The 115,343-nt window shown below is 54.4% G+C and carries 103 protein-coding genes, 6 tRNA genes and 3 pseudogenes (2 of these 112 running past the window's edge); 60 read left to right on the top strand and 52 right to left on the bottom strand.

The features are described 5' to 3' along the window. On the bottom strand, positions 1 to 1,212 hold the 5' portion of the coding sequence (locus LG300_RS07295) for a peptide chain release factor 3 (protein ID WP_404377723.1). The gene continues 378 nt to the left of window position 1, outside the view; only the first 1,212 of its 1,590 coding nucleotides appear in the window; its start codon is at positions 1,210 to 1,212; the stop codon falls past the left edge of the window. A gap of 119 nt (positions 1,213 to 1,331) precedes the next feature. Here LG300_RS07295 and LG300_RS07290 point away from each other — a divergent pair, with 119 nt between their 5' ends. From LG300_RS07290 to LG300_RS07280, 3 genes are all read left to right on the top strand, one after another. Then, positions 1,332 to 1,466, top strand: a complete 135-nt coding sequence (locus LG300_RS07290) for an Arc family DNA-binding protein (RefSeq protein ID WP_404377722.1) — start codon at positions 1,332 to 1,334, stop codon at positions 1,464 to 1,466. Positions 1,467 to 1,541: 75 nt separating this feature from the next. Further along, positions 1,542 to 1,739, top strand: a complete 198-nt coding sequence (locus LG300_RS07285) for a hypothetical protein (protein WP_404377721.1) — start codon at positions 1,542 to 1,544, stop codon at positions 1,737 to 1,739. After that, positions 1,708 to 2,157, top strand: a complete 450-nt coding sequence (locus LG300_RS07280; RefSeq protein ID WP_404377720.1) for a DUF2335 domain-containing protein — start codon at positions 1,708 to 1,710, stop codon at positions 2,155 to 2,157. Before LG300_RS07285 ends, LG300_RS07280 begins: the two co-directional genes overlap by 32 nt. 56 nt (positions 2,158 to 2,213) lie before the next feature. Here the strand turns inward: LG300_RS07280 and LG300_RS07275 are convergent, their stop codons facing one another. After that, on the bottom strand, positions 2,214 to 2,732 hold the full coding sequence (locus LG300_RS07275) for an RDD family protein (RefSeq protein WP_404378006.1): 519 nt from the start codon (positions 2,730 to 2,732) through the stop codon (positions 2,214 to 2,216). A 73-nt stretch (positions 2,733 to 2,805) separates the two neighbouring features. Here LG300_RS07275 and LG300_RS07270 point away from each other — a divergent pair. Further along, a pseudogene (locus tag LG300_RS07270) lies at positions 2,806 to 3,854 on the top strand (IS4 family transposase). A gap of 149 nt (positions 3,855 to 4,003) precedes the next feature. Here the strand turns inward: LG300_RS07270 and LG300_RS07265 are convergent. The 7 genes and pseudogenes from LG300_RS07265 to LG300_RS07235 form a co-directional block, all read right to left on the bottom strand. Further along, positions 4,004 to 4,141: pseudogene (locus tag LG300_RS07265) on the bottom strand (GYF domain-containing protein); the annotation flags it as partial. Between the two features lie 588 nt (positions 4,142 to 4,729). Then, positions 4,730 to 4,939, bottom strand: coding sequence for a putative motility protein (locus LG300_RS07260; protein ID WP_054641201.1), 210 nt, complete (start codon positions 4,937 to 4,939; stop codon positions 4,730 to 4,732). Positions 4,940 to 5,042: 103 nt separating this feature from the next. Beyond that, the gene (locus tag LG300_RS07255) at positions 5,043 to 6,284 is read right to left on the bottom strand and encodes an NAD(P)/FAD-dependent oxidoreductase (RefSeq protein WP_404377719.1); all 1,242 of its coding nucleotides are present in this window, start codon (positions 6,282 to 6,284) and stop codon (positions 5,043 to 5,045) included. 537 nt (positions 6,285 to 6,821) lie between these two features. Beyond that, positions 6,822 to 6,896, bottom strand: a tRNA-His gene (locus LG300_RS07250). 47 nt (positions 6,897 to 6,943) lie between these two features. Beyond that, positions 6,944 to 7,018: transfer RNA gene (locus tag LG300_RS07245), tRNA-His, on the bottom strand. Positions 7,019 to 7,080: 62 nt separating this feature from the next. Beyond that, a tRNA-Arg gene (locus LG300_RS07240) sits at positions 7,081 to 7,157 on the bottom strand. An 88-nt stretch (positions 7,158 to 7,245) separates the two neighbouring features. Continuing rightward, positions 7,246 to 7,322: transfer RNA gene (locus LG300_RS07235), tRNA-Pro, on the bottom strand. A 212-nt stretch (positions 7,323 to 7,534) separates the two neighbouring features. Here LG300_RS07235 and folD point away from each other — a divergent pair. Continuing rightward, complete coding sequence (folD, locus tag LG300_RS07230) at positions 7,535 to 8,395, top strand: bifunctional methylenetetrahydrofolate dehydrogenase/methenyltetrahydrofolate cyclohydrolase FolD (protein WP_404377718.1); 861 nt, start codon at positions 7,535 to 7,537, stop codon at positions 8,393 to 8,395. A gap of 45 nt (positions 8,396 to 8,440) precedes the next feature. Beyond that, the gene (gene mtnN, locus LG300_RS07225; protein ID WP_404377717.1) at positions 8,441 to 9,148 is read left to right on the top strand and encodes a 5'-methylthioadenosine/S-adenosylhomocysteine nucleosidase; all 708 of its coding nucleotides are present in this window, start codon (positions 8,441 to 8,443) and stop codon (positions 9,146 to 9,148) included. A gap of 91 nt (positions 9,149 to 9,239) precedes the next feature. Here the strand turns inward: mtnN and pyrC are convergent, their stop codons facing one another. Then, on the bottom strand, positions 9,240 to 10,280 hold the full coding sequence (pyrC, locus tag LG300_RS07220) for a dihydroorotase (protein ID WP_404377716.1): 1,041 nt from the start codon (positions 10,278 to 10,280) through the stop codon (positions 9,240 to 9,242). A 153-nt stretch (positions 10,281 to 10,433) separates the two neighbouring features. Between pyrC and LG300_RS07215 the strand changes: the two genes are divergently transcribed. The 3 genes from LG300_RS07215 to LG300_RS07205 are packed head-to-tail and all read left to right on the top strand — an operon-like array spanning position 10,434 to position 12,708. Further along, positions 10,434 to 10,850 (top strand): hypothetical protein, encoded by a 417-nt coding sequence (locus LG300_RS07215; RefSeq protein WP_404377715.1) that lies wholly within the window; start codon positions 10,434 to 10,436, stop codon positions 10,848 to 10,850. A gap of 8 nt (positions 10,851 to 10,858) precedes the next feature. Continuing rightward, entirely contained in the window at positions 10,859 to 12,130 is a 1,272-nt protein-coding gene (locus LG300_RS07210) for an ATP-binding protein (RefSeq protein WP_404377714.1), read from the top strand. A 38-nt stretch (positions 12,131 to 12,168) separates the two neighbouring features. Next, positions 12,169 to 12,708: a response regulator transcription factor gene (locus LG300_RS07205; protein WP_404377713.1), complete on the top strand. Its 540-nt coding sequence runs from the start codon at positions 12,169 to 12,171 to the stop codon at positions 12,706 to 12,708. 64 nt (positions 12,709 to 12,772) lie between these two features. On the opposite strand, the gene LG300_RS07200 is transcribed toward LG300_RS07205, so the two are convergent. Together LG300_RS07200 and hybE are read right to left on the bottom strand one after the other, a co-directional pair. Then, positions 12,773 to 13,546 carry a 3-hydroxybutyrate dehydrogenase gene (locus tag LG300_RS07200; protein WP_404377712.1) on the bottom strand — a complete coding sequence of 258 codons (774 nt, stop codon included), beginning with the start codon at positions 13,544 to 13,546 and terminating at the stop codon, positions 12,773 to 12,775. 77 nt (positions 13,547 to 13,623) lie between these two features. Beyond that, entirely contained in the window at positions 13,624 to 14,070 is a 447-nt protein-coding gene (gene hybE, locus LG300_RS07195) for a [NiFe]-hydrogenase assembly chaperone HybE (protein ID WP_404377711.1), read from the bottom strand. Between the two features lie 152 nt (positions 14,071 to 14,222). Between hybE and LG300_RS07190 the strand changes: the two genes are divergently transcribed. Beyond that, positions 14,223 to 14,492, top strand: coding sequence for a GrxA family glutaredoxin (locus LG300_RS07190; protein WP_404377710.1), 270 nt, complete (start codon positions 14,223 to 14,225; stop codon positions 14,490 to 14,492). 105 nt (positions 14,493 to 14,597) lie between these two features. Continuing rightward, the gene (locus LG300_RS07185; RefSeq protein ID WP_404377709.1) at positions 14,598 to 15,365 is read left to right on the top strand and encodes a DUF1338 domain-containing protein; all 768 of its coding nucleotides are present in this window, start codon (positions 14,598 to 14,600) and stop codon (positions 15,363 to 15,365) included. Between the two features lie 58 nt (positions 15,366 to 15,423). Here the strand turns inward: LG300_RS07185 and LG300_RS07180 are convergent, their stop codons facing one another. Then, on the bottom strand, positions 15,424 to 16,086 hold the full coding sequence (locus tag LG300_RS07180; protein ID WP_404377708.1) for a CoA transferase subunit B: 663 nt from the start codon (positions 16,084 to 16,086) through the stop codon (positions 15,424 to 15,426). Between the two features lie 46 nt (positions 16,087 to 16,132). After that, the gene (locus LG300_RS07175) at positions 16,133 to 16,831 is read right to left on the bottom strand and encodes a CoA transferase subunit A (RefSeq protein WP_404377707.1); all 699 of its coding nucleotides are present in this window, start codon (positions 16,829 to 16,831) and stop codon (positions 16,133 to 16,135) included. Positions 16,832 to 16,992: 161 nt separating this feature from the next. Here LG300_RS07175 and LG300_RS07170 point away from each other — a divergent pair, with 161 nt between their 5' ends. The 3 genes from LG300_RS07170 to LG300_RS07160 all read left to right on the top strand — a co-directional run bounded on the left by LG300_RS07170 (position 16,993) and on the right by LG300_RS07160 (position 19,794). After that, on the top strand, positions 16,993 to 17,892 hold the full coding sequence (locus LG300_RS07170; protein ID WP_404377706.1) for a LysR family transcriptional regulator: 900 nt from the start codon (positions 16,993 to 16,995) through the stop codon (positions 17,890 to 17,892). 112 nt (positions 17,893 to 18,004) lie between these two features. Further along, entirely contained in the window at positions 18,005 to 18,886 is an 882-nt protein-coding gene (locus LG300_RS07165; RefSeq protein ID WP_404377705.1) for an acyltransferase, read from the top strand. Next, entirely contained in the window at positions 18,823 to 19,794 is a 972-nt protein-coding gene (locus LG300_RS07160) for a LysM peptidoglycan-binding domain-containing protein (RefSeq protein ID WP_404377704.1), read from the top strand. The genes LG300_RS07165 and LG300_RS07160 overlap by 64 nt, the downstream gene beginning before the upstream one ends. Before the next feature lie 45 nt (positions 19,795 to 19,839). On the opposite strand, the gene gcvT is transcribed toward LG300_RS07160, so the two are convergent. Both gcvT and LG300_RS07150 read right to left on the bottom strand, forming a co-directional pair. Continuing rightward, entirely contained in the window at positions 19,840 to 20,952 is a 1,113-nt protein-coding gene (gene gcvT / locus LG300_RS07155) for a glycine cleavage system aminomethyltransferase GcvT (protein ID WP_404377703.1), read from the bottom strand. Positions 20,953 to 21,055: 103 nt separating this feature from the next. Beyond that, a complete protein-coding gene (locus LG300_RS07150) occupies positions 21,056 to 22,459 on the bottom strand; it encodes an alanine/glycine:cation symporter family protein (RefSeq protein ID WP_404377702.1) in 1,404 nt (467 codons plus the stop codon). 402 nt (positions 22,460 to 22,861) lie between these two features. On the opposite strand from LG300_RS07150, the gene gcvH reads away from it, so the two are divergent. Next, positions 22,862 to 23,254 carry a glycine cleavage system protein GcvH gene (gcvH, locus tag LG300_RS07145; protein WP_404377701.1) on the top strand — a complete coding sequence of 131 codons (393 nt, stop codon included), beginning with the start codon at positions 22,862 to 22,864 and terminating at the stop codon, positions 23,252 to 23,254. A gap of 86 nt (positions 23,255 to 23,340) precedes the next feature. Beyond that, positions 23,341 to 26,235: an aminomethyl-transferring glycine dehydrogenase gene (gene gcvP, locus LG300_RS07140; RefSeq protein WP_404377700.1), complete on the top strand. Its 2,895-nt coding sequence runs from the start codon at positions 23,341 to 23,343 to the stop codon at positions 26,233 to 26,235. Between the two features lie 51 nt (positions 26,236 to 26,286). Here the strand turns inward: gcvP and LG300_RS07135 are convergent, their stop codons facing one another. Next, positions 26,287 to 27,189, bottom strand: a complete 903-nt coding sequence (locus LG300_RS07135) for a LysR family transcriptional regulator (RefSeq protein WP_404377699.1) — start codon at positions 27,187 to 27,189, stop codon at positions 26,287 to 26,289. A gap of 190 nt (positions 27,190 to 27,379) precedes the next feature. On the opposite strand from LG300_RS07135, the gene ppnN reads away from it, so the two are divergent. The 4 genes from ppnN to LG300_RS07115 all read left to right on the top strand — a co-directional run bounded on the left by ppnN (position 27,380) and on the right by LG300_RS07115 (position 34,181). Further along, a complete protein-coding gene (gene ppnN, locus LG300_RS07130) occupies positions 27,380 to 28,762 on the top strand; it encodes a nucleotide 5'-monophosphate nucleosidase PpnN (RefSeq protein ID WP_404377698.1) in 1,383 nt (460 codons plus the stop codon). 164 nt (positions 28,763 to 28,926) lie between these two features. Continuing rightward, positions 28,927 to 29,127: a hypothetical protein gene (locus LG300_RS07125; RefSeq protein ID WP_404377697.1), complete on the top strand. Its 201-nt coding sequence runs from the start codon at positions 28,927 to 28,929 to the stop codon at positions 29,125 to 29,127. Between the two features lie 398 nt (positions 29,128 to 29,525). Beyond that, positions 29,526 to 32,114: an EAL domain-containing protein gene (locus tag LG300_RS07120; RefSeq protein ID WP_404377696.1), complete on the top strand. Its 2,589-nt coding sequence runs from the start codon at positions 29,526 to 29,528 to the stop codon at positions 32,112 to 32,114. A 333-nt stretch (positions 32,115 to 32,447) separates the two neighbouring features. Further along, entirely contained in the window at positions 32,448 to 34,181 is a 1,734-nt protein-coding gene (locus LG300_RS07115) for a PilZ domain-containing protein (protein WP_404377695.1), read from the top strand. A gap of 54 nt (positions 34,182 to 34,235) precedes the next feature. On the opposite strand, the gene LG300_RS07110 is transcribed toward LG300_RS07115, so the two are convergent. The 6 genes from LG300_RS07110 to LG300_RS07085 all read right to left on the bottom strand — a co-directional run bounded on the left by LG300_RS07110 (position 34,236) and on the right by LG300_RS07085 (position 43,550). Continuing rightward, positions 34,236 to 35,624 carry a diguanylate cyclase gene (locus tag LG300_RS07110; RefSeq protein WP_404377694.1) on the bottom strand — a complete coding sequence of 463 codons (1,389 nt, stop codon included), beginning with the start codon at positions 35,622 to 35,624 and terminating at the stop codon, positions 34,236 to 34,238. Positions 35,625 to 35,975: 351 nt separating this feature from the next. Continuing rightward, positions 35,976 to 36,965 carry a GTP 3',8-cyclase MoaA gene (moaA, locus tag LG300_RS07105; RefSeq protein ID WP_404377693.1) on the bottom strand — a complete coding sequence of 330 codons (990 nt, stop codon included), beginning with the start codon at positions 36,963 to 36,965 and terminating at the stop codon, positions 35,976 to 35,978. After that, entirely contained in the window at positions 36,962 to 37,369 is a 408-nt protein-coding gene (locus LG300_RS07100; RefSeq protein WP_404377692.1) for a putative zinc-binding protein, read from the bottom strand. The genes moaA and LG300_RS07100 overlap by 4 nt, the downstream gene beginning before the upstream one ends. Positions 37,370 to 37,505: 136 nt before the next feature. Next, positions 37,506 to 38,198, bottom strand: coding sequence for a respiratory nitrate reductase subunit gamma (gene narI, locus LG300_RS07095; RefSeq protein ID WP_404377691.1), 693 nt, complete (start codon positions 38,196 to 38,198; stop codon positions 37,506 to 37,508). Between the two features lie 10 nt (positions 38,199 to 38,208). After that, positions 38,209 to 39,771, bottom strand: coding sequence for a nitrate reductase subunit beta (gene narH, locus LG300_RS07090; RefSeq protein ID WP_404377690.1), 1,563 nt, complete (start codon positions 39,769 to 39,771; stop codon positions 38,209 to 38,211). Continuing rightward, a complete protein-coding gene (locus LG300_RS07085) occupies positions 39,768 to 43,550 on the bottom strand; it encodes a nitrate reductase subunit alpha (RefSeq protein ID WP_404375827.1) in 3,783 nt (1,260 codons plus the stop codon). The genes narH and LG300_RS07085 overlap by 4 nt, the downstream gene beginning before the upstream one ends. Positions 43,551 to 43,825: 275 nt before the next feature. On the opposite strand from LG300_RS07085, the gene LG300_RS07080 reads away from it, so the two are divergent. The 3 genes from LG300_RS07080 to LG300_RS07070 all read left to right on the top strand — a co-directional run bounded on the left by LG300_RS07080 (position 43,826) and on the right by LG300_RS07070 (position 46,459). Further along, on the top strand, positions 43,826 to 44,821 hold the full coding sequence (locus tag LG300_RS07080; protein WP_404377689.1) for a peptidase U32 family protein: 996 nt from the start codon (positions 43,826 to 43,828) through the stop codon (positions 44,819 to 44,821). Positions 44,822 to 44,829: 8 nt separating this feature from the next. After that, on the top strand, positions 44,830 to 45,771 hold the full coding sequence (locus tag LG300_RS07075; RefSeq protein ID WP_404377688.1) for a U32 family peptidase: 942 nt from the start codon (positions 44,830 to 44,832) through the stop codon (positions 45,769 to 45,771). Positions 45,772 to 45,940: 169 nt separating this feature from the next. Continuing rightward, entirely contained in the window at positions 45,941 to 46,459 is a 519-nt protein-coding gene (locus tag LG300_RS07070) for a DUF4870 family protein (protein ID WP_404377687.1), read from the top strand. A gap of 64 nt (positions 46,460 to 46,523) precedes the next feature. On the opposite strand, the gene LG300_RS07065 is transcribed toward LG300_RS07070, so the two are convergent. From LG300_RS07065 to LG300_RS07015, 11 genes are all read right to left on the bottom strand, one after another. Beyond that, entirely contained in the window at positions 46,524 to 47,021 is a 498-nt protein-coding gene (locus LG300_RS07065; protein WP_404377686.1) for an SCP2 domain-containing protein, read from the bottom strand. Positions 47,022 to 47,158: 137 nt separating this feature from the next. Further along, complete coding sequence (locus LG300_RS07060; RefSeq protein WP_404377685.1) at positions 47,159 to 47,389, bottom strand: hypothetical protein; 231 nt, start codon at positions 47,387 to 47,389, stop codon at positions 47,159 to 47,161. 11 nt (positions 47,390 to 47,400) lie between these two features. Further along, positions 47,401 to 49,344 carry a nitric oxide reductase activation protein NorD gene (locus tag LG300_RS07055; protein ID WP_404377684.1) on the bottom strand — a complete coding sequence of 648 codons (1,944 nt, stop codon included), beginning with the start codon at positions 49,342 to 49,344 and terminating at the stop codon, positions 47,401 to 47,403. A 9-nt stretch (positions 49,345 to 49,353) separates the two neighbouring features. Continuing rightward, positions 49,354 to 50,166 carry a CbbQ/NirQ/NorQ/GpvN family protein gene (locus LG300_RS07050; RefSeq protein WP_404377683.1) on the bottom strand — a complete coding sequence of 271 codons (813 nt, stop codon included), beginning with the start codon at positions 50,164 to 50,166 and terminating at the stop codon, positions 49,354 to 49,356. 86 nt (positions 50,167 to 50,252) lie between these two features. After that, a complete protein-coding gene (locus tag LG300_RS07045; protein WP_404377682.1) occupies positions 50,253 to 51,602 on the bottom strand; it encodes a cbb3-type cytochrome c oxidase subunit I in 1,350 nt (449 codons plus the stop codon). Between the two features lie 38 nt (positions 51,603 to 51,640). Beyond that, positions 51,641 to 52,093 (bottom strand): c-type cytochrome, encoded by a 453-nt coding sequence (locus LG300_RS07040; protein WP_404377681.1) that lies wholly within the window; start codon positions 52,091 to 52,093, stop codon positions 51,641 to 51,643. Between the two features lie 381 nt (positions 52,094 to 52,474). Continuing rightward, positions 52,475 to 53,749: an O-acetylhomoserine aminocarboxypropyltransferase/cysteine synthase family protein gene (locus tag LG300_RS07035; RefSeq protein ID WP_404377680.1), complete on the bottom strand. Its 1,275-nt coding sequence runs from the start codon at positions 53,747 to 53,749 to the stop codon at positions 52,475 to 52,477. Positions 53,750 to 54,188: 439 nt separating this feature from the next. Beyond that, a tRNA-Pro gene (locus LG300_RS07030) sits at positions 54,189 to 54,265 on the bottom strand. A gap of 114 nt (positions 54,266 to 54,379) precedes the next feature. Continuing rightward, positions 54,380 to 55,192, bottom strand: a complete 813-nt coding sequence (locus LG300_RS07025; RefSeq protein ID WP_404377679.1) for an inositol monophosphatase family protein — start codon at positions 55,190 to 55,192, stop codon at positions 54,380 to 54,382. Between the two features lie 72 nt (positions 55,193 to 55,264). Next, positions 55,265 to 55,696: an anti-virulence regulator CigR family protein gene (locus LG300_RS07020; protein ID WP_404377678.1), complete on the bottom strand. Its 432-nt coding sequence runs from the start codon at positions 55,694 to 55,696 to the stop codon at positions 55,265 to 55,267. A 128-nt stretch (positions 55,697 to 55,824) separates the two neighbouring features. Beyond that, complete coding sequence (locus LG300_RS07015; RefSeq protein ID WP_404377677.1) at positions 55,825 to 56,304, bottom strand: pilin; 480 nt, start codon at positions 56,302 to 56,304, stop codon at positions 55,825 to 55,827. A gap of 231 nt (positions 56,305 to 56,535) precedes the next feature. Here LG300_RS07015 and pilB point away from each other — a divergent pair, with 231 nt between their 5' ends. The 6 genes from pilB to LG300_RS06985 are packed head-to-tail and all read left to right on the top strand — an operon-like array spanning position 56,536 to position 62,174. Continuing rightward, the gene (gene pilB, locus LG300_RS07010; protein WP_404377676.1) at positions 56,536 to 58,293 is read left to right on the top strand and encodes a type IV-A pilus assembly ATPase PilB; all 1,758 of its coding nucleotides are present in this window, start codon (positions 56,536 to 56,538) and stop codon (positions 58,291 to 58,293) included. Between the two features lie 8 nt (positions 58,294 to 58,301). Continuing rightward, positions 58,302 to 59,531, top strand: a complete 1,230-nt coding sequence (locus LG300_RS07005; RefSeq protein WP_404377674.1) for a type II secretion system F family protein — start codon at positions 58,302 to 58,304, stop codon at positions 59,529 to 59,531. A gap of 29 nt (positions 59,532 to 59,560) precedes the next feature. Beyond that, positions 59,561 to 60,406 carry a prepilin peptidase gene (locus LG300_RS07000; RefSeq protein WP_404377673.1) on the top strand — a complete coding sequence of 282 codons (846 nt, stop codon included), beginning with the start codon at positions 59,561 to 59,563 and terminating at the stop codon, positions 60,404 to 60,406. A gap of 41 nt (positions 60,407 to 60,447) precedes the next feature. After that, the gene (coaE, locus tag LG300_RS06995; protein ID WP_404377672.1) at positions 60,448 to 61,044 is read left to right on the top strand and encodes a dephospho-CoA kinase; all 597 of its coding nucleotides are present in this window, start codon (positions 60,448 to 60,450) and stop codon (positions 61,042 to 61,044) included. A gap of 11 nt (positions 61,045 to 61,055) precedes the next feature. Then, on the top strand, positions 61,056 to 61,289 hold the full coding sequence (gene yacG / locus LG300_RS06990; protein WP_404377671.1) for a DNA gyrase inhibitor YacG: 234 nt from the start codon (positions 61,056 to 61,058) through the stop codon (positions 61,287 to 61,289). Between the two features lie 15 nt (positions 61,290 to 61,304). Then, a complete protein-coding gene (locus LG300_RS06985; protein WP_404377670.1) occupies positions 61,305 to 62,174 on the top strand; it encodes a DNA replication terminus site-binding protein in 870 nt (289 codons plus the stop codon). Positions 62,175 to 62,212: 38 nt separating this feature from the next. Here the strand turns inward: LG300_RS06985 and LG300_RS06980 are convergent, their stop codons facing one another. Beyond that, on the bottom strand, positions 62,213 to 62,527 hold the full coding sequence (locus tag LG300_RS06980) for a hypothetical protein (protein ID WP_404377669.1): 315 nt from the start codon (positions 62,525 to 62,527) through the stop codon (positions 62,213 to 62,215). Between the two features lie 369 nt (positions 62,528 to 62,896). Here LG300_RS06980 and LG300_RS06975 point away from each other — a divergent pair, with 369 nt between their 5' ends. Then, on the top strand, positions 62,897 to 63,730 hold the full coding sequence (locus LG300_RS06975) for a helix-turn-helix transcriptional regulator (protein WP_404377668.1): 834 nt from the start codon (positions 62,897 to 62,899) through the stop codon (positions 63,728 to 63,730). A gap of 115 nt (positions 63,731 to 63,845) precedes the next feature. Here LG300_RS06975 and LG300_RS06970 read toward each other — a convergent pair whose 3' ends face one another. The 8 genes from LG300_RS06970 to LG300_RS06935 form a co-directional block, all read right to left on the bottom strand. Then, positions 63,846 to 64,220, bottom strand: a complete 375-nt coding sequence (locus LG300_RS06970; protein ID WP_404377667.1) for a histone-like nucleoid-structuring protein, MvaT/MvaU family — start codon at positions 64,218 to 64,220, stop codon at positions 63,846 to 63,848. A gap of 299 nt (positions 64,221 to 64,519) precedes the next feature. Further along, positions 64,520 to 66,199 (bottom strand): 30S ribosomal protein S1, encoded by a 1,680-nt coding sequence (rpsA, locus tag LG300_RS06965; RefSeq protein WP_404377665.1) that lies wholly within the window; start codon positions 66,197 to 66,199, stop codon positions 64,520 to 64,522. Between the two features lie 184 nt (positions 66,200 to 66,383). Further along, a complete protein-coding gene (gene cmk / locus LG300_RS06960) occupies positions 66,384 to 67,073 on the bottom strand; it encodes a (d)CMP kinase (protein WP_404377664.1) in 690 nt (229 codons plus the stop codon). After that, complete coding sequence (locus LG300_RS06955; protein WP_404377663.1) at positions 67,063 to 69,351, bottom strand: bifunctional prephenate dehydrogenase/3-phosphoshikimate 1-carboxyvinyltransferase; 2,289 nt, start codon at positions 69,349 to 69,351, stop codon at positions 67,063 to 67,065. The genes cmk and LG300_RS06955 overlap by 11 nt, the downstream gene beginning before the upstream one ends. Continuing rightward, positions 69,348 to 70,439, bottom strand: coding sequence for a prephenate dehydratase (gene pheA, locus LG300_RS06950; protein ID WP_404377662.1), 1,092 nt, complete (start codon positions 70,437 to 70,439; stop codon positions 69,348 to 69,350). Before pheA ends, LG300_RS06955 begins: the two co-directional genes overlap by 4 nt. A 5-nt stretch (positions 70,440 to 70,444) precedes the next feature. Continuing rightward, positions 70,445 to 71,548: a 3-phosphoserine/phosphohydroxythreonine transaminase gene (serC, locus tag LG300_RS06945; RefSeq protein ID WP_404377661.1), complete on the bottom strand. Its 1,104-nt coding sequence runs from the start codon at positions 71,546 to 71,548 to the stop codon at positions 70,445 to 70,447. Further along, the gene (gene gyrA / locus LG300_RS06940) at positions 71,532 to 74,231 is read right to left on the bottom strand and encodes a DNA gyrase subunit A (RefSeq protein WP_404377660.1); all 2,700 of its coding nucleotides are present in this window, start codon (positions 74,229 to 74,231) and stop codon (positions 71,532 to 71,534) included. The genes serC and gyrA overlap by 17 nt, the downstream gene beginning before the upstream one ends. Positions 74,232 to 74,384: 153 nt before the next feature. Further along, a complete protein-coding gene (locus tag LG300_RS06935) occupies positions 74,385 to 74,819 on the bottom strand; it encodes an acyl-CoA thioesterase (RefSeq protein ID WP_404377659.1) in 435 nt (144 codons plus the stop codon). A 166-nt stretch (positions 74,820 to 74,985) separates the two neighbouring features. On the opposite strand from LG300_RS06935, the gene LG300_RS06930 reads away from it, so the two are divergent. From LG300_RS06930 to nth, 11 genes are all read left to right on the top strand, one after another. Next, complete coding sequence (locus LG300_RS06930; protein ID WP_404377658.1) at positions 74,986 to 75,924, top strand: recombination-associated protein RdgC; 939 nt, start codon at positions 74,986 to 74,988, stop codon at positions 75,922 to 75,924. A gap of 59 nt (positions 75,925 to 75,983) precedes the next feature. Beyond that, entirely contained in the window at positions 75,984 to 77,165 is a 1,182-nt protein-coding gene (locus tag LG300_RS06925; protein ID WP_404377657.1) for a 1-acyl-sn-glycerol-3-phosphate acyltransferase, read from the top strand. Positions 77,166 to 77,451: 286 nt separating this feature from the next. Then, positions 77,452 to 77,733, top strand: a complete 282-nt coding sequence (locus LG300_RS06920; protein WP_404377656.1) for a hypothetical protein — start codon at positions 77,452 to 77,454, stop codon at positions 77,731 to 77,733. Between the two features lie 111 nt (positions 77,734 to 77,844). After that, entirely contained in the window at positions 77,845 to 79,881 is a 2,037-nt protein-coding gene (gene metG / locus LG300_RS06915) for a methionine--tRNA ligase (RefSeq protein WP_404377655.1), read from the top strand. A gap of 271 nt (positions 79,882 to 80,152) precedes the next feature. Then, positions 80,153 to 80,734 carry an electron transport complex subunit RsxA gene (rsxA, locus tag LG300_RS06910; protein ID WP_404377654.1) on the top strand — a complete coding sequence of 194 codons (582 nt, stop codon included), beginning with the start codon at positions 80,153 to 80,155 and terminating at the stop codon, positions 80,732 to 80,734. Between the two features lie 5 nt (positions 80,735 to 80,739). Next, positions 80,740 to 81,321 carry an electron transport complex subunit RsxB gene (gene rsxB, locus LG300_RS06905; protein WP_404377653.1) on the top strand — a complete coding sequence of 194 codons (582 nt, stop codon included), beginning with the start codon at positions 80,740 to 80,742 and terminating at the stop codon, positions 81,319 to 81,321. Continuing rightward, positions 81,308 to 82,969, top strand: a complete 1,662-nt coding sequence (gene rsxC, locus LG300_RS06900; RefSeq protein ID WP_404377652.1) for an electron transport complex subunit RsxC — start codon at positions 81,308 to 81,310, stop codon at positions 82,967 to 82,969. Before rsxB ends, rsxC begins: the two co-directional genes overlap by 14 nt. After that, the gene (locus LG300_RS06895; RefSeq protein WP_404377651.1) at positions 82,966 to 83,997 is read left to right on the top strand and encodes an RnfABCDGE type electron transport complex subunit D; all 1,032 of its coding nucleotides are present in this window, start codon (positions 82,966 to 82,968) and stop codon (positions 83,995 to 83,997) included. The genes rsxC and LG300_RS06895 overlap by 4 nt, the downstream gene beginning before the upstream one ends. After that, positions 83,994 to 84,620, top strand: coding sequence for an electron transport complex subunit RsxG (gene rsxG / locus LG300_RS06890; RefSeq protein ID WP_404377650.1), 627 nt, complete (start codon positions 83,994 to 83,996; stop codon positions 84,618 to 84,620). The genes LG300_RS06895 and rsxG overlap by 4 nt, the downstream gene beginning before the upstream one ends. Further along, positions 84,617 to 85,318 (top strand): electron transport complex subunit E, encoded by a 702-nt coding sequence (locus LG300_RS06885; protein ID WP_404377649.1) that lies wholly within the window; start codon positions 84,617 to 84,619, stop codon positions 85,316 to 85,318. Before rsxG ends, LG300_RS06885 begins: the two co-directional genes overlap by 4 nt. A 15-nt stretch (positions 85,319 to 85,333) precedes the next feature. Continuing rightward, on the top strand, positions 85,334 to 85,972 hold the full coding sequence (nth, locus tag LG300_RS06880; RefSeq protein ID WP_404377648.1) for an endonuclease III: 639 nt from the start codon (positions 85,334 to 85,336) through the stop codon (positions 85,970 to 85,972). An 11-nt stretch (positions 85,973 to 85,983) separates the two neighbouring features. Here nth and LG300_RS06875 read toward each other — a convergent pair whose 3' ends face one another. Continuing rightward, entirely contained in the window at positions 85,984 to 87,042 is a 1,059-nt protein-coding gene (locus LG300_RS06875) for a DUF3524 domain-containing protein (RefSeq protein WP_404378005.1), read from the bottom strand. Positions 87,043 to 87,175: 133 nt separating this feature from the next. On the opposite strand from LG300_RS06875, the gene LG300_RS06870 reads away from it, so the two are divergent. From LG300_RS06870 to LG300_RS06850, 5 genes are all read left to right on the top strand, one after another. Beyond that, a complete protein-coding gene (locus LG300_RS06870; RefSeq protein WP_404377647.1) occupies positions 87,176 to 87,550 on the top strand; it encodes a response regulator transcription factor in 375 nt (124 codons plus the stop codon). Continuing rightward, positions 87,547 to 89,604 (top strand): exonuclease domain-containing protein, encoded by a 2,058-nt coding sequence (locus LG300_RS06865; protein ID WP_404377646.1) that lies wholly within the window; start codon positions 87,547 to 87,549, stop codon positions 89,602 to 89,604. The genes LG300_RS06870 and LG300_RS06865 overlap by 4 nt, the downstream gene beginning before the upstream one ends. After that, a complete protein-coding gene (locus LG300_RS06860; RefSeq protein WP_404377645.1) occupies positions 89,601 to 89,807 on the top strand; it encodes a hypothetical protein in 207 nt (68 codons plus the stop codon). Before LG300_RS06865 ends, LG300_RS06860 begins: the two co-directional genes overlap by 4 nt. A 2-nt stretch (positions 89,808 to 89,809) precedes the next feature. Beyond that, complete coding sequence (locus LG300_RS06855) at positions 89,810 to 92,545, top strand: ATP-binding protein (RefSeq protein WP_404377644.1); 2,736 nt, start codon at positions 89,810 to 89,812, stop codon at positions 92,543 to 92,545. Positions 92,546 to 92,771: 226 nt separating this feature from the next. Further along, positions 92,772 to 93,866 (top strand): EAL and HDOD domain-containing protein, encoded by a 1,095-nt coding sequence (locus LG300_RS06850; protein WP_404377643.1) that lies wholly within the window; start codon positions 92,772 to 92,774, stop codon positions 93,864 to 93,866. Here LG300_RS06850 and LG300_RS06845 read toward each other — a convergent pair. Next, positions 93,859 to 94,188, bottom strand: coding sequence for an HlyU family transcriptional regulator (locus LG300_RS06845; protein ID WP_404377642.1), 330 nt, complete (start codon positions 94,186 to 94,188; stop codon positions 93,859 to 93,861). The genes LG300_RS06850 and LG300_RS06845 overlap by 8 nt on opposite strands. A 51-nt stretch (positions 94,189 to 94,239) precedes the next feature. Then, entirely contained in the window at positions 94,240 to 95,460 is a 1,221-nt protein-coding gene (locus LG300_RS06840; protein WP_159342299.1) for an argininosuccinate synthase, read from the bottom strand. Positions 95,461 to 95,668: 208 nt separating this feature from the next. Between LG300_RS06840 and rnt the strand changes: the two genes are divergently transcribed. Together rnt and LG300_RS06830 are read left to right on the top strand one after the other, a co-directional pair. Further along, positions 95,669 to 96,340, top strand: coding sequence for a ribonuclease T (rnt, locus tag LG300_RS06835; protein WP_404377641.1), 672 nt, complete (start codon positions 95,669 to 95,671; stop codon positions 96,338 to 96,340). A 200-nt stretch (positions 96,341 to 96,540) separates the two neighbouring features. Next, a complete protein-coding gene (locus tag LG300_RS06830) occupies positions 96,541 to 97,800 on the top strand; it encodes a 6-phosphofructokinase (protein WP_404377640.1) in 1,260 nt (419 codons plus the stop codon). Positions 97,801 to 97,893: 93 nt separating this feature from the next. On the opposite strand, the gene LG300_RS06825 is transcribed toward LG300_RS06830, so the two are convergent. Then, positions 97,894 to 99,609 (bottom strand): protein kinase, encoded by a 1,716-nt coding sequence (locus tag LG300_RS06825; protein ID WP_404377639.1) that lies wholly within the window; start codon positions 99,607 to 99,609, stop codon positions 97,894 to 97,896. Between the two features lie 370 nt (positions 99,610 to 99,979). Here LG300_RS06825 and ppa point away from each other — a divergent pair, with 370 nt between their 5' ends. The 8 genes from ppa (at position 99,980) to purH (ending at position 108,933) form a co-directional block, all read left to right on the top strand. Next, a complete protein-coding gene (gene ppa, locus LG300_RS06820; protein WP_404377638.1) occupies positions 99,980 to 100,510 on the top strand; it encodes an inorganic diphosphatase in 531 nt (176 codons plus the stop codon). A 172-nt stretch (positions 100,511 to 100,682) separates the two neighbouring features. After that, the gene (dsbD, locus tag LG300_RS06815) at positions 100,683 to 102,596 is read left to right on the top strand and encodes a protein-disulfide reductase DsbD (RefSeq protein WP_404377637.1); all 1,914 of its coding nucleotides are present in this window, start codon (positions 100,683 to 100,685) and stop codon (positions 102,594 to 102,596) included. A gap of 352 nt (positions 102,597 to 102,948) precedes the next feature. Next, complete coding sequence (gene accB / locus LG300_RS06810) at positions 102,949 to 103,416, top strand: acetyl-CoA carboxylase biotin carboxyl carrier protein (protein WP_404377636.1); 468 nt, start codon at positions 102,949 to 102,951, stop codon at positions 103,414 to 103,416. 30 nt (positions 103,417 to 103,446) lie between these two features. After that, complete coding sequence (gene accC, locus LG300_RS06805; protein ID WP_404377635.1) at positions 103,447 to 104,787, top strand: acetyl-CoA carboxylase biotin carboxylase subunit; 1,341 nt, start codon at positions 103,447 to 103,449, stop codon at positions 104,785 to 104,787. Between the two features lie 126 nt (positions 104,788 to 104,913). After that, the gene (gene prmA, locus LG300_RS06800) at positions 104,914 to 105,825 is read left to right on the top strand and encodes a 50S ribosomal protein L11 methyltransferase (RefSeq protein ID WP_404377634.1); all 912 of its coding nucleotides are present in this window, start codon (positions 104,914 to 104,916) and stop codon (positions 105,823 to 105,825) included. Positions 105,826 to 105,923: 98 nt separating this feature from the next. Then, positions 105,924 to 106,964 carry a tRNA dihydrouridine synthase DusB gene (gene dusB / locus LG300_RS06795; RefSeq protein WP_404377633.1) on the top strand — a complete coding sequence of 347 codons (1,041 nt, stop codon included), beginning with the start codon at positions 105,924 to 105,926 and terminating at the stop codon, positions 106,962 to 106,964. Beyond that, positions 106,961 to 107,287, top strand: coding sequence for a DNA-binding transcriptional regulator Fis (gene fis, locus LG300_RS06790; RefSeq protein ID WP_404377632.1), 327 nt, complete (start codon positions 106,961 to 106,963; stop codon positions 107,285 to 107,287). The genes dusB and fis overlap by 4 nt, the downstream gene beginning before the upstream one ends. A gap of 65 nt (positions 107,288 to 107,352) precedes the next feature. Then, the gene (gene purH, locus LG300_RS06785; RefSeq protein WP_404377631.1) at positions 107,353 to 108,933 is read left to right on the top strand and encodes a bifunctional phosphoribosylaminoimidazolecarboxamide formyltransferase/IMP cyclohydrolase; all 1,581 of its coding nucleotides are present in this window, start codon (positions 107,353 to 107,355) and stop codon (positions 108,931 to 108,933) included. A 61-nt stretch (positions 108,934 to 108,994) separates the two neighbouring features. Here the strand turns inward: purH and LG300_RS06780 are convergent, their stop codons facing one another. Both LG300_RS06780 and folE read right to left on the bottom strand, forming a co-directional pair. Further along, entirely contained in the window at positions 108,995 to 110,455 is a 1,461-nt protein-coding gene (locus LG300_RS06780) for an NAD-dependent succinate-semialdehyde dehydrogenase (RefSeq protein WP_404377630.1), read from the bottom strand. A gap of 113 nt (positions 110,456 to 110,568) precedes the next feature. After that, positions 110,569 to 111,120, bottom strand: coding sequence for a GTP cyclohydrolase I FolE (folE, locus tag LG300_RS06775; RefSeq protein WP_404377628.1), 552 nt, complete (start codon positions 111,118 to 111,120; stop codon positions 110,569 to 110,571). A 343-nt stretch (positions 111,121 to 111,463) separates the two neighbouring features. Here folE and LG300_RS06770 point away from each other — a divergent pair, with 343 nt between their 5' ends. After that, a complete protein-coding gene (locus tag LG300_RS06770) occupies positions 111,464 to 112,057 on the top strand; it encodes a hypothetical protein (protein WP_404377627.1) in 594 nt (197 codons plus the stop codon). A gap of 65 nt (positions 112,058 to 112,122) precedes the next feature. On the opposite strand, the gene LG300_RS06765 is transcribed toward LG300_RS06770, so the two are convergent. From LG300_RS06765 to LG300_RS06755, 3 genes and pseudogenes are all read right to left on the bottom strand, one after another. Then, positions 112,123 to 113,097 carry a serine/threonine protein kinase gene (locus LG300_RS06765; RefSeq protein ID WP_404377625.1) on the bottom strand — a complete coding sequence of 325 codons (975 nt, stop codon included), beginning with the start codon at positions 113,095 to 113,097 and terminating at the stop codon, positions 112,123 to 112,125. Between the two features lie 31 nt (positions 113,098 to 113,128). Beyond that, positions 113,129 to 113,524 (bottom strand): ComF family protein, encoded by a 396-nt coding sequence (locus LG300_RS06760; RefSeq protein ID WP_404378065.1) that lies wholly within the window; start codon positions 113,522 to 113,524, stop codon positions 113,129 to 113,131. Positions 113,525 to 113,641: 117 nt separating this feature from the next. Beyond that, positions 113,642 to 113,809 (bottom strand): annotated as a pseudogene (locus LG300_RS06755) (double zinc ribbon domain-containing protein); the annotation flags it as partial. A 113-nt stretch (positions 113,810 to 113,922) separates the two neighbouring features. Between LG300_RS06755 and LG300_RS06750 the strand changes: the two are divergent. The 3 genes from LG300_RS06750 to LG300_RS06740 all read left to right on the top strand — a co-directional run. After that, positions 113,923 to 114,007, top strand: a tRNA-Leu gene (locus LG300_RS06750). Between the two features lie 174 nt (positions 114,008 to 114,181). Then, the gene (locus tag LG300_RS06745; RefSeq protein WP_404377624.1) at positions 114,182 to 114,808 is read left to right on the top strand and encodes a hypothetical protein; all 627 of its coding nucleotides are present in this window, start codon (positions 114,182 to 114,184) and stop codon (positions 114,806 to 114,808) included. 38 nt (positions 114,809 to 114,846) lie between these two features. After that, positions 114,847 to 115,343 carry the 5' portion of a hypothetical protein gene (locus tag LG300_RS06740; RefSeq protein ID WP_404377623.1) on the top strand. It continues 496 nt past the right edge of the window, so only the first 497 of its 993 coding nucleotides appear in the window; it begins with the start codon at positions 114,847 to 114,849; its stop codon lies beyond the right edge, outside the window.

The following is a 115,343-nucleotide window of genomic DNA, read 5'->3' as shown; positions in this document are numbered from 1 at the left end:
TTTCAGGCGCACACGTTTGAAGAGTTCGGGCGCGAAGTGGGGAATGCCGGTAAAGCGCATATCCTCACCCACAGTAAACGTATCGCCAATCTGGATCGTCCCGTGGTTGTGCAGGCCGATAATATCGCCTGGCCACGCCTCTTCTACCTGGGAGCGGTCGGAAGCCATAAACGTCAGGGCATCGGCAATTTTGACGTCTTTGCCAATGCGTACATGGCGCATTTTCATGTTTTTTTCGTACTTGCCGGAACACACCCGCAGGAAGGCGATACGGTCTCGGTGGTTCGGGTCCATATTGGCCTGAATTTTAAATACGAAACCAGTGAAGCGATCATCGTGGGCGGTCACTTCACGCGTATCCGTTTTGCGAGGCTGTGGAGCCGGCGCGTGCTCGACAAAGCCGTCTAGCATTTCACGCACACCGAAGTTTCCCATAGCGGTACCGAAATAGACCGGCGTTAGCTCACCGCGACGGTAGGCTTCCAAATCAAACTCATGGGAAGCACCGCGTACCAGATCGACTTCCATACGCAGCTCTTCCGCTTGCTCCTCACCCAGTATGGCGTCTACCTCGGGGTTACCCAGCCCTTCGATGCGCTTGTCATCTGGAATACGACTACCCTGGCCTTGGGTATAGAGGTGGATCACATCGTTATAGAGGTGGTAAACCCCTTTAAAATGACGCCCCATGCCAATCGGCCATGTCATGGGCGCACATTGGATATTCAATACCGTTTCCACTTCGTCCATCACTTCGATGGGGTCACGGATATCGCGATCCATTTTGTTGATAAACGTCAGGATCGGTGTGGTGCGCAGACGACACACTTCCATCAGTTTGATGGTACGATCCTCAACGCCTTTCGCGCCATCGATGACCATCAGCGCAGAGTCGACCGCGGTCAGCGTGCGGTAGGTGTCTTCAGAGAAGTCTTCGTGCCCTGGCGTATCCAACAGGTTGACGATGCGCCCACCATAGGGGAACTGCATCACCGACGTGGTCACCGAGATGCCGCGCTCTTGCTCCATCTTCATCCAGTCAGACGTGGCGTGACGATCATTACGTTTGCTTTTCACAGACCCCGCCAACTGGATGGCATTTCCAAACAGCAGCATCTTTTCTGTGATTGTGGTTTTACCGGCGTCAGGGTGCGAAATAATCGCGAACGTGCGCCGAAGCTCGGCCTCATGGGCTAGCTGGGTATCTTTCATCTTGCCTCTATGGAAATTTGTACTCAGCTTTGTACTTACCTTTCAAGTGACTGTCGCTGAGGCATGGAGAATAAGACAGATTGTACCGTTAGCGAAGGCTGGGTGCTATTGGAGCTTGTATGGGTCATCCGGTGATGCAAAAATGCACCCAGGATCAGAACAGCCCCCGGCTCAAGGTTTGGCCACACATTGAGACAAAAGAAAAACTAGAAAAAGCCGCAAAAGAAAATCACCGTTCGATGAATAAAGCCTAAACCTTTGCCTCGATTCCCTATCTAAGATGTAGCAAAATGAGCTATGTTGAAGGTATGTAATAGGAGATGCACACCATGAAATTTAAAGCTTTTTTGAAGGGTGCCAGCATGATCGGTATCTTTCCACGTAAGCGGCAAGCACTCAAGCCGGTAACGTTTGTAGCAACACAAAGTGACGAGACCGCCATGCAGGACGACTTCTTGCAGGTAGGGAATGACTTAAAAGTGGCTATGGAACGCTATGGAAGAAAGCAGCAACTCACCCAGCACTGAATCCGGCCAAGATTTGAAGCGGCCCAACATAGGGCTTCGTGCTTTTGAGGCCAGAAGCCTTACCTACTCTGGGCCGCTGCCGCCCTCATCAGAAATGGAAAGATACGAGACGATTACGCCTGGTGCTGCTGATCGCATCCTCGCTATGGCAGAGCAACAGCAGCGCCACCGCCACAATCAAGAGTCAAAAGAAAACGAAGCAAATGCCCGCATTGCAGATTCCAATATCCGCATCCAAGATGCCAGCATAAAAGAGGTGCGTCGCGGGCAGTGGATGGGGTTTGTTCTTGGTCTTGCTTTCCTAGGCGTCACTACCCTGCTAGGTCTAAATGGCCACGAAATCGCCGCCTCTGTATTGGGGCTTGGCGGCGTTGCAGCGGTGGCCACTGTGTTTATCAAGGTACGAAGCAAGCAATAGCAGTCCTTCACGATTTTCTGAAAAGAGTGCATCAGAGAATGCTATTGCTTCCGGCTTTATATGCTTGTCAATATTGAATTTGAAACTGCTAATGCGATTACGCCTAGAATAAAAACAGCGGTTTTGATGCTGCTGCTTCCTTCAATAAGCACCTCACTTTCTTTCGCTAAATCATAAGATGCAGATCCCTGCTTTTTTAGCCTGCGATACTGAATAAACATTGCCACAAAATTCAGAATTGGAATTCCGAGGGCAAGGCCGGACCACCAGACAGAGAGGTTACGAACGAAATATTCTTCAGCAAGATATTTACAGCCGTCCGGCTTTCTTACTTTGACCCCAAGAAGTGCCTTCCCAGGCGTGTTTCCAAATACAGAATAAGCTACTGAGTCCGCAACAAAAGCAGCCAGTAAAAGACACATACTAAGCAGTATCTCACTTTTAGGAACTAGTGAAGTATATGAAAACGGAAAGTAATACGCCCAGAAAAATAACAGCGGTATGCAAATAATCAGTGTAAAAAACCAGATGTCAAATATTCTTGCAAAAAAACGCCGCCAAGGCCCTAATGCCAGTCAGTTAAGAGTTTCATCAATGAGCTGACAATGCGATATTCCGGTATCAGTGATTCTCTGATACCGGATTTTTATGCATTTTAGTCAGGCCATTGATGCCATCGCTCGCGTTTCACCTGAACATTTCTCCAGCCTCGCGGATGTTCTCTCCCCCGAGCTGATTGACGAATGCCTAGCACACGCCGGTGTAGCCACCTTGCGTAAGCGCCGTTTACCGCTTGAGATGGTGGTCTGGTCGATTGTCGGCATGGCCTTGTTCCGGCACATCCCGATGGGGCAAGTCGTTCATCAGCTTGATATTGTCTTACCCGGCCAACGTCCTTTCGTGGCACCCAGCGCCGTTGTCCAAGCACGTCAACGCCTCGGGGTAGTAGAGGCTGTCAAACGTGTGTTCGAGCAAACGCAGGACCTGTGGCACGAACAAATCCCTCACCCCCATTGGTGTGGTCTCAGGCTGCTAGGCGTAGACGCGAACAGCGCCACTGGCTGATCCCGTTACGGAAGGGAGCGCAGTATGAAGAGATCTACTCGCTGGGACGTCAGGATCGACTGGTTCGTCTGACGACATCCCCACAAGCACGAGCGAAATGGCCAGACTTGCCCGCGACGTTAGAAGCACGTCTGATGCGTCGTAAGGTCAAGGGAAAAGAAGTTCAGGTGCTGACGTCGATGACCGATCCGCTGCGCTTTCCTGCTGCTGATATCGTGGATCTTTATAGCTATCGCTGGGAAATCGAGCTGGGCTACCGGGAAATGAAGCAGTCACTGCTGGGCAGCCGACTCACGCTGCGTAGTCGTACGCCGGACATGGTTCGCCAGGAGTTATGGGGAACGTTGCTCGCCTACAACTTGATACGCTTTCAGATGGCGCGAATGGCCTACAGCTTGGACAGCATTCACCCAAATCAATTGAGTTTTCACCAAGCTGCCCATTTTATTATCAAAGAGCTATCTATGTTGCCGGCGGTGTCACCTGGCCGTCTTCCCGAGGTCATGAGCTCGATGCTAGAGATGGCGCCTTCCTTCTTGTTACCCGATAGACGAGAACGGTCGTTCCCGCGTGCTGTTCGGACACGACCACAAAAATATGCGGTTAGAAAAATGCCAGTCAGGCTTAACTGACTGGCATTACGCCAAGGCCCAGCGATTTTAAGCTGTGACGGAGGCGCTTCTTTTTGTGAGGCATAAACGTCTAAGTTGTGAAACTCCGGCACTGCCTTAGCATTATTTCCAAAATTGACATGGATTTTCTGGTTTAGGATATCACTTACTTTCTGCCAGCTATTTTCGTCACCTAGCCAAACTTGATGTTCATCTGTTATTTCACCGTTGTCACGCATTTTCTTGAACGAATCTAGCGAATAAGGCCCTCTTGCCTTGCCGTTAAATTTAATCCATACCTGCACCATTATTTTCCCCTTACGTTGTTGTATGCAAGGTTCTATTAGGCCCTCATAGATTGGGCGTGGCAAGATGCCAGGCCCTCTCACTTATCCATTTCAAGATTTAACCTTCCTGAAACCGCTTTCTTGGGTACTCTCTGTCAAACGATCCCAGGTACATCGTGGCGTTTACCCTAGCAATGGGCTTTGGAATGATGGGCGGTTTTATCATGATGGTGGTACCGCGTGACTGCTAGTGGGCTATATCGGCATCCCTGCCTTTGTTGTCGTACCGGCCATTGCGGTCAATACTCTCAGCCTGATGTATGGGGGCTTGTTTGTAGCTGGCGTGCTAGCCATGAGCCGCCAGTTATTTACCCTGGCATCCAAGAATGAGCAATGAAGCGCACCATTGAATCGGCACCACCTAGCATCCAGGTTCTCTAAAAATAATACAACGTGATGACTTAAAACGTAGCGCCAAACCCTCGGCGTTGTATGTCTATGGTAACGCAACTCGCCATCAACGGCATACCATCACATGCGGGGCGCCGTGCCGATAGATATAAAAAACGCCGACAGGGTCGGCGTTTGGGGTCTCTAGCAATAGAAGGGTTAAGCGTAGGTGTTTACCTGGGTGCCTACACTGCCTTCTTGAGCCAAGCTAGGCTGTGCCCCGGTATCTGCAGAGGCGAGCACCTCGGTAATTTGTTCGGACTGCATATCCAGTGCTTGCTTGAACAGTTGCATTTGCGCCTGCTCAGCGGTTTGCGCCTGGTTCATATACAGTGCCGTGCTAACTGCATTACTTGCGGCGACATCCATTATTGCACCTCAATCTATTGAGTGACTCATTCAGCGTAGCAAACCCAGCCTTCCTAGGCCATGTTTGTACTTTTTCGTTATGTAACAGGCTGCGGCGTCATATTTAAAACCGGTCTGCCCGAAACGGTGCCATATCAATGGCGGTTGGTTTGTTTTCCATCATGTCCGCCAGTAGCTGGCCTGTCGCCGGACCGAGGGTGAACCCTTGGTGGCCATGCCCAAACGCTAACCACAGGCCAGGGTGGCGTGGCGCTGGGCCAATAACGGGCTTCATATCCGGCAAACAGGGACGCGCGCCCTTCCAGGCAGCGTTCTCTTTACGCTCACCGAGCGGAAAGATAGTTCGGGCCACTTTTTCAGCAGCGCCCAGCTGCTCCTCGTCAGCGGGGGACTCGAGGCGATCCAGTTCCGCCCCCGTGGTCAGCCGGATACCGGCATTCATTGGCGCCAGCAGGTAACCCACCTCGGCATCCATTAGCCAATAATTCAGTTTGGCCGCTGGCTGTGTTGCGTAATGCATGTGGTAGCCACGCTTCACAAATGTCGGGAAATGATAGCCCAGCGGCTTCATCCACTGGCCAGCCCAGGGGCCAAGCGCCATTACCACTTGGTCGGCTTCAAAAGAGTCAGTGTTTGTATCGACTTTCCACTTATCCCCTTGCTGATTCACGCCGGTGATGTCCGCCTGCACAATCTGCCCACCCATGGCCTCAAAAGAGGCCGCGTAGGCAGCCACCAGGCCGCCGGGGTCGGCCACTGTCCACGGGTCCAACCAATGAATAGCGCCGATGATCTTCTCACCTAGCTGCGGTTCTTTCTCGCTTAGCGCTACGCGATCTAGAACGGCAAACTGCACGCCGTAAAGCTCGCGGGCTTCTTCCGCCTCTTTGACTCGTTTAGCGAGCTTTTCCGGCGTGCGATAAATTTCCAGCCAGCCTTCACGGCGAACGAGGTGCTCGGCGCCAGCGGCCTCAATCATCGGCGCGTGGGTGGCCAGACAGAGCTGGATCAGCGAGGCGTACTCAGGGATGATCTTTTTATAAAGCCGTGACGAGGAGTGGTGCCAATAGCTCAGTAGTGGCGAAGCTGCATTAACCATTCCGGCAGGCCGGTAACGGATATCGACTCGGCGGTTTGGCAGCACGCTTAATATTGTTTTCATGTCACGGGGAAACGGATATGGCCTGACTGCTTCACGTTGGATGATCCCCGCATTACCAAACGAGGTTTCGCGCCCAGGCTGGCGGCGATCCACCAGCGTCACTTGATAGCCACGCTTTTGTAGCTGCCAAGCAATACTGACACCCACCATTCCTGCTCCTAAAACCACCGTTTGACGCGCCATTATGATGCACTCCTCTCATTGTTTTGATTGCCTAGCAATACGCTGCCAACCACCCAGATAACGTGTTGAAAAATATCACTGATCAAGCAGCTTTTGCACAGTCATAAACACTATTTTCAAGTGTTTTTTCAGATATTAATATTGCAGAAACCTTAAATAAGGATGACTTTGCTAACAGCGCACAACGACGGCGCATCATTTGCTTAGCTCTGTTTACTTAGCTCCCACCAGCGCTTTCTTTTCCTCCTTTTCCCTTCAGAAAATTTTAGGAATTTAAGAATAGCACTGCCCCCCATGACTACGCTCTATTGGCCTATATCATGCGCCATGATAGGCGAAAACCACGATAATGGTTTTATGGTAGCTAAGAAAAGCAATTTGAGTAGCGCAGAGTTAAAGCGCTCATGAAGAAGGAGAAATCAATAAGAAAGCTAGCGCAGAAAGGCTAGTGCAAAAACCTGGGAATTAATAATAATTGACGACCAAGGAGGGGACAGCAAGATATAGAAGGGAATATATAATGAAATAACAGGTAAATGGGGTGGATGATGGGGATCGAACCCACGACCACCGGAGCCACAATCCGGGGCTCTACCACTGAGCTACATCCACCACAACCTGAAACTTTTACTACAGTCTTAATATTGCTGCTTTGCCAATGGGGTGGATGATGGGGATCGAACCCACGACCACCGGAGCCACAATCCGGGGCTCTACCACTGAGCTACATCCACCACTGACAAAAGCTAACTTGAGAATACCCAACTGGAGGACAAATACTGAATAAGCATTTGATTGGCACGCCCAGCAGGACTCGAACCCGCAACCTACGGCTTAGAAGGCCGTTGCTCTATCCGGTTGAGCTATGGGCGCACATAATGTATCCAGAGTGAATACGGATGAGCACTTGACCACAACCAAAGTTTGGAGAAGCAGATTAACACCTTCCGTGCTAGGTACGTGGTCGGGATGGAGGGATTCGAACCCCCGACATCCTGCTCCCAAAGCAGGCGCGCTACCAGACTGCGCTACATCCCGATTTATTACCTTAGACGTTGCTGCGTGTCCCGTCTCAAGCGAGGCACATATTACTATTTCTAATTTTAAAGTCAACACTTAAAGTGATTGATTCGATAGGCGCTTTGCCTTGCCGCTCTACCGTGCGAAAATTGCACCCTCTTAAAAGCGCGTTCTGTCACCGGCGCTTGTCAGATTGCTTTGCTTTTCAACCTTCATAGGGACCTCATTACATGACCGCCCAACTTATCGATGGTAAAGCCATCGCCGCTAATGTCCGTCAACGCGTAGCCGAGAAAATTACCGCACGTCAGCAGGCTGGCGCTCGTGCACCCGGACTAGCCGTTGTTGTGGTCGGCGAAGATCCAGCATCCCATGTGTACGTGAGCAACAAACACCGTGCATGTGAGCAGGCTGGCATCCTCTCTTTTCAACACGCCCTCCCTGCTGACACCACTCAAGAGGCTTTAGAAGCGCTAGTCGATCAGTTGAATGACGACGCGACGGTTGATGGCATCCTGGTTCAGCTCCCCCTCCCTGATCACTTGGATGCACGGCCAATTTTAGAGCGTATCCGACCTGACAAAGATGTTGATGGTTTTCACCCTTACAACCTTGGCCGCTTAGCCCAACGCCTGCCCTCTCTACGCCCCTGCACACCAAAAGGCATTATGACCATGCTGGCACAAAGCGGCATTGCAGTACGCGGCATGGACGCCACCATTGTGGGTGCTTCTAACATCGTTGGGCGCCCGATGGCACTTGAGCTCATGCTAGCAGGCTGCACCACAACGGTATGTCACCGCTTTACTCAAAACTTAGCTGGCCATGTCGGCCGTGCGGATTTAGTCGTTGTTGCCGTTGGCAAGCCCGGCATTGTGAAGGGCGAATGGATTAAACCAGGTGCTGTGGTGATTGATGTCGGTATTAATCGTCAAGATGACGGTACCCTGGTTGGTGATGTCGACTTTACTGCGGCAGCCGAGCGCGCCAGCTATATCACCCCTGTACCGGGCGGCGTTGGCCCAATGACCGTCGCCACACTACTGGAAAACACCCTTGAAGCCGCGGAACGCCACGATCAGCAGCATTGAGTGTTGAAACGACAACCCCCACCAACAACGACGGAGAATGCAAGGGTGCAACGAATCGGAATTATTGGCGCCATGGCGCAGGAAGTGAGCATTTTAGCAGGACAGCTTGATAACGCTGAGCGCTATGAGCACGCCGGATTTGTCTTCCATACTGGAACGCGCCACGGTTTGGAAGTCGTTATTCTGCAATCGGGCATCGGGAAGGTGAATGCTGCGGTGGGCACGGCGATTCTGCTAGAGCGCCATCAGCCGGATGCAATCATTAACACTGGCTCAGCAGGTGGGTTTGCCACTGATTTAGCCATTGGCGATATCATTATTTCCGACGAAGTGCGACATCACGATGTTGATGCGGTCGTGTTTGGTTATGAACTAGGCCAGGTGCCCGGTATGCCTGCCGCCTATCAGGCAGATAATCGCCTACGTGAGATCGCGCGCGGCGCCATTGCCGCGTTGGGAGAAGTGAACGTGCGTGAAGGCATGATTGCGACTGGCGATGCGTTCATGGCCGATCCAGAACGGGTGGCCACTACCCGTGCGCATTTCCCAACCATGCTGGCGGTCGAGATGGAGGGCGCTGCGATTGCCCAAACCTGTTATCTCTATCATTGCCCATTTGTGGTGATTCGTGCGCTTTCCGATATCCCTGGCAGTGGCGATAACCACCTCTCTTTTGAGCAGTTTCTGGATATTGCAGCCAACCACTCATCGCGCATGGTAGATCAGATGCTGATCTCGTTGGGTAGCCAGTAAACTCGAGCGCACCAACCGCTCACAAAAACGGAGCCTTAATGGCTCCGTTTTGCAACGGCTACCTAGCTTGCAAAGCATTCTTACGCAGCGGTTACGGCTTCATTATCGCCCATTCCAGCGTTTCACCTGCCAGCAACGGCACAATGGTTTGGCCCGCAGCGTAGGGGTAGCTCTCCGGCAACACCCATTGACGGCGCTCAAGAGCGACCGTATCCGTGTTTGGCGCCAAGCCATAGAAGCGCGGGCCGTTTAGGCTAGCAAACGCCTCCAACTTATCCAACGCCTGCATCTCCTCAAACGCCGTTGCGTAGAGCTCAATGGCGGCGGGGGCAGTATATGCACCGGCACAGCCACAGCTAGACTCTTTATCGCCTTTTGCATGAGGTGCGCTGTCCGTGCCTAAAAAGAATTTAGGACTGCCACTGGTTGCCGCTTTCAGCAACGCTTGCCGGTGCTGCTCGCGCTTCAGAATCGGCAGGCAGTAGTAGTGAGGACGGATGCCTCCTGCCAACATCTGGTTGCGGTTGAACAGTAAGTGGTGAGCGGTGATAGTCGCCGCCACATTATCAGAGGCGCTGGCCACAAACTCAGCGGCCTGCTGAGTGGTAATATGTTCAAATACCACTTTCAAGCTAGGATGACGCGCCAGCAGCGGCTTCATCACTCGCTCGATGAAAACTGCTTCACGATCAAAGATATCAATCTCATGATCGGTAACCTCCCCATGCACTAGCAGTGGCATACCCAGCTTGGCCATCATAGCGATCGTAGCGTCACAATGAGCAATATCGGTCACTCCTGACGCGGAGTTAGTGGTCGCTCCTGCCGGATAAAGCTTTACTGCTTTGACAATGCCACTTTCCACCGCGCGCTCAATCTCTTCTGGTGGCGTCGTATCAGTAAGGTAGAGCACCATTAACGGCTCAAACGTACTGCCTTCCGGCAGCGCCGTTAGGATGCGCTCGCGGTATGCTATTGCCTGCTCTGTGGTGGTCACTGGTGGCTTCAGGTTAGGCATAATAATGGCGCGACCCATTTGCGCAGCAGTATGGCCAACCACGGCGTTTAGCGCCTCGTCATCACGTAAATGCAGGTGCCAATCATCGGGGCGGGTAAGGGTAATAGCGTCCACGGCAAATCCTATTCTGATCTTGGGTATGGGAGTTCAGAGAGCTGCCACAGTATACCCAATACAGAAGAGGGATAAATCTATGTGTTCCGCCCACAGGCGAGCGTAAGTGTCGTATCATGGCAACACGCTGTAAGATCAAGGACTCAGTTGTTTATGCAGAACGTACGACGCTACGCGGATTTTATCGCCAGCATTGAGGGACTCGTGTGGCTCGGACTTGCGTGGTCGATCTCCATTTCGATGCATCAGCAAAGCACCGAACCTACTTTAGCAGCACTATTTGTAACAGGTGCTTTGGTGCTGTTTAGTTGGGGACACCGCCCGATGCGCTATTTGTTGCGTCGTTACCATATTCGCAAGCGCCGTACCGATATGTGGATACACACATTAGCGCTGCCGCTACTACTGGCGATGTTTTTCCATATTATGCTGGAAGCGCTACTCGGCTCAGCCTGGCTTCCCCCTAAGATGCTGCTGTTTAACCTACTGGCGTCTGCGGGTTGGATGACGTTTGTCATGACCTTATTTATTAAGTTTGTTATCCATAGCGTCAAAACATCAAGTAAATAAGCCACCTCATGCCTACTGCCCTGCCCTTGCCGCTCTCCACCCCTAATCGCAACCTAGTTCGGCTTACCATCGTTCGGGGCATTACCTGGACAGGCTTTCTGATAGCCATTATTGTCGGTATCGAACTGTTGGCTTTCAACTTACCCGTTACGGCCGTGGTCAGCGTCGTGATCGCCATGGGCATTTTGAATATAGCAACGTGGTGGCGGCTCGGCAGGCCCAAAGCTGTCAGCCATGGTGAGTATTTATCACATCTGCTGGCCGATATTGCCGGGCTGACGCTGCTGTTTTATTTTTCGGGCGGCTCGACCAACCCATTTATCACTTACTACTTGGTTCCAGTAACCATTGCTGCCGCCACCCTACCCTGGCGTCACGCCTGGATCATAGCCGCCAGTGCCATGGCAGGCTACAGCTTCTTGATGTTTTACTACCACCCAATACCACAACTTGGCCATATCAGTAGCGATGGCCCGTTAAGCCTGCATATCTTAGGGATGTGGCTAAACTTCGGGCTTTCCGCTGGCCTGGTAACCTTCTTTATTTACAAAATGGCCCACGCTCTACGCAGCAGAGACAAAGCACTCTCCCGCACCCGCGAGGCCGCACTGCGCAATGAACAAGTTCTCGCTGTCGCCACCCAGGCAGCCGGCACGGCCCACGAGCTGGGAACGCCGCTTTCCACCATGGCAGTGCTGTTAAACGAAATGCAGGCAGAGGTCGAGAAAGAGAGCTTGTTAGAGCAAGATATTGCGCTGCTGCGCCAGCAGGTGGATATTTGTAAAACACGCCTACAGCATCTGGTCACCAATGCCGACCGTCGGCGCATGGCCGAACCGGAAATACTGGATGCCGAAGTATGGCTGGCAGGCGTGGTGCAGCGCTGGCTAGTCATTCGACCCGATGTTAGCCACCGCTTCGAAGTCGCTGAACGCCGTGGCCGCCCTTGGCTAGCGGTAGATGCCACCTTAGACCAAGCACTGACTAACTTGCTAAACAACGCCGCTGATGCCAACCCAGAGCAAATTGCAATTCGCCTGGATTGGCAAGATGAGAACGTGGTAATTGATATACGCGACCACGGCCCTGGTGTTGCCATGTCCATTGCTGACCAGCTTGGCGACACCTTCGTATCGACTAAAAGTAAAGGCATGGGAATTGGCTTGTTTTTAACCCACGCGACGATCAACCGCTTTGGCGGAGGTGTCAGCCTTTACAACCACCCCGAAGGTGGAACACTGACTGAGGTCACCCTGCCACGCTGTTCAGCGCCAAACTAGCGCTACTCTTGGGCGCTTTCTAGAAAATCGAGGACACCATGCAGAACCAAGACCAACGTCTACTGATAGTGGATGACGACGAAATGTTTTGCCATGTATTAAGTCGAGCGCTAATACGACGAGGCTTTGACGTGATGGTCGCCCATGATGCTGACCAAGCGCTTGCTATTGCCTCCCAGTTCACGCCAACCATGGCAACGCTTGACCTTAAACTGGAGCAAAGTTCAGGTTTAAAATTGCTACCTGAACTGCTGGCAGCGGTGCCGGGTTGCCGCATTGTGGTACTAACCGGTTACTCAAGCATTGCAACCGCAGTAGAAGCTATCAAGCTCGGTGCAATCAACTACTTATGTAAACCAGCGGATGCCGATGATGTAATGGCCGCTTTTGAACACCCCGAGGCGGACCCAAACGTTGAGTTAGCGGATAATCCGCCCTCCATCAACCGGATCACCTGGGAGCATATTCAAAAAGTGCTTCAAGAGCACGATGGCAATATCTCTGCTACCGCTCGTGCGCTGGGTATGCACCGCCGCACGCTGCAACGCAAGCTGCAAAAGCGCCCGGTGCGCCGCTGACTCCCGCCCCTTACGACAATGACCAAGTGCTTCACGGGTTATATAGTAAAAGGCGGGACATGAATTAGTGAGCAGTCCAGCCGAGATCAATATTCCAGCTGGCGCCGGTTACCGCACCAGCCGCATCGGAGGCTAGGTAAGCGACCAGCTGGGCAACTTCAGACGGCTCAATCAATCGCTTCACGGCTGCGTTTTTAAGCATAATTTTCTCGATTACCTCTTGCTCGTCCATACCATGCAGCTTGGCTTGATCAGCAATTTGATTATCTACCAGCGGCGTTTTCACATACGCAGGGCAAATCGCATTGGCAGTTATGCCCTGCTCACCACCTTCTAACGCTGCGGTTTTGGTCAGGCCAATCATGCCGTGCTTCGCGCTGATATAGGCCGCTTTTCCAGGCGATGCGACCTGAGCATGAATAGAGGCAATATTAATTACCCGCCCCCACCCCTTTTCTCGCATATAGGGCCATACAGCTTGGGTAAGCAAAAAGGGCGCCGTTAGCATCAAATCGATAATTTGCCGCCACTTCTCTTCGGGGAACGTTTCGATAGAAGCAACGTGCTGAATACCGGCATTATTGACCAAAATATCTACGCCACCAAACCGTTTCACCGCATCAGCAATCGCGCCACGACACGCCTCAGCATCGGTAAGGTCTGCTTGGTAAAACGCTGCACCTGCCGCTTCTGCGATCTCTTTTCCAGCTGGATTAAAGTCAACAGCCAGAACTTGATGCCCCTGTTCGCAAAAATGTTTAACAACGGCTTCACCGATACCACTACTGGTACCGGTAACGACAGCAACTCGGGGGGTTGAAGCAATTTGGGATGACATTCAGGTTTCCTTTTATTCAATAACCAGTGATAAATGCATAAACGCTCATGAGTATAGAAGTCGCGGGTAGCTCCTGCCTACTCCACACTGGAGGGAGCAGGTGGCGACGTCATGAGCTGCTCCATCATGCGCTGCGCTAACCGTGCCGCCTCTTGAAGTGTTTCAAGGTCACTTAAATCTTCAAGAATTTTTCGTTTATAAAGCTCAATTCCCGCTGGCAAACGTTCCAGGTGCAGTGTGTAGTTCCCTGACGGCAGCGTTAACACGCTCTGCGATTCCAGTGGTGCCTGTAGCGTAGCCTGCTCAAGCACAGCAACAAGCCATAGCTCACAGGGAGTTATTAATGCGCCAACCATCGCGCCGACACCACTAATACGCGCATCAACATGCTGAAAACAGAGCGCGTCAACACCTAATCGTGGGTTAAAGTGCGCCTGTTTTTTAAGCTCTGCCAGATGTTTATCACGATAGCACTTGGCAAGCTCGGCTAAATAACCATATTCATGTGATGCCAGGGTTCGCATGACCTCTCCTCTCTATTCCATGGCTCATTATGCCGCTTTATAGCGTGTGTAGCGTGGTGCTATTGGCGAAAAACGTTGCCCTACGCCACAATGGGCATTGATTTTTGATGCCAGTACTTACTCAAACCTTTTATCGTAAAGGAGCTATGGCCATGTTTGTGGTTATTTTTGGGCGCCTGTCGTGCCCGTTCTGTGTACGCGCTAAACACCTTGCCGAACACCTGGAGAGTAACGGAAAGATTGATGGTTACCGCTATGTAGATATGCCTACAGAAGGCGTAACCAAGGAAGATATTGCCAAAACAGCGGGCAAACCTGTCCATACCGTGCCGCAAATTTTTATCGATCAACAGCACGTTGGTGGCTTTACTGAATTTGACCAATTTGTGCGCGATAAGCAGCTACTCACCCCTAGCCGTTAAAAGCGCCGTTAAACCCCGTTGAACCTACAAGCTCCTTGCTTGCCTATACTGACCACTCAATTACCCGTTGACTCACGGACGTCTATAGGCGGCGAGGAACCCCCAATGCAACGCGAGGAGTTTGTACAGCAGCTGTGGCTGGACTATATCCATGCCCATCCCGACATTGGCAGACTGAAGTTTTGGCCCCTTCATACCAGCGCGGAATACTTAACTCTGGTAACGCTTAACCACGGCCCATTTGCGATAGGAGCGCTAAGCACACCACTTGCACACATGGGCTACCGCTCGGTGGGGCACTATGCCATGGCCGACAAGGGGCTGCTCATCCACTTAATGGCCCCTACTGATGAGAGCAGTTGGCTAGTGCTGGCCGAACTACAGCTAGGAACGTTATCAAAGGCTCCCCGTGAAGGGCTCACTACGTTAATACACCAAAGCCATCCCGCCGATTGCAAAGGGCAAAATTTACTATGCCGCGGTAGACCCTGGCCAATGCCTTCCTGGGCACTTTATCAGCAGCTAAAAAAGGCGCACCCTCTCGCCGCCTGGCTATCCGTCATGGGGCCACGCTTGCATCACGCAGGCTTTGACTGCCACCGTTTAAGTGAACCCATTGACGCCCTTAGCGCTCAGTTGGAGAGTGCTGGCATGCTACCGCTAAGCGGCCAACAAAACGGGGTTTTTTCGGTCTCTACGCTACTGGAACATCGCTTTTACCCAGCCACGCCTCAAAAGATGGTGTTTAGCGATGGGGATGAACACCGCTTATGCTTAGGAGGACTGGCACTTACACAAAAGCAGTTAAGCGATGACCATGAGCGCGTTGCCGAAATTCTGCTGCCCTTCCATACACGGTGTGAAATGGCGTGAGTCAACGACCCACGCCTACCATGTTATGCTTGCTGCCAGGTTACGCGCACTGACAGCGTTATTCGTCGAAGGTCATTTCCGGCACATGATCGGGCACAATCAGCTTGCCCGCCGTTTTTTCGACAATCTCTTCAACGCTAACACCTGGAGCGCGCTCTTTAAGTATGAAGGCACCGTCTTTGATTTCCAGATAGGCTAGATCGGTTAATACTCGGTTGATACACCCGGCCCCGGTGAGTGGCAAACTGCATTTTTCGAGCAGCTTGGATTCACCATGCTTAGAGGCGTGAGTCATCATACAGATAATGTTTTCAGCGCCGGCAACTAAGTCCATGGCTCCCCCCATCCCTTTGATGAGTTTGCCGGGAATCATCCAGGACGCAATGTTGCCCTCTTGATCTACTTCAAAAGCACCTAACACCGTTAAATCTACGTGCCCACCACGAATCATGGCAAATGACTCAGCGGACGAGAAAATAGCTGCGCCAGGACGCGCGGTAACCGTCTGTTTGCCGGCGTTAATCATATCGGGGTCCACTTCCTCCTCAGTGGGGAAGCGCCCCATACCCAGGAGGCCGTTTTCCGACTGCAGCATGACATCCATGCCATCAGGAATATAGTTAGCGACCAGGGTAGGAATACCAATCCCTAAATTGACATAAAAACCATCTTGCAGCTCTCGGGCAACACGCTGTGCCATCTGTTCACGAGTTAAAGCCATGGTCACACCTCTTGTCTTAGTTAGTTGATTGTTGACGTTGTTGCGCTTAGCTGCGCACCGTGCGCTTCTCAATGCGCTTCTCGAACGAGCCTTGAATGATGCGATCCACGTAGATGCCCGGTGTATGGATCTGGCTCGGCTCAAGCTCACCTGGTTCAACAATCTCCTCAACTTCTACAACAGTGATCTTGCCTGCTGTGGCAGCCATGGGGTTAAAATTTTGAGCGGTGTGGCGATACATGACGTTGCCATAACGGTCAGCTTTCCAACCTTTGACGATTGCAAAGTCACCTTTAATGGCTTCTTCTAGAATGTAGTGACGACCATCGAATACACGCACCTCCTTGCCTTCACCAATCGGGGTACCGTAGCCAGTAGCCGTATAAAAAGCGGGAATGCCCGCACCGCCGGCACGCATTTTTTCTGCCAGGGTTCCCTGGGGCGTCAGCACAACCTCAATTTCGTCATTCAGCATCTGCTGCTCAAACATCGCATTCTCACCTACGTAAGAAGCGAAAATCTTGCTGATCTGACGATCTTCAAGCAAAAGGCCTAGGCCAAAACCATCAACACCACAGTTATTAGAAACGACAGTGAGGTCTTTTACGCCACGTCGCTTGATTTCGGCAATGAGGTTCTCAGGGATACCACATAACCCAAAACCACCGGCAATAACGGTCATACCGCTCTCGATGCCTTCCATTGCTTCTTCGTAAGAAGCCACACGCTTATCGAATCCTGCCATTGTTATGCCTCACATTGTTGTCAGAAATACGCTATCGGAAGTACGTTGAACGCGTCATGGTGATGCGGTCGTCTCAGTGGTGCCAGTGTTGTACCAGATGATATATTTGTTAAGTTTGTTTTTCTTATCAATTTATTGTAATAACTTATAAAAGAGATACCATGACCGTCAAGCAGCTTCGTGCATTTTTAGCCGTTGCACAAACTCTCAGCTTCACCCAAGCATGTGAACGCCTGCACCTTTCACAGCCTGCGTTAAGCCTTGCCATCAAAGGGCTGGAGGATTCACTAGGCGGAAAGCTCCTTATTCGTAGCACACGCAACGTGCGACTAACGCCAGAGGGAGAGTCACTACTACCGCTTGCCAAGCATCTGCTAGCCCAATGGGATAACACCGAGGAGCGCCTGCGCCAGCGCTTTACTCTGCAGTTGGGGCGACTCAGTGTGGCGGCTATGCCGTCATTTGCCTGCAACCTACTGCCTGGTGCACTACTCAAATTTCGCCAGCAGTACCCTAAAATTAACGTTACCGTACACGACGTCATCAATGAAGAAGTCATCGACATGGTACGCTCGCGCCAAGTAGAGATTGGCATCGCTTTTTCACCCGATGGCGCAGGCAGCCTTACCTTTACTCCGCTTTTTGAAGACCAGTTTGTTGCCGTCGTACCCTCTAGCTCATCATGGGCAAAAATCGATACGCTGGCATGGACACAACTCCTTGAATATGACTTTATTACCCTGCAACGCCCGTCAATGGTAAGACGACTGCTCGAACAAGAGCTTGGAAAACGCCAGATTGAACTGCCTGTTGCGTTTGAGAGCCATCAACTATCAACAGTTGGCCGAATGGTCGCCGAGGGGTTAGGGGTCAGCGCAGTACCCTCTATGTGCATTCAACAAATGCATGAACTTGGAGCACGCTGCCTTCCTATTACAGAACCGAGTATCGCTTGCCGGGTAGGCATTCTGACCCAGGAAGAGCTATCCGTGGCAGCACACGCGCTGCGCAGCGTGTTGCTCGAAAGTGTTAGGGCTCCCTCTCTACTCATCGAAGCATAACGTATTGATACGGTTATGCTGGGCAGCGTGGCGCTGATCCATTAGCATTTATTACTAGGCGCGTGCGTGATAAACCAGCAGCACGCTGATGGATTGCTGTGAGGATGGTGGTATGCCAATTATTAAAGGGGGCGTCAGCATTGTGCTGCTGACGTTGAACACGCTATTTTGGGGTGTTCCCCTGATTATCTTGACGCTGCTAAAAGTTATTATTCCCGGCAGGCAGGCAAAAGAGTGGCTGCTTAAAGGGTTGTGCGCTGTGGCGCTTAATTGGATCGGCGTCAACTTATGGTGGATGCGGCGTTGGTTAAAGCCCGACGTCTCCATCAATGTACCTAACACGCTAAGCCCTGAGCAGTGGTGGCTGGTTATTTCGAACCACCGCAGTTGGACCGATATTTTTATTCTATTTATGGCGTTGCATCGCCGCATTCCCATGCCGCGCTTTTTCCTTAAACGCCAGTTAATCTGGATTCCCATTGTTGGCTTAGCATTTTGGGCGCTGGAGTTCCCCTTTATGCGCCGCTTCAGCCGGGAACAAATCGCCAATAATCCCAAGCTAGCCACGATTGATCGCGAAGCCACTGAAAGAGTGTGCCGCCAGGCACGCCATGCCCCCATTGCCATCTTCAATTTTGTGGAGGGAACGCGCTTCACCATCGCTAAGCGCGAGGCACAGCAAAGTCCTTTTCGCCACCTGCTTCGCCCTAAAGCGGGGGGCGTTGCCCAAGTACTCAGCCTGCTTGGCGACCAGTTGGATGGTATCCTTGACGTCACCATTAGCTATGCCAACCCATCCCCCACGTTTATGGGTTTTTTATGCGGCAAAGAGGCGCCGATTACCCTTGAAGCTCGGCAGCTAGATATCCCTCAATGGATGCATGATGCCAACTACCATGACGAACCGCAGCACAAGGAACGTTTCCACGCATGGATCAATTCACTCTGGCAGGAAAAAGATACCTTGCTAGACAGCCTCAGCGACCACGACTAGGCCAATGGCTCACGATTTGCGTGCTGGTTGGCATACTGGTTGGCTGCGCCGGGCCTGCCACAACATCTAGCCAGCGCATTCCCGCCACCAGTAGCGTCAGCGCTATTAGCGGTAATTGGGTCGTCGTCAAGCGAGGCGATACGCTAGGGCAGCTCGCCACTCGGGCTAACGTGCCACTTGAGCGGCTTGAGCGTTTCAACCCTGGTGTTGATGCTCGTCGTTTGGCCGTTGGGCAGCGCCTACTCATCCCCACCCAGCAGGAGCGGGCACCCTCCGGCGGCCCTTATCGCTATCAAATCCGGCCTGGCGATACTTTTTCGGGCGTTGCCCGGCACTTCGGCACGACTGCCGGCCGCATCCAGAGCGCCAATCCTGGCACTTCGCCAACTGCGTTACGCGTCGGTCAGATCATTAGCGTACCGCTCAGCAGCACCGCAAGAACAGCTTCGTCAGGTAGCGGAGCAACGGCTAACGGCTCCACTGCACGCGGCGCCACCGCACCACCCCCTGCGGCCAACACTAGCCTACCGGCATCGGCACGCCGCTGGCCGTGGCCTTTGGATGATTACCGTATCGTTCGGCGTTTTGGGGCAGACAGCCGGGGTACCTTACAGCCTATGCTGCTAGCGACCCAGGCCGGTGCACGCGCGAAAGCCGTTGCCCCAGGAGAAGTACGCTTTGCCGATAGTATGCGCCAACTAGGCAAGGTGGTGATTGTCCATCACGCCGATAACCTACAAAGCGTTTATGCCCTTTGCGAAGAACTCTTAGTATCGGTGGGGAAGCAGGTCAGCACCGGAGAGGCACTCTGCGAGGTAGGCCAAAGTAATGCTACCCAGCGTTACGACCTACTGTTTGATTTACGCCAAGGCGGCAAACCTATCGACCCTAGGCAAGTGCTACGTTAAACATGACCCACAAAAGCCCCACGAGGGGCTTTTGTGTTTTTTGAATTAACCGCGATAGTAGCCGGGCGCCACAAACGGCATCGCAGTGACACTCATGGGCAGCTGCTTGCCGCGCACTAAAGCATAGACAGTGTTACCAGCTGCTTCCCATTCACGGGAGACATACCCCATGGCAATCGGTTTACCTACGCTTGGCCCAAAGCCACCGGAGGTAACAATGCCAATTTCATTACCTGCCTCATCCACCAGCTGGCTTCCTTCACGCACCGGCGCGCGCCCTTCCGCTACTAGGCCGACCCGCTTACGGGTATGATCTTTTGCCTCTACCTGATGAAGAATGACATCGGCACCGGGGAATCCCGCCGCGCGCTCGCCACCATGGCGACGAGGCTTGCCAATGGCCCAAATCAGGCTGGCTTCAACAGGTGTAGTATGCAAATCCATGTCATGGCCATACAAGCATAAGCCCGCTTCTAAGCGCAGCGAATCACGCGCCCCTAAGCCTATCGCTTCCACCTCTGGCTCAGCCAGCAGCGTTTCTGCCAATGCCTGGCTATCTTCAGCGGCAACCGAGATTTCAAAGCCATCTTCCCCGGTATAGCCACTACGACTGACCCACACCTCGTGCCCCGCCAAAGTATAGCGACCATGCTGCATAAAGGTCAGCTCGCATGCTTGCGGGCAGAGGCGTTGCATGACATCACGGGCCTTTGGCCCCTGCAGCGCCAGCAGGCCGCGATCCAGCACGTCAATTTGATGAGTAGTACCTAGATTGGCTCGCAGGTGGGCGATATCCTGCTCTTTGCAGGCGGCGTTCACCACTAGATAAAAGTGGTCACCCGCATTGACGACCATCAAGTCATCGATAATGCCGCCATCAGAGCTGGTAAAAAGGCCGTACCGCTGCTGGCCTTGCTGCAAACCTACCAAGTCCGCCGGAATCAAGGTTTCTAACGCCTCGGCGACATTTTCGCCGGAAACCAAAATTTGCCCCATATGAGACACATCGAACAGCCCACACTGCTGGCGAGTATGCTCATGCTCTTTTTTAACGCCAAGCGGGTATTGTACCGGCATGTCGTATCCAGCAAAGGGCACCATCTTAGCCCCCAACTGCTTGTGGAGTGCATGAAGGGGCGTACGATTCAGGTCAGTCATGGTCTTTCCTCTGTCGAAAAAGAGAAACGGGAAGCCCCTCTAGGCTTCCCGGATCTATTGCAACGTGCTCGAACTACTCGTCAGCAGAGCTCATTAGCAGAACTTACTTATCATGGTCTAGGGCTTCGCCCGGCAGCACATCTTTACCGGCAAAATAGTCCCGAGTGAGCTTGAAGACAACCGGCGACAGCAGTGCCAAGGCAATCAGGTTGGGAATCGCCATCATCGCGTTAAAGGTATCCGCCATCAGCCAGATAAAGCCCAACTGCGCAATGGCACCCAGCGGAATCGCCAGTACGAACAGCACCCGGTACAGCATAATAGAGCGAGTACCGAACAAGAACTGGCAACACTTCTCACCGTAGAACGACCAGCCAAGAATGGTGGTGAAGGCAAAGATCGCCAGCGCAATGGCTACAATCTGGTTGCCAAAGCCGGGCAGTGCTGCATCAAAAGAGAGCGCCGTGAGCGAGGCTCCCGCTTCACCTTCCATCCAGACGGTGGAGGTCAAAATCACGAGCGCCGTAATGGTGCACACAATGATAGTGTCGATGAATGTGCCCAGCATGGCAATCAGCCCCTGACGAACAGGGTTTTTCGTTTGCGCTGCCGCGTGAGCAATAGGTGCGCTACCCAGACCCGCTTCGTTAGAGAAGATACCCCGCGCTACGCCAAAGCGAATCGCAGCCATCACAGCGGCACCTGCAAAGCCACCAGCGGCGGCAATAGGATTAAAGGCGTAGTAGAAAATCAACCCAAACGCTTCACCGATTTGGCCCGCGTTGACGATCAGCACCAATAGGCCAGCGATGACGTAAGCAATGCCCATCACCGGCACCAGCTTACCGGCTACCTTGGCAATACGCTTAATGCCGCCCAAAATCACAGCGCCAGCCAGTACCATGATCACAACGCCGGTCAACCAATGCGGAACACCAAAGGTAGCATCCATAGCATCTGCGACAGAGTTAGACTGCACGGTGTTACCAATCCCGAAAGCAGCGACGGCACCAAAGAACGAGAACAATCCCCCCAGCCACAGCCACTTACGGCCCAGGCCGTTTTTGATATAGAACATCGGCCCGCCTACGTGATAGCCAGTGCTATCAGTCTCCCGATAGCGCACAGCCAGCACCGCCTCGGCAAACTTAGTGGCCATACCGACTAGCGCGGTAATCCACATCCAGAACACCGCACCCGGGCCACCTAGTGCAATCGCCGTCGCTACCCCGGCAATGTTGCCGGTACCAATTGTCGCAGATAGCGCTGTCATCAGCGCGTTAAAGGGGGAAATCTCACCCTCGTCACTCTCTTTTGCGGGCGTCTTATCAGAAGGTTTGGCATCCCGCCCTTGCCACATTAGTTTGAAACCCATGCCGAGTTTGCGTATCGGCATCAGTTTCAAGCCAATTTGCAGGTAGATACCTACACCTAACAGCAATATCAGCATTAACGGCCCCCACACGATGCCGTTAATTGCCCCTAATAGGCTCGTCAACGTTTCCACACGACTCTCCTTACCTAATTGATTAATGCATTTGTTATGAAGGTTCGGTTGTCTCTCTGCCAGCACTGACAGCAGACGAAATCACCAAGCGAGTCTACCATAGCGCTTATTTCGCCATGGAAAAACGCATGATTGGTATGTTTTACACCATTTTCTCAGTGCGCATCCATGCCAATGTCGCCTGCAGATAGAGAAAATTTCTCTTTTTGTAATTTACAAGGCACTGAAGCCTTAGCAAAAAGCCTCCCTTTTTCCGCCTTTTGGAGGCAATGAAGAAATTTGTTTCCAATGAGAAACACGGTACTATATGTCTATTCACGCTGAGCCGGTCACAGTCGCTAAGATAAACGACAAGCGCTAGTATGCTCTCGTTCTGACCACTGTTTTTATAAGGGAACCATTATGAGTAATCTTCCTGCCAACCTTCGTTATGCAGCCAGCCACGAGTGGGTACTTGACCATCAAGATGGTACCGTCACCATCGGCATCACTGACCACGCTCAAGAAGCCTTGGGTGACGTAGTATTCGTTGAACTGCCTGAAGTCGGCCAAGCACTCAGCCAAGGCAAAGAGTTTGGTGTTATTGAATCTGTTAAAGCGGCTTCTGACCTCTACTCCCCCGTGGATGGCGAAGTTATTGAAGTCAATGAAGCCCTCGAAGACGCTCCTGAAACCGTCAATGAAGCCCCTTATGAAGGCGGCTGGATCATGAAAGTTCGCGTTTCGGATAGCCAAGCTCTCGAAGGTCTGCTAGACGCCGATGCTTATCAAGCGACGCTGAGCGCCGACGAGTAAGCCTAAGTAGTTAAAGCGCCTGCCTTTATAGCAGGCGCTTTATTATTACCTCTGCACGTTTTCTCAATCACGTCCGGAATCTCCCCATGCCATTTGAATCACGCCGCTTGGCCGAACTGGCCGACCATGATGCCTTTATCAAACGTCATAACGGGCCTAGCCCCGACGATGTCGCTACCATGTTGCAAGCGCTCAACATGCAGCGCATGGAAGACCTGATTGAGCAAACCGTGCCTAGCGATATTCGACTTGGCCGTGAACTCGCGCTAGATGAGCCGCGTAGTGAAGCAGAAGCGCTAGAGTACCTAAGCCAGCTGGCTCGCCAGAACCGTGTTACCAAAAGTTATATCGGCCAGGGTTACTACAATACCCATATGCCTGCGGTTATTCAGCGCAACGTGCTGGAAAACCCCGGCTGGTACACTGCCTATACGCCCTACCAGCCTGAGATTTCCCAAGGCCGCCTGGAAGGCTTACTCAATTTTCAGCAGGTGATTATGGATCTCACCGGCATGGAGCTGGCTAACGCCTCCTTGCTGGATGAAGCCACCGCCGCTGCTGAGGCCATGGCGCTCTGCAAGCGTAGCAATAAGAAGAGCAAATCCAACGCCTTCTTCGTTGCAGATGACCTCTTTCCGCAAACGCTAGACGTCGTTAAGACCCGCGCTGAATTTTTTGGTTTTGAGCTAGTAAGCGGCCCCGCTGAGAATCTCGCCGAGCACGACGTATTTGGTGCCTTGGTTCAATATCCCTCCGCCAGTGGCAACATCAGCGACTTAGCCCCGATGCTGAAAGCCGCCCAGGCGCGCGGCATTATGACCTGCGTAGCAACTGATCTACTCAGCCTTGTCTTGCTGAAAGAGCCGGGAGCTATGGGGGCTGATATTGTCGTAGGCAACTCCCAACGTTTCGGCGTCCCGATGGGCTTTGGTGGGCCGCACGCAGCGTTCTTTGCTACTTCTGATAAGCTAAAGCGCTCAATCCCAGGGCGAATCATTGGCGTTTCTAAAGATAGCCGAGGCAATACCGCACTGCGCATGGCGATGCAGACCCGCGAGCAGCATATTCGCCGCGAGAAAGCGACCTCAAACATCTGTACCGCCCAGGCTCTACTAGCGAACATTGCCGGTTTCTATGCCACTTATCACGGTGCTGAGGGCCTGCGCAAAATCGCCGGCCGCGTCCACCGCCTAACCACTGTACTGGCCACTGGCCTTCAGCAAGCGGGTATTCAACTGGCCAATAACAGCTGGTTTGACACGCTGCGTCTTACTCAAGTTGATGCGGGCAAAATCCATGGCCGAGCCATGACCCACGACATCAACTTGCACTACTTCGCCAATGGTGATGTGGGCATTAGCCTGGATGAAACCACCACCGCTCACGATGTAGCTGCCTTGTTTGATGTGCTGCTTGGCGATGAACATGGTCTTTCCGTCGCCGCACTGGATGAGCAAGTGGTAGCCGAACATGTAAGCGGCATTCCTGCGGCTTACCAGCGGGAAAGCGACTTCTTGACCCACCCGACATTCAAGCGCTACCGCAGTGAGACCGAAATGCTGCGCTATCTGAAGCGCCTTGAGAATAAAGATCTCTCGTTGGCCCATGCCATGATCCCGCTAGGCTCATGCACCATGAAGCTTAACGCGACCAGCGAGATGATCCCTGTATCGTGGCCAGCCTTTGCTAACCTGCATCCGTTTGCCCCGCGCGACCAAGTGGCAGGCTATCATCAAATGATTGATGAGCTAGCGGCTTTCTTAGTGGAAGTGACTGGCTATGATCATATCTCTATGCAGCCCAACTCGGGTGCCCAGGGTGAATATGCAGGCCTGCTCGCCATTCGCCGCTACCAAGCAGCCCAGGGAGAAGCCCACCGTGATGTGTGCTTGATCCCCAGCTCCGCTCACGGCACCAACCCCGCGTCTGCCGCCATGCTGAGTATGGAAGTTGTAGTCGTTGAGTGTGATAAAAATGGCAATATCGACCTGGATGATCTAACGCGCAAGGCCGAACAGTACAGCGAGCGCCTCTCAGCGGTAATGATCACCTACCCCTCCACTCACGGGGTATTTGAGTCCCATGTGCGCAAGGTGTGTGACGTTGTCCACCAGCACGGCGGCCAGGTGTACGTTGACGGTGCCAATATGAATGCCCAGGTGGGCCTGACTCGCCCAGGCGACTTTGGCGGCGATGTTTCCCACCTTAACTTGCACAAAACTTTCTGCATTCCCCACGGCGGCGGCGGCCCCGGTATGGGACCGATTGGCGTGAGAGCTCATTTGGCACCTTACGTCTCTAACCATGTGGTCACTCCGATTGACGGTGTTAACCCGGAGAGCGGCGCGGTATCGGCTGCGGCATTTGGTAGTGCTTCCATCCTGCCAATCTCCTGGGCTTACATTAAGATGATGGGTGCCCGCGGCCTACGTGAAGCCACTGAACTTGCCATTCTCAATGCCAACTATATTGCTAAGCGTTTAGAGTCGGCCTATCCGATTCTGTACCGCGGCCAAAACGGCACCGTGGCCCATGAGTGTATTATCGATATTCGCCCGCTGAAGAGTGCTTCCGGCATTAGCGAAGAGGATATTGCCAAACGCTTGATGGATTATGGGTTCCACGCGCCCACCATGTCGTTCCCTGTACCGGGCACGCTGATGATCGAGCCGACGGAATCCGAATCCCTGTATGAAATCGACCGCTTCTGTGATGCGATGATTGCGATTCGTGAAGAAATTGCTCGGGTAGAGAGTGGTGAATGGCCGTTGGATAACAACCCACTGGTAAATGCACCGCATACCCAGGCAGACCTGATGGATAGCCACTGGCAGCGGCCTTACGACCGAAAGCTGGGTGCCTTCCCCACGGAAGCCGTCATGGCCTCAAAATACTGGCCTGCCGTGAACCGCGTCGACAACGTCTTTGGTGATCGGCAGCTGATTTGCTCTTGCCCGAGCATTGATGAGTATCGTCGCTAACCCACGCTGGCAGTGCGGTAGCTAATTCGGTAGGCAACGCCCCTGGCCCATTTATTCGGGAACCAGGGGCGTTTTTTCTTGGAGGCGCTGCTCGTGAAAACCGTTTAACAGCTTTTCATAGCGTTTAGGCAGAACAGAATCCCGGCGGCGTAGCAAATACAGCACTTCATTAATCGCTTGGGGAAGCGCCAGCGCTTTCACTTGGCGCTGCCAAGGCGATGTTTCCAGTACCAAACGGGAGACCACCGTAAAGCCAAGCCCCCTAGCCACTGCATCTAACACCATGCTCACTTCATTGGTAAACCCTTGATGACGAAAGTGCGTCATCGAACGAAACTCATCTGGGTAGTTCGCCCTCAGCAGCGCATTGGCATGGTTGATGCCATCGTAGTAATTGATAAAGCCAATGCCCATGAGCTCCGACAGTGTGCTGCCAGCGAAATCAGCCGGCACGACTAAACAGAGTGGCTCTTTATGCCACACCGTACAGGTGAGTTCGGGATGGTTGACCTGCTCGGTTACAATGCCAATATCGTACCGACCCTCAAGCAAGTCGTTGACGATCTCATGATTAAACGCAAAGCTGTAGTTGACCGTTAAATTGGGGTGCATCTGCTGCTGGCCGAGAATGTAGGGGTAAAACATCAATCCCACGCTACCGGGCGACGCAATGCGACATTCACCACTATCGAGCGAATCATCATCCAGCCCATGCCGAAACTGCTCATGCTCAGCAAACAGCTTGAGGGCGTAATCGTAAGCGCGGCGGCCCGATTCGGTCAGTGTGAAACTTCTCCCTCGGCGCTCTAACAGCGTTTTGCCGAGATAGCTCTCCAACTTACGAATATGCTGGCTAACCCCAGGCTGCGTCATCTCCAAACGACGCGCCGTTCGTGTAAAACTACCGGTTTCCACTAACGTAATAAACGTCCGAAAATATTGGGCATTAAACATTGGAGTTAAGTAACATCCTCGTTATCCATCCTCATAAGGCGCTATCGACACCCGTCACCATGCGCGCTTGTAGGGCACTAGCGTAGCACAATCGCTGTCAAGACGGGCGCTTAGCCGACCTACTGAACCGCGCTAAGTGCCGTGCTAGTATGCAGATTCGCTATTTACACTCTTAGGGACAGCCAGACTAATGACGCAAACCCCAGCGCCCCGCGCCACGATTTCCAGCATTATTTCACCTGAAGGAAGCCTTGAGGTCCTCTCGCAACACGAGGTCAACCGACTCAAGAGCACGTCTAAAAGTGGTTTGCATGATTTACTGCGCCGCTGCGCCCTTGCTGTGCTCAATTGTGGTAGCGCCACCGATGACAGCCTGGCCATTCTTGAAGCCTATAAAGATTTTGACATTGAGGTGCTGCAGCAAGACCGTGGCATTCGCTTAAAGCTGACCAACGCCCCGGCAGAAGCGTTTGTGGATGGGCGCATGATTCGCGGTATCCGCGAACACCTCTCATCAATTATTCGTGACATTGTCTACGTCTATAACGAGATCCAGCACCACAATCGCTTCGATCTCAGCACGGCTGAAGGCACCACTAATGCGGTGTTCCATATCCTACGCAAGGCGGGTACGCTAAAACCCGGCCGTGACCCCAGCCTGGTAGTATGCTGGGGTGGTCACTCCATTTCTCGGGAAGAGTACGAGTACACCAAAGATGTAGGTTACCACCTAGGCCTGCGCGACCTGGATATCTGCACCGGCTGCGGCCCAGGCGCCATGAAGGGGCCGATGAAAGGTGCCAACGTGGCCCACGCCAAACAGCGGCGTAAAGATAGCCGTTACCTGGGCATTTCAGAGCCAGGCATTATTGCTGCCGAAGCCCCTAACCCGATTGTTAACGAACTGGTTGTCATGCCAGATATCGAAAAACGCCTGGAAGCCTTTGTGCGCCTGGGCCACGGCATTATTGTTTTCCCAGGCGGCGTTGGCACGGCTGAAGAGATCCTTTATCTGCTAGGTATTTTGCTGCACCCCAGCAACCGGGATATCCCCTTCCCACTCATCTTTACCGGCCCGGCCAACTCAGCCGACTATTTTCAGAAGATTGATGAGTTCCTGGTATATACCTTAGGCGAAGAGATTCGCCGCTACTACACTATTATTACCGGCGACCCGGTGGCCGTGGCCCGCGCCATGCGCGAAGGTATTGACCAAATTGCCGACTTCCGCCGCCAGCATCAGGATGCTTTCTACTACAACTGGCGCTTAACTATCGTCCGTGAATTCCAGGCGCCCTTCGAACCCACCCATGAAGCAATGCGTAGCTTAGCGCTGCACCGCCAGCAGCCTACCCACGAGTTAGCCGCTAACCTGCGGCGCGCTTTTTCCGGTATCGTAGCGGGTAACGTCAAAGAGCCAGGCATTCGCGCGATTGAAGCCCACGGCCCCTTCGAGCTGACCGCTGAACCAGAACTGATGCAGCGACTGGATACGCTGCTCAGTTCGTTTGTAGCGCAAGGCCGCATGAAGCTCGATGGCCAACCCTATACCCCCTGCTATGTGCTGAAATAACGCTTCAGCAGCTTATCCAAGGCGGGCATCGCCAGATGCCTGCTCAAAAAAGTATCCTGCTATTACTCGGCATAATGACGTCATAACCACTACACTAAAGCCGAACGCAGCCGCAAGTGATCGTGGTTATTAGCTGATTCCATCAAGGAAAAGAGGAGTAGCACATGGAAATGATTGATCAGTTGCAGGATGGCAAAACCAAAGCTTTCGCTAAGCACTGTTTTGAACGCTTTTCCCCCGAAGAGCTTAATAGCGCTGCTGAGGGTTCACCCAACCAGGCGGAAATGGAACACTGGGGGATTACCGTTGGCCAGTGGGAAGAAGCCGTGGCGGCGGCGCTCGCTGACCATCAATCACAAGGGTAACCACCACGCTCAGCCAGTTTTAATTTAAGAGCCAGCAACCTAGGGCTGCGTCTACACGTTGCTCTAGAGACTAGTCCCTATAACCATAGGAGATTAACCATAGAGAATTAGTAGTGACCTTCCCCTTCCCTTAACCTCTCCCATCCCTAGTAGCACTCCAGTAGCTGATGAAAAACTCTTAGCACCTCACCGTTCCACGATAGCAAGCAGTGCAGCCCATACTGCCCTATCGTTACCGATTGCCTACGATGCAACATCGGAATAGATCATTTATATCCCTGGTATGAGGCATACCACAGCTTTTACTGCGGTAAACTCCCATTACTTTTTACTGTTATGTTGATTAGCCTTATCATCTGAGCGCAAATGCAAAGAAATAAGCAATCGGAGGCATCCGTGTGACCGACGACCTCACCCTACTAGAAGCGCAACAGGGTATTCATGAGTTAATTGCCCAACAAGCTCCGCTCGTAGAGACATTGGAAGCCATTGCTCATTGGATGAGCCTCCAACTTCCTGGGGCCATAGTAGCTTTTATGCGCTTCGACCCAGCGAATTGCGCCCTTAGCCTCTATCCCAGCCGCCACTTTTCTCAACACTATTTCAACCGGCTGCAAAACATTCGCATTGGTTTGGGAGTCGCCTCTTTTGGCGAGGCTGCTTACCTGCGTCAACAGGTAATGACTGAAGATATCCAGTCAGATCCGCGCTGGGAGGCGTTTCGTAGCGCAGCGCTTGCTGAAGGAGTTCGTGCTTGCTGGTCGACGCCAGTGATCACCGGTCAGGGTGAATTATTGGGCACTTTCGGCACCTATTACCGCACGCCTACCGCTCCTAGTAATGTGAGTTGCAAGCGACTTCGTCAAGCGGCTGCCTTGATTGCACTGGCTATTATCAAAGATCGCGACAGCCGCCGCCATCGCACATTAGCCGAGTGGCACCGCTCACTATTCGTTAACCACCCGGATGGGGTATACGAGTTTGATCTTGAAGGCCGATTCCAGCGGGGCAATGCTGCGTTGGAGAGAATTACCGGTTACTCGGAGCAAGATCTCATCGGCCAGCACTTTAATAAATTCATCGATCCCGACTACCATCACCTCACTCAAACAGCCTTTGATGCTGCCAAAAGTGGGGTATCGCGTCATTACGAGACGCTAGGCCAACATGCAGACGGGCACACCTACCACATTGAAGTCACCAACTTTCCGGTCATCGTTGAGGGCGAAATCGTCGGTGTTTATGGTATCTGCCATGATATCACTTCGCGTAAAAACCAAGAGGCCACGCTTCACTTACTACAGCGAGGCATTGAGGCTAGTCCTAATGGCGTGTTGATGTCAGATGCCACCAAACATGATATGCCCATCGTTTACGCTAATGAAGCTTTCTGCCGACTAACAGGCTACACCTTAGATGAGGTATTGGGGAAAAACTGCCGATTTTTGCAGGGCGATAAGACCGATCCTGCTGCCATTGCGACATTACGCCAGGCCTTAGCAACAAAAACGAAGGCCCAAGTCACACTGCTCAATTACCGCAAGGATGGTTCTCCTTTCTGGAACCGCCTGGCTATTAGCCCCGTCATTGACAAACTTGGCCAATGCACACACTTCATTGGCACTCAAGAGGATATCACCCGGGAACGCGACCAGGAGGCACAACTTGCCTACCAAGCGACTCATGACCTCCTCACCGGCTTACCGAACCGCACAGCCCTAGACGACCGCCTTGAGCAAGACTACCGTTGGAGCAAACGGCATCAGCGCTTGCTTGCGGTGCTCCACCTTGACCTAGATGGTTTTAAAACGATCAATGATGGGCTGGGTTACCACATTGGTAATCAGCTGTTGGTAGCTGTTGTGGAGCGGCTACGTCAACGTTTGGGTTCCTCCGATACGCTGGCCCGCCTCACTGGAGATGAGTTTGTTCTACTCATGCCAAACTTAGCGAGCCGCCTGGAGGTAGACACAGCAGCCGAGCAGATTCTCAACGTATTCGAGCATCCGTTCGAAGTTGCTGGTCGCGAGCTATATATTAGTTGCAGCATCGGAGTCGCCTGCAGCGACGAAGATATTCAGCAAACACGCGAGTTACTACAAAATGCCGACCTTGCTTTAGCTGCAGCAAAACGCCAGGGTCGCAATACCTGGCAAATCTATCATGGTCACGATAGGCAAGACACCAGCGAACACGTGCTGTTACGCAACGACCTTCACGCTGCCCTACGTAATAACCAATTTGAGCTTTATTACCAGCCCATTGTTGATGCTGTCAGCGGTCGTATCAAAAGCCTCGAAGCCCTAATACGTTGGCACCACCCTACCTATGGAATGGTATCCCCAGGAATATTCATACCCCTTGCCGAGCAGACGGGGCAAATTATACCGCTAGGCCGCTGGGTGTTGCGGCAAGCCTGCCAGAACCTAGCTGATATGCGTGCTAAGGGGGAACGAGTCTTCCCCGTAGCGGTTAACATTTCATCACTACAGTTTCGGCGTGATGGCTTCCTTGAGGAAGTGCGCAACATCCTAGACGAAACAGGCTTACCCCCTGAATTGCTTGAACTAGAAATGACGGAAAGCATTCTGCTGGGCGGTGCAGAAAAAGCGATCGATATGATTCACACCCTTCGCGGTATGAATATCACTATCGCCATTGACGACTTTGGTACTGGTTTCTCTAGTCTTAGCTACCTAAGAGACTTACCTATACACAAAATCAAACTAGACCGGGCTTTTATTTGCGACATTCTCACCAGCCGTAGTAATGCTGCGATTGTCCAAGGCATCATCGCCATGGCACATCACATGAATCTAGTGGTCGTGGCTGAGGGCATCGAAGAGCGTGCACAGCAAGAGGATTTGGTACGCCGAAAGTGTGATCTTCTACAAGGGTATCATTTCGCTAAGCCGATGCCATGGGAAGCACTCATGGCACTCCCCGACTACCTACCTCCTTCCGAAAGCTCAGTACGCCAAGGCTGAACAAAGAGAGGGATCTGGTAAAGGTAGCTCGTCTTCAAAATGGCTTGCGTTGAAGACGAGCTGCTACCATTTTTTCATTAATGTCCGATAATAGTATTAGGGACACTAATTTAGGAGCAGAAGCGAGATTGACTTGCAGAGCGAGGCACTGGCTTTCTCATCGCAAAAGCCCGAGATACTCACCTCTTGCTTAAAAAGGATGGAAGAAACGCTGTTCAATCTAACTAACAGCCTTCCTCTCACATCAGGAGCATGATGTCTGACTGTAGATAGGAAAAGGGCCTATGCGTTCTAGGCCAACAAAACATACTATCGTCTATGCAGGTGCCTATCATGACCCATCCCGCCCTCTACTCAAACCCCTCAGCGGCCGTGATTCGGTCGTTGCTCCAACACAAGCATATGGTCTCCCTGTATGCCAAGGACATGGCTTATCCTCTAAAGGCCGTCGTCCACGAGCTTGACCTAAGCACTGGCCGCCTGGTGCTAGAAGTAGAGTATGCTGAGAGAGACATTGAGCGTTATCTCACAAATGGTGGCATCAGCTTCGACTTGGAAGCGTTGAAAGGCTCTCAAGCCATAGAGCGTGAGACCTACAGCCTTAGCAACGTCGCCGCCAAGCTACTTAAAACTGACAGCACTATTTATCACCTAGAGTGCCAGCTCCCAGAGTCGGTTTTTGTGAACGAGCAGCGCGGGGCAATCCGTGTTCCTTTTGTTCTGGGCATGCATGTACGCGTTAGCCTTGAGGTCTATCTCCATGAGCTCAGCGTGCCAGGCCGGCTGCGTAATTTATCGGTAGGTGGCTGCATGGTCGATATTGACTTAGCAGAGAGCATTGCGATTAGCGTGGGCCAGGAGATACCCGGCATTACTCTCGAGTTTCCTAATGGCGAGAGTTTCTTTGCTGAGGGAAAAATTTGCCATATCCGCCCTTTTGGCAACCAAGGTTATGCCGCGGTCGGCGTCCAGTTTATCAACATGAATACCCTTCAGACAGAAGCGTTATTCCGCTATGTGACGGAGTCTGAGCGCGAGGCCTCCTACCGTACTGGAGCCAACGATAAGCTGGACTACCACTCCCCACTGTTTATCCCTGGGGCGAAGGAGCAAAAGCTTTTACAACGTGAAGCCCATGAACACGAGAAACGGTCACGCCTATCACCAATGGAGCGAGGTGTGATGGAGGTGGCTCATCAGCTCCAGGTGGGGCTCATGTATATGAAAGCCCGTCATCTGTTTCCTGGAGTGATCTTTTACGACTGTGTTGACACACTACGCTATCTAGTCGAGCAAGATCGTAAGGCGCTTCTCTACGCATTATCTTTCTTACGTGACGAACCGGACTGGGTTCGCCATGCCGTACAAGTGACGGCTCAGTTAGCTGATATGATGCTGGCGCGTGATCCGCACTCCCCACATGTACGTGAAGCCATGCTAGGCGCGCTTCTACATACCATGGGTAAACCACTGCTGGTCAGCGCTGAGTTACCATCGCTGAAGATCAATATGAACCCAACGCAGAAGGAGATTCTCAGAGACCACGTGACCGTGCTTTGTGACAAACTTAAGGCGCTTAAGTGGATACCTAGCCCCACCTGCCGAGATGTCATTGAGAATGCTAATGAACGCCTAGATGGCTCTGGCTACCCGGCTGGCAAGCGAGGTAATGAGCTATCTGACCTAGTACGCCTCGTCTCTGTGATTAAAGCAATCAACAAACTAATGCATTCGCGCAATGGCACCCCGCCCCATACACCGTTAGATGCTTACCGTATGGTTCATGAAGCTGCTACTGCCTATAACAGAACAGTGCTGGTGGAATATATACAGGCCTATGGCCTTTACCCTATTGGCAGTCTAGCTAAGTTCTCGGGAGGATTTCTCGCTTGGGTCATGGATATCGACAGCAAATGCATGCCAACACAAGTTCATATTGTCAAGAATCTGCGCTTCCCGGACACCAACATCAGCAGTGTCATTGGCAGCGACGACTTCTCACAGCTTGGCAAATTGGAGGGCATTGCTAATCCGGCCGACTACGGCATAAAAGTCGTGAAGGTATAACCCAAAGTACCATATTACAAACTACAGCAACCTAAGTACTTCAATCTAAGTACATCAACCTGTTGCCAAATCAGAAACGATCCGGTTACGCCCAGCATGCTTTGCAGTGTAGAGTGCTTGGTCAGCCTGAGCCATCATTTGACCCAATGGGTCAGGATGGTTTTCAGGCTGGCGGGCAATACCAAGGCTAATCGACATTTTTATCGACAAAGACTCCTTAAGACCCAATACTTTAATGTTGAAAGGCTCATCAGCGACGCTTTTTCGTAAGCGCTCTGCCAGCACGATGGCTTGCTCATCCTGCATATTACTGGCGAGAACAGCAAACTCTTCGCCTCCCAGCCGTACAAGCCAATCATCTGTCCGAAGCTCATGCTGTAACCGCTCCACCATCAACTTCAACAAGGCGTCCCCAACCGGATGACCATAGGTGTCGTTGATCTGCTTGAAATGATCAATATCAAATAGAATGAAGTGTCTTGGCCTCACAGCCTGCGCGTCTGCTGCCAAGTAGCGCTCTAAGCCTCGTCGGTTAAGCGCCCCCGTTAGCGCATCTCGTTCTGCGTCAGCTTGCACTTTCTCTTCATGCTGCTTGCGCTGTCTAATATCGACCAGTAAGCCAGCCACAGCGACTGGCTCTCCTTGTTCATTGTGCTGAATTTCTGCGATGATTTCGTGCCACACCCACTCTGACTTGTCGAACCGTACCCGAGCATCAAGGCGCAACTGGGCAGGTGTTGCATCGCTGTAAACTTTCCTAAAGTGGGACCAGAGCCTGGCTCGATCTTTCTTATGGAGAAGGGCAAGCAAGCGCCGTAACGGTACCCGCGGATAAGTTTTCGGATAGCCCAGTGCCGCCTTCAGGGTTTGTGAGCACCATACGCGTCCATTACGCAAACTCACCTCCCAGACTCCGCAGTCGGCTACCTTATGAAACAGCTCAATCTGACGAGAGCGGTGGCTTAGTTGGTAACGATAAAGAGCCGCTGCAATCAGTTGTCCGGCGGCGGTTAGTAAATCAAGCCCTGGCCCTCTCCAGCTCACAGCACGCTCACAGTCATCCACTCCTAAAGTACCCCACCAACGATCATTTACGAAGATGGGCACCGTTGCCATAGATCGAATGGATTGGCTTTCGAGATGTCGCCGCAGTGGCCCGACAGGCATGGTAGGGACGCAGAAATCATGGCATCCCCCCAACTTGCGCTCTTCAACTAGCCGACGATACTCGGGGTCCTTGAGGGTGGAAGAGAAGAAGCGAAAGCGCCGCTGGCTCAACTGACGATAGCGATCGGCAGCGGCCCATTCGAAAACATAGTCTTGAATTACCGCCTCAGGCTGTATCTCCAAAAGCTGGAAAATCCAAACACGGCTAGCCCCAGTCGCAGGGCCTAATTCAGCCAATAAGCGATCGACGCCGTCTGCCCAGTGGTCTGCGTCCATCAAAGCACTACCACCTCGGCTCAATGCTGCTAAGCAATCACGGGCATTTACCGGCACTGGCGGAACAGTGGATGCTGTTAAAGAGTGAGAGGAACGACCTAGCATTGGATGCTCTTGTTTTAACAATGAGAGATCTGTTGCAGATAGCATCGTTGATTTCGGCCTGTAAGCCAACCCCATTTAGCTCACAGAACAACATTCAGAAGCGCAAATGGCGGCCCCTTTTGACCGAGTCATTCCCCCTGAATTCAAACATTAAGCGCATAAAAGCAGTACAAGATATATTAAGATCGTCTAACAAACCTTACAAAACAATGGCTCCCCGCATGACCTATCCCCTGAACTTAGCCCTTAGCCGCCTGTTGAGTTCATAAACCTCACTATTTGTACCTCACCATCCGTTGTGAAGTAGTGGCGCTCTGGCTTTTTCTTCATGGCAGACACAATGCTCTCTTTAAGGCGCTCGATATCTCCAGGGTAGCGTCGTAATACTGCACGTAAGTCAACGGAGTGTTCGTTACCTAAACAGAGCAGTAATCTCCCTTCAGCGGTGACTCGCACACGATTGCAAGCATCACAAAAATTATGACTGTGTGGAGAAATAAAGCCGATACGCGATGGACTATCCACCATGCGGTAATAACGAGATGGCCCAAGGGTAGACTCAGTCGTAGGCAAAAGCTGGTAGTACTGCTCTATAGTAGAACGCACTGCATCCGTAGAAAGAAACGTTTCACCACGATTATGCTCACTAATAACGCCCAGCGGCATCTCCTCGATAAAGCTAATGTCTACTGCCTCATCACGTGCGAAATTCACTAGATCAAGAATTTCGTCATCATTGCGCCCTTTAAGCAGTACGGCATTCAATTTAATCGACGTAAAGCCGGCACGGCGAGCAGCACGGACCCCTGCAATCACTTGGCTGAGCTCTCCAGTACGTGTTAAGGACTTAAAGCGTTCGGGCTTCAGAGAGTCAAGGCTGATATTAAGCCGATCAAGCCCGCCTTGACGCAACTCCTCGGCATATTTGACTAACCCTGAACCATTAGTGGTCATGGCTAATTCGCGCAAGCCTGCAAGGCTTCCGAGTTTTTCCACTAACGTGAGTATGCCATTACGTACCAGTGGCTCTCCGCCAGTAAGTCGAATTTTTTCCACCCCCAATTCGACAAATGCCTGCGACAGCATGGCTATTTCTTCAAGGGTAAGTAACTTAGCTCGAGGCAGGAAAGTCATTTCCTCCGCCATGCAGTAGACACAGCGGAAGTCACAACGGTCCGTTACTGATATACGGAGGTAGCGCACCGTCCGGCCAAAGCCATCCACCAACGCACTCATTCTGCGCCCTCTTCTATCTGGGAACTAGCATTAACCGGCAATCGAGCAATCAGCTCTTTTACTTCCGTGGTGACATCTTCAACTGTTTGCTCATCATAAAACTGGCCTCGCCGCTTGCGTAGTCCGTTTTCATACAGTTTTACGTGCTCTGTAGGTATAACACCTGCGTTAGAGAGGCATTGGCTAGCACAATGCATCTGACATCCATCAATCGCCACGATAGGCCGCCCAGAGCGCGCAGTACGTACTAGACCAGGCACACCACCGCCTACTCCAGCAATGCAGGACATCTCAGCTTCTCCTGCATGATCAAGACGAAGAGCAACACTATTGGCAAGTTGCGCAACATCAGAGCAGCCGGAGCAGGCATAAATCAGTGTGCGTGGTTTTTGACGTGAAGACATACCCTCTCCTATAAAACGACGGTGGCTAAGACCGAACAACGATACAAGCGTATAGCTGCCTCCATCAGCCGTTAACGAATCTTGAAGAGATACATTAATCTAGGCGTTACGATGTCGACAGCTCCGTTTGTGTTGCTCATCCACGCCGACGAACAAGCTGGTAGCGCCGCGTGATATACCCAAGCGGTACGCTCCAGACATGGACCAGACGTGAAAAGGGGAACAACAGGATGATGGTAAGGCCCAGGAAGATGTGGAGCTTGTAAATCCACGATACTTCCTGCATATAATCCGCCGCACCACCGCTAAAGAAGACGATCGACTGCGCCCAGCTAGAGAGCGTCAGCATCATCTCGCCATCCATGTGCCCGAGCGAGAACAGAATCGTCACCATCCCCAGCCCGGCTTGTGTCACCAGCAGCCCCAGGATCAGGGTATCCATCAGGCTGGACGTTTGGCGTACCCGCGGGTTAAAGAGGCGACGGTGCAACAGCATCGCGCCGCCCACCAGGCACATAGCACCGGCAATGCCACCGACCACAATAGCGATCAACTGCTTGGTACCGGCGTGTAGGAACGGCTCGTATACCCAGTGCGGGGTCAACATACCGACCAAGTGCCCAAAGAAGATCGTAATAATGCCGATATGGAACAGGTTGCTGGCCAGCCGCATGTGTTTCGATGAGAGCATCTGGCTAGAGCCGGTTTTCCAAGTGTATTGGCCATGATCGAAACGCACTAAGCTGCCGACCAGGAATACGGTGCCGACCAGATAGGGGTAGTAACCGTAGATTAAATGGGTGACATACTGCGCAATCGCGTCGTACATGACATCTCTCCTATGAACGATCGGCGGATGAAACCGATGACTGCGGATCAAACACATCGACCGGCTTGACCAAGACGCTGGTTTGCGAGCGGCCGTTAAATAGGTTGGCAGAACTTTCCCCGTGGCAGCCGTCCCCAAAGGAGAAGCCGCAGCCGCCGCGCTCGGGGAAGGCTTCGGTGGCCATCTCCCGGTGGCTGGTGGGGATCACGAAGCGGTCTTCGTAGTTGGCAATCGCTAGGTAGCGGTACATGGCTTCTACCTGGGCTTCGCTGAGTCCGACGGCTTCGAGTACCTCGGGGTTGGCGTTGCCTTCCACGTGCTTGCCGCGCATGTAGACGCGCATCGCCATCAGCCGTTTGAGGGCGAGCACCACCGGTGCTTCGTCGCCCGCGGTCAGTAGGTTGGCGAGGTATTTCACCGGGATCCGCAGCGATTCGATCTTGGGCAGTACGCCGTCGAACTCGACGTGTCCGGCCTCGGCGGCGGACTGGATCGGGGACAGCGGCGGGACGTACCAGACCATCGGCAGCGTGCGGTACTCGGGGTGCAGCGGTAGGGCCAGCCCCCAGTCGATGGCGAGTTTGTAGACCGGGCTCGCTTGGGCGGCCTGGATGACGTTGTCGGGAATGCCGTCTCGTTTGGCTTGGGCGATCACCTCGGGGTCGTGGGGGTCGAGGAAGATCTCGCATTGGCGGTGGTAGAGGTCGCGTTCGTCCGGCGAGCTGGCCACTTCTTCAATGCGGTCGGCGTCGTACAGCAGGACGCCGAGGTAGCGGATGCGGCCGACGCAGGTTTCGGAGCAAATGGTCGGTTGTCCGCTCTCAATACGCGGGTAGCAGAAGATGCATTTTTCGGATTTGCCGCTCTTCCAGTTGTAGTAGATCTTTTTGTAGGGGCAGCCGGAGATGCACATCCGCCAGCCGCGGCATTTGTCTTGGTCGATCAGGACAATGCCGTCCTCTTCGCGTTTGTAGATGGCGCCGCTTGGGCAGCTGGCCACGCAGGTGGGGTTCAGGCAGTGCTCGCAGAGGCGCGGCAGGTACATCATGAAGGTGTTTTCGAACTGGCCGTAGATATCCGCCTGGACGTTGTCGAAGTTGGCGTCTTTGCGCCGTTTGGCGAACTCGGTGCCGAGGATCTCTTCCCAGTTCGGGCCCCATTCGATCTTGTTCATGCGTTCGCCGGACACCAGCGAGCGCGGGCGGGCGACCGGCTGGTGGTCGCCGATCTTGGCGGTGTGCAGGTGCTGGTAGTCGAACGTGAAGGGTTCGTAGTAGTCGTCCATCTCGGGCAGGTCGGGGTTGGCGAAGATGTTCGCTAATACCCGCCATTTGCCGCCGATGCGCGGTTCGATCCGGCCGTCCGGGCGGCATAGCCAGCCGCCTTTCCATTTGGCTTGGTTTTCCCACTCTTTGGGGTAGCCGATGCCGGGCTTGGTTTCGACGTTGTTGAACCAGGCGTATTCCATGCCTTCGCGGCTGGTCCAGACGTTTTTGCAGGTGACCGAGCAGGTGTGGCAGCCGATGCATTTGTCGAGGTTAAGGACCATGCCTACCTGGGAACGAATTTTCATTTCATGGCCTCCTGTACGGTGTCATTGCCTTCGCCGTCCAACCAGTCGACGTGTTTCATTTTGCGCACCAGGACGAACTCATCGCGGTTGGAGCCGACGGTGCCGTAGTAGTTAAAGCTGTAGGAGAGCTGTGCGTAGCCGCCGATCATGTGGGTGGGTTTGGGGCAGACGCGGGTGACGGAGTTGTGGATGCCGCCGCGGGTGCCGGTGACTTCTGAGCCGGGGACGTTCACTTGGCGCTCTTGGGCGTGGTACATCATGACCATGCCGTCTTTGACCCGTTGGCTGACCACGGCCCGCGCGGCAATCGAGCCGTTGGCGTTGTAGACTTCGATCCAGTCGTTGTCTTCGATGGCCATGTCGGCGGCGTCGGCTTCGGAGAGCCAGACCACGGGGCCCCCCCGGTTGAGGGTGAGCATCAGCAGGTTGTCGGAGTAGGTGGAGTGTATCCCCCACTTTTGGTGCGGCGTGATGAAGTTTAGCGCTTTGCTCTTGTAGCCGTTGTCGGCGGGCAGCGGGAAGCCTTTGGCCGCTTTGGTGTCGATGGGCGGACGGTAGACCAGCAGGCTTTCGCCGAAGGCGCGCATCCAGGGGTGGTCTTGGTAGAACTGTTGGCGGCCGCTGACGGTGCGCCACGGAATGAGTTCGTGGACGTTGGTGTAGCCGGCGTTGTAGGAGACGTGCTCATCTTCCAGGCCGGACCAGGTGGGGCTGGAGATAATTTTGCGCGGCTGGGCGACGATATCGCGGAAGCGGATCTTCTCCTCTTCTTTGGGGTGCGCGAGGTGGGTGTGGTCGCGTCCGGTGATCTTGGAGAGCGCTTCCCAGGCTTTGACCGCGACTTGGCCGTTGGTTTCGGGGGCGAGGGTCAGGATCATCTCGGCGGCGTCAATGGCGCTATCGATCTGCGGGCGGCCTTGGTGCGGCCCGTCGCTCTTGCGGTGGTTGAGGTCGCCGAGCAGTTTGACCTCTTTGTCGGTCTTCCAGGCGATGCCTTTGCCGCCGTTGCCGATCTCTTCTAACAGCGGGCCGATGGAGGTGAAGCGCTCAAAGGTTTCGGGGTAGTTGCGCTTGACCTCGATCAGCGCGGGCATGGTCTTGCCGGGAATCGGTTCGCACTCGCCCTTCTTCCAGTCTTTGACCTCGGGTTGGGCCAGTTCGCCAGGGGAGTCGTGCTGCATGGGCAGGGTGACCAGGTCGGTCTCTTCGCCCAGGTGGCCAACGCAGACCTTGGAGAAGGCGTTGGCAATGCCTTTGTAAATGTCCCAGTCGCTGCGCGACTCCCACGCCGGGTCGGTGGCCGCGGTGAGCGGGTGGATAAAGGGGTGCATGTCGGAGGTGTTGAGGTCGTCTTTCTCGTACCAGGTGGCCGTGGGCAGCACGATATCCGAGTAGAGGCAGGTGGTGGACATGCGGAAGTCGAGGGTGACCAGCAGGTCGAGCTTGCCTTCCGGTGCTTCGTCGCGCCAGACCACTTCGTCGGGTTTTTGGCCGCCGAACTCGCCCAGGTCTTTGCCCTGGATGCCGTGGCGGGTGCCGAGCAGGTACTTGAGCATGTACTCGTGGCCCTTGCCGGAGCTGCCCAGCAGGTTGGAGCGCCAGATGAACATGTTGCGCGGGAAGTTTTCCGGGGCATCCGGGTCTTCAGCGGCAAAGCGTAAGTCGCCGCGTTTGAGCTGTTCCACCGCGTAGTCGGCGGTGCTCATGCCCGCGTCGGCGGCCGCTTTGGCCAGCCGCAGGGGGTTGGTGTTGAGCTGGGGGGCGGAGGGCAGCCAGCCCATGCGCTCGGAGCGGACGTTGAAGTCGATCAGGCTGCCGGGGTACTCGTCGGCCTTGGCCAGCGGCGATAGGATCTCTTTGATCTCGAGCTTCTCGTAGCGCCACTGGGAGGAGTGGTTGTAGAAGAACGAGGTGGAGTTCATGTGGCGCGGCGGGCGCTGCCAGTCGAGGCCGAAGGCCAGGGGCGTCCAGCCGGTTTGTGGGCGCAGCTTCTCTTGCCCGACGTAGTGGGCCCAGCCGCCGCCGCTTTGGCCGATACAGCCGCACATGACCAGCATGTTGATCAGGCCGCGATAGTTCATGTCCATGTGGTACCAGTGGTTCATCCCGGCACCGACGATGATCATGCTGCGCCCTTGGGTTTTATGGGCGTTGTCGGCGAATTCCCGGGCAATGCGGGTGCACTGCTCGGCGGAGACGCCGGTGATTTTTTCCTGCCAGGCGGGGGTGTAGGGGCGTACCTGGTCCAGCGACGTGGCGCCGTCGTCGTCGCCCTCCCCCACAAAGCCGCGGTCGATGCCGTAGTTGGCGCACATCAGGTCAAAGACGGTGACCGCCAGCATCTCGCTGCCGTCGGCTTTTGTCAGCCGTTTGGCGGGCAGGTTGTGGAACAGCAGGCCGTCGGCGGCGCCGTCCCCTTCCCCTTTGACGTGGTCGAAGTGGTCGTGCTCGATGCCGCCAAAGTAGGGGAACGCCACGCGGGCGACGTGGTCATGGTGCTTCGCCAGGCTGAGCAGCGGGGTGATGGCGGTGCCGTCGGCATCCAGCGGTTCCAGGTTCCACTTACCGACATGCTCGCCGGTCTCTCCCCAGCGGAAGCCGATGGAGCCCCGCGGCACCACCAGCTGGTCGCGCTGCTCGTCCCAGGCCACGGTTTTCCACTCGGGGTTGTTCTCCTGGCCCAGCGCGGCGTCGAAATCGCTGGCCCGCAGCTGGCGGCCCGGGGCAAAGCTGCCGTCTTCGCGGGCTTCCAGCTCGACCAAAAACGGCATGTCGGTATAGCGGCGCACGTAGTCGGTGAAGTAGGCGCTGGGGGTCTCCAGGTGGAACTCTTTGAGGATGACGTGCCCCATGGCCATGGCCAGCGCCGCATCGGTGCCCTGCTTGGCGGAGAGCCACTCGTCGGTGAGCTTGGAGACTTCGGCGTAGTCCGGGGTGATCGAGACCGTCTTGGTGCCCTTGTAGCGCACTTCGGTAAAGAAGTGGGCATCCGGGGTGCGGGTTTGGGGCACGTTGGAGCCCCAAGCAATGATATAGCCTGAGTTGTACCAGTCGGCGGACTCGGGCACATCGGTCTGCTCGCCCCAGGTCATCGGCGAGGCCGGTGGCAGGTCGCAGTACCAGTCGTAGAAGCTCATGCAGACGCCGCCAATCAGCGACAGGTAGCGGCTGCCCGCCGCGTAGCTGACCATTGACATGGCGGGAATCGGCGAGAAGCCAAGAATCCGGTCCGGGCCGTACTGCTTGGCGGTGTAGACGTTCGAGGCCGCGACCAGCTCGGTCAGCTCGTCCCAATCACCGCGCACAAAACCGCCCATCCCGCGGGCGCGCTTGTACTGCTTGGTCTTGGCCGGGTCTTCAACAATCGACGCCCAGGCCTCTACCGGGTCCGGGTGCGCGTTGAGCGCCTCGCGCCAGAGCTTGAGCAGGGGTTTGCGAATTAGCGGGTACTTAAGGCGGTTGGCGCTGTACAGGTACCAGGAGTAACTGGCGCCCCGCGGGCAGCCGCGTGGCTCATGGTTGGGCAGATCGGGGCGGGTCCGTGGGTAGTCGGTTTGCTGGGTCTCCCAGGTCACCAGGCCGTTTTTGACATAGATTTTCCAGCTGCAGGAGCCGGTGCAGTTGACCCCGTGGGTGCTGCGCACAACTTTATCGTGCTGCCAGCGGGCGCGATACCCCGCCTCCCATTGGCGCGACTCACCGCGCAGTTCCCCATGATCATTGGCGAAAGGCTCCCGGGCCTTCCGAAAGAAATTTAGCCGATCGATAAAGTGACTCATGGTCGCTCTCCAGGCTCCTCAAACGTGTGCACGCCCCGCGTGAGCGGGTTCCATGGCGACCAGTCTGAGCGATCAACGCCTGAATTACTGCGTGATTACCTCCATATACCGCCCCTCTACCCCTAAGGGGATAGCGCCACCCACCGCAAGGGAATAGGGGGTGGGTGGCTCTCTCTCAACGGCTTTCTAAAAGCCAACTCAGCATGATCTAAGTCAAAAGACATGAATAAATAGGTGACTAAAATCCTCGGGCTTTCACTTCAAGGAGTTGCGCTATGGAGCTTGTATGCCCTGCTGGCAACCTGCCCGCCCTGAAACGTGCTGTAGACGAAGGCGCTGATGCCGTCTATTTCGGCTTTCAGAATGCTACAAATGCACGCCAGTTTGCTGGATTGAACTTTACTGATAAACGCGCCAGAGAGGGTATTGAGTATGCCCACCAACATGGCAAACGCGTATTTTGCGCTATCAACACTTACCCCCAACCCGATGGTTGGCAGCAGTGGACTCGGGCCGTAGACCAAGCCTCCGAGCTGGGAGTAGATGCCTTGATTCTTGCCGACATGGGGTTGCTTGATTACGCCACCCGCCGTCATCCTGATGTCTCAAGGCACCTATCCGTACAAGGCTCAGCAACAAGTCACGAAGCCTTACACTTTTATCATCAACATTTTGGCATTAAACGCGCCGTGCTACCGCGAGTGTTGTCTATTAACCAAGTACGTGACTTAGCCAAGCAAACGCCTGTAGAGCTAGAAGTATTCGCCTTCGGTAGCCTATGCATTATGGCTGAGGGACGTTGCTATCTCTCCTCCTACCTGACCGGTGAGTCGCCTAATACGCGGGGGGTTTGCTCTCCAGCCGCCCATGTACGCTGGGAAGAAACCCCTCAAGGGTTAGAGTCACGCCTTAATGATGTTCTCATTGATCGCTACGCCGAAGGCGAACGGGCCGGCTACCCCACCTTGTGTAAGGGTCGCTTTGAGGTAACGGGTGAGACCTACCATGCTATTGAAGAACCTACCAGCCTGAATACCCTGGAGCTTTTGCCAGAGCTACGCAAATTAGGCATCAGCGCAGTAAAAATCGAAGGCCGCCAGCGCAGCCCTGCCTATGTATCGAAAGTAGCAGGCATTTGGCGCCAAGCACTTAACCGCTTAGAGAAAGAACCCGAGCGCTTTCATCCAGAATCTACCTGGATGGCCGGTCTTGCCGAGCTTTCTGAAGGTGCCACTACCACACTAGGTGCTTATGAGCGCCGCTGGAAATAGGAGCCTAGATGTCAACCACCACACTGCCTCCACACGCCTTAGCAGGCCATCTTCAACTCTCTCTTGGGCCAGTACTTTTTTATTGGACTCGGGAGCAATATGCCAACTTCTATCGCGATGCAGCCGATTGGCCGGTAGAGATTATTACGCTAGGTGAAGCGGTCTGCTCCCGACGTCGCGATATGAAACTAGACGACTGGCTAGGCATTGGACGTGAGCTTTCCCAGGCTGGCAAACAGGTAGTGCTCGCCAGCCAGACCCTGATCGAATCTGAAGCTGATCTACGCGATTTACGTAAGCTATGTGACAACGGTGAATTTATTGTTGAGGCGAATGACCAAAGCGCCTTGCAGCGTCTTTCAAATAACGGGTTGCCCTTTATTGCCGGAGCTGCGCTCAACCTTTACAACCCAGCATCCCTAGGGGTAATGGCGCGTGCGGGAATGCAGCGCTGGCAAGCGCCGATAGAAATGTCACAGAAAGACCTAGCTCAACTGATTAACGATTGCCACGAGGCCGGCATTCCTCACCCTTGTGAGGTATTCGCCTATGGGCATCTACCTCTGGCCTGGTCGTCACGCTGCTTTACTGCTCGACGCCACCAAAAGCCAAAGGACCGCTGCCAATTCGTCTGCCAACAGTATCCAGAAGGTTTGATGCTGCGATCACAAGAGTCCCACGATGTTTTCACCTTGAATGGCATTCAAACACTATCGGGTGCTTGTCAGGATCTACGCCATGAGCTCGCAGTAATGGCGAAGATGGGTGTTTCAGTAGCACGCCTTAGCCCACGGGCAGAAGGTATGGCTGAGGTCGTTAGCGCCTTCGACCAAGCTCGCCACGGCAAGCTGCCTAAGCCCGATCCACTAACACTGGTAGACGCCGATATTTGTGACGGCTACTGGCATGGCCGCCCGGGTATGGATAATACCCGCCGCATGACCACCTAACCCAGCCGCATACTTGACAAGCCTAACAAACATTAGCCTTTAGCACTTTCCTTCGGATGGCCCTGCCAGGTAGCAGGGCCTAAACAGAAATTTAAAACCTACCCACAAATTAATTAATGCATATTATATACATTATTAAGCGCGTCCACTTTTCCAAATGAGGTGTTTCATGACTACGTTACCTACCCCTTCTACTTCGTCCTCTCCTTCTTCTCTTGATATCAAGCTCTCTACGGACCAGATCTCTACGGACAAGCCCTCCACGGATTTAGACTCATTTGGTTCGTTCAAGAAAAGCCGCGGGCGTGGTACCGCTATTGTTATCTATATGCTGTTCCTAGGTAGCGTGCTGGCAGTGGTTACCGCTCCTATTGGAGTGGTTATGGCGCATATGAAAAAACACGATGCTGAGGAGTGGGTCGTTTCCCATCTGCGCTTTCAAATCCGAACTTTCTGGCTAGGTCTGTTGGGCGGCGTGCTATTTACGGCTGTATGGCATCTACTAGGATGGGTCGGGTTACCGGCCATAGCACCTTGGTCACTGGGCTATCTCTACTTCACAGCCTGTTTAGTTTGGATGGTAGGCCGGTGCGGAGTCGGCATCACCCACCTAACCAATAACCGCCCCATCGCTAACCCTTGTAGCTACGCGTTTGGTGGCGCTCGAGTCACCTTAGCCGATCAATAATCATCGGTTATGTGGCCACTTTGAGATACTCAAGGGGTTGGTAAATCGGGGTTAGTAAACCAAGTTACTCTTTGCGAGTTAGGCGCTCTAACCCCACCAGCAGCTCTCCGAGCCGCCCCTGCGCAAGCCCTTCCTCACAGCCGTCGAGTAGGTTCTTGAGCGTTAGCCCCAGCTCTGTGTCCCCTTCTATTATCAAACGCCGCTGGAAAAAGAGGCTGTCGGGATCTTCACGGCGTGTCGCAAGGCACAAAAATTCACGCCACCCTCCACGAATAGATGCCTCCCCTTTATCCCGGCATAGTATCAAGCGCTGAGATTCAAGCGTCAGGCTAAGTGTTACTCCTATATCTGCAATGACGAGGCTGATGCAACGGCCTTCCAAGGCATCAAACTCACCTTCTGCAAGCGGCACGTCAAACGTGCGGTTGAGCAAGGGCTCCACCAAGCGCCGTTTAACAACAAAAGGTACCCGAGAATCAAGAATGCGCATCAAATGACTAGGGGGAACAGGAGTGGGTAGTGAAGCTGGAAACAACGTACTAGCAGAAGGTAGAAATGGCATAACAAACACTCCAGAGTGACACCGTTATGGATACATAGTGTGCGGCTGATGCTAAGCGTTGCAGTACGGCTGGATACTGACACGCGTCAAAGGAGACAGATATTGCACAATAATTAACATGCATATAAAGCACTGCATTAGTGCAGCGTAGAGCCTGAATCTGTTGCACTTGAGGGTCTAGCCCGCTTATTAGCCCACCCCTCCAATAGTTGGCCTAGACGCATCAGGCTGTAAACGACGAGGGGAACCAGCAGCATCAGCATCACTCCCCAGTCGCGATTATTGATAAGCCATACCAGCGGCACCACGACTCCTAAAGCGACCAAAAACCACACGCTAATTGCCAATACGCGACGTAAGCGCAACATAAGACACTTCCTTAACTGGCAATAATCTGACGATAGATGCCCGGTAGCGCCAGCGAAAGGTGCTCTGGACGCTGTACAATGGCGTAACCACCTCGCCCGAAAAGGTAGGGAATGTAGCGCCCCGCCTCTCTGTCAATCGTTACCCCGAACACACGAACCTCCTCTCGCCGTGCTTCAAGCACCGCTTTGCGTGTATCCTCAATACCGTAGCGCCCTTCATAGTAGTCAGTGTCATTTGGCTTACCATCCGTCAGCATGAGTAATAACCGATGCCGATTGGGCCGCTGTGCAAGCGCTTTGGAAAGGTGCCGAATAGCAGGCCCCATACGCGTATAGTGGCCTGGTTTTAGCGCTGAGATACGCCGAGATACGCGCTCTCCCATTGGCTCATCAAAACTTTTAAGCGTATTCACCCAAACACGGTGTCGACGGTGCGAGGTAAAGCTGTGAATAGCATAGTCATCGCCACACCCTGCAAGCCCATGGCCTAGTACCAATAACGCCTCTTTGGCCACATCCAGTACCCGGCGATCTTCTAGCCATGCCTCGGTGGAGAGCGACACATCAATCAAAATGGAGACTGCTAAATCTCTCGCCTGGGTTCGGCTCGCCTGGTAAAGACGGTCACTCGCTTCACCGGTAGCTGCTAAATCACAGTGTGAGCGAATCACAGCATCCATATCCAGCTCGCTACCATCCAGTTGGCCGCGCAACATTTCACGACGTGGCCTTAACGCTTCAAATTCACGCCGAACTCGGCGAATACGGCGTTGTGCAGTTTCATCAGGCTGCCAGCACTCCCCCTCCTCGCTCTGTAGGTTGCTATGTACAACACAGTGCTCTGGCAAATAAATTTGTTTGCGATGGTTCCACTCTGGGTAGGTATAGCGGCCACTCAGCCGCCCCCCACTTACTTCATCTGGCGCTAGATCAAGATCAAGCTTTAACTTCGAGGCCGCTTTCTTGCGGTTAGCGCTGAGCACAATTTCTTCAATCTGATCAGCAGCTTGTTTGGCCTCATCGTCATCTTCATCCTCTACATGGCGATTAAGATTGACCATTTCAGCCCAAGAGAGCATTTTTTCGGAGGCATTCAGCATTAGCGAGTCGTCACGGTCGGCCTGATCCTGCTCACGCCGATCAGCCTTGCGTTTACCGTGGTCATCTTCCGAAGCGTTATTACCAGCCACGGGTTCCTCATCATCCTGCTGTTCCGTACGTGCTTGTTTATTAGTACCCAGGGTGACAGCTCTTCCCCATAGCGGTACCGGCAATGGCGGACGGTAGCCACGGGGGGCATGGAAATGATGTAAGGCCGCTGTGCTATTGGTAATGGCATAGTACATATCGCTAGCCCAGCCCTCCTGGGGAACTGGGCCACCGAGTAACGCTCGCACCACTGTTTCCAATGCCGCCTCCATAGGAGGCAGGCGTTTGCGCTGTGGACGAATTTCCAGCATTTCCTTACATAGCCGAGCGTGACGTGCGGCAAGCCCTGGAAAATGCGCAAGCGCCGCTTGCGTCGCCCGGCGCGCTTCACGTAATTGCAGAAGGTCGTTCTGCAGCGGGTCTTCACTAGGCAGCACATGCCGAGACGCCGCTAGATAAGCCACCAGCCAAAGGTAAAGGTCACGGTTTAATGACGCATTGCTGAACAACGCGATGCGTGGGGGTAAGAGCAGCCCCTCTTCATCGCGCCGCGCTTGATCCAGCACTTCTTCGTCAAGCCCAAGCCGTTGGCGTAAGGACAAGCGATGCGATGAACTACGCCCAGCAATCGCGGCAACATCGACACCAGCCTCGCCACCACTAGCACGAAAGAAGACACCGAGCATGGGCCGCAGCGTTTCCAACTGTACTGCAGCGTCAGGATGATCGGGATAGCTGGCAGCACCAGAAGCCCAGCGATGCCAATGGCGGCCAACAAACTCTTCAACTTCAAGAAAATCAAGCATGAAAAGCCCTCACCCAAAGGTGGCTTGAATGGCTTCCATCAGCCCTTCCTGAACATCCGCATCGTCGCTAAGTGGCTCTACCAGGGTAGCGCGAGCAGCTTCAAGAATGGGCATTCCAGCGGCAATAAGAGTCGCGCAATACACCAGCAAGCGAGTAGAGACACCCTCTTCTAAATCCTGCCCTTTCATGGCGCGCAGACTTACCGCAAGATTGACTAGGGCTGCACACTGATCGCCTGGCAGCCCACTCTCCCGCGCGACGATATCACGCTCAACCTTGGGCGGTGGAAAATCAAAGGACATGGCTAAAAAGCGCTGACGAGTACTAGGTTTGAGCGATTTAAGAATATGCTGGTAGCCTGGGTTATAGGAGACTACTAGCATGAAATCATCCGGCGCTTCTAGCAATTCACCAGTACGTTCCAACGGCAACAGGCGACGATCATCAGTAAGCGGATGAAGCACTACGGTGACATCTTTACGTGCCTCGACGACCTCATCAAGATAGCAAATACCACCTTCACGCACTGCACGGGTCAGTGGGCCATCAACCCAGCGGGTCTCACCGCCTTGTAATAAGTAACGGCCAGTGAGGTCAGCAGAGGTGAGATCATCATGGCATGAAATCGTGTATAGCGGACGCCCCAGTTTGGCAGCCATATGGCTAACAAAACGCGTTTTACCGCACCCGGTAGGCCCTTTAAGCAACAGCGGTAAGCGTTGGTGAAAGGCGTGTTCGAACATAGTGCATTCATTGCCCACACTTTCGTAGAAAGGTATGTCACGCTCATTATCACGCTGAGTGACGGAAGAGAGAGGCATGGGAACACTCCATTGCCAGAAAATAAAAGAATAAACGGTAAGGAAAAAGTAAGCGAAACGACCCCGAAGGGCCGTTTCATATAGGCCTAACTCGCGCCAGCCGTCACTTGCGTACCACCTGAAGGCACTTGCTCTCGAGCGGGACCAAAGAAAGAGTAGAGAAGCATGATCGCTCCGATGGCAACCGCTACACCTGCACCCATCCGCATGATGTAGAACAGACCCAGTTGGTCTTGCACTTCCATGTAATTCATACCGATGACGCGCTGCAAGTGAGTCTGCACTACCCCGGCAAAGGTCAGAGTAAACGTCATAAAGCACATTGCACTGGTAACAATCCAGAATCCCCACATATTCAGTATTTGGTTATAGGGCTGCACGCGGCGGATTTGCGGCATGGCATAGGTAATCACACCAAGAATTAGCATGACATAAGCACCGTAAAATGCTAAATGGCCGTGTGCGGCAGTCACCTGAGTACCATGGCTGTAGTAATTTACGAACGAGAGGGTGTGCATGAAGCCCCATACCCCAGCGCCGAAAAAGGCAATGGTGGGGCAGCCCAGTGCCCATAGCATGGCAGCTTTGTTTGGGTGGTTACGGCTACCTTTCCAGAACATAGTAAAGGCGAAAACCACCATAGCGAAGAAAGGCGCTACTTCAAGCGTAGAGAAGATACTACCGATAGGTTGCCAGTAGCCAGGTGCACCAATCCAATAGTAGTGATGGCCGGTTCCCAGCAGGCCAGAGAATAGCGCCAGCCCGACGATAATATAGAGCCACTTTTCGATCACTTCACGGTCCACGCCGGTCATTTTGATCAGCAGATAGCCCAACAAGGACGCCATAATCAGCTCCCATACACCCTCAACCCAAAGGTGTACCACCCACCACCAATAAAGCTTATCTACCGCTAGATTCGTCGGATTGTAAAAAGCAAATAACCAGAATACTGCTGCCAACCAAAGCCCAAGCATTAACACCAAATTAATGGCAGTCTTACGGCCTTTAAGCAGCGTCATACTGGTATTGAACAAAAACATGAGAAATGAAATGGTGATCAGTACCTTGACCCAAAACGGCTGTTCAAGAAACTCACGCCCTTCATGGATTCCGAACTGATAGCCAACTAAAGCAGCAGCGCCAGCAAACGCGAAGATTGCCAGCTGCACATACGCCAAATTGGGGCTATGTATTTCCCGCTCGGCCTCTTCAGGCATTAAATAATAGGTACAGCCCATAAAGCCGATCAACAACCACACAATCAGTAGGTTAGTATGGCTAACACGCATAATATGGAAAGGCATGACTTCAGCCATGAAATTAGGCCAAGCATAAACAGCAGCAGCCAATAGGCCGAAGACAATTTGCAGCGTAAATAACGCCATGGCCACCATAAAAAAGGGTAAGGCGACCTTCTGGGTTTCATATTTCATAATACGGTTCTCCTTGATTCATCCCCTGACCGGGAGTTTCAGCCAGCTGGATGCGGGGGCCAGTCTTGGTCGTCGATACCATCAGTCCATTCGAAGAAATCAATCAGTGAATTCATATCTTCTTCGCTAAAGTCATATGCTGGCATTTGTCGACGGCCTTCAATTCCCAATGGCTGGGCACGGATCCAAGCCTCAATTCCTGCACGGGCAGCTTCAGGGTTTTCGTGGCCTCCATACCGCTCCCAGACATTACCCAATTCAGGCGCAAAATAAGCGCCTTCCCCCATGATGCTATGGCAGTTAATACACATGTTCTTTTCCCACACCTCTTTGCCATGCTTTACAGAATCGGTAAGGCCTTCACTGTCCGTGGAGACATTTACCATGTACCAATGGCTATGAGCCGTTAGCGCAGTAAATAGCAGGAAAAAGAACAGCGAACCGCCATAGAAAATATTGCGGGCCGCTGATTTAGTCATTCCATCAGCCATAAGCCATGCTCCCTTGCTAGTCTTTTCAGGCCTCAGGCATAGTCGCCAGAGGCATTTTTAAGATGCATTTAAATTGCAACTTTAATCTTAGCAAGAGGCCACCCCCAGCAACATTGTCCCAGATCAAATTTTGACAAATTGGCAAAAATGTGCGTATAGAAAATCGCTACCGCGTATAACGCTTGTACGATATTTAATCGACTAGCTAATGCATGTAACGGTCAATCACACAAAGGACACTTGATAGTGAGGCTTTTTAAGAATGTAATTCTTAAAAAGAGCAGAACAATAGCGCTAGATGTAGACCTAGCGCTATTGCTGCAAACGATGCTTCAAACGAGAATCCGCTGAAAGCCTAGGTGAAGCAGATTAAGTGGAGCATTAGCCTTGTGAGGCTTCAAGCGCTTGATCAATATCTGCCAGCAGGTCGTCAATATGCTCAATGCCAATTGACAGCCTTACCATGTCTGGCGTGACACCGGCAGCCTTGAGTTCCTGCTCATTCAATTGGCGATGCGTGGTGGAGGCGGGAATAGACGAGCAGCTCTTAGCATCACCGATGTTAACAAGGCGAAGAATTAACGATAGCGCATCATAAAAGCGCTCTGAAGCAGCCTGCCCGCCCTGAATGCCGAAACTTAAAATACCCGATGCGTGCCCATTCATATAGCGCTGAGCTAATGCATGGTCAGAATGGCTTTCTAAGCCTGCATAGTGTACCCAGGTTACCGATGGGTGACTCTCTAAGTGCTTGGCTACCGCCAATGCGTTGGCACAAATACGTTCAATACGCAGCGACAGCGTTTCCAGACCCTGCAATAAGTTCCAGGCAGCTTGAGCAGAAAGGGCTGCGCCCATATTGCGCAAAGGCACTACGCGTGCACGAGCAATAAAGGCAGCCTCACCGACATCTCGTGTATAGCTTACGCCGTGATAAGAGACATCTGGCTCATTAAGGAGCGGGAATCGGCTGGCATGCTCCGCCCATGGAAATTTACCAGAATCGACAATCACACCACCTACCGTTGTGCCGTGCCCTCCAATGTATTTCGTCGCAGAGTGAACGACAATATCAGCACCATGCTCGATTGGGCGACACAAAAAGGGCGTTGCGGTGGTGTTATCAACGATCACAGGCACCCCATGCCGATGAGCCACCTCTGCAAGTTTTTGCAGGTCCACCACCCCGCCAGATGGGTTGCCTATACTCTCGCAATAGACAGCTTTGGTGCGCTCATCAATTAGCGCCTCGATACCAGCAAAATCATCTTTATCCGCAAAGCGTACTTGGATGCCCTGACGGGGCAACGTGTGAGCAAACAGGTTGTAAGTACCACCGTACAGCTCACTGATGGAGACAATATTATCGCCCGCTTCGGCAATTGTCTGAATCGCATAAGTAATGGCTGCCATGCCTGATGCCACCGCCAAGCCAGCAATGCCGCCTTCCAAAGCGGCCACACGCTGTTCTAGCACAGCGCAGGTAGGGTTCATAATGCGCGAATAAATGTTCCCTTCAACTTTCAAATCAAACAAATCCGCCGCATGCTGGGCGTTATCAAATGAAAACGAGGTCGTCTGATGGATAGGCACAGCCACCGAGTTTTGTGAATCAGGTGCATAGCCATGGTGAAGGGCAAGGGTTTCAAGCTTCATAAAGGCAACTCGCAAAACAGCAAATGGGGCTTTCAATCCTAGAGGAGCCTATGCATAAAAACTAACGTCATTTAGTCGGAGTCAAGCCTCAAACACCAAAAACTAAATATACATAGCTGAGCTGCCCTATTTAACATAAGCAACTGCAGAGCGGGCTATGCCTTGAAAGGCTCAACATACGTTTAGTTATGTGCCGTATATTGTCGATAGAGCCATTTGAGTACGCAGCCTTAATGCAACAACTATGGTGCGTTCGTTAGCTTTATGCCGCCAATCGGAACCAGCCCGCACATTCCAACAGGCGGTTATCGAGTTGGGCACGCATCAAGGCGTTGCTGCAGAGCTAACGTGTTACGAAAATATTTCGAAAGCTTTTCGACACACACAAAAACCGCCGCTCGGCGTGACCCGTAAGCGGCGATTTTCGTTGGAATTTCTTTGGTCGGAGTGACAGGATTCGAACCTGCGACCTTTGCAACCCCATTGCAACGCGCTACCAAGCTGCGCCACACTCCGATGCCTGTTTGGCATTCGCCTCAAGACGGTGCGTATACTATCGCTTTATTAGCCAAATGAAAAGCCCTTTTTGCGCTTTCTTTTCAAGTGCTTGCCTTTTAGCCTGCCAACAGGCTAGCTATCGGCTTTAATTAGCATGGCGGCCATGGCGTCATATACCCTCGGCGTGGTGACCAACAGCTGCTCTGGAAAAAGATCAGCGGGGACGTTGGCGGGCACGTCAATCAGGTGCCCTACTCTCGCTCCTGCTTCACGAGCAATCACCCAGCCCGCCACAAAATCCCACGGCGAAACCGTTTCGTAGTAGGCATCTAACCGCCCGCAGGCGACGTCACAAATATCTAACGCCGCCGAGCCGTTGCGTCGTACATCTTGGCAATAAGTCAACGCAGCCTCTAAGCGGGGTAACAGCTGTTTACGGGCGATTTTATCGTAAGGGAAACCGGTTCCCACTAAGGTACTTTCCAACGAATCCGCATCGCTTGGTGTAATCGGCTGCTGATTACAAAACGCTCCTAAGCCTTGGGCAGCGCTAAAGGTGTCGTTTAAAAACGGCGCATGTACCACGCCCACTTTACCTATCCCCTGCTCAATCCAGCCGATGGAAACCGCCACATGGCGCAGACCCTGGGCAAAATTCACCGTGCCATCGATAGGGTCAACCACCCAAAGCTGTTCGGCGGGGTTGTGCAGCGCCTCTTCTGGGCTTAGTTCTTCGCTTAGGCGCGCTTCACCGGGAAAGTGCTCTTCCAAGCGCTGGCTAATCAGCTTATCGACAGCCACATCCACATCCGTGACTAGCTCAATACCCGCCTTTAACCGCTGGCTAAAGGTTTGCTGCTCGCGGGCATTACGAATCATCTGCCCAGCCTCTTCGGCAATACGAATCGCCAGCGCTAGGCGCTCTTGGAGGGTATAGTCAGCCATCAGTGTTCCTATTGAGTTGGGTAAACTATTTTTTGATCATTTACCCAGCATAAACGCTGCACTTTTTGGGAGCTAGCGCAAAGCATCCACCAGCACATCCACCACAATCCGGGTGGCCGCTTCAATTAACACCACATCCGCCCCTACGCGCTCCCACTCGTAGCCGGGGTAACGGGGCAGCTCACGGGCAATCGGCCCATCAAAACGTTTAGCAATGCCTGGAGGAAGCGGCTTACCGCGCTCTAATCGGCGTTGGATGCCTGGCGGCAGCGGCTCGGCACGGGGTGCATCATATTGGCGCAACAGGCTAAGCAGCTCACGTTCATTAATACGCGGCAAATCGACATAGCGGTGGTCGCGCTCATGGTGATGGCGCTGTTCATGATGATGCTTGGCACTACCGTGATCTCGCGCGCCGTGAGCAGGTGCATGGGCAGGCTGTGCGGAAGCGGCTGTATGCCAAAACAGCATGGCGAGTAAAACGCCTAAGGTGATGGGTCTCATAACTGGCTCCTTCAAGGCATTTAATCTATCTAGGAGCTTTGAGTGTATAAGGCAAATACGCAGGGAGTGTGGAAATAAAAAACAGCCGCTTACTCAAGCGGCTGTTTTAAAGTGAAAGCGACTATTTATTATGGTGCGTCTTGGCAACCACGTGGGCGAATATTTTCTTCGATAGTAGCTGCACAAGTCCAACCACCAGCAGCAGTACGGGTTACAGCCATCGTGTTAGACTCGGACTCCCCAATAGAACCAAAAGTAAACGTTATTGTCGGCGTAGTGGTATTCAATCCTGTATACGTAACAGTATTCCCACCACTCAACTCGCCTTCATCAAAGCCTACGTAATCTATAAATTTGTCATCGCCATCTTTTGGCAGAAATTCTTCATCAGGATCAACCCCAGAAGCCAAAGCAGCATCAAAACCAGTCTGCAGTGAGCTTAGCGTGGAGTATGCAGATGTTGCCTCGGCGCGCTGAGTATAAGTTTGATACTGAGGCACCGCGACAGCTGACAAAATGCCAATAATCGCGATCACAATCAGCAGCTCAATGAGAGTAAAGCCCTGCTGCTTGAAGTGGCGAGGTTGGTTGGGTTGGGTAGTTTGCATTGCGAGGTTCCCTTGCGGTGATGAGGTTATGAGTAGGCTAGGTTAATTAAACCATCGCCTAACATATGGCTTACAATAGCTTACGAACCCAGCAATGGCAACTAGCTTTCTCATCCATTTATGGGCATCCATATGCGCCTATATCTTTATTTAGCTTAGGCGTGACTAGTACCTCATATAGGGCAAATATGGTACAACTCCCGGCATATATGCCTAGCCACCGAGTCCGTTATGAGCCAAACTACTCCGGAGTCTACCCTTAGCCATGCGGCCCACCATGGGGGGCTGCGTGGTATTGCCAAACGGCTGGTGAAGCACGACCTGCTCACCGATGCCCAAGCAACCGTTGCCGAAAACACCGCTGCGGATTTAGAGGTTTCGCTGCTGCAGCATGTGGTGGAGAGCGGGCTAGTTGAGCCAGATGCAGCAGCGGTTGCAGCTGCCTGGGAATATGGCCTACCCGTCATTGATCTGGAAGCTATTCGTGTTAATGCTCTTCCACCGGCTAATGATTACCCCGTTAAAATTCTACAGCGGTTAGGTATTCTTCCTCTTGCTCGGCATGGGCATCGGCTTACCGTAGCAGTGCCCTACCCTTCCACCTTAACCCAGCTTGACGAGCTTCAGTTTGCTACCGGCCTGAGTGTAGATGGCGTATTAGCTCCTGCTGACCAGCTCCGCAATACCTTGGTCCAGTATCTCGCACAAAATGAACGCAGCATGCTTGAAGAGCTGGAAAACGTTGATGATGCGGTCAGCGGGCTAAACATCATCCAAAATGCGGACGGCGATGAAGTTGCACTAGATAAAGCCGAGCAAAATAGCGAAGACGCCCCTGTTGTTAAGTTTGTTAACAAAATTCTGCTAGATGCCATTAGCCGGGGGGCATCGGATATTCACTTTGAGCCATACGAAACCCAGTTCAGGGTGCGCTTTCGTATCGACGGTATGCTCGTTGAGGTTGCCCGCCCACCGTTTGCCTTTAGAGACCGCATTGCTGCGCGCTTAAAGATTATGTCACGGCTGGATATTTCCGAACGCCGCTTGCCGCAAGATGGTGCCCTCAAGCTACAGCTCTCACGAACCCGCTCCATTGATTTCCGTGTCAACTCGCTACCTACCGTATGGGGAGAAAAGATTGTTCTGCGGATATTGGACCCTACCTCTGCACAATTGGGTATTGAACAGCTTGGTTTTAGCCCTGAACAGCAAGAAGCTTACGAAAGCGCTCTGAAGAAGCCTCAAGGTATGATACTGGCCACTGGCCCTACTGGTAGCGGTAAAACTGTCACCCTCTACACTGGTATTAATGTCCTTAACCAGATTGAGCGCAATATTTGTACTGCGGAAGACCCGGTAGAAATGAAAGTGTCTGGCATTAACCAGGTCAATGTACTCCCCAAAATTGGCCTCGACTTCGCCAGTGCCCTGCGAGCCTTTTTACGCCAGGATCCAGATGTCATTATGGTTGGTGAAATTCGCGATTTAGAAACCGCTGAAATAGCCGTAAAAGCCGCTCAAACCGGCCACTTAGTACTTTCAACGGTACATACAAACTCTGTCGCTGAAACGCTTACTCGTCTCGCCAATATGGGGGTAGCTACATATAACATAGCGAGTTCCGTGAGCCTTATTATTGCTCAACGCCTGGCGAGAAAGCTATGCAACAGGTGCAAAGTGCCGACCAAAATACCTGACGAAGTATTAACAAAGCACGGACTCAAGAAAGAAGAAATTCGTAACGCCACTATTTATAAGGCGGCTGGGTGCAAGCAGTGCACCCAAGGTTACAAGGGGCGAATTGGCATTTACGAAGTTGTCCCCATTACCGATGAAATGCGCCAGCTGATTATGCGCGACGGCAATGCTATTGAAATTGACCAACAGGCCCGCCGAGAAGGTTATCCGAGCCTTTATCAAAGCTGCCTAAGCCGGGTGCTGGACGGCAGTACCAGCCTGGAAGAAGTTAACCGAATTAGTAAGGAGTAATGCCGTTCATGGCTAAAGCGAAGGCACGCCGCACCAAACCTGCCCCACTATACCGCTGGAAATGGACAGGCAAAGGCCCACAAGATAGGCCTATGCGTGGCGAGTTAATTGGCCGTACCAAAGCGGATATTATTGAGCAGCTCGCCAAGCAGCGCATTGTGGCGAGCAACGTTCAAAGGCGCAGCAGCTTCAGCGGCCGAGGCCGAGTCAATAATGTCGATATTATGGTGTTTGCCCGGCAAATGGCGACCATGGTGCGAGCGGGCATCCCCATACTGCAGGCGCTGCAGGCAGTGTCTGAAAGCTTAAAAAAACCAGCGATGGTGGCACTGACGCAGCAAATTATGGAGGACGTATCTTCAGGCGATAGCCTCTCTGCTGCAATAGCTAAGCACCCCAAGCAATTCGACCGTTTATTTGTCAACTTGGTAGATGCTGGCGAACAGGCCGGTGCACTCGACGAAATGTTAGAGCGTATTGCCAGCTACAAGGAGAAAGTGGAATCACTTAAAAACCGGGTTAAAAAAGCGCTTTGGTACCCTACCTCCGTTATGGCTATTGGTATCGGGGTAACCATGCTGCTGTTGATCAAGGTAGTGCCAGAGTTTGAAAATATGTTTCAGGGCTTTGGTGCCGAGCTACCCGCACTGACCCAGTTCACCGTTAATCTTTCTGAGATGGCACAACAGTACTGGCTCCACGCCTTCGGCGCGTTGGTAGGTAGCATCATGCTGTTAAAAACCGCGGCGCGGCGCTCTTATAAGGTCGCTTATCGGCTGGATGGCCTGCTACTCAAGTTACCGATTATTGGCGATATCATGCATAAATCGGCAGTCTCCCGCTTTACTCGCACTTTAGCAACGACCTTTGCCTCCGGCGTCCCGTTGGTTGAGGGGCTGGAGACCGCCGCCGGTGCTGCCGATAACCGCGTGTACAGCAAAGCGATTAACGAAGTGCGCCAAGACGTTACTACAGGCCAACAGCTCCATTTCGCCATGCGGATGACCAACCGCTTTCCCGCGCTAGCCATACAAATGGTGAGCATTGGCGAAGAGGCCGGCTCGCTGGATGCCATGCTGAATCGTGTGGCCGACTATTATGAAGAAGAAGTAGATAACAAAGTAGACGCGCTAACCTCCCTCATGGAGCCGATTATTATTGTGGTACTCGGTGCCCTGGTGGGTGGTGTTGTTGTTTCAATGTACCTGCCGATATTTGAAATTGGCACGGCGCTATAACCTTACCTTGAGACCCGATTAGGAGCACCATGGGCTTACCGCCAACATTTTTGTATGTGTCTGCACTGGCGATAGGCCTTTGCTTAGGCAGCTTTTTAAACGTCGTAATCACACGCCTGCCTGTTATGCTGATGCGCCAGTGGCGCAATGAGGCACTGGAAGCGCTTGAGCAACCCATAGAGCCTGCGCCGCGCTTTAACCTGGCCTACCCTCCCTCTATGTGCCCAAGCTGCGAACACGCGATTGCCTGGCACGACAACCTGCCGCTGGTAGGCTGGCTCAAGCGGCGAGGCCGCTGCGCCCACTGCCGCACCCGCATCAGCCCCCAATACCCAGTAGTGGAGTTAATGGGCGGGGTACTCGCTGTGGCTATCTTGGCCCTGCATGGCCCCAGCATGGCTAGCCTGTTTATCTACGCCGCCTGCCTGACGCTGCTGGCGTTGACAGTCATTGATCTGCGTACCTATTTACTGCCCGATATTCTCACCTTGCCACTATTATGGGCTGGCTTGCTCTACCAGCTGCTCTTTCAGCCGGTGATGCTACCCAGTGCCGTATGGGGAGCAATAGCGGGTTACCTCGTATTATGGAGCTTTTATTGGCTGTTTAAATTGGTAACGGGCAAAGAGGGAATGGGCTTTGGCGACTTCAAACTGCTTGCGGCTTTAGGAGCTTGGCTTGGCTGGAGTATGCTGCCCCTGCTATTGGTTGTTTCAGCGGGCATAGGTGCCATTTGCGGGCTGGCAGCCCAGGCGCTTTCGCCCCGTTTGCGCGGCCAGCCGCTCCCCTTCGGGCCATTTTTAGCCTTAGCAGGCTGGGCGGGGCTGCTCATGGGCGATGAACTGATGGCCCTCTATCTGACTCTCATCTATTAACCAGCCTGCAGCTTAGTGCAAATGATGTTTAAAGGAATCGTATGATTATTGGTGTCACTGGCGGCATTGGTTCTGGTAAATCTACCGTTGCCCGCGCTTTTGGAGAACTGGGTGCCGGTTGGGTAGACGCCGATGACGTTGCCCGTGAGGTGGTTGCCCCAGGCGAACCAGCCCTAGCAGCCATTGCCGAACGCTTCGGTGAGCAGGTGATTAATGAGGACGGCACCCTTAACAGGGCTGCATTGCGGCAAATTGTGTTTGACGACCCGAGCCAGCGCGTATGGCTTGAGTCCATTACTCACCCCCGCATTCGTGAACGCCTGCTCGCGCAGCTAGAGCGGCTAAACGCCATATCCCCCTACGTGCTGCTGGTATCCCCCCTGCTGTTTGAATCAGGGCAGGATGCCTTGGTAAACCGCACATTGGTGGTTGATGTTCCAGAGAATGAACAGCTGGCCCGCACGCTGGCAAGGGATAAAGTGAGTGAAGCGCAAGTGCGTGCTATCCTCGCCGCCCAGCTACCGCGAAACGAGCGTCTCGCGCGCGCGGATGATGTCATTGATAACAGTCATGGTCTCGACTATACCCATCAACAAGTCAGCGCGTTAGACCAGCGTTACCGAAACAGCAGATGTTAAAGGAGTTCACCATGCCCATTCCCGCTAACGATGCGCCATTGGAAGTTGATTGCCCCCAGTGCGGCAAGCGGGTGCCCTGGATACCCGAAAGCGCTTACCGCCCTTTTTGCAGCCAGCGCTGCCAACTGCTGGATTTGGGCGCCTGGGCAGATGAATCCCATCGCATTTCAGGCGAGTCCGCTATGGACGAAGCCGATATTGAGACCCTGTTGGCCCAGGCTGACAAAGACGCTCCGCTCTCTTAACACAGCGTACCGCTAATGACCGACACTCCACGCCCACTTTACCGCTTACTCCATGAGTTAGATGAGCATTTTGACCAGCTCATCAGCACCATTCACCGCGCTGCCACGCTTTATGAAGCGCGAATGCCCGCCACTTGGCGTTTCGATGGATTGAGCGATGCAGGGTGGCTACGGAGTGCCCTGCTAGATATGTGGCATCAGCAGCATCAGGATGGGCGCGAAACACGTAACTATATTGCGTTGATCGCGGCGGACGATGAATTGATGTCCGCCTTCAAAGAGGTCAACGCTGCAAAAAGCGCGATCAGCGAGCTGCTCCAGCGCATTAAACAGAACCACCCTAAGGCCCTTAGCGAGGCCAAACAGCGTCTTCCGCAGCGCCACCCTGAGGTGGAAAAAGTATTGCGTCAAGGCGGGCTAGCCAGGCTGCATTTAAAACAGTGCTGGCGGCAGCTACCCATTGCGGAAGCACCAGTTGCAAGGGTTCGGCTTGCTTGGTACAGCAGCGGGCGTTCTATCAAGCGCATTACGGTGCAGGAGGCGGAGCAGAAACTGTTGCAATTAGATACCGATGCGCCGCATATCCGTATCCAGCTGCGTAAATTGGCAGGCATACCCAGCAGTGAACCGCTAGCCCAGGTTCAGAATCAAGCCCCGCTGATGCGTGCCAACCTGTTTTATACCGAACCACTAGAAGACGGCCATACGCGGCGGGCGCTAAACATTGCCATGCCGCTTATTGTTCCCTCTCCCGACAACCGTTTGCCTCATATTAAAGTGCCGCCTTTAGAGCCGCCTGTGCAGCGCACGCGGGCAAAGCGTCGGGACGAGAAGCTTGAGAGCGAGGTATTTCTGCCCAGCTTGCGGATCTATCGTTACCGTTAACCCCCATCGCTTTGTGCTGGAAAGCACGCCCTACCCTATCAGTCCTCACTCCATAAGCCGTAAGTTAAAAGCGTCTGTATCAGCTCGCTCACCTCACCCTCCGACAGATCATACTCAATCAGCAGTGCTGTTAAGCGTTGTTTGAACAACTGATCCTGCGCTTTCTGCTTCTCAGCTTGGTCGTCAGCTTCTAGCGCCGCTAGTGAGCGTACAGGCGGCCCAGTTGGGATATCAAAGTCACTATTAGGATCCTCTAACTGACGCAATGCTTGGGCAAAGGCGTCATCCAGCTCACGAAACTTGCGTAGCTTCTCACGCTCATCCAGCTGTTTTTGAACCTTGTGATATTTCATCGATGTTTTATTCACACCTTACTTGAGATGGTCGATACGCCTGAAAAACAGGCTTTTTTTACCAAAACTGTGCACAAACGCGTAAACCTTCGGAGCAAACTTGCCTTTGCTTCAGCTTAACCGCATAAAGACACCATCGTGATGCAAAGCCAATCGGTAACAATGGTTAACCGAATGGCAGATGGACACTAAACCTAGCATGTTCCATCACGAGCCAAGGATGGCCGCTCCGTGAACCACTCACTTAACACTGGTAGGCAACGATAAAAGTCATGGGCTACCAGGTTACCAGCATCAACAGGCACCGGGAGGGTGCACTACAGGTTAGCTATTTATTGCCTGTATGACTCACGCATGGGAGGCCAGATAATGTTTAATGCAATGTCGCGAGCTGAGATCTGGCTACAGGACACGCTTGATCAGTCGCTGAGCATAGAAGACCTTGCTAACCATTTAGGGTATTCAGCGTCACAGGTACGACGCCAGTTTCGCCACTGCTTCAATACTTCACCTAACGCTTATCGTGAACAACGGCGATTAGAGCGTGCAGCGGTCTTATTATCACTTACCCCACAAAATATAGCGCATATTGCCATTCGCTGCGGGTATGCGAATCACTCATCGTTTTCGCGTGCCTTCCAGCGGCGTTATCAGTTAACACCCCGGCATTATCGTCAAGCGCTCAGCGACATGCGCCACCTCACTCCACCGAGAAAACAGTTTACTACTACTATCGAGAAGAGCCGCCCGCGCCAGGCTATCTTTATGCGCGTCTATAAAGCGCCAGACGCTATTAAAGGGCTAGGCAACACGTCATGCCATTCTAGCCACCTTGCCTGCTTCGAGGCTCATCTCAGCTGCGCAACACCAACCGTCGCACTGCCAGACCTACTTGCGGACAAAGTAGAAGCTCTCGACACTCAGGCGAATACTCACACGTTTCGTACTGACATCGGCCTTTATTTAGACCCATCCGCCAATACAGAGAGTTTAGCCTTGCCGGTTGATTATCGCCGCGTTGAGATACCGTCACAGCATTATGCTAAAACTCGTTTTGATGGCTTTGATGAGCTATCCGATGCCTTGACAGCGACACTGCGACAGCTAGCGAACCAGACACATCGATTTTATGTTAGCGGAGAGGCGCCACGAGTCTTATGGCAGTCTGACCACTTAGAACTGCGTATACCACTATTGGGGTAGCGCCAAGATCCGCTTATTTGGTTTTCTATCGCCTACGTTGCCACCGCTAGCGAAGCCTTGAAAAGGCCAAAAACAAAGCCGGCACCTCTAACGAGACATGCCGGCTAAGAAACGCTTAATCTTCCATTCGTACGAGCCAAGACTCAACGGTTTCATCACCGTGTTCGTCTTTCCAGCTACGCAGGCCTTTATGGTTGCCACCACGGGTTTCAATCACTTCACCAGTGTGCGGGTTCTTATAAATCTTCAAACGGCGCTTACGGCGAGTAGAGGCGGCTGGAGCGGCTTTGGCACTACGCTGGTCAGCAGTAGGGTCTAATAATGCAATAACGTCGGCAGGACGCTTACCAAACTCGTTCATCAGCGCTTCAAGTTTAGCCTTAAACTCAAGCTCGCTTTTTAGGCGTTGATCGCCTTCCAAACGCTGCAGCTCTTCTTGAAGCTGTTTGAGCTGCTGTTCTTTTTGAATATAGTCGTTTAACAGTGACATGGGTGGTCCTTTTTTAGCTTGGATTTAACTGCAGAGGCATTTAGTTAGGCAACTCAATACCGACTAGCTCAGGATGCGGACACATTATTGCTTTAAATTTTGTAATTGACAACAGTCTAGTTGATTTTACCCCACTTACTAAACAATTTTACAAACCCAAGCTACTGTTTAAGTAATTCCTTTTTATTACCCTATCATTCACTTACTTCCGACTAAGGCAATAAAGAGGAAGAGTGTAAAATTTTGCAAAAAAAAACGCCGCCCTAGTGGGCGGCGTTTTTAACAAGCAAAACTAATGCTTAGTCTTGACCCATTTGCTGCTTGATCAGATCACCGATAGTGGTCGGGCCACCTGCGGCTTCCGGCTCCTGCTCACGCAGTTTCTTCAGGTTCTGGCGAGTGTCGTCCTGCTCTTTCGCTTTCACCGACAGGTTGATCTGGCGGCTCTTACGATCGACGCTGACGATACGCGCTTCAACGCTGTCGCCTTCGTTCAGCACGTTGCGTGCGTCTTCAACGCGGTCGGCGCTGATTTCAGACGCTTTGAGGATGGCGATAACATCAGTTGCCAGCTCAACGTGTGCTTCTTTGGCGTCAACTTCTACAACGCGGCCAGTCACGATGCTACCCTTGTCATTCACTGACAGGTACTCAGCCACCGGATCGGAATCCATCTGCTTGATACCTAGGGAGATGCGCTCGCGCTCCGGGTCGATAGACAGAATAACCGCTTCCGCTTCGTCGCCTTTCTTGAAGTTGCGAACGGCTTCTTCGCCAGTTTCTGTCCAGGAGATGTCGGACAGGTGAACCAGACCGTCGATACCGCCTTCAAGGCCGATGAAGATACCGAAGTCAGTGATTGACTTGATGGTACCGGAAACACGGTCGCCCTTGTTGTATTCAGCGTTGAAGGTTTCCCACGGGTTAGCAGTGCACTGCTTGATACCCAGGGAAATACGACGACGCTCTTCGTCGATATCCAGAACCATGACGTCAACATCGTCGCCCACTTGGACAACTTTAGACGGATGGATATTCTTGTTGGTCCAGTCCATTTCGGAAACGTGAACCAGACCTTCAACGCCCTCTTCCAGCTCGGCAAAGCAGCCGTAGTCAGTCAGGTTAGTGACGACTGCGTGTACTTTGGTGCCTTCCGGGTAACGCTCTTTAATGTTGACCCACGGATCTTCGCCCAGCTGCTTCAGACCCAGAGATACGCGGTTGCGCTCACGGTCGAACTTCAGCACTTTGACGTTGATCTCGTCGCCAACGGCAACGATTTCAGACGGATGCTTGATACGCTTCCAGGCCATGTCGGTGATGTGCAGCAGACCATCAACACCGCCCAGATCAACGAAGGCACCGTAATCAGTCAGGTTCTTAACGATACCCTTGATTTGCTGGCCTTCCTGCAGAGTGGCCAGCAGCGCTTCACGCTCGGCGCTGTTCTCGGCTTCCAGAACGGCACGGCGCGATACAACGACGTTGTTGCGCTTCGGATCAAGCTTGATGACTTTAAAGTCCAGCTCTTTGTTTTCCAGGTGCACGGTGTCGCGAACCGGACGAACGTCAACTAGAGAGCCCGGCAAGAAGGCACGGATAGAGTCGACGTCGACAGTGAAGCCGCCTTTGACTTTACCGTTGATCACGCCCTTGACGATTTCGTCTTTCTCGAAGGCTGCTTCCAGAATCTTCCAAGCTTCTGCGCGCTTGGCTTTTTCACGGGACAGACGCGTTTCACCGAAGCCATCTTCAACGGCTTCCAGTGCAACGTGAACGTCGTCACCGATAGCGATGGTCAGTTCACCGTTTTCGTCGCGGAATTGTGCCGCAGGGATCTGACCTTCGGATTTCAGACCAGCGTTAACGGTAACCCAGTCACCGTCAATGTCGACAACCTGGGCCGCGACGATGGCGCCTGGCTCCATGTTGATGTCGTTAAGAGACTGTTCAAACAGTTCAGCAAAGCTTTCGCTCATGGTTTTCCTACGTGATCAACGTTGTTGAGGCATAACTGCCTTCTCCGCACCACCAGCAAGTACGGGCCTAATGTCACTCAGCTTTTGGAGGTGTTAGCGCTGGTTAGACCTGACCGGGCTCTCGGGTATGGAGCTATTGCCCTGCCATGTCGTGACACCTTTCCAAAAACGCCGCAAGGGAGAATCAAATGCCGTTAGACATGCCGCGTTGGGCAAGCAGTTCGGTCAGCCGATCAACCACTTCCGGTATGCTCAGGCGCGTGGTATCAAGCGTAATGGCATCATCTGCCGGCTTGAGAGGAGCCACACTGCGTTGCGTGTCGCGTGCATCGCGTGCCTGAATCTCCTTTAAAAGACTCGACAGACTAGCATCCACCCCAGCTTCCTGCAACTGTAGATGCCTTCTGCGGGCCCGTTCCTCGGCGCTAGCGGTGAGAAAAATCTTCAAGGGTGCCTCGGGAAACACCACGGTACCCATGTCACGGCCATCCGCCACCAATCCGGGTGACTGGCAAAAATCCCGTTGGCGCTGGAGCAGCGCGGCCCGCACACGGGGCAGCGCTGCTACTTGGGAAGCACGCTCACCGGCCTGCTCGGTACGAATCACCCGTCCAACATCCTCGCCTTCTAACAAGGTACAAGGCTGACCATCTACCACCGGAAAAGCGACATCAAGCTCAGCGGCAATGGCTGCCAGCGCCGCCTCGTCATCCAGGGCAACGTGATGCTTAACGGCCGCCTGGGCCGTTAGCCGATAAAGCGCCCCACTATCCAGTAAGTGCCAACCCAAACGCTCGGCCACGAGGCTGCTAATCGTGCCTTTACCGGCACCGCCGGGGCCATCGATTGTCAGCACAGGCACCTTAGACGCCATTGGGACCCTCCACGCTAACGCCCATACCGATGCGCTGCGCCAGCGCGACAAAGTCGGGGAACGAGGTAGCGACATTCGCACAGTCGTCAATAACAATCTCGTCGCTTGCACGCAGTGACGCAATGGCAAACGCCATAGCAATACGGTGGTCGCCCAAGCTATCGATACGGCCGCCGCCATAGCTCGGCACGCTGTCGTTGCCGTTACCGATAACATCAATACCGTCTTCCACCACCGTATGCTCAACGCCAAGTACCGCAAGGCCATCGGCCATGGCCTGGATACGGTCGGATTCTTTCACCCGCAGCTCTTCGGCACCGCGCAGGCGGGTCGTACCCTGGGCGTTGGCAGCCGCGATAAATAGCGCTGGGAACTCATCAATGGCCAGAGGTACTTGATCCACCGGAATATCAATCCCCCTCAGCGGCGCATAACGGATACGAATATCCGCCACTGGCTCGCCACCCACTTCACGCTCGTTTTCAAGGGTTAAATCAGCGCCCATCAAGGTCAAGATATTGATCACGCCAATACGCGTTGGGTTGATGCCCACATGCTCCAAGGTGATATCAGACCCCGGCGTAATCGCAGCCGCGACCAGAAAAAACGTGGCGGAAGAGATATCGGAAGGCACATCAATCGGCCCTGCCGTCAGCTTACCGCCCCCCTGCAGCCAGCAGGTGTCCCCTTCCCGGGAAACGGGGTAGCCAAAGCCATTAAGCATCCGTTCGGTGTGGTCACGGGTAGGCGCGGGTTCACGTACACGGGTTTCGCCTTCGGCATAGAGGCCCGCGAGCAGCAGGCAGGATTTGACCTGCGCGCTGGCCATCGGCATATCGTAATCAATGCCTTTCAAGGCAGCGCCACCGTGGATTTTTAACGGTGGGCGACCGCCCTCGGCGGTATCGATCGTCGCCCCCATAAGGCGTAGCGGATCCGCCACGCGACCCATCGGGCGCTTAGTGAGTGACTCGTCTCCGGTCAGCTCGCTGTCGAAGGATTGCCCCGCCAGCAAACCGGCGAATAGCCGCATGGCCGTACCGGAGTTGCCCACATAAAGCGGCCCAGCGGGCGCTTGCAACCCGTGCATACCGACCCCGTGGATAGTGACGCGCCCTTGGTGCGGCCCCTCAATGGCCACCCCCATCTCGCGGAAAGCCTGCAACGTTGCCAAGCTATCTTCCCCTTCGAGGAAGCCTTTTACTTCCGTAACACCTTCCGCGAGAGCGCCCAGCATGATGGAGCGGTGGGACATGGATTTATCGCCCGGCACGCGAAGGCGACCTTGCGCTTGTCCGCCCGGCTGCACCCGATAAGTCACTTTACCGTGTGGTTGCATATGATATTCCGCCTGATAACTGGTTTTATTCAATAACGTATCAAAATAGTGTCGAGCGTGGCTGGCACGGTCAAAGGTGGCAATCAATGCATCGCTATCGCCGCTTTCAACCGCTTGGCGAAGGCGCTTTAAGCCTGCCTCAAAGTCATCCAGCGACGACAGGACCGCTTCTCGGTTAGCGATAAAGATATCCCGCCACATAACGGGGTCGCTGCCGGCGATACGGGTAAAATCACGAAACCCGCCCGCGGCGTAGCGGAAAATATCCAACCGCTCATCCTGCCGCGCCAGGGTATCCACGAGAGAGAAGGCAAGCAGGTGGGGTAGATGGCTAGTACGGGCAAGCACCTGGTCATGCCGTTCGACACTCATTTGCAGCACTTCGGCTCCACAGGCCTGCCAGAGTGCCTCTACCCGCGCCAGCGCGCCTGTATCGACGTTAGGCTCCGGCGTTAGGATCACCTTATGATTGACATAAAGCGCCGGATTCGCTGCTGCCACTCCGCTTTTTTCCGACCCCGCAATAGGGTGGCCCAACACCATATTAGGCAGCACGCGGCCGAACACCCGCTCGGCGCACTCGCGGATCGTCGCTTTCGTGCTGCCTACATCGGTGATCACCACATCATTCGCCGCCTTGGGTAGCGCCTGGGCTAGCGTGCTCATCACGCTCTCCATGGCCAGCACAGGAACCGCCAACACGACCATGGAGACATCGTCCAGCAGCTCGTCCAGCTGCGTCCCGCCTGTATTGACTAAGCCAAGCTCTATGCCTAGCGCGACCTCATCTTGATTGGGGTCGCAAGCAACAATATGCCCTTGGTAACCAGCAGAGCGCAGCGCCGCCGCCAGCGAACCACCAATTAAGCCTAAGCCAACGATGAGGATGCGCGATTCTTGGCACGCACCGCGCTTGGCACTGTTGACCAACACGGTCACAGCACGCCCTGGGGGTAAGAGCCCAGCACGCGCAGTTCGGAAGCGCGTAGACGCACTTCTTCAAGCACCGCCGCCACCTGCGGCTCGTCGCGATGGCCTTTAAAATCAATAAAGAATACGTAATTCCACGCCCCTGTACGCGAAGGCCGCGTCTCGATCCGAGTCAAATCGATCTTATGGCGATGGAAAGGCTCCAACAGGTCGTGCAGTGCACCTGGCTGGTTACGCATTGCCACCACAATGGAGGTCTTATCCTCGCCTGACATCGGCACATCTTGGTTGCCAATAATCAAAAAGCGCGTGGAATTATCCGGACGGTCCTCAATCTTATCGGCAATACGCTCTAAGCCGTACAGCTTGGCGGCCATATCGCCCGCAATCGCCGCGCTGTGCCACTCGGTTTTCACCAGCTTCGCCGCTTCGGCGTTGGAAGAGACCGGCACACGCTCCGCATGGGGGTAGTGTGCATCCAGCCATTTACGGCACTGGCCAAACGACTGCGGATGCGAGTAAATACGCGAGACTTTATCCTTGCGCGTTGTTTCGCTGATCAGAAGGTGGTGGTGGATGCGTAGCACCACTTCGCCACAAATCTTGATGGAGGAGTCCATAAAGGTATCGAGCGTATGGTTCACCACGCCTTCGGTGGAGTTTTCCACCGGTACAACGCCGTAATTCACCGCGCCCGCTTCCACTTCACGGAACACTTCATCAATAGCAGCCATGGGCAGGCTTACCGCGCTTTCGCCAAAATGCTTGAGCGCCGCTTGCTGGGTGAAAGTGCCTTCCGGCCCTAGGTAGGCCACTTTTACCGGCTGCTCCAGGGCGAGGCAGGCCGACATAATCTCGCGGAACAGCCGCGCCATCTCCTCGGCGTCCAGCGGGCCTTTGTTCAGCGCCATAATCCGACGCAGCACCTGGGCTTCCCGCTCCGGGCGATAAAACACGGCATCTTTATCTTGGGCCAGCTTAACGTGTGCCACCTGCTGGGCGCAGTTCGCACGTTCGCTAATCAAGCGCAGAATATCGCCATCCAACTGGTCGATACGTTGACGTAGGTCGTCTAAATTGATCGGCGTATCGGACATGATGGTTAGCCCCTTCGTTGTTCAAAATCCGCCATAAAGGCAATTAAGGCATCCACCGCCTCTTCCGGTACAGCGTTGTACAAGCTGGCGCGCATACCGCCTACGCTGCGGTGGCCTTTCAGGTTTAACAGGCCCGCCTCATCGGCTTCTTGTAGAAACGCGCTATCTAAACGCTCATCCGCAAGCACGAAGGGCACATTCATCCGCGAGCGGTTAGCCACGGCGATGGGATTACTGTAAAAATCGCTGGCATCAATGGCAGCGTAAAGCTTTTGCGCTTTACGCTGGTTCCTGACATCCATCGCGTCTAGGCCACCAATGTCATTTTTTAGCCATTGGAAAACCAGGCCCGAGAGATACCAAGCATAGGTGGGCGGTGTATTTACCATCGACCCGGCCTCAGCCAGCATCCGGTAGTCGAACAGCGAAGGAATCGTGCCAGGTGCCTTGCCCAGCAGATCGTCACGCACGATGACAATGGTTAAACCCGCTGGGCCGATATTTTTCTGCGCCCCCGCATACACCACGCCAAAATCACTGATATCGATCGGGCCGGAGAGAATATTCGACGACATATCGCAAACAAGCGGCACCTCCGCACCGTCGGCACGAGCTACTCGGGGCGTGTAGTCAAACTCTAGCCCGCCAATGGTTTCATTTGACGTGTAGTGGAGGTAAGCCGCGTCATGAGTCATCGATAGCGCCGCTTCATCAGGCACGGCAGTGTGGCCATTAGCCTCGCTGCTGGCAGCCACATGGCAGTGAAAGCCCAAGCGCTTAGCTTCACTCAGCGCCTTTTTCCCCCAGATACCAGTCTGGATAAAGTTAGCGCTGCCACCCTGACCAAGCAGGTTCATCGGCAGCATCGAGAACTGCATGCTCGCCCCGCCCTGCAAGAAGAGCACCCGGTAGTTGCTGGGAATCGACAGCAGCTCGCGAAGATCTGCCTCGGCCTGCTCAGCAATGGCAATAAACTCATCACTACGATGGCTCATCTCCATCACCGACAAACCACGCCCCTGGTAATCGAGCAGTTCGTTGCGGGCGCGCTCTAATACGGCGGTTGGTAGGGCTGCTGGCCCTGCACAAAAATTATAATGACGTGTCATCGGTTCCCAGTTCCTGTGCGCCATTGTCTGCGTCTGCTGGCTCGCCCGCCTCTAAAACATCGGACTCTTCAGGCTCATCAACGCGAACGGTTTTTACCAGCTTCTCTTCTTTACCCAGGCGAATCAGCATCACACCCTGCGTATTACGCGAAGTCGTTGATACCTCTTCCACACGAGTACGCACCAGCGTGCCGCGATCGGTAATCAGCATCATCTCGTCGCTATCGTAGACTTGCATAGCGGCCACCAATGCGCCGTTACGTTCGCTGGTCTGCATGGCAATGACGCCCTGCCCCCCACGGCCACGCAGCGGGAACTCCTCCAAGCGGGTACGCTTGCCATAGCCATTTTCACTGGCTGTCAGGATATAAATCCGCCCCTCGCCCTGCGCTTGCTCAACCGTTTCCGCCTGTGCATCTACTTCGGCGTCTGTATCCGCTTCGGCATCAATCTGTTGGCTCTTGGGAATAATCAGGCTGATCACTTCCGCGTCATCCACTAAGCGCATACCGCGCACGCCGCGGGCGGTACGCCCCATGGCACGCACGTTACTCTCTTCAAAGCGGATTGCTTTGCCATTAGAGGAGAGCAGCATCGCATGGTCAGTACCCGAGGTAATCGCAGCGCCTACCAGGCGATCGCCCTCTTCCAGATCAATCGCAATCAAACCAACGCTACGCGGGCGAGAGAACTGCTCAAGGCTGGTACGTTTCACCGTGCCCTTGGCAGTCGCGAAGAAAATATAGTGCTCAGGGTCATAATCCCGAACCGGCAGAATCGCGTTAACCGCTTCGCCCTCTTCCAGCGGCAGCATATTGACCAACGGCTTACCGCGGGAGCCACGGCTGGCATTGGGCATTTCATACACTTTCAGCCAGTACACCTTGCCGCGGTTAGAGAACAGCAGCACGGTGTCGTGGGTAGAGGCCACCAGCAGGTGCTCAATGACATCCTCATCTTTCATGGAAGTGGCGGACTTACCGCGACCGCCACGTCGCTGGGCCTGATAATCAGAAAGCGGCTGGGTCTTCGCGTAACCGGAGCGGGATACGGTCACTACCATATCCTCTTCCGCGATCAGGTCCTCAATGGAGAGGTCGAGATGGCTAGCTTGGATTTCCGTCCGGCGGTCATCCCCAAACTGGTCACGCACCGCGTGCAGCTCTTCACGGATCACTTCCATCAGGCGATCAGCGGAGGCGAGAATGTCGGTAAACTCGGCGATTTTCTCAAGAATTGAGAGGTACTCGTCGAGCAGCTTTTCGGTTTCCAGCCCGGTGAGGCGATGCAGGCGTAGCTCCAGAATCGCCTGAGCCTGAGCGGGAGAGAGCCGGTATTCGGTTGCCGAAGGGTTCAGGCCAAAGCCTTCTTCTAAATCTTCCGGCTTGCAGGATGTGGCACCAGCGCGCTCAAGCATGGCGGTGACCTGGCCGGGCTTCCACACCTTCGCCAAGAGCTTCTCCCGCGCCTCGGCGGCGTTGGGCGATGCCTTAATTAGCTCGATCACTTCATCGATGTTGGAAATGGCTACCGCCAGGCCTTCCAACAGGTGGCCACGTTCGCGGGCTTTCTTGAGTTCAAACAGTGTGCGCCGGGTCACCACCTCGCGGCGGTGGCGAATGAACGCCTCCAGCATCTCTTTAAGGTTGAGCGTACGCGGCTGGCCGTTCTCCAGCGCCACCATGTTGATGCCGAACACGTTCTGCAGCTGGGTTTGGGCAAACAGGTTATTAACGACCACATCGCCGGACTCGCCGCGCTTGATCTCGATCACCACGCGCAAGCCGTCTTTATCGGACTCATCGCGCAGCTCGGCAATGCCTTCGATCTTCTTCTCTTTGACCAGCTCGGCAATCTTCTCGATCAACCGCGCTTTGTTCACCTGGTAGGGCAGCTCGGTGATGATAATGTGGTCGCGGCCGGTTTTATCATCATGCTCAATGGTGTGGCAGGCACGTACATAAATACGCCCACGCCCAGTGCGGTAAGCATCGAGAATGCCCGCACGGCCATTGATGATGCCACCGGTAGGGAAGTCCGGACCGGGGATATACTGCATCAGGTCATCGACGGATAAGGTGTAGTCGTCGATCAGTGCCAGGCAGCCGTCGATGACTTCCCGCATATTATGGGGCGGAATATTGGTGGCCATACCCACCGCGATACCCGACGACCCGTTGATTAACAGGTTGGGCACCTTGGTCGGCAGCACTTCAGGAATACGCTCGGTGCCGTCGTAGTTATCGACCCAATCGACCGTATCTTTCTCTAGATCAGCCAGTAGCTCGTGGGCCAGGCGTGCCATACGCACTTCGGTGTAACGCATAGCCGCTGCGTTATCACCGTCGATGGAGCCAAAGTTACCCTGACCATCGACCAGCACATGGCGCATGGAAAAGTGCTGAGCCATCCGTACGATGGTGTCATACACCGCACTATCGCCGTGCGGGTGGTATTTACCGATGACATCGCCGACGACACGCGCCGACTTCTTGTACGGTTTATTCCAGTCATTGCCCAGTTCATGCATGGCAAACAGCACACGCCGGTGAACGGGCTTGAGGCCGTCGCGCACGTCGGGAAGCGCGCGGCCGATAATGACACTCATCGCATAGTCGAGGTACGACTGTTTGAGCTCGTCTTCAATATTGACGGGCAAGATTTCTCTGGCGATGTCACCCATGAAAGTCAGATCCTTTGCACTGCATTGGCACTGCGAGAGTTGAAAGCGCTTAAAAATGCCGCCTTGGATAGCACATGAAGGCGGCGCGCAGATACCGTGACATCATACCACCGCATACGCATCAAGGGCAGTCGGTGACACCGCCATAACTATTTAGGCGGCAAACGCCTCTTTTGATACCACCAGACCGAGCAGCACCTCGCGCACTTCCCCCTCGATCGCCGCCGCTTTATTAGCTTGCATATCAAGCAGCACAAAAGTGAGATCCGCCTGCGCCACCAGCGTACCATCTTCACGCACAATACGGTGGTGGCAAATGGCGCTGCGCTCCCCCACGTCGACAATTCCCGTCAATACCCGTAGATCGTCGCCCTGCAGCGCGGCCGCTCGGTAATCGATATTCAGGTTAACGACGACGAAGGCACGGCCGGCTTTATGGAGCTGCTTTATCAACCGTGGATGCTCGTCAAAAAATGCCCAGCGCCCCTCCTCCATAAACTCCAGATAGCGCGCGTTGTTGACGTGGCCATAGCCATCCAGATGGTAACCACGAACCCGCATACTGACTTGGGAAATCGATTCAGACATAGCAACCTCGTATTTGACACTGATAAAAATAGGCAAGGAATCATTAACACTCCGCCAATCAAACACAAGTTTTAAACTAGTGCAACAGCACACCCCCACGCCAAGGTGCTGGTAGGAAAGGCTCGCTTTCGACATAATGTGCCACCTTTTTCATAGGATCGGTGACATGTGGTTTAAGCACCTGCATTTATATCGCCTGCACGGCGCTCCCGAGCTGGATAGCCAAACCCTGGCCAACGCACTGGATGAGCACGCGGCCAAGCCGCTAGGCAATGCGGATGCACGCCGCTTAGGCTGGACGGCTCCTGCCGGACGGCTGGGGGGTAATCAGCTCCTGCTTGATATCCAGGGGCACCGCTTACTTTCCGCCCTGCGCCAAGAGCGCCTGTTGCCAGCATCAGTGGTAAAGGAGGAAGTCGACGAAAAAGCCGCCGACATCGAGGCCAGCGAGGGGCGCAAAGTCACCCGTAAAGAGAAAGCCGCTTTAAAAGAGCAGGTGACCGAAGAGCTTCTGCCCCGCGCCTTCGTCCGCAGCCAGAAAATCGACCTGTGGTGGGACACCAAGCGCCAGCTGATTGGCGTCAACGCCAGCTCCCGCACTCGGGCGGAAGATGTCCTCGACCTGCTGCGTGAAACCTTAGGCAGCTTGAAAGTCACACCACTGAGCAGCCAAACGCTACCGATACGCGCCATGACCACCTGGCTCGGCGACCCTGCCAGCCGCCCCGCCGACCTTCAACTTGGCGACCAAGTTGAGCTGAAGGCCAAAGGCGACGATGGTGTGTTACGAGCACGGCAGGTCGACCTGGACAGCGATGAAATCCAGCAGCTACTTGAGAGCGGACGCCAAGCCAGCAAGCTGGCGATCAGTGTGGAAGGCCGCCTAAGCTTTGTACTGCATGACGATTTAGCCTTGAAGTCGCTACGCTTTGGCGATGCGCTGATTGAAGAGGCCGATCATGCCGACGACGGCGATGATGCCCTAGCCCGCCTGGAAACCGACTTTATTTTAATGGCCCAGGCGCTCTCGGATGACGTTACCCGCCTGCTGGAGTGGCTAGGCGGTGAAACACAGCGGGAACCGACGGTTCAGCAAGATACCTAACGCACGATACTGAATAGCCGCAGTAACCCGATTATTTTTGCTTATATCCAACGGATCGCATGACTCAACACAATAACGCACCTAATGCTGACACCACCAACGACCCTTGGGTGGATATTCGCCCCTATATGGATCATGAGGTGGCCGATGTCCTGGAACGGCTCTCCCGCGACAGCGAGCTGCTTGACGCGCTTACCCGCTTTAGGCTACCCCGCATGGCCAAATGGGCGCCGCCCGTCGCGCGCGCTCTAGCCGGCCACGCCATTCGCCGTGAAGTAAAGGGCGTTACCAGCGTTCGCGAATTTCAAATGCGCATTGCCAGCTATATGGAGCGCATGATCCGCACCACCACGGATGCCTTTGAGGTTTCGGGTTTAGACAAACTCGACGACAACAGCGCCTATCTGTTTATCGGCAACCACCGCGATATCTCACTTGATCCAGCGTTTGTTAACTATGCGCTCTACCAGGCAGGCCGGGATACCGTCAGGATTGCAATTGGCGATAATTTGCTGAAAAAGCCGTATGTTACCGACCTCATGCGGCTAAATAAAAGCTTTATCGTGCCGCGCAGTGCCCGGGGTAAGCGGGCCATGCTGGCAGCGTATCAGCAGCTCTCCGCTTATATCCGCCATTCCATTACGGAGGACCACCACTCCATTTGGATGGCCCAGCGTGAAGGCCGCGCGAAAAACGGGGTTGACCGCACCGACCCAGCCATCATCAAAATGCTCACCATGGCAAAACGTCACGCCGAACGCGATATGGTGTTTGGCGAAGCGATTGCCGAACTCAAACTCGTACCCGTTTCCATTAGTTACGAGTACGACCCCTGCGACCTGCAAAAAGCCCAAGAGCTGCATGATATTGCGACCAAGGGTAGCTACTCGAAAAGCGAGTTTGAGGATATTCGCTCAATCGTGGCGGGCATTACCGGTCCGAAAGGCCGCGTACAGCTCAAATTCGGCACACCCGTCGGTGCCGACATGGCAACACCCGATGAAGTCGCGGCGGAAATCGATCGCCAGGTCATCGGCGGCTACCGGCTGTTCCCTAGCCACTATTTAGCGCTTGAGGCATTAGGCGAGTCCCCTGAGTTGGTAGCGCGTAAAGCGATTTCCCGCCAAGACCGGGAGCGCTTCAAAGCCCGGCTGGCAAGCGTGCCCAAGGAACTCCAACCATACTGGCTGGAGCAGTATGCCAACCCTGTGAAGCACAAAGCCGGGCGTCTCAATAACTAGCTGCACAACCAGGTTGCACAATCAGTTTTCACAACGCTGGTTTCAAAGCCTGGTCTCAACACCTGGTTTTAACATCTGGTTTTAAAATCGGGTTCTAAGATTTAGCTTTAACGCCTGGTCCCAATACTTAGGCCAATACGTAGACTCAATAACGTAACGCGACTAAAAACGGCTAGCGTGCGGTTTATCGACAGTGCATGCTCAGCGGTCGAAAAAGTGCTATGGTCAAGGCATTCATTGGTCTCGCTTGGTCGCTTAACCAAGCGCGGTCTTAAGGAGACTCCCTATGTCCGCATCAGAAATTCAAAAAACACGCATTATCAACGAACTGCGCGGCTTTATCCGCAAGCTGCTGCAAGACCCAAAAATTCTAGAGCAGTCGCTGGCCATTGCCCGCCAGCAGCTGGCCGAAGGCAGTAGCCCCGCCGTGATGGCACGTATTGCCAACGAGATTTCAGATACCACCAGCGTACACATTCCCGAAGACCCAGCGGAACACTCAGAAGCAGACAAGCTATTTTTGGAGCTTCTACGCGAAGTGGTTCAAGAAGAGCAGGCGCTTTACTAGCCTGCCGGAGTCCGCCTCTGGCGGTTTGTACGCATCAATATGACATTACCGGCGAAGCACCTCCCCTTCGCCGTCTTTATTTGTACTGCCTAACCGGAATTATCACTCACCATGTCCAATACTGCCCCGCGCAACATCCTGGTGACGAGCGCCCTCCCTTACGCGAATGGCGCTATTCACCTAGGCCACCTGCTTGAGTACATCCAAACGGATATCTGGGTCCGTTTTCAGAAGAGCCGTGGTCAGAATTGCTACTACGTTTGCGCCGATGATGCCCACGGCACTGCGATTATGCTGCGTGCCGAGCAGGAAGGCATTTCTCCTGAAGCACTGATTGAACGCGTTTCCCAAGACCATCAAGAAGATTTTGCCCGCTTTGGCGTGGGGTTTGATAATTATCACTCCACCCACTCGGATGAGAACCGCTACTTCAGCGAGCTGATCTACACCCGCCTGCGCGATAAAGGCCACATTGCTACCCGCGATATCGAGCAGATGTTCGACCCCCAGAAAGGCCTGTTCTTGGCGGATCGCTTTATCAAAGGCACCTGCCCAAAATGCCACGCGGACGACCAGTACGGCGATAACTGCGAAAAGTGCGGCGCGACCTACACGCCTGCGGATCTAATTAACCCGGTCTCCGCTATCTCCGGCGCCACCCCGGAGGTGCGTAGTTCAACCCACTACTTCTTCAAACTGCCAGACTTCGCGGAGTTCTTGCAAGAGTGGATCAATGACGGGCATGTGCAGCCGCAGATCCGCAATAAACTAATGGAGTGGTTTGAGTCCGGTTTTAACGAGTGGGATATCTCCCGCGATGCGCCCTATTTCGGCTTTGAAATTCCAGATGCCCCCGGCAAATACTTCTATGTATGGCTAGATGCTCCTATTGGTTACCTCGCAAGCTTTAAAAACCTCTGCGAGCGCGAAGGCATCGATTTCGACAGCTTCTGGAAAAAAGACTCGGACGCCGAGGTTTACCACTTTATCGGCAAAGACATCGTCTATTTCCACGCGCTGTTCTGGCCCGCCATGCTCTACGGTGCCGAGATGCGGACCCCCACGGCGGTCAACTGCCACGGATTCCTGACCGTGGATGGCGCGAAGATGTCGAAATCCCGTGGCACCTTTATTAAAGCAGCCACCTACGCCGAGCACCTGAACCCCGAGTATTTGCGCTACTACTTTGCCGCTAAACTCACTTCCAAAGTAGATGACCTTGATCTTAACCTTGAGGACTTTGCTGCACGCGTGAATGCCGACTTGGTTGGCAAGGTCGTCAATATCGCCAGCCGCTGTGCCGGTTTTGTCAAAAAACTCGGTGGCGGCACGCTCTCCGAGCACTGCGCCGAACCGCAGATGGTCGCCCGCTTTATTGCTGCCGGCGATGATATTGCCGCCGACTTCGAAGCGCGTGAGTTCAGCCGTGCCATGCGTAAAATTATGGAATTGGCCGATGAAGCCAATACCTATATTGCTGAGAAAGAACCCTGGGCACTCGCCAAGCAGGGTGACCGCGATCAAGAAGTGCTGGAAATCTGCTCGGTGGGTATCAACCTGTTCCGCCAGCTGATGGTCTACTTGGCGCCTGTGGTCCCCGCTATGGCTGAGCAGGCACGCGCGTTTATCAATATTGACACCCTTGATTGGGAAAGCCGTGGTAATGTGCTGGTCAATCACCCGATCAATAAATTCAAGCCGCTGATGACGCGCATTGAGCGGGATAAAATTGACGCCATGATCGACGCCTCCAAGGAGGATCTGGTGGAAGAGCAAAAACTGAAGTACGCGCCGAAAGGCCCCCTGGCCGACGACCCCATCGCGGCGGAAATCAGCTTTGACGACTTTGCTAAAGTGGATCTGCGTATTGCCCGCATTGCCAAGGCACAGTATGTCGAAGGCGCTGACAAGCTGCTGCAGCTCACTCTGGATTTAGGCGGCGAGACCCGCAACGTCTTCTCTGGCATTCGTTCTGCGTACTCTCCAGAAGCCCTGGAAGGCCGCCTGACGGTGATGGTTGCCAACTTGGCGCCCCGCAAGATGCGCTTTGGGGTATCCGAAGGCATGGTGCTTGCCTCAGCCAACAAAGAGGGCATTTACCTGCTCTCTCCAGATGCTGGCGCCGAGCCAGGTCAGCGTGTAACGTAACGCCGCCAATTCAGACAGTGAGGGGGCAAGGCGAGCAGTCTGCCCCCTTGCTTTATCTTTACGGCTACTTAATTAACAGTCTAATGCTCAACGAGCGTACTTTATGGGTCAGCGCCTCTCACTATCATTGCTGCAACACAGCGTTACCAAGCGCCGTCATGGGAACCGCTGACCAGGCACTCTATCAAGCCAAAGCCAGCGGGCGCCATGGCGTCACTCTCTTCAAGCCGCCACTAGCCAGCAGCCCGATTTCTGCGCAAAATACGCCGTCATGAATGAACTCTTCGTTATTTTGATCAGCACTGCGCTGGTCAACAACTTTGTGCTGGTCCAGTTCCTTGGCCTGTGCCCGTTTATGGGCGTATCAAACAAGCTTGAGTCAGCGATGGGTATGTCGTTGGCGACTACGTTTGTCCTAACCCTCGCTTCAGCGGCCAGCTATGTGGTTTACCATGGCCTGCTGGTACCGTTTGAAATTACTTACTTACGTACCATCAGCTTTATCGTGGTCATTGCCGCCGTGGTGCAGTTCACCGAAATCATGGTGCGCCAATTAAGCCCTTTGCTGCATCAGGTGTTAGGCATTTTCCTGCCACTGATTACCACCAACTGCGCCGTGCTGGGCGTAGCACTACTCTCGCTGAACCGTGAGCTGGGCTTTTTCCACACCACGCTGTATGGCCTCGGCGCAGCGCTGGGGTTCTCATTGGTATTGGTACTGTTTGCCGCCATGCGCGAACGCTTAGCCAGTGCCGATGTACCCAAGCCATTTCGTGGTGCCGCCATCGCTATGATTACCGCTAGCTTAATGTCGCTGGCATTTCTTGGATTTTCTGGACTCGTACAGGGGTAACTGCCGTGGGTGAATCACTTTCATGGTGGGGCCTGCTGAGTGCTGTGGGCGTGCTCACGGCACTTGGCGTCACCTTTGGTGCACTGCTGGGCATGGCGAGCGCCCGCTTTAAAGGCGAGGAAAATCCGCTGGTCGAAAAGATCGACGCCCTGTTGCCACAAACCCAGTGCGGGCAGTGTGGCTACCCCGGCTGTCGCCCCTACGCCGAAGCCATCAATCAGGGCGACGCTATCAATAAATGCCCCCCCGGCGGTGAGGCCACCATTCACGCCTTGGCGGATCTGCTCGGCCGCGACCCCGCTCCGCTGGATGGGGAAGTCGCCAGCGAAGATACCGTGGCGTTTATCCGTGAAGCCGAGTGCATCGGCTGTACCAAGTGCATTCAGGCGTGCCCGGTAGATGCCATTATTGGCGCGGCCAAACAGATGCATACCGTGATTGAAGATGAGTGTACCGGCTGCGACCTGTGCGTTGCCCCTTGCCCCGTGGACTGCATCGATATGCTGCCCAGACGCAAACCGCTGACTCAGTGGGAGCCAATTGTGAGCGACCGCCAGCCATTAAGGAGCGCGAATGCCAGCCTATGAGTTTCCAGGCGGCATCTACCCGCCCGAACGTAAAGAGCGCTCCAATCAAGCGCCGTTACGCACCGCGCCACTGCCTGATGTTGTGACACTACCGCTGGCCCAACAAACAGGTAAGGCGGCGCTGCCCTGCGTCAACGTGGGTGACGCAGTAAAAACAGGCACGCTGGTCGCCCGTCGGGATGGCATGGTCTCGGCCAATCTTCATGCCAGCGTTAGCGGCACCGTGGCCGCCATAACCGACAGCGCCATTGTAATTAACAGCGATGGCAAGGATGAATGGGCAGCGCTACCGCCGCTGGATTGGCGCACCGCGCACCGCAAAGCGCTGCTTGAACGGCTGGATACCTGCGGGCTTATCGGCCTGGGTGGCGCCGGTTTTCCAACCTATATCAAAGCCCAAGTGGGCGATCACCACCTAATAGATACGCTGGTGGTCAATGCCGCCGAGTGCGAGCCTTACATTACCGCCGATGACTTAACGCTTCGCCACCACGCAGCGGATATTCTCGAAGGCGCTCAACTGCTTGCCCACCTAAGCGGCGCAGCGCAGATTATCATCGGCATCGAAGATAACAAGCCTGAGGCTATCCAGGCGATAGAGACTTGCCTGTCTCACGATGCGTCGTTAGCTGCCATCACGCTGAAGGTTATCGAAACGCGCTACCCCAGCGGCGGCGAGCGCCAGCTTATCAAAAAGCTGTTGAACCGCGAGGTGCCAAGCGGCGGACTGCCGGCGGATATCGGCGTGCTGTGCCACAATCCAGGCACGCTGCTCGCGGCGCTGCAAGCGGTACGCGATGGCAATCCGTTAATTCAGCGGGTTGTCACCTTAACCGGCGGTGCTATCCGCCAACCTGGCAACTACTGGGTTCGTCTGGGCACCTCGGTGGACGCGCTGTTGGAACAGGTTGGCGTGGTGCACGAGAGGCTTCATCAAGTCGTGGTGGGCGGGCCGATGATGGGCACACCGCTCCCGTCACTGACAGCACCGGTGACCAAAACCACCAACTGCCTGATTGCCGCGACACAAGAAGAGCTGCCGCCAGCGCCACCGGAAACCCCCTGCATTCGCTGCGGTGCCTGCGAAAGCGTCTGCCCTGCCCAACTGCTGCCCCAGCAGTTGCATTGGTACGCCCGCGCCGAGAACGATACCGCCCTGGAAAACCACCATCTGTTTGACTGCATTGAGTGCGGCGCCTGCAGCTTCGTTTGCCCCAGCGCGATTCCACTGGTGCAGGACTACCGCTCCTCCAAACAGCGCATCCGGTATAAACGCATTGAAACCGCCAAAGCGGAGCACGCCAAGCACCGCTTTGAGTTCCGCCAGGCGCGGCTTGCCAGGGAAGAAGCAGAGAAACAGGCACGCCGCCAGGCAAGGCTTGCCCAACAGAAACCCGCAGCCAGCGGCGTAGCCAGCTCCCCACATGCTCCAACAGCGGATCTGCGTAGCCTGCGTATTGCCCAAACGGCGGCCAAAGCCGCGGTTAGAAAAGCGGAAAAGGCACTGGCCCGTGCCGCCGCCCAGGACCCCCAACAGCACCATGACGATCTAGAGACCCAGCTAGCCACCGCCCAGGAGAACCTAAAAGCGGCGGAGGCAAGATTGGCCGAAGCCCGGGCGGCCAGTGAACAGAAGGAAGCGCCATGAGCATGATGCACGCCCCCCAGCTTGGCACTGCCCCATCAACGGCCTATGTGATGCGATGGGTCATGGCCGCAACGCTACCGGGCATTGCGGTGATGACGCTCTATTTTGGCTTTGGCGTACTCACCAATGTGCTGCTAGCAGCACTCTGGGCAGTGGCCGGTGAAGCGCTCATACTGCGCCTGCGCTGCCGTCCGGTGCGACCAACGCTCAACGACTCAAGCGCCCTACTCACCGGCGTGTTGCTAGGTGCCTCACTACCACCCGCCAGCCCTTGGTGGCTGATTGGCATTGGAGTGATAGCCGCCGTGGTGGTCGCCAAGCAGCTCTATGGCGGCCTGGGCCATAACCCGTTCAACCCCGCCATGGTGGGCTATGCGCTGCTGCTGGTGTCGTTTCCAACCCATATGACGCTCTGGGCGCCGCCGCAGCCGCTGTGGCCCGATACGCTATGGCCGCAAATCCTGGGTACACTGCCTGGTTCAGCGCTGGATGCACTTAGCGGTGCCACCCCCTTGGATGCCTTTAAACACAAAGGCGATGCGGTGTTAGCCAGCGAGTTCTGGGCATCATCGCCGCTCCCTGACGGTACGCTGAATGCCTGGCGCAATATTGCACTCGCATGGCTGGCAGGGGGCATGGTGCTTATCGCCAAACGGCTGATCAGCTGGCATATTCCGGCGGCCATGCTAGGTAGCATGATGCTCCTCGCAGCGTTGTTTTACGCCAGCGCCCCCAGCCACTTTGGCTCACCGCTGTTTCATCTACTCACCGGGGCGACGCTGTTTGGTGCTTTCTTTATCGCCACCGACCCGGTTTCGGCGGCCACCAGCCGGCGCGGCAAGCTGCTCTACGGTGCGGGCATTGGCGTGCTGGTTATCCTCATCCGTAATCTGGGGGGCTACCCCGATGCTATTGCTTTTGCCGTGCTGCTGATGAACCTGTGCGTCCCCCTGCTGGACCTGTACAGCGTGCCAAGCCCGGTCGGCAAAGCCACCGCCCGGCAACTAGGGAAGAGGAAAACGCCATGACCACCCAACAAGCCATGCTGCGGGGCGCACTGGCCCTTGGCCTGTTTTCGCTGGTCACCGCTGGCAGCGTCGCGCTCACCCGCGCCGTCACCGCAGAACGCATTGCCGCGCACCAGCTTGCCTATCAGCATCGCCAACTCCAGGAAGTGCTGCCCGCCTCGCTGGCCTCGGTGCCGGTCCAGGCCGTGCTGGAGAGCGCGTTTTCGCTCCCCGACCCAGAGCAGTTAGGCCACCGCGCGCCCCAGGAGGGGTGGCGAGTGCAGCAAGGCAGTGAAACCACCACAATTCTGCCGGTGGTCACTCGCCAGGGGTATAACGGCGAGATTCGCCTACTGGTGGGAATCAACCAGGAAGGTCGTATTACCGGCGTCAGGGTGGCCTATCACCAAGAGACACCTGGGCTGGGCGACGATATAGAGCGCTCCAGGAGTGACTGGATTACCTCGTTTAACGGCTTAAGTCTGGAGAGCCTGCCACCAAGCGGCTGGGCGGTGCATAAGGATGGCGGCGAATTCGACAGTTTCACCGGGGCGACGATTACCCCGCGTGCCGTGGTCAATGCCGTGCACGATGCGCTGGGCTATTTTCATCATCACCTCCCCAACAAGGAGCCGACCCCATGAGCCAGTGGACACAGCTTGCCCGGGAAGGGCTATGGTCGAATAACCCTGCGCTGGTGCAGCTACTGGGGCTTTGCCCTTTACTGGCGGTCAGCGCCAGCGTGGTCAATGCCCTAGGGCTAGCGCTGGCCACGCTGCTCGTCATGGTGGGAGCCAGCACGACGATCTCGCTGATTCGGCATCAGGTACCCAGCGCCGTGCGGCTGCCCGCGTTTGTGATGGTGATTGCCGCTTTTGTGACCTGCGCCGAGCTGTTAATGGCTGCGTTCGCCTACTCGCTTTACCAAATACTCGGGATTTTCATCCCGCTGATTGTCACCAACTGCGCCATTCTGGGCCGTGCGGATGCCTTTGCCTCTCGACAGCCCGTGCTGCCCGCGGCGCTGGATGGGCTGATGATGGGGCTAGGCTTTGGTGCGGTGTTAGTGCTAATGGGCGCTATCCGCGAGCTGGTGGGCCAAGGGACGCTATTTAGCGACATGCACTTGCTGTTCGGGCCAGTCGCTGCTCACTGGCAACTCACCGTTGTTGCTGATTACCAATTCCTATTTTTTATCCTGCCTCCTGGGGCTTTCTTTGTCGCGGGGCTGCTGATCGCGCTAAAAAACGTGCTAGATCAGCGCCGCGCTGCCCGCGCCCAACCGGCTGCTGCTACCCCGCGAGTCGAGCGCCGCGTGCGGGTCACCGGCACCATCAAATAATCAAGGGAACACACCATGAATGCCCAAAAGCGTCATGAGATATTTGCGCGCCTACAGGCGGAAAACCCGCACCCCACCACCGAACTCAACTGGAGCACGCCGTTTGAACTACTGGCAGCGGTACTGCTCTCCGCCCAGGCAACGGATGTAGGCGTCAATAAAGCCACCGCCAAGCTTTTTCCCGTCGCTAATACGCCCGAGGCCATTATTGAGCTGGGAATCGATGGCCTAAAGCAGTACATCAAAACCATCGGGCTGTTTAATACCAAGGCAGACAATCTCATGAAAACCTGCCATATACTGGTCAACCAGCACGGCGGCGAGGTGCCGCAAACCCGTAAAGCCCTGGAAGCACTCCCCGGGGTGGGGCGTAAAACCGCCAACGTAATTTTGAATACCGCCTTTGGACAACCCACCATCGCAGTGGATACTCATATCTTCCGCGTCTCGAACCGTACCGGCATCGCCAAAGGCAAGGACGTGGTGGAAGTCGAGCAGAAACTGCTGCGCCACGTCCCTAAAGCGTTCAAGCAGGATGCCCACCACTGGCTCATCTTACACGGCCGCTACACCTGTATTGCGCGTAAGCCACGCTGTGGAAGCTGCATTATCGAAGACCTGTGCGACTATAAAGAGAAGACCGAGCTCGCCTGAACCATCGCTTATCAACGCTCAACCAGCAGCTGACGATAGGCATCTCGCCATTGGGGCCACTGCCACGCCTGCGTATCCAGCAGGGCGGGCTGGCTAGCCGGGTTTAAGAGCCACCCCTTCAGCCGCTGATACAACCCCTCCTGGGTACCGTCGTAGCGGTACGCCGCAGGGTAGAGTTCGGGAAAGCAGAGCCGATCCGGCACCAGCGGCGTTGCTCCCCGCTGAGCGGCTTCCATCATCGCCAGCCCCTGAAACTCGTGCCAGGTGGTCGATACGACCACCCCGCCGCCATTGAGCAGCGCATGGTACTCCGCCTCCGGCTGAGGACCCCAGCAGATAAGATGGGCGGCCAAGCGCGTTTGAGCCTCGGCAAACACCGGTGGTACATCGCGAAATTGCTGGCCAACCACCGCCAGCTCGAACGGCACCCGCTGCTCGCTGAGCCTGAACAGCACCGAGAAGAAATCATCCGGGTTTTTGTCATACTCCCAGCGATGGTTCCAAATCAGCCGCCTTGGATTAGCGTTAGCAACGGCTGCGCTGCCAGAAGGCGTCAGCGGCACCGGCATAACACGCGCTTTATGACGCAGCCGCTCCAGCGGCTTGGCGGCAGGCAGGTTTTCCGGCATTTTCTTTAAAAACCGCCGTGCCCCCTCGAAAAAAGAGTCGCGGTTATAGGCGGTGTTAAACACCAGCACATCCGCCGCCAGCGCCGCGTACAAGTTGACCATTTTGGCTTCTACCTGGGGCATCTGCTCGCTAGATTCTGGGTAGGCAAATTGGTTTTCGTGAAAATAAACCACTTTTCTAGCCCGCCCAAGATGGGGAAACAGCCCCACTAAAGTGGCGATATCAACCATCGACGTTGCCAGCACAACATCGTAGTGCTGGTTCAATGTGCCCTGCTCTTTTAACCACCAACTCAGCGGATTGCCACGAATCCGCCACGCAAAATGACGTGGCGGCAGGCTTAACAGTGTCCACGACACATCACTAACCTCTGCCATTAGGCTGCTAGCCCAGTAGCGGTGGCTAACCGCCTCATAAGCAGATAACAATAAAACGCGCATCGTCATATCTACCGGTGAGAGTTTTTTCATACATGGCATTCGGCCAAGGTCGTCTTGGCCGAATGCCGCACGCTACATACACTTAAACCAGCGTTAGCAGCACTGCGTACCTAAAGCCGCTGGGGAGACCGTAATGGCCAACGTATTAGTGGTCGATGATGAACCCAATATTCTACTGTCCCTTGAGTTCCTCATGTCCCATGCTGGGCTGACGGTGACGACCGCGCCTGACGGCGAAACCGCCCTACTGAGAATCGCCGACTCATCCCCTGACCTGCTGCTATTAGACATCAGCTTGCCAGGCATCAGTGGCTTTGAAGTGCTGGAGCAACTGCGCCGTACCGAGGCGGATCGGCGCCTCCCCGTGATTATGTTAACGGCTCATGGCCGTGAAGTAGAGCGCGAAAAAGGCCTTGCGCTCGGGGCAGATGACTACGTCACTAAGCCTTTTTCTACCCAGCAGCTCGTAGAGAAGGTGAAAGCGCTGTTAGCCGAGCGTGCATCATGACCCCCAAAAGCCTACCTAAACGCCAGCGGTTGATCGGAATGTGGCTGCTGTTAAGCGGTGTCAGCCTATTAGGGGGCGCTCTATTCGCCGCCTGGCTGGATAGCCAATTAGCCCTTTCCGGCGTGGCGCGTGCGGCGCTATGGTTAGGCAGTTTTTCAGGCGGCATCACGCTATTTTTGATGGGCCTATTACTGGAGCGAATGCTATTTACTCCCCTTCGCCATCTGCAGGCCCAGTTGGCGCGCTGGGTAGCCAACCCGGATGCCCAGGACGAGAACACCCCGGAAGGCTGGTTAAAAGGATTAGGCCCCGACCTACGCCGCGTCAGCCAGAGCTGGCGGGCTGATCGCGCGCGGCTCGCCACCGCCCATGCGGAGGGGGCACGTAGCGCCTCCCGCATACGCCAGGAGCTAGAGACCCTGCTACAAGTGCTTGAAACACCGCTGCTGCTGTGCGACCGGCACCGTAGGGTCATGCTGTTTAACCAAGCCGCTGAGGACTTTTTTGCGGGCAATACCGGCTTAGGGCTAGGTAAACGCTTGGATGCATTGCTACCGGCCGCCAGTTTAGAACAAGCACTCGCCCAACTGCCCGAAGATGGCTCACCGAGGGAAATGCTTGCCCCCTGCGACCAGCGCTGGTTAAAGGTAGTCATCAGGCGCGTGCCAGGCAGCGAGAAAGAGACGCTGGTCACCTGCAGCGATACAACAACCGCATGGAATAACGAAATGGGCGTGCGGGCAGAGCTTAACCACCTTCTACCGCCACTGCGCCAGCACTCGGCCAGCTTGAGCAGCGCGGCAGACGCCCTGACCCAGCTGCCCGAATCCCAGAGCGAGCACTCGCTACGCACCCGCCTAGAGCAGGTAATCCACGAAGAGAGCAGCGCGCTTAACCGCCAGGTTGCCCATATCGGCACGCTGCTGGACGATCTTCAGTATCATGGCGAGCGGTTAAGGCCGATTTGGTCTAACGATTTCTGGCAATCCCTAGATGAGCGGCTTGACCCTGCACACCGCTTGATTACCCCTATTGGCGTACCGGCCTGGTTTAAAGGCGATGCGCCCGCGCTAATCGAGCTGTTTAGTTCTTTGGTGAGCCACCTAAGCAGCCACCTGCCGAGCAGCGGCTTCGAGGGCGAAATCACGCTGAATCACAAACGCGCCTATGTCGATCTAATGTGGCAGGGCGCGCCGGTGCCTGAAAGCGAGTTGGGCGTTTGGCGCGGGCAGCAACTCAGCTCCCTCCCGCTGGCGCCCACGGTGGCCGATATTCTGCGCCAACACGCAACCGATATCTGGAGTGTTGCCGATACCGACAAACGCTATGCCAGATTACGGCTGCCGCTACCGACCATTGCCCAAATCCAAGCCCCGCGGGAATCCGCCCCACCGCGCCCTGAATTCCATGATTTTGGTATTGCCCAACTCCCCGCCCCCGACGAGGCGCTGGCTAGCCGTGCCCTGCGCTGCCTGGATATTGTAGCGTTTGATACGGAAACCACCGGTCTTGAGCTGCGGCGAGGCGACACCGTCATTAGCCTAGGCGCTTGCCGCATCGTCAACGGCCGCCTACTCGCCAGCGATGCCTTTGATCACTTTGTTGACCCCCAGCGCCCTATCCCCGCGGCCAGCACGGTGATTCATGGCATTACCGATGCGGATGTTGCCGGTGCAGCGCCGCTTAAAACCGTGCTTGGCCTATTTCACGATTACGTCGATAACGCGGTGTTGCTAGCCCACAACGCTGCGTTTGATATGCTCGCCATTAGCGGCCATGGTATTCCTTTTGACATGCCCGTGCTGGACACGCTGCTCATCTCGAAAGCGTTAGACGAAGCGCTGGATGGGCATGATTTAGACACTCTCGCCAAACGCTACGACCTGCACTTCCCCCCCGGTACGCGTCATACCGCACTGGGGGATGCCAGGGTGACCGCAGAGCTATGGCTGGCCCTGCTTCCCCGCCTAGAGGCCCGAGGCATTGATACCTTGGAAGAGCTGCTGGCGCTGCAGGCAAATGCTTTTGATAAAGAAGATGCCAGCGCATCATGAAGCCGCCCAGCCCGCCAGCGCGTCGGCGCGAACGACTTATTGCACTGACGCTTCTCGCCCTATTGCTATTCTGCCCGCCGATGCTTCTGATCGTAGACCGTCTGCCGGGCGCGCTGGGCTGGCTGCCGCTTTACCTATTTGTTGTTTGGGGCGGGGTGATTGGGTTAACCGCGTGGCTGATGGAACCCGCTAAGAGGCCATAAACATGCGAACCGATCTTATCGTGATTGGTACGGCCTTTAGCTACCTGGCACTGCTATTTATGGTGGCCGCTTGGGGAGACCGCCGCGCCGAACAGGGGCGCTCGCTAATTGGTTCCCCGACGGTGTACGCGCTTTCCATCGCCGTTTACTGCACTGCATGGACGTTTTACGGCAGCGTTGGCCGTGCGGCACAGTATGGCCCCAGTTTTCTTTTGATCTATTTGGGGCCTACCCTGGCCATGCTGCTAGCTCCTTTTACGCTGCGCAAAATGGTGCGGATTGCCGCGCAACAACGTATCACCTCGATTGCCGACTTTATTAGCGCCCGCTATGGCAAAAGCTCCCGCCTGGGGGCACTTGTTGCCTTGATGGCGCTTATTACCATTACTCCCTATATCGCACTTCAGCTAAAAGCCATCACGGTCAGCCATGCGGTCCTCATGAACTACCCACTCAGCGCAGAGACCACGTTGGTCAATGAACGCTTCTGGATGGACCGCTCCTTTTGGATAGCGATGGTGCTGGCGGTATTTATTATTCTATTTGGCACCCGCCATTTAGATGCCAGCGAGCGCCATGAGGGCATGGTGGCCGCCATTGCCGTCGAGTCACTGGTGAAACTCGCTGCGTTTTTAGCGGTGGGCATTTTTGTGACGTTTAGCCTATTTGAAGGGCCTGCCGCACTCTTTGCCGAAGTAGCCGCCACTCCCGCGCTAGTGGATAGTATGCGTTTAGAGAACGTGCCGGGCGGAGCAACCGGATGGGTGGGTATGCTGCTATTGGCTTTTTTAGCGTTCTTTACTCTGCCCCGCCAGTTTCAGGTCTTGGTGGTGGAGAGTGTTGACGAGCAGCATCTTGATCGCGCCAGCTGGCTTTTCCCTCTCTACCTGCTCCTGATCAACCTGTTTGTCATCCCTATTGCCCTCGCGGGGCTGCTGATGGGCGAGGGCGACCCGGATAGCTTTGTATTAACACTACCGCTATCTGCGGGGTTGGAAGGGTTACCGCTTCTGGTGTTTATTGGCGGCCTCTCTGCTGCCACCGGCATGGTTATTGTCGAAACAATTGCCCTCTCTACTATGGTCAGCAACCAGCTTATTATGCCGCTGCTGCTCAAGGCGAAAAGGCTATACATCGGGAGTCACGGCAAACTCGCTGATTGGCTGCTCAATATCCGGCGCATCGCCATTCTACTGATCCTACTGATGGGATACCTCTATCATGCCTTGATTGGCGATAGCTATAGCTTGGTCACTATCGGCCTCGTCTCCTTTGCGGGAGTGGCCCAGTTTGCCCCGGCACTATTGATCGGGCTGTACTGGCGCGGGGCAACACGCCAGGGTGCCACGTTTGGCTTGCTGGCAGGCTTTTTAGTGTGGTTCTACACACTCCTGTTGCCCGGTTTTGCCCAATCCGGCTGGCTGGCAAATGCCCTAATCACAAACGGCCCTTGGGGTATTAGTTGGTTATCGCCTTATGGGTTGTTTGGGCTATCAGGGTGGGATATCTACACACACTCGCTGTTTTGGAGCATGCTCGCCAATGCGGGCCTACTGATAGGTGTATCGCTGTTCACGCGTCCCACGCCGCTAGAGCAAACCCAGGCCACGCTGTTTACCGAGGCGATGCACCCCAACCTGCAAACTACGTCACTTTGGCAGGGCGAAACCACCGAAGGCGCGCTCCATGCACTGTTAATCCGCTATTTGGGCAGTGCGGCGACTCAACGTGTCTTTGCCTCCCCTGCCAGCCAACCCTTTACGGAAACCGACGCTTATCAGCGGCCAGCGTCTAGAGCGCTGATCACCCGTGCAGAGCAGGCATTAGCAGGCTCCTTGGGCAGCGCGTCCGCCAGCGTATTGATCAACTCCGTCTTACGGGGTGAAGCATTGGATGTGGCTTCGGTTCTCACCATCCTCGATACCACCTCGCAGGCGTTGGAGTACAACCGCCGCTTGGAGCAGAAGTCCCAGGAGTTAGCCCGCGTGGGTGAAGAACTACGTAGCGCTAATGAGCGACTACGCGAGCTTGACCGTATGAAGGATGAGTTTGTTGCCATGGTGAGCCACGAGTTACGCACGCCATTAACGTCTATCCGCTCGTTTGCAGAGATTTTACGCGACACCCCCGATATCGCCGTCGATAAGCGTCAACAATTTCTTGGCATTATGGTGCTGGAAAGCCAGCGTCTTTCTCGGCTTATCGAGGAAATTCTCGATTTAGCGCGCCTTGAAAGCGGCCGTTTAACGCTAAAGCCTGTCGCGGTTGACTTAACCAAGCTGGCAAAACAGAGCAGCGATGCCATTTTCCGCTTACATGACGAACAGAGTGTCGAATTTGAATTTTGTGCAGAAGCATCTCCAGCCATGGTCACTGCTGACCCAGACCGTCTTGAACAAGTGATTATTAATTTACTGGAGAATGCACGAAAGTTTGCTGCTCCCCGGCACCCAAAAATTAGGTTATCGGTTTATCCGGTTGATAATGTCTTTCAACTAAGCGTCGATGATAACGGACCAGGTATTCCTCCTTCAGAGCGTGAAAACGTCTTTGAAAAGTTTTATCAACTCCAGCTGAGAGAACACACTACGGAAAAAAGCAGACCTAAAGGCAGCGGTTTAGGTTTGCCCATTAGCCGCGCCATTATTCATCATCTAGGTGGCAAATTATGGGCTACTGAATCCCCACTAGGCGGCACTAAAATGGTGTTAGAGCTGCCTATGGCCTGCTCTATGTAAACAATTGTGCCGTTTAACGCATAGTGTCTCAGTGTAACTAGCCACTACTGACTCTTTTACGCTATTCTTCGCGCCCTCGCACGCATTCACCTGTTACTGGCGGAGCAGCAATACTATGCAAGGGTTAGCGCAACAAGAGAAAAGTGGCCACTACACTATTGCCATCCAGCCCATAGTGAATGCGCAACTGCAACACATTGCAGATGAGTTGCTGTACAGAGGCGAGATGTCTGCTCAGAGCGCCGCAGTGTTTGATGATGTTCAAGCAACTGCCCGCGCCTGTGCCGTGGCTATTTATGAAATTGGCCTCGATAAGCTCTGCGGCCAGCGCCAGCTATTTATTAATGCGTCCGAACAGTGGCTGCTTAACCCAGATTTGGATGGCCTTCCGGCCAATCAAATTGTTATCGAAGTGCTAGAGGATACTCAACCGAGCGAGCCGCTTATCGCCGCTCTACGCCAACTAAAAGCAAAAGGCTATACGCTAGCGCTTGATGATTTCGAGCCCACTTCCGCCAACAGTGCGCTATTAAACCTAGCAGATATCGTTAAGTTCGATATATCGGTTGGTTTACCTGTAGAACTTATTCAACGTCTTTATCGTGAAGGGTATACGCTGCTGGCCGAACGCGTAGAGACCTATGCGGATTTTGAACGGTGTAAAGCACTCGGCTTTCGCCTGTTTCAAGGATATTTTTACCAGCGCCCCCAGGTGCAAGCCACGCAGACTCATCGCCGCAGTACGTCCCGAGCTAACCAAATGCAACTCCTCGCTCAACTATATAGCGATAAAGTACGCTTGCCTGCATTAAGCACGCTGATTGCACGGGACCCATATCTGCTTAATGCCGTATTCAAGCGCGCTAACTCAGCTGAGAAAGCCTCTCAGCGCCCCGCTTACAGGCTGCTAGACTGCATCCATATTATTGGTCTGAGAGAGTTGCGAACGCTAGTGTCTATTGTGATGCTCGCAGGTAATAGCCCCGCCAGCAAAATTAACCTGATCAGTGGATTAACGTATGCATTTGCTTGCGAAGCATTGGCATTACAAAGAGGCCTTGATGAGGAAGAGAGCTTTATTATCGGGTTATTTTCGTACATGCCGATAATTTTAGGTGTTGACTTAGAAACCATGCTTCAAGAGCTACCGCTTAGCCAGACTATTAGCCGCGCACTTACCGAGCACCAAGGGCCACTAGGAGAGCTATTACGTGATATTAAAGCCTGCGACCAAGGCGTTGCTAACCCGAACGTGCCTGCAGAACTTATACTGCAGGCAGCCGCAGAAGCACGTGCTCTAATGGACTCCCAGATTAGCTAACCGTATGACTATCACGGCGGGGGTCGGGGTCGAACATGGCATCCCCCACTTCATCGATATAGCGCTGCGCTTTTGACACCATCAACGCATCGCAGGCCTCACGCCCCGGCAGCATATCGGAACGCTCAAAACGGTGCTCTTGAGCGCCTCCTTGGCTGTCCGGCTTACGTATCCAGCCGCTCACACGGTACTGACCGCTTTGGTTATCGGGCTGGGAGATAATTAAATACTCTTTATACTCCACTGGGTCAGCGGCCTTGGTACCCGCCGCTGCCCCTTCTCCCCCTGCGCCAAACAAGCCTGAGAGTAACTTTTTAAACATAGTGGCTCCTATAAAACAGTGGCCAGCCCAAAGGCTGGCCACGTTGCAAGGTTAGCTCTGCTGGCGGCCCTTACCGGCAGCGATGCGCAAACGCAGCGCATTCAGCTTGATAAAGCCTTCCGCATCTTTTTGGTTGTAAGCACCCGCATCGTCTTCAAACGTCGCGATGGACTCATCAAACAGCGACTGCTCAGACTTACGACCTACCACAGTGGCGTTACCTTTATAGAGCTTCATGCGGACAACGCCAGAGACGCTCTTCTGGGTCTCGTCAATGGCCGCTTGCAGCATACGACGCTCTGGGCTCCACCAGTAGCCGTTATAGATCACTTCGGCGTACTTAGGCATTAGCTGATCTTTAAGGTGCGCTTCTTCACGGTCTAGCGTCAGCGACTCAATCGCGCGGTGGGCACGCAGCATGATGGTGCCTCCGGGCGTTTCGTAGCAGCCGCGCGACTTCATACCCACATAGCGGTTTTCGACGATATCTAAACGGCCAATGCCGTTGTCGCCGCCCAGCTTGTTGAGCTTTTCAAGCACTTCGTGCGGCTTCAGCGCTTCGCCGTCGATGGCTACGATGTCGCCTTTCTCAAACGTCAGCTCAACGTAGGTGGGCTGCTCTGGCGCGGCTTCAGGCGAAACGCTCCAGCGCCACATATCCTCTTCAGCTTCGGCCCACGGATCTTCCAAAATGCCGCCTTCGTAGGAGATATGCAGCAGGTTGGCGTCCATGGAGTAGGGAGATTTCTTCTTCTTGTTGGAGAAATCCACCGGAATATTATGCTCTTCGCAGTAGGCCATCAGCTTTTCACGGGAGGTAAGATCCCACTCGCGCCAAGGCGCGATCACTTTCACCCCAGGCTTCAGCGCGTAACCGCCCAGCTCAAAGCGAACCTGGTCGTTGCCTTTACCGGTCGCACCGTGGGAAATGGCGTCTGCACCGGTTTCATTTGCGATTTCGATCAGGCGCTTAGCGATCAGCGGGCGGGCAATGGAGGTACCCAGCAGGTACTCACCCTCGTAAATCGTGTTAGCGCGGAACATCGGGAAAACGTAGTCGCGTACAAACTCTTCGCGCAGGTCTTCGATGTAAATCTCTTTCACGCCTAGCGCTTGCGCTTTTGCACGGGCTGGTTCGACTTCTTCACCTTGACCGATGTCGGCAGTAAAGGTTACTACCTCGCAGTTGTAGGTCTCTTGCAACCACTTAACGATAACGGATGTGTCCAGGCCGCCTGAGTATGCCAGCACAACCTTTTTGACATCGGACATTCTTTGCTCCTTGTAAAAAGCAGTTCACGAGAAGAGGCAGTGCTCTAGGCGCTACCTATTGATTTAAACCGTCAGTATAGCGCTCTCAATGCTCAGCGAATACCGTCAACGACGCCTTAGGGGTAAAGCTGCTAGAATCACCCCAACCCTAGCGGCTAACACCCGCCGCTAACCCTAACCGACTACTCGCTTTACTAAGGAGAGCTGCATGAGCGAGGCAATTGCCCGCGAATTGATGGCCCAGCGTTTTCGCAGTTATTTACCGGTTGTCATTGATTTGGAGACGGGTGGGTTTAATGCCCAGACGGACGCAGTATTGGAAATTGCAGCTGTCACACTCACCATGGACCCGGATGGCAATTTGCTGCCCGATGCCACCTATGCCTACCACATCCACCCCTTTGAGGGCGCCAACGTTGAACAATCCGCGTTAGACTTTACGGGGATCAACCTGGATGACCCGCTACGTCGCCAAGTGGCGTTAAGCGAGTCTGAAGCGCTGGGCGAAATTTTCCGCCCTATCCGCAAATCGATTAAGGCACACGGCTGCTCGCGGGCAATTCTGGTAGGCCATAATGCGGCGTTCGATCACGGTTTCCTTAACGCGGCAGCCAACCGTTGCAACGTTAAACGCAACCCTTTTCATCCGTTTTCAAGCTTTGATACCGCGACCCTAGCAGGCTTTGTATATGGCCAAACCGTGCTGGCACGCGCCTGCCGCGCGGCGGGCATTGAGTTTGATAACAAAGCGGCCCACTCGGCGCGCTATGACACCGAACGCACGGCAGAGCTGTTTTGCGCCATGGTAAACCGCTATAAGGATTTGGGCGGCTGGCGGCTTGCCCAGCGTGAACAGGCAATGGATGGCTGCGACGAGTAACGCACGCAGGGTATTTGGTGCTGGCAAAGTGCCATGTAATGCAGCGGAAACGGCTTTGCGCTAAACTTTGCTGCGTTTATGGCTGCTCTATTGGCAGCGCCGCTATTTGCAACACCCATTGCAACACCCAGGTAAGCAACCTGCTTTTCTTACCTTACACAACGACTAGACCACCCGTTTTCAGGAGATGAGACGTTTCCATGGCCCAGCATAATGCCTTTTACGCCCAATCCGGTGGCGTTACCGCCGTCATCAATGCCAGCGCCTGCGGCGTTATCGAAGCTTGCCGGCAAGCGCCCGACCAGATTGGCAAGGTATACGCCGGTCATAACGGCATTATTGGTGCGCTTACGGAAGATCTTATCGATGTCACCCAGGAGAGCGATGACGCCATTGCTGCCCTTCGCCATACGCCTGGCGGTGCATTTGGCTCGTGCCGCTATAAGCTGAAGGATATTGATACGCACCGCGCCCAGTACGAGCGCCTGATCGAGGTGTTCAAGGCGCACGATATTCGTTACTTCTTCTACAACGGCGGCGGCGACAGCGCTGATACCTGCCTCAAAGTTTCCCAGCTCTCCGAGAAACTTGGCTATCCGCTAACCGCGATTCACGTCCCCAAAACCGTCGATAACGATCTCCCCATTACCGACAATAGCCCCGGCTTTGGCAGCGTGGCGAAGTATATTGCCACGTCTACCCGGGAAGCATCGCTGGATATCGCCTCCATGTGCGCCACCTCTACCAAGGTGTTCGTGCTGGAAGTAATGGGCCGCCATGCAGGCTGGATTGCGGCAGCGGGTGGCCTGGCCGGTGAAGGTGAAGGCGAGCCGCCGCACTTGATTATCTTCCCCGAGGTGGCGTTTGACCGTAAAGCGGTGATGGCACGAGTCGACGAGAGCGTTAAAAAATACGGCTACTGCGTCATCGTGGTATCAGAAGGGGCGCGCTACGAAGACGGCACCTTCCTGGCGGATGCGGGCAATACTGACGCCTTTGGCCATCGCCAATTAGGCGGCGTCGCCCCCACCCTGGCGGGCATGATCAAGCAGGATTTGGGCTACAAGTACCACTGGGCTGTGGCGGATTACCTGCAACGCGCGGCACGCCACCTGGCTTCCAAAACCGACGTTGAGCAAGCCTATGCGGTTGGCCGTGAAGCGGTCACGCTGGCTCTGGCGGGTAAAAACTCAATGATGCCGGCCATTCGCCGAATTTCGCAAACCCCTTACCAGTGGGACGTGATCTCCGCGCCGCTGTCGCAAATCGCTAACCAAGAGAAGTTCATGCCCCGTGAATTTATCAGCGAAAGCGGTTTTGATATTACCCAAGCGTGCCGGGACTACCTCTCGCCGCTGATCCAGGGTGAAGACTTCCCTCCGTTCGAGAATGGCTTGCCCAAAGTCGCCAAACTCAAGCTCGCGAAAGTAGAACAGAAGCTGCCTAAATTCACGCTGTAACTGCTTGGCTGGCTGAAACGCTGGCCTAGAAAAAGGGGCGATGACACCGGTCATCGCCCCTTTTTTAATGGAGTATGCACTTAATACGCGTTTCTAACGCAGCAGCCAGGAAAGCACCAGCAGTAACAGCAAAATCCCGGCAACTCCTTGCCAGAAGCGTCTGGATTCCGCACGCGGCTCCTCTCGCTGTGGCAGCCGCCCTAGGGGCACTCGCAGTGCATGGAGAAACTCTGACATCCGCCTAAAACGCAGTGGCCGCTGCGGGTCCAGCGCGCGCCGCAACGCCTCATCCAGCGCGGGGGTAATTTCCGGGTTGGTTGCACGCGCGCTGCGGTAACTGAGCTCTTCTAAATCGGTATGGCAGCGCAGACGGTTAGGTGTCAACGTGTAAGGCAACTCTCCTGTTAGCAACCAATAGACCACCGATGCCAGCGAGTACTGATCGCTGCGTCGCCCCACGCTGTCACCCAGGGCATACTCAGGGGCCGTATGCTCATTAAAGCCAATCTGGCGAAGCAGCTCACCTGAGTGGCGATGCCCATCCACTTCGCGCATGTGGCAGGCGCTAAAGTCTGTCAGCACCACCTTACCATGCTGATCGATCAGTATATTATCCGGGTTAATTTGCTGGTGAATAATATCGCGGTGGTGCAGTGCCTGAACTGCCTTGCCTAACTGGTTGGCAATATCGAGGCGCTGCACCAAGCTTGCTTGTGGATGACGCTCTGCCCACTGACGCAGGGTTTCACCGTCAACATTCTGCATTAGATAGTAGAGGTAGCGACGCGGGCGGGATGGCTCCATCACTTTCACGACGAAGGGGGAGTTTACCCGCTCTACAACCCACTGCTGCAACAAGAAGTGCTCTAAGTAGGCGTTACGCAGCGAAAGCTCCGGGCTTGGTGCTTTCATTACCATCACGCGGTCACTGTGCACATCGCGCACACGGTAGACACGAGACTGTGCATTACGTGAGAGCACTGCCTGCACTTCCAACCCATCCAAGCGCTCACCAATGGACAACTCGGGGGGAATCGGCAGGTCGCCATAGAGCAAGCCTGGGTGGTCAGCGGCCTCTTCCGGCAGTTCATCAATACGCAGCAACTGAAAGCAGAACTGGTCGCCGCCGTAGCCCCGCTCCTGAGCGCGCTGTTTCGCCTCGCTGGCTAAACGCTCGCAGGCGGCATCCAAGTCACTGGCATCTTGCCGGATAAGCCGCACATAGTCTGACGGCATGAGCGTGCCCCGGACGGCTTGGGTGGTAAAAACAAAGAGGTCGCCCTGCTTTAAAGCCAGGTGGGTGTAATCAATATCGAGGCTCACATCCATACCCAGCGCACGGGAGGGATAGCGATAACCGCCCACATCGGTCACGTGATCGCGGGTTAGCTGCTCGAACTCAGCACCACGCAGGCGAAATACCAGGGTATCGCCCATATGAAACAGGTGGCCTTCCCGGCCTACAAACACCATGGCCGAGAGCGACGAAACAAAGCCACCCTCTTTAACATGCTGGCTTTGGCTGTAGCACCAGCTATTGAGGGCGCGCAGCACTCGGGTTGCCGAAGTCTTGGTGTCCCAGTGCTCCGGTGTTGAGTAGTAATCCGCCAAAAAACCGCGAACGCTTAGGTCGCCGGCCTGTTTGGCCATGGTATTACGCGAAATAGAGTCGCTGATCACTGCGCAGCCGCCTTTCACTTTTAACAGCGGGGCGTCCGGCAGGCGCACCGACATGGAGCTACGGTGCTGACGACGCTCTGGGGCTACAAACGCTTGACCATAACTAATTAGCAACTGGGCGTGCGCCAACTCATCCTCCTGGGCTTACGGCTCACCATCGCAACCATACGGGGGCTATCATACACGCTGAGACAGCGAAACGATGCCCACCAAACGTCGTGCCCGCCACAAAAACCCGCCTCATATCTCTCTACGGTCATATCTCTCTACAGATTGGCAGCGAGCCAATTGGCTTTAATGCCTGCTCTTTATCTGCGCCTCACCTGAACACCGGTTTCCCAAACATCTAGCAGCTAACCATCTAGACAGCTAAACACCTATGTCGCATTGGTAATCTACCGGCCATGTTCGTATAATTCTTCACCATTAATGCAATGCATCAACTGCTTAACTACTGTTCACTGCAGTAGGTAAGAAAAGCCAAGCCAAGGAACCAGCGATGAACTTTGATAACATCCCCGCCGGAAAGGATCTGCCCAACGATATCTACGTGGCGATCGAAATTCCTGCTAACCACGCGCCGATTAAGTACGAAATCGACAAAGATATGGGTGCCCTCCTCGTTGACCGTTTCATGGCCACGCCCATGTTCTATCCGGCCAACTACGGCTTTATCCCCCACACCCTGGCCGACGACGGCGATCCGCTAGACGCGCTGGTAGTAACTCCTCACCCGGTAGCACCTGGCAGCATTATTCGCGCACGCCCGGTCGGCATTCTGAACATGACCGATGAAGCAGGCGAAGACGCTAAACTGGTATGTGTACCGCATCCCAAGCTGACCACCCTGTATGATGACGTGCAGGAAGTCACCGACCTACCCGAGCTACTGCGCCAGCAAATCGCCCACTTCTTCGAGAACTACAAAGATCTCGAAAAAGGTAAATGGGTGAAAGTAGAGTCGTGGGAAGGCGTCGAAGCCGCTCGCAAAGCGATTGAAAAGTCGGCCGCTGCTTACAAAAAAGCGTAACTAGCGTTTCGGTACTACCCCAAAAGGCCGCCACTTCAGGCGGCCTTTTGCGTTTCGGATTAACGGCGCATGAAGTACCGCGTCACGTCACCGCAGACAGTACGCTAACCATGGGAGGTGCGCTATCCTGCCCCACTGCACTAGACCTGTTACCACTGCGTAAGGATATAGCGTGTTGCCCATTAAACGTTTCAGCCTGTTGTTCGTGTTGTGCTGGCTACCTTTACTGGCGCATGGCCAATGGTTTTCTTCCAACGACCAGAGCGCTTTTTTGCCTGTATTGGAGGCCTTCCAGCCCAGCGCTTGGCACGATGGAGAGACTCTTTCCGTCGGCTTTGAAATTGCCGAGGATTATTACCTTTACCGCCACCAGTTTGCCGTCGCTAGCCAGAACCCGTCTGTCAGCCTTGGTGAACCAGCCATCCCCCCTGGCAGCTTCACCACCGACGAATTTTTGGGCGATGTTTATATTTTCCGCGACCAAGTGGTCTTTGAGGTTCCTCTTACCGCGCCCTATAGCGGCCCTTTCGAGGTTGAACTTACCTTTCAAGGCTGCGCGGATGCCGGTTTATGCTACCCCCCCGAACGCGTCACGCTAGAAGCCTCAGAAACCGCACCGCCTAGCGTATTTGCTGGCTGGCAAGATAGCTCAGCACAAGCAATTACCGAGCAAAGCCCTGCCCACCAGGCAGCTAACTCCACCAACGAACCATCCAACAAACCTTCCAACAAACCTTCCAACAAACCTTCCAATGAATCAGCAACCACGTTTAGCGCGCCGCAGAGTGAAGATAGCCACTTTAGCGCACTGATTAGCAGTGCGAGCCTGCCACTTGCCCTGGGGCTTTTCTTCCTGGCCGGTGTCGGGCTGACCTTTACCCCCTGCGTGCTCCCCATGATCCCGATTCTCTCCTCCATTGTGGTAGGACAGAATCCGACCAAGCCGCGTGCGTTTGCCCTCTCAGCGAGCTATGTGCTGGGCATGGCGGCAACCTACGCGCTGGTAGGTATTTTGATGGGGCTATTCGGTGCAGGGCTTAACCTTCAGGCACATTTACAGTCAGCGCCAGTGCTCTTTACCTTTGCGACACTGTTTGTCCTGTTTGCCCTGGCGATGTTCGGCGCTTTCGATTTGCGCGTGTCACCGCGCCTTGCTAGTAAAGTAGACGCCTGGCAAGCGCGGGCGCAGCGCAGCGGCCCGCTGGGCCTGGCGGTTGCCGGTGCGCTGTCGGTGCTTGTGGTTTCTCCCTGCGTTAGCGCTCCGCTAGCCGGCGCCCTGGTCTTTATCTCCTCCACCGGTGATGCCGCCATGGGCGGCGCGGCACTCTTCGCCTTGGGGCTTGGCATGGGGCTTCCCTTGCTGCTGGTAGGCACATTCGGCACCACGCTGCTGCCACGCCGGGGCAATTGGATGAATGGCGTTAAAATTGCTTTTGGACTGCTGCTATTGGGCGTTGCCATCTGGATGGTAGAGCGCTTGATTGCGCCTTCGCTGGCACTATTACTGTGGGCGGCCTTAGCGATGGGCAGCGCTTTAACCCTGGGTGCACTGAACACTTCCCCCTCTAACGGCTGGGCAAAGGCACGACAGACCCTGGGTTTGATGCTGCTGGCCTGGGGGATAGCGCTAGTGCTGGGAGCAGCCCAAGGCAACAGCAACCCACTACGCCCGCTTTCGCTCACTGCTACAGGCACCCCCGATTCAGCCACCACCCTGGCATTCAAGGAGGTGGATAGCCTGGGGGCACTTCAAACCGAGCTGGCCCAGGCAGCCCGGGCGGAACAACCGGTCTTTGCACACTTTACCGCTGACTGGTGCATCTCCTGCAAAATCATGGAACGCGACGTCTACCCAAACCCACAGGTGGCCGCTGCATTGAACGATTTTCGGCTAATCGCAGTCGATGTAACGGAAACCAATGCACAAAGTCGGGAGCTGTTAAATCATTTCAGCCTTTTCGGCCCGCCTAGCCTGCTGTTTTTCAAGCAGGGGGAAGAGGTTCGCGACGCTAGGATTCAAGGAGAAGTCACCGCGCAACGCTTAGTGCAGCACTTGGATTCACTGAAACGCTGGCAACAAGGCTAGCTCACGGCAACGCTGGCAACACGGCGATGTCGTGTAGTGCTCAGTGTCAGCTTCGCATCGCTAGCGATAATTTAGCCGCCATGTCGCGATTATCGTCAAACAGTTGTTTAAATGGCAAATTTTTCCCGCCTTTTGGCGGATACTGGACAGTGCGCTACTTTTTCGGCAAACTCCGCAGCCATATTTGCTAAAAAACTCATCTTTTAGCGTTGAGTCTGGGGTAACGTTCACCATCGTGCCGCGTTCTCTTCATTTTTAAAATTGGTTTACTGCGCCCACAGGGCGCTGCACGCGGCAGGCCCGCTCGGCCTACTGACGCGTGTCACTTTGATCAACTTTTGGGGCTATACGTATGGATATTCGCAAGGTTAAGAAACTGATCGAGCTGCTGGAAGAGTCCAATATCAGCGAAATCGAAATTCAGGAAGGTGAAGAGTCGGTTCGCATTAGCCGTCACCCTAACGGCACCTCCTGGCAGCCGCAGCCGATGCCGCAATACGCTCAGCCTGCGCCTTCTGCAGCCCCTCAGGCTCCGGCGGCTAGCGCCTCTACCGCCGATGCCGACACCCAGGAAACCAGCTACCGCGGCGAAGCGGTGAACTCTCCCATGGTAGGCACCTTCTACCGCAGCCCGGCGCCGGGTGCGAAAGCGTTTGTAGAAGTCGGCGACACCGTTAAGCAAGGCGATACCGTCTGTATCGTTGAAGCGATGAAAATGATGAACCAAATTGAAGCCGACCGCGACGGCGTGGTCGAGGCCATCCTAGTGGAAGATGGCGAGCCGGTGGAATTTGATCAGCCTATGATCGTCATCGCTTAATCTTTCATTTCAACACGGGTGGATTCTCCCATGCTGGACAAGGTACTTATCGCAAACCGCGGCGAGATTGCCCTTCGCATCTTACGCGCGTGCAAAGAGCTAGGGATTAAGACCGTTGCGGTTCACTCCAAAGCAGACCGAGAGTTAATGCACGTCCGTTTAGCCGACGAGGCGGTATGCATTGGCCCCGCTTCTTCAGCACAGTCATACCTCAATATCCCCGCGCTGATTAGCGCTGCCGAAGTCACTGACTCAAGTGCCATTCACCCTGGCTATGGCTTTCTGTCCGAGAATGCCAACTTTGCCGAACAGGTAGAACGCTCTGGGTTTACCTTTATCGGTCCGCGTGCTGAAACCATTCGCCTCATGGGTGATAAAGTCAGCGCGATTGAAGCCATGAAGGCGGCGGGTGTCCCCACCGTTCCTGGCTCGGACGGCCCCCTGGGAGATGACGATGCGACTAACCTGGCCACCGCCCGCCGCATTGGCTATCCAGTCATTATCAAAGCCGCTGCCGGTGGCGGCGGTCGCGGTATGCGCGTCGTGCATACCGAAGGCCACCTGCTCTCTGCCATTACCGTCACCCGCACCGAAGCTCACGCAGCGTTTGGCGACGGCACGGTTTACATGGAGAAGTTTCTAGAGAAGCCTCGCCATGTGGAAGTACAGGTGCTGGCTGATGGTCAGGGCAACGCCATTCACTTGTATGACCGCGACTGCTCGCTGCAGCGCCGCCACCAGAAAGTGCTCGAGGAAGCGCCCGCCCCGGGGCTCGACCCCGCAGCCCGCGCCAAAGTGCTGGAAGCCTGCCGCCAAGCGTGTATCGAGATCAACTACCGTGGTGCGGGTACGTTCGAGTTCCTGTATGAAGATGGCGAGTTCTTCTTTATCGAGATGAACACCCGCGTACAGGTAGAACACCCAGTAACAGAGATGGTTACCGGCGTTGATATCGTGAAGGAACAGTTGCGTATCGCCTCCGGCATGCCGCTCTCGATTCGCCAGGAAGACGTAAAGCTCAACGGCCATGCCTTTGAGTGCCGCATCAACGCGGAGGATTCGCGCACCTTTATGCCCTCTCCAGGCAAGGTAACGCTCTACCACGCACCAGGAGGGCTAGGCGTCCGGATGGACTCCCACCTCTACACTGGCTACACCGTTCCGCCCCATTACGACTCCCTGATCGGCAAGCTGATCACCTGGGGAGCGGACCGCGATACTGCGCTAACCCGGATGCGTAACGCGCTCGATGAGCTGCTGGTTGAAGGCATCAAAACCAATATTGATCTACAGAAAGACTTGGTACGGGATAGCTACTTCCGCCAGGGCGGAGTCAATATCCATTACCTGGAAAAGAAGCTAAGCAGCTAATCTATTGGTTGCGACCACGCCCGCTCAGTGGCGGGCGCTTCTGCGGGGTGGCCATCGCCACCCCGCCGCTGTTTTACCCCAGCCTATGATCACTTTTCGTTTATCCTATTCCGGTGGAGATCCCCGATGCCCTGGCTGCAATTGAAAGCGCACGTTGCCCCCGAGCAAGCCGACCTACTCGAAGAGCTGCTTCTTGAAGAGGGGGCAACGGCCATTGGCTTGCAGGATGCCCACGACGACCCTGTGTTCGAACCAGAACGCGGCACTACGCCCTTATGGCAAGATACCATTTTGACGGGGCTTTACGATGATCTCGACGGCATCAATGAAATGCTCAGCCGCATTGAAGCCGCCTGGGCAGAGCAGATCCCCGGCGAGCCGTGCCCAACCATTGAGTATGAGCTGCTGGCAGATCGGGATTGGGAGCGCGAGTGGATGGATGACTTCACCCCTCTACGCATGGGTGAGCGACTCTGGATTGTGCCTAGCTGGCACGAGCCGCCCGAAGCCGGCGCCGTTAATTTAATCCTTGACCCTGGCCTCGCCTTTGGCACCGGCACACACCCGACCACTGCGCTCTGCCTTGAGTGGCTAGACGGCTTGGCAGTCCGCCATGAACTGCAGGATAAAGCCGTGCTGGATGTGGGCTGCGGTTCAGGCATCCTCGCCATTGCAGCCCTCAAACTGGGCGCTTCCCATGCTGACGGTACGGATATCGACCCGCAGGCCCTGCAGGCCAGCCGTGAAAATGCCGAGCGCAATGCGATTAGCCCCGAACAGCTGGCACTCTACTACCCGGAACAGCTAGCGGGCGGCCCCTACCCGGTCGTTACCGCCAACATTCTGGCAGGGCCGTTGGTTGAGCTATCCAGCATGATTGCAGGCCATGTCGCGCCCGGCGGCCAAATAGCGCTATCGGGCATATTAGCCAACCAGGCAGCAGACGTGCTTGAAGCCTACGAAGCCCAGGGGCTGTTAATGGATGAGCCTACCATCCGCGAAGGCTGGGTGCGCCTGACAGGCCGCCGCCCCGTATAAAATAGGGATTGGCCTTCATTCCTTTGGCGAGTAGGCGTATCATACGCCCCCTTGAAACGCCCTACTCGTCGATTTCATGCCGACCAAAGTGCACCGCAATGACCTTGATGACTACTTCGCCACCTGCGATTGGGCCTTACCCACTGCCTAACCCAGTGATGCTGGCGCCTATGGCAGGCGTAACCGATCGCCCGTTTCGCCAGCTCTGCCGACGACTTGGCGCTGGCTGGGTAGTCGGTGAAATGGTCACCGCCGACCCATCGCTATGGCATACCCGTAAATCGCAGCTACGCATGGACCATCGAGGCGAGCCCGACCCACGCGTGGTACAAATTGCCGGTGGCGATGCAGAGATGCTGGCCCAGGCGGCAAAGCTCAATGCGGAACTGGGTGCACAAATCATCGACATCAACATGGGCTGCCCGGCCAAAAAAGTGTGCAATAAAGCAGCGGGGTCTGCGCTATTGCGTGATGAAGCCCTCGTTGCCGAGATTCTAGAGGCAGTGGTGGGGGCCGTCGACATCCCGGTTACGCTCAAAATTCGCACTGGCTGGTGTGCGGCATCAAATAACGCGCTGCGTGTTGCCAAACTCGCAGAGTCTGCGGGCATTCAGGCGCTGGCCGTTCATGGCCGGCACCGCGAACAGCGCTATACTGGTGAGGCGGAGTACGACACGATTGCTGACATTAAGTCGCGCCTCTCGATTCCAGTCATTGCCAACGGAGATATCACCACTCCCGAAAAGGCCGCTTATGTTCTGCGCTATACCGGTGCCGATGCCGTCATGGTGGGACGTGGCGCTCAGGGCAATCCGTGGATATTTCAACAGATCAACCATTACTTAACCCATGGCGAGCGGCTAGCCCCTCCTAGCCTCGCAGAGCGCCGCCAAGTGTTAGTTGAGCATTTACAGGCGCTACATACGTTCTATGGCGAAACCATGGGGGCGCGCATCGCACGTAAACACGTCGGTTGGTACCTCAATGATGACCCACGTTTCTCGGATACCGAGCAGCGAGCGCTCAAGCAGCAGTTTAACGCCCTCACCTCGCCCGATGCGCAGATTGACTGGATTAATAACGCCATGACCCAAGACGCCGCTCAGCGGCTGCTAGCCAAAGGAAGCCATGCTGCATGACTGAACGCAATCTGTTCTCCAGCGAATGCTCCTCCCACCTTTCGGGCACGCTAGCAGATCCTTCTGCCGCCAACACCCAGCCTCAACCACTCAGAGAAGCGGTTGAGATGGCAATGCGCCGCTACTTCGAACACCTGGATGGCAGCCAGACAACCGATCTGTATGCCATGGTGATGGCCGAAGTGGAAGCTCCCCTGCTAGCGTGCGTGATGGAGCACACCGACGGCAATCAAACCCGTGCCGCCGAAGTGCTCGGTTTAAACCGTGGCACGCTACGCAAGAAGCTCAAGCTTTATGGATTAATTGAAAGTGACGCCCCCTAAGGGGCGTTGTTGTTTTTTTTTAACACGCTGTTTTAACTACCGACCTGCACACAACGAGCACCCTTATGGCTGACAGTACTGCTACCCCCGTTCGTCGCGCCCTGCTGAGCGTCTCTGATAAAACTGGCATTGTAGCGTTTGCCCGTGGTCTTTCCAGCCATGGAGTTGAGCTACTCTCTACTGGCGGCACGTTCCGCCTGCTGCAAGAGAACGGCATTCCGGTTAAGGAAGTATCCGAACATACCGGCTTCCCAGAAATTATGGATGGTCGTGTTAAAACGCTACATCCGAAAATCCATGGCGGCATTCTGGCGCGTCGCGGCCAGGATGACGCAGTGATGGCCGACAACGATATTTCCCCCATCGACATGGTGGTGGTGAACCTCTATCCGTTTGCCGCTACGGTCGCCAAACCGGACTGCACCCTGGAAGACGCCATCGAAAATATCGACATTGGCGGCCCTACCATGGTGCGCGCTTGTGCCAAAAACCACGCTTACACCACCATAGTGGTCAACGCGGGCGACTATGATCGGGTGCTAGGCGAGCTGGCTGAGCAGTCAGGCCAAGTAAGCGCTGCTACACGCTTTGACTTAGCTGTTAAAGCGTTTGAGCATACGGCTGGTTATGATGGCGCCATTGCCGAGTATCTTGGCCGTCAGGTAAGCAGCGAAGATGCTACTTTTGCACGCACCTTCAACCTGCAGCTACATAAAAAGCAGGACATGCGTTATGGCGAAAACCCACACCAAAAAGCGGCCTTCTACGTTGACCCTAACGCTACCGAGCCGTGTGTCGCCACCGCAAAGACGCTCCAAGGCAAACCGCTCTCATTCAATAACGTCGCGGATACCGATGCGGCCTTTGAGTGCGTTAAAGCCTTTGGCGAAACCGCTTGTGTAATTGTGAAACATGCGAACCCATGCGGTGTTGCCGTCGGCAGCAATGCATTAGAGGCCTATGACAAAGCCTTCGCTACCGACCCTACCAGCGCTTTTGGCGGCATTATTGCGTTTAACGTTCCTCTGGATGCAGAGACTGCACGGGCCATTATTGACCGCCAGTTTGTTGAGGTCATTATTGCCCCTGGCGTTAGCGACGATGCCGCCGCCATTGTGGCCGAGAAGCAGAATGTTCGCTTACTTGATGTCAGCGCCCACTGGCCCGGCACGCCACAGCCTGCGTTTGACTTCAAACGCGTCACCGGTGGCCTGTTGGTACAAGACCGAGATCAAGGCATGGTCACCAACGATGAGCTCACCGTTGTTAGCGAACGCGCTCCTTCCGAGCAAGAGCTGCGGGACCTCGCCTTCGCCTGGCGCGTAGCGAAGTTTGTGAAATCCAATGCCATTGTGTATGCCAAAGCGGGACAAACTATCGGGGTAGGCGCTGGCCAAATGAGCCGGGTTTACTCGGCCAAAATCGCTGGTATTAAAGCAGCGGATGAAGGGCTTTCTGTACCGGGTTCCGTGATGGCATCCGACGCCTTCTTCCCTTTCCGTGACGGCATTGATGCGGCTGCCGCTGCAGGTATCACCGCTGTGATTCAACCCGGCGGCTCCATGCGTGACCAAGAAGTCATTGACGCTGCTAACGAAGCGGGCATTGCGATGGTATTCACTGGAATGCGCCACTTCCGCCACTAACCTTCATAAGAAAAGCCCTCACTTGAAGCCAAGTGAGGGCTTGGGTTACCCGCTATTGCGCTTATTTACCGAGATCAATACATAGGTACTTGGTTTCCAGGTATTCCTCCAAGCCCTGGTGCCCTCCTTCACGACCAAGGCCCGAGGCTTTTACCCCGCCAAATGGCGCGGAGGCATTGGAAATTAATCCAGTATTGATACCTACCATACCGTATTCCAGCGCTTCAGCTACGCGCCATACACGGGCAAGGTCTCGGGAATAGAAGTAGGATGCTAGGCCATACTCTGTATCATTGGCCATCTCAATGGCGGTTTCCTCATCATCAAACGGGAACACCGCAGCAAGAGGGCCGAATGTCTCTTCATGGGCAACTTTCATTTTGTCCGTTGCAAAGCTGATCAGCGTCGGAGTAAAGAAGTTGCCTCCTAGCGGATGGGGGTGCCCTCCCAAAAGCAGCTCTGCGCCGTTATCAACGGCATCCTGAACGTGCTCACTGACTTTTTGAACAGCCTTCTCATCAATGAGCGGCCCAATATTCACATCCGGCTCAGTGCCATCACCCACATGCAGCTCGCTGTTCATCGCAACGGCAAGCTTCTCACAGAAGGCGTTGACGACGCTGGATTGAACGAGAAAACGGTTGGTACACACACAGGTTTGCCCAGCATTGCGAAACTTAGCCGCCATGGCACCTTCAACCGCCGCATCCAAATCTGCATCTTCAAAAACAATAAAGGGCGCGTTGCCACCTAGCTCCAAAGAGACCTTCTGCACATGCTCAGCGGCCTGAGCCATCAGCTTACGGCCCACTTCCGTTGAACCGGTGAACGTAATCTTTTTAACTTTCGGCGACTGAGTAAGTGCTTTTGCAATCTCTGAAGCACTGCCCGGCACAACGTTAAAAACGCCGCGGGGAATACCTGCACGCTCAGCGAGCAGCGCCAGAGCTGTAGCAGAAAAAGGCGTTTGACTGGCAGGCTTCACAACGATGGTACAGCCCGCCGCCAACGCGGCCCCCGCTTTGCGGGTAATCATTGCCGCCGGGAAGTTCCAAGGCGTAATCGCTCCAACTACACCAACCGGCTGCTTGGTCACCACAATCCGCTGATTAGCTTTGGCAGCTGGGATTGTCTCGCCATAAACCCGACGCGCCTCTTCAGCAAACCAGCGTAAAAAGCTAGCTGCGTAAACAATCTCGCCTTCAGCCTCTTTAACCGGTTTGCCCTGCTCGTGAGTCATTAGCAGAGCTAGGTCATGCTTATGCTCAAGCATCAGGTCATGCCATTTTAGTAGCAGATCTGCTCGCTCTTGCGCTGTTAGCGCCCGCCAAGCTGGCAAAGCTGCATCGGCAGCCTCAATCGCCCGCTCGGTTTCTGCTCTGCCTAGGCGCGGCATGTCACCCACTGGCTCACCAGTGGCTGGGTTTAGAACATTGATTTGCTCACCGCTATCGGCGGCCACCCAACTGCCGTCAATATAGGCAAAGGGGCAATACAGCTGTGTTTCTTTTAGCGCTTCCATGACAAACTCCTGACCAGATAACGGCCGTGTAGGCTCATTCACTTGTCCATGCTAAGACGAAACGGAGCGTTTAACCAAGTCTTTGACATGAAACCTGCTGAGTTTCACCCAGATCAGCTGATCAGTGTTAGAAATTCTTGTCGTGTTGCTTGATTGCTACGGAAGCTGCCCAACATAACGGATGATGTCATGCTTGAGTTCTGCTTTTCGACGCCACGCATCATCATGCAGAGGTGACGTGCTTCAATCACCACCGCCACACCCCGCGCCTGGGTTACTTGCTGTACTGACTCTGCAATTTCGCGCGTTAAATTCTCTTGAATTTGCATCCGGCGCGCGTACATATCAACGATACGAGCAAATTTTGAGAGGCCTAGCACCTTGCCACTCGGCAAATAAGCAATGTGACATTTGCCGATAAACGGTAGGAGGTGGTGCTCGCACATGGAGTAAAGCTCGATATCCTTCACTAGCACCATTTCATCGGTTTGCGACTCAAATACAGCCCCATTGACAATCTCCTCTAACGACTGATGGTACCCAGCGTTCAAAAACTGCATAGCTTTAGCAGCCCGCTTGGGGGTATCTCGCAGTCCTTCGCGATCAGGGTTCTCACCCAGCGCAGAAATAATATGGCGGTAGTGTTGGGCGATATCGTCGGTCATTGTCGGCCTCATCAAAACTGTGCGTATTCGCTATTACTTAATCGCCTTGCAGCAATATCATCGCGCCAGCGAACCTTCATTGTTAGCGAACCACTTGGTGGCTCGCAGTATTTTCCGTTTAGCTGCCTTTACGTCACGTATGCTAGCCGAACGCTATCCTGTACAAAAAATATACCCTAAACAAGTTTCGTACAACAGGGGCAGTAAGTTTATCTATTCTACCCCAGCAGCACAGGCTGTGGCAGAGTGACACGCACCCCCCTTCGGCACTAATTGAGCTGTGCTATGATAAGAGCACAAATTTTCCTGCTAACACTGCAGGGGCCACTGTTGAGAGTACGCTATGTCATTTAAATCATCGCCCTTTTGGCTAACCGCCCTGCTGGGTACTTTGTTTGCATCCCCCTTACACGCAGAGGAGTCAACGCTGGAGCTACCCAGCGGTGCGAAAGTAGGCGTTGAAGTCGTTGAAGCGTTAAAATTTGATAGCAGCCAAACCCGCTACAACGAAATCTTGCTGCACCCTAAACCAGCAGATAGCACCACGCATTCGCTGCCAGAGTACTGCCTGTTAGTGGCGAACGCGCAGCTAAACGGGGACCGTATCCGCATTACGACCCAAGATGCCACTTGTATTGAAACCCACGATGCCGAAAGCGCCATCTACTCTGGCTCCTTTTCAGCCAGCGCTTATGCGCAAGATGGCCAATATGGTCTTGCCTGTGATGGCGGCTCCTGCTCTTTAGCACCGGGCCAGTCATTTGTGCTAACACTCGAAGAGAGCATCCAGATTCAGGCTCAAGACAACCCGTCGGCTGAGATTAACGCGGCCCGCCGCCAAGCTAATGGAGAAGGTGTCGCCAACCCCATTCCCGGTGAGCGCCCCGACCCTAGCCAGAGCGTAGAGAACCCCGCTCCTACTGAACTGCCAGAGTAAACCTGGCGCCAGCACCGGCCTTGGGTAACGGGACACTCAACGCCGGTGTTGTTGAGAAACGGCGTTTAGGCTAACCACAGGGGGCTATCCAGCTGCAGTAGTTGCTGCTCCAACTGGCGGATATGCTGGTCCCAATAGCCACTCTCAGCTAACCAGGGAAACGCCTGGGGAAAAGCGGGGTCGTCCCAGCGGGCCACCAGCCATGCCGCATGGCGTATTAACCGGTAGGCCCGCAGCGGTTCAATGAGCGACATTTGCTGATGAGGAAACGCTCTCGTCTCTTCGTAGCCTTCCACCATTTCGCTGAGCTGCGCCCGCCATAGCTGCGGGTTTTCCATCGGCAGCAGCATCCATATATCCTGGATGGCCGGAGCCATCAGACAGTCGTCGAAATCGACCAGGGTAAACGCCTCATCGCGACCAAGAATGTTGCCTAAATGGCAATCGCCGTGAGTACGTATCATGCTCTCTTTGTCTATCCGAATGCTCTCAAACCGACGGCAAATCCTTTCGACAACTGAGTGATAAGCACGGGCTTGGTGCTTATTCAGCCACGCACTGGCAGCTACACACGCCTCTGCCTCTCTCACGCCCCCAATTAGCGACAGCGTTGCACGATGCTGGAATGCCTTCTTAGCTGCGACTTCATGGAGCTGCCCCAATACCCCGCCTAGCGCAAACAGATGGGCAGGATTGTCTAATTCAGGTGCCTGGCCAAGGCATTGGGGGAAAATGGCAAAACGGAACTGCTGATACTCATGGAGTGATAAGCCCTTAGCGTCACGCCAGGGCGCGCTGACAGGCACACTGGCTTGCTGTAACTCGCCAAGGAAATCATGCTCCTCCTGTATGGCCTCACTCGACCAGCGATCAGGCCGATAAAACTTCACCACCCAGCGGCCACCCTCATCATCACGAAACATCAATACGCGATTCTCGTAGCTATTGAGAGCAAACGGCTCGCCGGCCGGCCATATCCCCACTGATTCCACCGCCGACATCACAACATCCGGCGACAGCGCACTAAACGGGTGTGACATAGATCGCTCCTTAGATTGGCCGGGTAGTTTATCAACTCTTCTGCAACGGTGTACGGGCAGCTGCCCAGATATCTACCCGTTTAGCCCCGTGGGCCAGCAACACGCTTGCTAACGCGTGACCTGTGGCCCCCGTCGTGACGACATCATCGATAACCGTCACGTGGGCCGGCATCGGGGCTTCTACCGTAAATGCGCCCACTAAGTTGTGCTGCCGCTCACGCCGCTTGAGTGAACGCTGGGAGGGCAGATGCTTAACACAACGCGCTTGTATCACCGGCACACCCAACCGGCCACCTAATCGCTCAGCGAGCCACTGCGCCTGATTAAACCCACGCTCCTTGGCGCGCGCGGGATACATAGGGACAGGGAGTAGTGCATTTCCCAACTTGGTAGGACGTCGAGACAACATCAATTCAACCAACAGCATTCCTGCTCGAGGGGAGCCATGAAATTTAAAATCGTGCACCAAAGAAGTAACGGCGTCCCGGTAGCAAAGTGGCGCTGTTGTAGTGGTAAAGCTAGGTGGCTCCCTCAAGCAGTGGCCACACCATTTTTCCTTGCCGTCCACTAGCGGCTCGGCGCACTGCTTACAGCCATGCTGATTCCAGGGTAGTAACGTAAAGCACTCATCACACCATCCAGCATGTGAGCTGCGTTCAGTAAGGCAAAACGCACAATAGCCGGGCAACCCCCGCTTGAGCCACTGATTCATGGTTAACGCCCATTTTCTCACCGCCCCACATCCTCTTTTGCCACAACAGTAAAATAATAGCGCTGAAAGATTTGACATTAGCGCGAATATTGATAATATACGCCTCGTCTTCTGCGGATGTGGTGGAATTGGTAGACACGCTAGATTTAGGTTCTAGTGCCGTAAGGTGTGGGAGTTCGAGTCTCCCCATCCGCACCAATTTAAAGCGTATTGCTTCAAATGATTCGGTAGCTAACAGCTAACCGAATTTTTTTGTTTCTAAATTCCCTCAAAGCTACTCCCAGAAACTACTCTAACTAGCTGACTAGCGACTGTTTTTAGGCTACGTTAGCACCCTACCCGTGCCGAATCATTTGAGAAGGATCTCAGCTTATGCAATGGCTGAATGACAACGCTCAGGCAATTTCAGCAGTCACCAGTATCTGCACACTGATTGTATGGGTTTTCTACGCTCAGCTGCTTTATAACGGTTATGTGCGTCAACGCCGCCCTCGCATTATTGTTAATCGTGGTAAAGGCGTTGGCACTGACGCCTTATGCCTGATTAGCAATATGAGCAGTGAAGCGATCTACATTCAGCATTTGGTGGCGGTGCTGTATACCCGTGACGGTACTTACGAGCTAGACGTAGTGGAGTATCAGCAGCAGAGCGGCGATGATGCCGAAGAGTGCTACCGCACCCATCAAGGGCCGCTGGCATCAGGCGACTATCTGCATATCCAATCATTCGGCGCTATTGTCCAGCAATTAATGCACCACTGGCAGCTCGATGAACAAACGTTACACCGTCAGACGCCTGAGCTAGAAATACGCGTTATCGCCATTTATGGCTCTGAAGACATGCCTGTTGGAGCGTCACGCCGCTTTGCACTTGATCTAGCGGCCGACCCACTTCATCAGTTAACGCCTCTAAAAGTCGATACTCAACGCATGAATAGCCGCCGGGATCGCAAGCGCGTTTTGCAATGGGCCAAAGATATCGAAATGCATAAGGCATAATAGTGCAGCGCACATCATTACAACGTTGGGGATAGCCTATGAAACCCGTCATTGCCTTCATCTTTCTTGGCACATTGACCACCCTTGCATTTCAAAGCCATGCCGCTGAGAAAGATAGCGACTTACCTGACTGGGCCGAAGAGCGGGTTGAGCCGTTTCGTGCCAGTTTAGGCAACTGGGTTGATAACACCTCCCGTAACATCGATGCCTTTTTTGGGGGAGGCGCCTCCGCTACCGTCAACAATGAGTCCTACCTGCGGCTTGGCCAGGAAATTGATTGGATGGAGGGCGATGGCACTAGTGGTGATATCAGCGTACGCTATCGGATTGACCTACCCACGACAGAAGAACGCCTGCGCTTGGTTATTGAAAGCGACCCTGAAGAGTCGCAAGGCACCCTGGCTGACCAAGGCTCTGGCCGCCTCTACAACGACCAACGTGATCGCAGCACTTCCACCTTTGGCCTGGATTGGCTGGAGAGCCGCGATAAGCGCGAAAACTGGAGCAACCGGATTGGCGCTGGTATTCGTTTACG

Origin of the sequence: Vreelandella aquamarina (assembly GCF_044805175.1) — a bacterium.
Lineage (GTDB): Bacteria > Pseudomonadota > Gammaproteobacteria > Pseudomonadales > Halomonadaceae > Vreelandella > Vreelandella aquamarina_B.
Note: the sequence above shows the minus strand (reverse complement) of the source record. Positions and strands in the feature narration are given on the sequence as shown.

Bases quoted from the DNA above. Each gene is read 5' to 3' on its own strand.
- LG300_RS07290 (WP_404377722.1), top strand. From the start codon at position 1,332: ATGGGTCATCCGGTGATGCAAAAATGCACCCAGGATCAGAACAGCCCC.
- LG300_RS07285 (WP_404377721.1), top strand. From the start codon at position 1,542: ATGAAATTTAAAGCTTTTTTGAAGGGTGCCAGCATGATCGGTATCTTT.
- LG300_RS07280 (WP_404377720.1), top strand. From the start codon at position 1,708: ATGGAAGAAAGCAGCAACTCACCCAGCACTGAATCCGGCCAAGATTTG.
- LG300_RS07260 (WP_054641201.1), bottom strand. From the start codon at position 4,939: ATGGATGTCGCCGCAAGTAATGCAGTTAGCACGGCACTGTATATGAAC.
- LG300_RS07255 (WP_404377719.1), bottom strand. From the start codon at position 6,284: ATGGCGCGTCAAACGGTGGTTTTAGGAGCAGGAATGGTGGGTGTCAGT.
- folD (WP_404377718.1), top strand. From the start codon at position 7,535: ATGACCGCCCAACTTATCGATGGTAAAGCCATCGCCGCTAATGTCCGT.
- LG300_RS07215 (WP_404377715.1), top strand. From the start codon at position 10,434: ATGCAGAACGTACGACGCTACGCGGATTTTATCGCCAGCATTGAGGGA.
- LG300_RS07210 (WP_404377714.1), top strand. From the start codon at position 10,859: ATGCCTACTGCCCTGCCCTTGCCGCTCTCCACCCCTAATCGCAACCTA.
- LG300_RS07205 (WP_404377713.1), top strand. From the start codon at position 12,169: ATGCAGAACCAAGACCAACGTCTACTGATAGTGGATGACGACGAAATG.
- LG300_RS07200 (WP_404377712.1), bottom strand. From the start codon at position 13,546: ATGTCATCCCAAATTGCTTCAACCCCCCGAGTTGCTGTCGTTACCGGT.
- hybE (WP_404377711.1), bottom strand. From the start codon at position 14,070: ATGCGAACCCTGGCATCACATGAATATGGTTATTTAGCCGAGCTTGCC.
- LG300_RS07190 (WP_404377710.1), top strand. From the start codon at position 14,223: ATGTTTGTGGTTATTTTTGGGCGCCTGTCGTGCCCGTTCTGTGTACGC.
- LG300_RS07185 (WP_404377709.1), top strand. From the start codon at position 14,598: ATGCAACGCGAGGAGTTTGTACAGCAGCTGTGGCTGGACTATATCCAT.
- LG300_RS07180 (WP_404377708.1), bottom strand. From the start codon at position 16,086: ATGGCTTTAACTCGTGAACAGATGGCACAGCGTGTTGCCCGAGAGCTG.
- LG300_RS07175 (WP_404377707.1), bottom strand. From the start codon at position 16,831: ATGGCAGGATTCGATAAGCGTGTGGCTTCTTACGAAGAAGCAATGGAA.
- LG300_RS07170 (WP_404377706.1), top strand. From the start codon at position 16,993: ATGACCGTCAAGCAGCTTCGTGCATTTTTAGCCGTTGCACAAACTCTC.
- LG300_RS07165 (WP_404377705.1), top strand. From the start codon at position 18,005: ATGCCAATTATTAAAGGGGGCGTCAGCATTGTGCTGCTGACGTTGAAC.
- LG300_RS07160 (WP_404377704.1), top strand. From the start codon at position 18,823: ATGGATCAATTCACTCTGGCAGGAAAAAGATACCTTGCTAGACAGCCT.
- gcvT (WP_404377703.1), bottom strand. From the start codon at position 20,952: ATGACTGACCTGAATCGTACGCCCCTTCATGCACTCCACAAGCAGTTG.
- gcvH (WP_404377701.1), top strand. From the start codon at position 22,862: ATGAGTAATCTTCCTGCCAACCTTCGTTATGCAGCCAGCCACGAGTGG.
- gcvP (WP_404377700.1), top strand. From the start codon at position 23,341: ATGCCATTTGAATCACGCCGCTTGGCCGAACTGGCCGACCATGATGCC.
- LG300_RS07135 (WP_404377699.1), bottom strand. From the start codon at position 27,189: ATGTTTAATGCCCAATATTTTCGGACGTTTATTACGTTAGTGGAAACC.
- ppnN (WP_404377698.1), top strand. From the start codon at position 27,380: ATGACGCAAACCCCAGCGCCCCGCGCCACGATTTCCAGCATTATTTCA.
- LG300_RS07125 (WP_404377697.1), top strand. From the start codon at position 28,927: ATGGAAATGATTGATCAGTTGCAGGATGGCAAAACCAAAGCTTTCGCT.
- LG300_RS07115 (WP_404377695.1), top strand. From the start codon at position 32,448: ATGACCCATCCCGCCCTCTACTCAAACCCCTCAGCGGCCGTGATTCGG.
- LG300_RS07110 (WP_404377694.1), bottom strand. From the start codon at position 35,624: ATGGACGCAGACCACTGGGCAGACGGCGTCGATCGCTTATTGGCTGAA.
- moaA (WP_404377693.1), bottom strand. From the start codon at position 36,965: ATGAGTGCGTTGGTGGATGGCTTTGGCCGGACGGTGCGCTACCTCCGT.
- LG300_RS07100 (WP_404377692.1), bottom strand. From the start codon at position 37,369: ATGTCTTCACGTCAAAAACCACGCACACTGATTTATGCCTGCTCCGGC.
- narI (WP_404377691.1), bottom strand. From the start codon at position 38,198: ATGTACGACGCGATTGCGCAGTATGTCACCCATTTAATCTACGGTTAC.
- narH (WP_404377690.1), bottom strand. From the start codon at position 39,771: ATGAAAATTCGTTCCCAGGTAGGCATGGTCCTTAACCTCGACAAATGC.
- LG300_RS07085 (WP_404375827.1), bottom strand. From the start codon at position 43,550: ATGAGTCACTTTATCGATCGGCTAAATTTCTTTCGGAAGGCCCGGGAG.
- LG300_RS07080 (WP_404377689.1), top strand. From the start codon at position 43,826: ATGGAGCTTGTATGCCCTGCTGGCAACCTGCCCGCCCTGAAACGTGCT.
- LG300_RS07075 (WP_404377688.1), top strand. From the start codon at position 44,830: ATGTCAACCACCACACTGCCTCCACACGCCTTAGCAGGCCATCTTCAA.
- LG300_RS07070 (WP_404377687.1), top strand. From the start codon at position 45,941: ATGACTACGTTACCTACCCCTTCTACTTCGTCCTCTCCTTCTTCTCTT.
- LG300_RS07065 (WP_404377686.1), bottom strand. From the start codon at position 47,021: ATGCCATTTCTACCTTCTGCTAGTACGTTGTTTCCAGCTTCACTACCC.
- LG300_RS07060 (WP_404377685.1), bottom strand. From the start codon at position 47,389: ATGTTGCGCTTACGTCGCGTATTGGCAATTAGCGTGTGGTTTTTGGTC.
- LG300_RS07055 (WP_404377684.1), bottom strand. From the start codon at position 49,344: ATGCTTGATTTTCTTGAAGTTGAAGAGTTTGTTGGCCGCCATTGGCAT.
- LG300_RS07050 (WP_404377683.1), bottom strand. From the start codon at position 50,166: ATGCCTCTCTCTTCCGTCACTCAGCGTGATAATGAGCGTGACATACCT.
- LG300_RS07045 (WP_404377682.1), bottom strand. From the start codon at position 51,602: ATGAAATATGAAACCCAGAAGGTCGCCTTACCCTTTTTTATGGTGGCC.
- LG300_RS07040 (WP_404377681.1), bottom strand. From the start codon at position 52,093: ATGGCTGATGGAATGACTAAATCAGCGGCCCGCAATATTTTCTATGGC.
- LG300_RS07035 (WP_404377680.1), bottom strand. From the start codon at position 53,749: ATGAAGCTTGAAACCCTTGCCCTTCACCATGGCTATGCACCTGATTCA.
- LG300_RS07025 (WP_404377679.1), bottom strand. From the start codon at position 55,192: ATGGCTGACTATACCCTCCAAGAGCGCCTAGCGCTGGCGATTCGTATT.
- LG300_RS07020 (WP_404377678.1), bottom strand. From the start codon at position 55,696: ATGAGACCCATCACCTTAGGCGTTTTACTCGCCATGCTGTTTTGGCAT.
- LG300_RS07015 (WP_404377677.1), bottom strand. From the start codon at position 56,304: ATGCAAACTACCCAACCCAACCAACCTCGCCACTTCAAGCAGCAGGGC.
- pilB (WP_404377676.1), top strand. From the start codon at position 56,536: ATGAGCCAAACTACTCCGGAGTCTACCCTTAGCCATGCGGCCCACCAT.
- LG300_RS07005 (WP_404377674.1), top strand. From the start codon at position 58,302: ATGGCTAAAGCGAAGGCACGCCGCACCAAACCTGCCCCACTATACCGC.
- LG300_RS07000 (WP_404377673.1), top strand. From the start codon at position 59,561: ATGGGCTTACCGCCAACATTTTTGTATGTGTCTGCACTGGCGATAGGC.
- coaE (WP_404377672.1), top strand. From the start codon at position 60,448: ATGATTATTGGTGTCACTGGCGGCATTGGTTCTGGTAAATCTACCGTT.
- yacG (WP_404377671.1), top strand. From the start codon at position 61,056: ATGCCCATTCCCGCTAACGATGCGCCATTGGAAGTTGATTGCCCCCAG.
- LG300_RS06985 (WP_404377670.1), top strand. From the start codon at position 61,305: ATGACCGACACTCCACGCCCACTTTACCGCTTACTCCATGAGTTAGAT.
- LG300_RS06980 (WP_404377669.1), bottom strand. From the start codon at position 62,527: ATGAAATATCACAAGGTTCAAAAACAGCTGGATGAGCGTGAGAAGCTA.
- LG300_RS06975 (WP_404377668.1), top strand. From the start codon at position 62,897: ATGTTTAATGCAATGTCGCGAGCTGAGATCTGGCTACAGGACACGCTT.
- LG300_RS06970 (WP_404377667.1), bottom strand. From the start codon at position 64,220: ATGTCACTGTTAAACGACTATATTCAAAAAGAACAGCAGCTCAAACAG.
- rpsA (WP_404377665.1), bottom strand. From the start codon at position 66,199: ATGAGCGAAAGCTTTGCTGAACTGTTTGAACAGTCTCTTAACGACATC.
- cmk (WP_404377664.1), bottom strand. From the start codon at position 67,073: ATGGCGTCTAAGGTGCCTGTGCTGACAATCGATGGCCCCGGCGGTGCC.
- pheA (WP_404377662.1), bottom strand. From the start codon at position 70,439: ATGTCCGATACGCCGATCAATTTAGACGACCTACGTCAACGTATCGAC.
- serC (WP_404377661.1), bottom strand. From the start codon at position 71,548: ATGACACGTCATTATAATTTTTGTGCAGGGCCAGCAGCCCTACCAACC.
- gyrA (WP_404377660.1), bottom strand. From the start codon at position 74,231: ATGGGTGACATCGCCAGAGAAATCTTGCCCGTCAATATTGAAGACGAG.
- LG300_RS06935 (WP_404377659.1), bottom strand. From the start codon at position 74,819: ATGTCTGAATCGATTTCCCAAGTCAGTATGCGGGTTCGTGGTTACCAT.
- LG300_RS06930 (WP_404377658.1), top strand. From the start codon at position 74,986: ATGTGGTTTAAGCACCTGCATTTATATCGCCTGCACGGCGCTCCCGAG.
- LG300_RS06925 (WP_404377657.1), top strand. From the start codon at position 75,984: ATGACTCAACACAATAACGCACCTAATGCTGACACCACCAACGACCCT.
- LG300_RS06920 (WP_404377656.1), top strand. From the start codon at position 77,452: ATGTCCGCATCAGAAATTCAAAAAACACGCATTATCAACGAACTGCGC.
- metG (WP_404377655.1), top strand. From the start codon at position 77,845: ATGTCCAATACTGCCCCGCGCAACATCCTGGTGACGAGCGCCCTCCCT.
- rsxA (WP_404377654.1), top strand. From the start codon at position 80,153: ATGAATGAACTCTTCGTTATTTTGATCAGCACTGCGCTGGTCAACAAC.
- rsxC (WP_404377652.1), top strand. From the start codon at position 81,308: ATGCCAGCCTATGAGTTTCCAGGCGGCATCTACCCGCCCGAACGTAAA.
- LG300_RS06895 (WP_404377651.1), top strand. From the start codon at position 82,966: ATGAGCATGATGCACGCCCCCCAGCTTGGCACTGCCCCATCAACGGCC.
- rsxG (WP_404377650.1), top strand. From the start codon at position 83,994: ATGACCACCCAACAAGCCATGCTGCGGGGCGCACTGGCCCTTGGCCTG.
- LG300_RS06885 (WP_404377649.1), top strand. From the start codon at position 84,617: ATGAGCCAGTGGACACAGCTTGCCCGGGAAGGGCTATGGTCGAATAAC.
- nth (WP_404377648.1), top strand. From the start codon at position 85,334: ATGAATGCCCAAAAGCGTCATGAGATATTTGCGCGCCTACAGGCGGAA.
- LG300_RS06875 (WP_404378005.1), bottom strand. From the start codon at position 87,042: ATGCGCGTTTTATTGTTATCTGCTTATGAGGCGGTTAGCCACCGCTAC.
- LG300_RS06870 (WP_404377647.1), top strand. From the start codon at position 87,176: ATGGCCAACGTATTAGTGGTCGATGATGAACCCAATATTCTACTGTCC.
- LG300_RS06865 (WP_404377646.1), top strand. From the start codon at position 87,547: ATGACCCCCAAAAGCCTACCTAAACGCCAGCGGTTGATCGGAATGTGG.
- LG300_RS06860 (WP_404377645.1), top strand. From the start codon at position 89,601: ATGAAGCCGCCCAGCCCGCCAGCGCGTCGGCGCGAACGACTTATTGCA.
- LG300_RS06855 (WP_404377644.1), top strand. From the start codon at position 89,810: ATGCGAACCGATCTTATCGTGATTGGTACGGCCTTTAGCTACCTGGCA.
- LG300_RS06850 (WP_404377643.1), top strand. From the start codon at position 92,772: ATGTCTGCTCAGAGCGCCGCAGTGTTTGATGATGTTCAAGCAACTGCC.
- LG300_RS06845 (WP_404377642.1), bottom strand. From the start codon at position 94,188: ATGTTTAAAAAGTTACTCTCAGGCTTGTTTGGCGCAGGGGGAGAAGGG.
- LG300_RS06840 (WP_159342299.1), bottom strand. From the start codon at position 95,460: ATGTCCGATGTCAAAAAGGTTGTGCTGGCATACTCAGGCGGCCTGGAC.
- rnt (WP_404377641.1), top strand. From the start codon at position 95,669: ATGAGCGAGGCAATTGCCCGCGAATTGATGGCCCAGCGTTTTCGCAGT.
- LG300_RS06830 (WP_404377640.1), top strand. From the start codon at position 96,541: ATGGCCCAGCATAATGCCTTTTACGCCCAATCCGGTGGCGTTACCGCC.
- ppa (WP_404377638.1), top strand. From the start codon at position 99,980: ATGAACTTTGATAACATCCCCGCCGGAAAGGATCTGCCCAACGATATC.
- accB (WP_404377636.1), top strand. From the start codon at position 102,949: ATGGATATTCGCAAGGTTAAGAAACTGATCGAGCTGCTGGAAGAGTCC.
- accC (WP_404377635.1), top strand. From the start codon at position 103,447: ATGCTGGACAAGGTACTTATCGCAAACCGCGGCGAGATTGCCCTTCGC.
- prmA (WP_404377634.1), top strand. From the start codon at position 104,914: ATGCCCTGGCTGCAATTGAAAGCGCACGTTGCCCCCGAGCAAGCCGAC.
- dusB (WP_404377633.1), top strand. From the start codon at position 105,924: ATGACCTTGATGACTACTTCGCCACCTGCGATTGGGCCTTACCCACTG.
- fis (WP_404377632.1), top strand. From the start codon at position 106,961: ATGACTGAACGCAATCTGTTCTCCAGCGAATGCTCCTCCCACCTTTCG.
- purH (WP_404377631.1), top strand. From the start codon at position 107,353: ATGGCTGACAGTACTGCTACCCCCGTTCGTCGCGCCCTGCTGAGCGTC.
- LG300_RS06780 (WP_404377630.1), bottom strand. From the start codon at position 110,455: ATGGAAGCGCTAAAAGAAACACAGCTGTATTGCCCCTTTGCCTATATT.
- folE (WP_404377628.1), bottom strand. From the start codon at position 111,120: ATGACCGACGATATCGCCCAACACTACCGCCATATTATTTCTGCGCTG.
- LG300_RS06770 (WP_404377627.1), top strand. From the start codon at position 111,464: ATGTCATTTAAATCATCGCCCTTTTGGCTAACCGCCCTGCTGGGTACT.
- LG300_RS06765 (WP_404377625.1), bottom strand. From the start codon at position 113,097: ATGTCACACCCGTTTAGTGCGCTGTCGCCGGATGTTGTGATGTCGGCG.
- LG300_RS06760 (WP_404378065.1), bottom strand. From the start codon at position 113,524: ATGCTGTTGGTTGAATTGATGTTGTCTCGACGTCCTACCAAGTTGGGA.
- LG300_RS06745 (WP_404377624.1), top strand. From the start codon at position 114,182: ATGCAATGGCTGAATGACAACGCTCAGGCAATTTCAGCAGTCACCAGT.